The sequence below is a fragment of the Haematobacter missouriensis genome (assembly GCF_000740775.1).
GTDB lineage: Bacteria > Pseudomonadota > Alphaproteobacteria > Rhodobacterales > Rhodobacteraceae > Haematobacter > Haematobacter missouriensis.
In genome coordinates, this window is record NZ_JFGS01000003.1 from 56,103 (window position 1) to 167,456 (window position 111,354).

At 65.7% G+C, this 111,354-nt stretch carries 115 protein-coding genes, 1 tRNA gene and 1 pseudogene (1 of these 117 cut by a window edge); 89 read left to right on the forward strand and 28 right to left on the reverse strand.

The annotated features are described in order from the left end of the window. Positions 1-120 precede the first annotated feature (120 nt). A complete protein-coding gene (locus CG51_RS04325) occupies positions 121-696 on the reverse strand; it encodes a LabA-like NYN domain-containing protein (protein ID WP_035742331.1) in 576 nt (191 codons plus the stop codon). Positions 697-851: 155 nt separating this feature from the next. On the opposite strand from CG51_RS04325, the gene folK reads away from it, so the two are divergent. The 17 genes and pseudogenes from folK to CG51_RS21105 form a co-directional block, all read left to right on the forward strand. Then, entirely contained in the window at positions 852-1,439 is a 588-nt protein-coding gene (gene folK / locus CG51_RS04330) for a 2-amino-4-hydroxy-6-hydroxymethyldihydropteridine diphosphokinase (protein ID WP_035742333.1), read from the forward strand. Positions 1,440-1,631: 192 nt separating this feature from the next. Further along, positions 1,632-1,985: a DNA-directed RNA polymerase subunit omega gene (rpoZ, locus tag CG51_RS04335; protein WP_035742334.1), complete on the forward strand. Its 354-nt coding sequence runs from the start codon at positions 1,632-1,634 to the stop codon at positions 1,983-1,985. A 52-nt stretch (positions 1,986-2,037) separates the two neighbouring features. After that, positions 2,038-4,155, forward strand: coding sequence for a RelA/SpoT family protein (locus CG51_RS04340; RefSeq protein ID WP_035742335.1), 2,118 nt, complete (start codon positions 2,038-2,040; stop codon positions 4,153-4,155). Positions 4,156-4,174: 19 nt separating this feature from the next. Next, entirely contained in the window at positions 4,175-4,825 is a 651-nt protein-coding gene (locus tag CG51_RS04345) for a DUF2062 domain-containing protein (protein ID WP_035742338.1), read from the forward strand. A 64-nt stretch (positions 4,826-4,889) separates the two neighbouring features. Further along, complete coding sequence (locus tag CG51_RS04350) at positions 4,890-5,672, forward strand: pyridoxine 5'-phosphate synthase (RefSeq protein WP_035742340.1); 783 nt, start codon at positions 4,890-4,892, stop codon at positions 5,670-5,672. Continuing rightward, entirely contained in the window at positions 5,669-6,091 is a 423-nt protein-coding gene (gene acpS, locus CG51_RS04355; RefSeq protein WP_035742343.1) for a holo-ACP synthase, read from the forward strand. The genes CG51_RS04350 and acpS overlap by 4 nt, the downstream gene beginning before the upstream one ends. Before the next feature lie 54 nt (positions 6,092-6,145). Next, positions 6,146-6,934: a signal peptidase I gene (lepB, locus tag CG51_RS04360; protein ID WP_035742349.1), complete on the forward strand. Its 789-nt coding sequence runs from the start codon at positions 6,146-6,148 to the stop codon at positions 6,932-6,934. After that, positions 6,931-7,620 carry a ribonuclease III gene (gene rnc / locus CG51_RS04365; protein WP_035742352.1) on the forward strand — a complete coding sequence of 230 codons (690 nt, stop codon included), beginning with the start codon at positions 6,931-6,933 and terminating at the stop codon, positions 7,618-7,620. The genes lepB and rnc overlap by 4 nt, the downstream gene beginning before the upstream one ends. A 182-nt stretch (positions 7,621-7,802) precedes the next feature. Beyond that, the gene (era, locus tag CG51_RS04370; protein WP_035742355.1) at positions 7,803-8,717 is read left to right on the forward strand and encodes a GTPase Era; all 915 of its coding nucleotides are present in this window, start codon (positions 7,803-7,805) and stop codon (positions 8,715-8,717) included. Continuing rightward, positions 8,710-9,045, forward strand: a complete 336-nt coding sequence (locus CG51_RS04375; RefSeq protein WP_035742358.1) for a DUF1491 family protein — start codon at positions 8,710-8,712, stop codon at positions 9,043-9,045. Before era ends, CG51_RS04375 begins: the two co-directional genes overlap by 8 nt. Before the next feature lie 16 nt (positions 9,046-9,061). After that, positions 9,062-9,700, forward strand: a complete 639-nt coding sequence (locus CG51_RS04380; RefSeq protein ID WP_084695033.1) for an AAA family ATPase — start codon at positions 9,062-9,064, stop codon at positions 9,698-9,700. Then, entirely contained in the window at positions 9,697-10,416 is a 720-nt protein-coding gene (gene recO / locus CG51_RS04385; protein WP_179285825.1) for a DNA repair protein RecO, read from the forward strand. The genes CG51_RS04380 and recO overlap by 4 nt, the downstream gene beginning before the upstream one ends. 258 nt (positions 10,417-10,674) lie before the next feature. Further along, positions 10,675-11,271 (forward strand): ribosome maturation factor RimP, encoded by a 597-nt coding sequence (rimP, locus tag CG51_RS04390; RefSeq protein ID WP_035742362.1) that lies wholly within the window; start codon positions 10,675-10,677, stop codon positions 11,269-11,271. Between the two features lies 1 nt (position 11,272). Beyond that, on the forward strand, positions 11,273-12,889 hold the full coding sequence (gene nusA / locus CG51_RS04395; RefSeq protein ID WP_035742364.1) for a transcription termination factor NusA: 1,617 nt from the start codon (positions 11,273-11,275) through the stop codon (positions 12,887-12,889). Positions 12,890-12,907: 18 nt separating this feature from the next. Continuing rightward, on the forward strand, positions 12,908-13,540 hold the full coding sequence (locus tag CG51_RS04400; RefSeq protein ID WP_035742365.1) for an RNA-binding protein: 633 nt from the start codon (positions 12,908-12,910) through the stop codon (positions 13,538-13,540). Then, positions 13,537-16,056 carry a translation initiation factor IF-2 gene (gene infB / locus CG51_RS04405; RefSeq protein ID WP_035742366.1) on the forward strand — a complete coding sequence of 840 codons (2,520 nt, stop codon included), beginning with the start codon at positions 13,537-13,539 and terminating at the stop codon, positions 16,054-16,056. The genes CG51_RS04400 and infB overlap by 4 nt, the downstream gene beginning before the upstream one ends. Positions 16,057-16,264: 208 nt before the next feature. Next, positions 16,265-16,417: pseudogene (locus CG51_RS21105) on the forward strand (transposase); the annotation flags it as partial. A gap of 349 nt (positions 16,418-16,766) precedes the next feature. Here the strand turns inward: CG51_RS21105 and uraH are convergent. Next, positions 16,767-17,114: a hydroxyisourate hydrolase gene (gene uraH / locus CG51_RS04410; RefSeq protein ID WP_035742367.1), complete on the reverse strand. Its 348-nt coding sequence runs from the start codon at positions 17,112-17,114 to the stop codon at positions 16,767-16,769. A 147-nt stretch (positions 17,115-17,261) separates the two neighbouring features. On the opposite strand from uraH, the gene puuE reads away from it, so the two are divergent. The 9 genes from puuE to mnhG all read left to right on the forward strand — a co-directional run bounded on the left by puuE (position 17,262) and on the right by mnhG (position 26,637). After that, on the forward strand, positions 17,262-18,680 hold the full coding sequence (gene puuE / locus CG51_RS04415; RefSeq protein WP_035742892.1) for an allantoinase PuuE: 1,419 nt from the start codon (positions 17,262-17,264) through the stop codon (positions 18,678-18,680). Continuing rightward, positions 18,677-19,498: a bifunctional allantoicase/(S)-ureidoglycine aminohydrolase gene (locus CG51_RS04420; RefSeq protein WP_035742368.1), complete on the forward strand. Its 822-nt coding sequence runs from the start codon at positions 18,677-18,679 to the stop codon at positions 19,496-19,498. The genes puuE and CG51_RS04420 overlap by 4 nt, the downstream gene beginning before the upstream one ends. 65 nt (positions 19,499-19,563) lie before the next feature. Continuing rightward, positions 19,564-20,346 (forward strand): YoaK family protein, encoded by a 783-nt coding sequence (locus tag CG51_RS04425; protein ID WP_211254193.1) that lies wholly within the window; start codon positions 19,564-19,566, stop codon positions 20,344-20,346. Positions 20,347-20,546: 200 nt separating this feature from the next. Further along, positions 20,547-23,462: a monovalent cation/H+ antiporter subunit A gene (locus CG51_RS04430; RefSeq protein WP_035742374.1), complete on the forward strand. Its 2,916-nt coding sequence runs from the start codon at positions 20,547-20,549 to the stop codon at positions 23,460-23,462. Next, the gene (locus CG51_RS04435) at positions 23,462-23,803 is read left to right on the forward strand and encodes a Na+/H+ antiporter subunit C (protein ID WP_035707316.1); all 342 of its coding nucleotides are present in this window, start codon (positions 23,462-23,464) and stop codon (positions 23,801-23,803) included. The genes CG51_RS04430 and CG51_RS04435 overlap by 1 nt, the downstream gene beginning before the upstream one ends. After that, entirely contained in the window at positions 23,803-25,491 is a 1,689-nt protein-coding gene (locus CG51_RS04440; protein WP_051930043.1) for a monovalent cation/H+ antiporter subunit D, read from the forward strand. Before CG51_RS04435 ends, CG51_RS04440 begins: the two co-directional genes overlap by 1 nt. Continuing rightward, positions 25,488-25,970 (forward strand): Na+/H+ antiporter subunit E, encoded by a 483-nt coding sequence (locus CG51_RS04445; RefSeq protein WP_233141238.1) that lies wholly within the window; start codon positions 25,488-25,490, stop codon positions 25,968-25,970. Before CG51_RS04440 ends, CG51_RS04445 begins: the two co-directional genes overlap by 4 nt. After that, on the forward strand, positions 25,967-26,248 hold the full coding sequence (locus CG51_RS04450; RefSeq protein WP_035742376.1) for a K+/H+ antiporter subunit F: 282 nt from the start codon (positions 25,967-25,969) through the stop codon (positions 26,246-26,248). The genes CG51_RS04445 and CG51_RS04450 overlap by 4 nt, the downstream gene beginning before the upstream one ends. Further along, positions 26,245-26,637 (forward strand): monovalent cation/H(+) antiporter subunit G, encoded by a 393-nt coding sequence (gene mnhG / locus CG51_RS04455; RefSeq protein WP_035742378.1) that lies wholly within the window; start codon positions 26,245-26,247, stop codon positions 26,635-26,637. The genes CG51_RS04450 and mnhG overlap by 4 nt, the downstream gene beginning before the upstream one ends. On the opposite strand, the gene kynU is transcribed toward mnhG, so the two are convergent. Then, complete coding sequence (gene kynU / locus CG51_RS04460) at positions 26,638-27,855, reverse strand: kynureninase (protein WP_035742381.1); 1,218 nt, start codon at positions 27,853-27,855, stop codon at positions 26,638-26,640. A gap of 121 nt (positions 27,856-27,976) precedes the next feature. On the opposite strand from kynU, the gene CG51_RS04465 reads away from it, so the two are divergent. Beyond that, positions 27,977-28,804: an alpha/beta hydrolase gene (locus tag CG51_RS04465; RefSeq protein WP_035742384.1), complete on the forward strand. Its 828-nt coding sequence runs from the start codon at positions 27,977-27,979 to the stop codon at positions 28,802-28,804. 2 nt (positions 28,805-28,806) lie between these two features. Here CG51_RS04465 and CG51_RS04470 read toward each other — a convergent pair whose 3' ends face one another. From CG51_RS04470 to CG51_RS04480, 3 genes are all read right to left on the reverse strand, one after another. Further along, positions 28,807-29,910 carry an alkene reductase gene (locus tag CG51_RS04470; RefSeq protein ID WP_035742387.1) on the reverse strand — a complete coding sequence of 368 codons (1,104 nt, stop codon included), beginning with the start codon at positions 29,908-29,910 and terminating at the stop codon, positions 28,807-28,809. A gap of 66 nt (positions 29,911-29,976) precedes the next feature. Beyond that, positions 29,977-32,046: a DNA helicase RecQ gene (recQ, locus tag CG51_RS04475; RefSeq protein WP_035742389.1), complete on the reverse strand. Its 2,070-nt coding sequence runs from the start codon at positions 32,044-32,046 to the stop codon at positions 29,977-29,979. 1 nt (position 32,047) lies between these two features. Next, positions 32,048-32,335: a YggT family protein gene (locus CG51_RS04480; RefSeq protein ID WP_035742900.1), complete on the reverse strand. Its 288-nt coding sequence runs from the start codon at positions 32,333-32,335 to the stop codon at positions 32,048-32,050. A 116-nt stretch (positions 32,336-32,451) separates the two neighbouring features. Between CG51_RS04480 and CG51_RS04485 the strand changes: the two genes are divergently transcribed. The 8 genes from CG51_RS04485 to CG51_RS04520 all read left to right on the forward strand — a co-directional run bounded on the left by CG51_RS04485 (position 32,452) and on the right by CG51_RS04520 (position 40,302). Continuing rightward, positions 32,452-32,979 carry an acyl-CoA thioesterase gene (locus tag CG51_RS04485; RefSeq protein ID WP_035742391.1) on the forward strand — a complete coding sequence of 176 codons (528 nt, stop codon included), beginning with the start codon at positions 32,452-32,454 and terminating at the stop codon, positions 32,977-32,979. 753 nt (positions 32,980-33,732) lie between these two features. Next, complete coding sequence (locus CG51_RS04490) at positions 33,733-35,085, forward strand: MFS transporter (protein WP_233141239.1); 1,353 nt, start codon at positions 33,733-33,735, stop codon at positions 35,083-35,085. Beyond that, entirely contained in the window at positions 35,082-35,978 is an 897-nt protein-coding gene (gene mepA, locus CG51_RS04495; protein WP_425319657.1) for a penicillin-insensitive murein endopeptidase, read from the forward strand. The genes CG51_RS04490 and mepA overlap by 4 nt, the downstream gene beginning before the upstream one ends. After that, the gene (locus CG51_RS04500; protein WP_035742393.1) at positions 35,951-36,862 is read left to right on the forward strand and encodes an esterase-like activity of phytase family protein; all 912 of its coding nucleotides are present in this window, start codon (positions 35,951-35,953) and stop codon (positions 36,860-36,862) included. Before mepA ends, CG51_RS04500 begins: the two co-directional genes overlap by 28 nt. Positions 36,863-36,924: 62 nt before the next feature. Continuing rightward, complete coding sequence (locus CG51_RS04505; protein WP_035742397.1) at positions 36,925-37,548, forward strand: queuosine precursor transporter; 624 nt, start codon at positions 36,925-36,927, stop codon at positions 37,546-37,548. A gap of 237 nt (positions 37,549-37,785) precedes the next feature. Beyond that, on the forward strand, positions 37,786-38,208 hold the full coding sequence (arfB, locus tag CG51_RS04510) for an alternative ribosome rescue aminoacyl-tRNA hydrolase ArfB (protein ID WP_035742399.1): 423 nt from the start codon (positions 37,786-37,788) through the stop codon (positions 38,206-38,208). Between the two features lie 144 nt (positions 38,209-38,352). Then, positions 38,353-38,811 (forward strand): NUDIX hydrolase, encoded by a 459-nt coding sequence (locus CG51_RS04515; protein ID WP_051930044.1) that lies wholly within the window; start codon positions 38,353-38,355, stop codon positions 38,809-38,811. 21 nt (positions 38,812-38,832) lie between these two features. Next, positions 38,833-40,302, forward strand: a complete 1,470-nt coding sequence (locus tag CG51_RS04520; protein WP_035742401.1) for an inorganic phosphate transporter — start codon at positions 38,833-38,835, stop codon at positions 40,300-40,302. A gap of 3 nt (positions 40,303-40,305) precedes the next feature. Here the strand turns inward: CG51_RS04520 and pncB are convergent, their stop codons facing one another. From pncB to ubiE, 4 genes are read right to left on the reverse strand one after another with little or no spacing between them, the layout of a single operon-like run. Continuing rightward, the gene (gene pncB, locus CG51_RS04525) at positions 40,306-41,598 is read right to left on the reverse strand and encodes a nicotinate phosphoribosyltransferase (RefSeq protein ID WP_035742403.1); all 1,293 of its coding nucleotides are present in this window, start codon (positions 41,596-41,598) and stop codon (positions 40,306-40,308) included. Position 41,599: 1 nt separating this feature from the next. Further along, positions 41,600-42,208 (reverse strand): bifunctional nicotinamidase/pyrazinamidase, encoded by a 609-nt coding sequence (pncA, locus tag CG51_RS04530; protein ID WP_035742405.1) that lies wholly within the window; start codon positions 42,206-42,208, stop codon positions 41,600-41,602. Positions 42,209-42,241: 33 nt separating this feature from the next. Continuing rightward, a complete protein-coding gene (gene ubiB, locus CG51_RS04535; RefSeq protein WP_035742408.1) occupies positions 42,242-43,771 on the reverse strand; it encodes a 2-polyprenylphenol 6-hydroxylase in 1,530 nt (509 codons plus the stop codon). Continuing rightward, entirely contained in the window at positions 43,772-44,521 is a 750-nt protein-coding gene (ubiE, locus tag CG51_RS04540; RefSeq protein WP_035742410.1) for a bifunctional demethylmenaquinone methyltransferase/2-methoxy-6-polyprenyl-1,4-benzoquinol methylase UbiE, read from the reverse strand. A gap of 72 nt (positions 44,522-44,593) precedes the next feature. Here ubiE and mutM point away from each other — a divergent pair, with 72 nt between their 5' ends. From mutM to CG51_RS04585, 9 genes are all read left to right on the forward strand, one after another. Beyond that, complete coding sequence (mutM, locus tag CG51_RS04545; protein WP_035742412.1) at positions 44,594-45,445, forward strand: bifunctional DNA-formamidopyrimidine glycosylase/DNA-(apurinic or apyrimidinic site) lyase; 852 nt, start codon at positions 44,594-44,596, stop codon at positions 45,443-45,445. A 64-nt stretch (positions 45,446-45,509) separates the two neighbouring features. Next, entirely contained in the window at positions 45,510-46,286 is a 777-nt protein-coding gene (locus CG51_RS04550) for an enoyl-CoA hydratase (RefSeq protein ID WP_035742413.1), read from the forward strand. Positions 46,287-46,427: 141 nt separating this feature from the next. Next, positions 46,428-46,706 carry a 30S ribosomal protein S20 gene (gene rpsT, locus CG51_RS04555; protein ID WP_035742414.1) on the forward strand — a complete coding sequence of 93 codons (279 nt, stop codon included), beginning with the start codon at positions 46,428-46,430 and terminating at the stop codon, positions 46,704-46,706. A gap of 511 nt (positions 46,707-47,217) precedes the next feature. Next, entirely contained in the window at positions 47,218-48,678 is a 1,461-nt protein-coding gene (gene dnaA / locus CG51_RS04560; protein ID WP_035742909.1) for a chromosomal replication initiator protein DnaA, read from the forward strand. A gap of 114 nt (positions 48,679-48,792) precedes the next feature. Next, positions 48,793-49,911 (forward strand): DNA polymerase III subunit beta, encoded by a 1,119-nt coding sequence (dnaN, locus tag CG51_RS04565; protein WP_035742416.1) that lies wholly within the window; start codon positions 48,793-48,795, stop codon positions 49,909-49,911. 17 nt (positions 49,912-49,928) lie between these two features. After that, the gene (gene recF, locus CG51_RS04570; RefSeq protein ID WP_035742418.1) at positions 49,929-51,032 is read left to right on the forward strand and encodes a DNA replication/repair protein RecF; all 1,104 of its coding nucleotides are present in this window, start codon (positions 49,929-49,931) and stop codon (positions 51,030-51,032) included. Next, positions 51,029-51,472 carry a VOC family protein gene (locus CG51_RS04575; RefSeq protein WP_035742421.1) on the forward strand — a complete coding sequence of 148 codons (444 nt, stop codon included), beginning with the start codon at positions 51,029-51,031 and terminating at the stop codon, positions 51,470-51,472. Before recF ends, CG51_RS04575 begins: the two co-directional genes overlap by 4 nt. A gap of 280 nt (positions 51,473-51,752) precedes the next feature. Beyond that, positions 51,753-52,379, forward strand: coding sequence for an FMN-binding negative transcriptional regulator (locus tag CG51_RS04580; protein WP_035742424.1), 627 nt, complete (start codon positions 51,753-51,755; stop codon positions 52,377-52,379). A gap of 344 nt (positions 52,380-52,723) precedes the next feature. After that, positions 52,724-53,038 (forward strand): DMT family transporter, encoded by a 315-nt coding sequence (locus tag CG51_RS04585; protein WP_035742432.1) that lies wholly within the window; start codon positions 52,724-52,726, stop codon positions 53,036-53,038. Positions 53,039-53,048: 10 nt separating this feature from the next. Here the strand turns inward: CG51_RS04585 and rsmD are convergent, their stop codons facing one another. The 3 genes from rsmD to CG51_RS04600 form a co-directional block, all read right to left on the reverse strand. Beyond that, positions 53,049-53,618 carry a 16S rRNA (guanine(966)-N(2))-methyltransferase RsmD gene (rsmD, locus tag CG51_RS04590; RefSeq protein ID WP_035742435.1) on the reverse strand — a complete coding sequence of 190 codons (570 nt, stop codon included), beginning with the start codon at positions 53,616-53,618 and terminating at the stop codon, positions 53,049-53,051. Continuing rightward, positions 53,618-54,823 (reverse strand): NAD(P)/FAD-dependent oxidoreductase, encoded by a 1,206-nt coding sequence (locus tag CG51_RS04595; protein WP_035742437.1) that lies wholly within the window; start codon positions 54,821-54,823, stop codon positions 53,618-53,620. Before CG51_RS04595 ends, rsmD begins: the two co-directional genes overlap by 1 nt. 701 nt (positions 54,824-55,524) lie before the next feature. Continuing rightward, complete coding sequence (locus CG51_RS04600; RefSeq protein WP_035742439.1) at positions 55,525-56,709, reverse strand: GNAT family N-acetyltransferase; 1,185 nt, start codon at positions 56,707-56,709, stop codon at positions 55,525-55,527. Between the two features lie 354 nt (positions 56,710-57,063). Here CG51_RS04600 and CG51_RS19925 point away from each other — a divergent pair, with 354 nt between their 5' ends. After that, positions 57,064-57,705 (forward strand): hypothetical protein, encoded by a 642-nt coding sequence (locus CG51_RS19925; protein WP_156961331.1) that lies wholly within the window; start codon positions 57,064-57,066, stop codon positions 57,703-57,705. On the opposite strand, the gene CG51_RS04605 is transcribed toward CG51_RS19925, so the two are convergent. The 3 genes from CG51_RS04605 to CG51_RS04615 form a co-directional block, all read right to left on the reverse strand. Beyond that, positions 57,628-58,416, reverse strand: a complete 789-nt coding sequence (locus CG51_RS04605; RefSeq protein WP_035742910.1) for a glycerophosphodiester phosphodiesterase family protein — start codon at positions 58,414-58,416, stop codon at positions 57,628-57,630. The two genes, CG51_RS19925 and CG51_RS04605, sit on opposite strands and share 78 nt — an antisense overlap. Next, positions 58,416-58,880 carry a RidA family protein gene (locus tag CG51_RS04610; protein ID WP_035742441.1) on the reverse strand — a complete coding sequence of 155 codons (465 nt, stop codon included), beginning with the start codon at positions 58,878-58,880 and terminating at the stop codon, positions 58,416-58,418. Before CG51_RS04610 ends, CG51_RS04605 begins: the two co-directional genes overlap by 1 nt. Positions 58,881-59,012: 132 nt before the next feature. Beyond that, complete coding sequence (locus tag CG51_RS04615) at positions 59,013-59,468, reverse strand: NUDIX domain-containing protein (RefSeq protein WP_035742443.1); 456 nt, start codon at positions 59,466-59,468, stop codon at positions 59,013-59,015. 80 nt (positions 59,469-59,548) lie between these two features. Between CG51_RS04615 and hslO the strand changes: the two genes are divergently transcribed. From hslO to CG51_RS04690, 15 genes are all read left to right on the forward strand, one after another. After that, positions 59,549-60,571, forward strand: a complete 1,023-nt coding sequence (hslO, locus tag CG51_RS04620; protein ID WP_035742445.1) for an Hsp33 family molecular chaperone HslO — start codon at positions 59,549-59,551, stop codon at positions 60,569-60,571. After that, positions 60,561-61,205, forward strand: coding sequence for a CoA pyrophosphatase (locus CG51_RS04625; protein ID WP_084695036.1), 645 nt, complete (start codon positions 60,561-60,563; stop codon positions 61,203-61,205). The genes hslO and CG51_RS04625 overlap by 11 nt, the downstream gene beginning before the upstream one ends. Next, on the forward strand, positions 61,195-62,325 hold the full coding sequence (locus tag CG51_RS04630) for a CCA tRNA nucleotidyltransferase (RefSeq protein ID WP_035742447.1): 1,131 nt from the start codon (positions 61,195-61,197) through the stop codon (positions 62,323-62,325). Before CG51_RS04625 ends, CG51_RS04630 begins: the two co-directional genes overlap by 11 nt. 67 nt (positions 62,326-62,392) lie before the next feature. Next, a complete protein-coding gene (locus tag CG51_RS04635; protein ID WP_035742448.1) occupies positions 62,393-63,007 on the forward strand; it encodes a hypothetical protein in 615 nt (204 codons plus the stop codon). Then, a complete protein-coding gene (gene ybgC, locus CG51_RS04640; protein ID WP_035742450.1) occupies positions 63,004-63,417 on the forward strand; it encodes a tol-pal system-associated acyl-CoA thioesterase in 414 nt (137 codons plus the stop codon). Before CG51_RS04635 ends, ybgC begins: the two co-directional genes overlap by 4 nt. 114 nt (positions 63,418-63,531) lie before the next feature. Next, positions 63,532-64,236 carry a protein TolQ gene (gene tolQ, locus CG51_RS04645; protein ID WP_035742452.1) on the forward strand — a complete coding sequence of 235 codons (705 nt, stop codon included), beginning with the start codon at positions 63,532-63,534 and terminating at the stop codon, positions 64,234-64,236. A gap of 3 nt (positions 64,237-64,239) precedes the next feature. Further along, positions 64,240-64,725, forward strand: coding sequence for a protein TolR (gene tolR, locus CG51_RS04650; protein WP_035742454.1), 486 nt, complete (start codon positions 64,240-64,242; stop codon positions 64,723-64,725). Between the two features lie 7 nt (positions 64,726-64,732). Continuing rightward, positions 64,733-66,052 carry a hypothetical protein gene (locus CG51_RS04655; protein ID WP_051930045.1) on the forward strand — a complete coding sequence of 440 codons (1,320 nt, stop codon included), beginning with the start codon at positions 64,733-64,735 and terminating at the stop codon, positions 66,050-66,052. Further along, on the forward strand, positions 66,049-67,386 hold the full coding sequence (gene tolB, locus CG51_RS04660; RefSeq protein WP_035742457.1) for a Tol-Pal system beta propeller repeat protein TolB: 1,338 nt from the start codon (positions 66,049-66,051) through the stop codon (positions 67,384-67,386). The genes CG51_RS04655 and tolB overlap by 4 nt, the downstream gene beginning before the upstream one ends. 117 nt (positions 67,387-67,503) lie before the next feature. Then, complete coding sequence (gene pal / locus CG51_RS04665) at positions 67,504-68,067, forward strand: peptidoglycan-associated lipoprotein Pal (protein WP_035742460.1); 564 nt, start codon at positions 67,504-67,506, stop codon at positions 68,065-68,067. A gap of 10 nt (positions 68,068-68,077) precedes the next feature. Further along, positions 68,078-68,911, forward strand: coding sequence for a tol-pal system protein YbgF (gene ybgF / locus CG51_RS04670; RefSeq protein WP_051930046.1), 834 nt, complete (start codon positions 68,078-68,080; stop codon positions 68,909-68,911). Continuing rightward, positions 68,902-70,167: a tRNA lysidine(34) synthetase TilS gene (gene tilS, locus CG51_RS04675; protein WP_051930047.1), complete on the forward strand. Its 1,266-nt coding sequence runs from the start codon at positions 68,902-68,904 to the stop codon at positions 70,165-70,167. Before ybgF ends, tilS begins: the two co-directional genes overlap by 10 nt. An 87-nt stretch (positions 70,168-70,254) precedes the next feature. Beyond that, positions 70,255-72,162, forward strand: a complete 1,908-nt coding sequence (ftsH, locus tag CG51_RS04680; protein WP_035742463.1) for an ATP-dependent zinc metalloprotease FtsH — start codon at positions 70,255-70,257, stop codon at positions 72,160-72,162. A gap of 96 nt (positions 72,163-72,258) precedes the next feature. Then, the gene (locus tag CG51_RS04685; protein WP_035742920.1) at positions 72,259-73,260 is read left to right on the forward strand and encodes a magnesium transporter CorA family protein; all 1,002 of its coding nucleotides are present in this window, start codon (positions 72,259-72,261) and stop codon (positions 73,258-73,260) included. Further along, the gene (locus tag CG51_RS04690) at positions 73,257-74,039 is read left to right on the forward strand and encodes a methyltransferase domain-containing protein (protein ID WP_332888838.1); all 783 of its coding nucleotides are present in this window, start codon (positions 73,257-73,259) and stop codon (positions 74,037-74,039) included. The genes CG51_RS04685 and CG51_RS04690 overlap by 4 nt, the downstream gene beginning before the upstream one ends. A 128-nt stretch (positions 74,040-74,167) precedes the next feature. Here CG51_RS04690 and CG51_RS04695 read toward each other — a convergent pair. The 4 genes from CG51_RS04695 to CG51_RS04710 all read right to left on the reverse strand — a co-directional run bounded on the left by CG51_RS04695 (position 74,168) and on the right by CG51_RS04710 (position 78,249). Continuing rightward, positions 74,168-74,242 (reverse strand) — tRNA-Gly (locus CG51_RS04695). Between the two features lie 125 nt (positions 74,243-74,367). Beyond that, positions 74,368-74,721 carry a DUF1428 domain-containing protein gene (locus CG51_RS04700; RefSeq protein WP_035742469.1) on the reverse strand — a complete coding sequence of 118 codons (354 nt, stop codon included), beginning with the start codon at positions 74,719-74,721 and terminating at the stop codon, positions 74,368-74,370. Positions 74,722-74,798: 77 nt separating this feature from the next. Continuing rightward, on the reverse strand, positions 74,799-76,553 hold the full coding sequence (locus tag CG51_RS04705; RefSeq protein ID WP_035742479.1) for a monovalent cation:proton antiporter-2 (CPA2) family protein: 1,755 nt from the start codon (positions 76,551-76,553) through the stop codon (positions 74,799-74,801). A 124-nt stretch (positions 76,554-76,677) separates the two neighbouring features. Continuing rightward, complete coding sequence (locus CG51_RS04710; RefSeq protein ID WP_035742481.1) at positions 76,678-78,249, reverse strand: fatty acyl-CoA synthetase; 1,572 nt, start codon at positions 78,247-78,249, stop codon at positions 76,678-76,680. 281 nt (positions 78,250-78,530) lie between these two features. Here CG51_RS04710 and CG51_RS04715 point away from each other — a divergent pair, with 281 nt between their 5' ends. From CG51_RS04715 to hutC, 11 genes are all read left to right on the forward strand, one after another. Further along, positions 78,531-79,472: an ABC transporter substrate-binding protein gene (locus CG51_RS04715; RefSeq protein ID WP_051930049.1), complete on the forward strand. Its 942-nt coding sequence runs from the start codon at positions 78,531-78,533 to the stop codon at positions 79,470-79,472. Positions 79,473-79,573: 101 nt separating this feature from the next. Further along, complete coding sequence (locus tag CG51_RS04720; protein WP_035742484.1) at positions 79,574-80,347, forward strand: ABC transporter permease; 774 nt, start codon at positions 79,574-79,576, stop codon at positions 80,345-80,347. Next, positions 80,344-81,126, forward strand: a complete 783-nt coding sequence (locus tag CG51_RS04725) for an ABC transporter ATP-binding protein (protein ID WP_035742487.1) — start codon at positions 80,344-80,346, stop codon at positions 81,124-81,126. The genes CG51_RS04720 and CG51_RS04725 overlap by 4 nt, the downstream gene beginning before the upstream one ends. A gap of 222 nt (positions 81,127-81,348) precedes the next feature. Beyond that, positions 81,349-82,581 (forward strand): imidazolonepropionase, encoded by a 1,233-nt coding sequence (gene hutI / locus CG51_RS04730; RefSeq protein ID WP_035742489.1) that lies wholly within the window; start codon positions 81,349-81,351, stop codon positions 82,579-82,581. Next, entirely contained in the window at positions 82,578-84,122 is a 1,545-nt protein-coding gene (hutH, locus tag CG51_RS04735) for a histidine ammonia-lyase (protein WP_035742491.1), read from the forward strand. The genes hutI and hutH overlap by 4 nt, the downstream gene beginning before the upstream one ends. 2 nt (positions 84,123-84,124) lie before the next feature. Continuing rightward, entirely contained in the window at positions 84,125-84,925 is an 801-nt protein-coding gene (gene hutG / locus CG51_RS04740; protein WP_179285826.1) for an N-formylglutamate deformylase, read from the forward strand. A 4-nt stretch (positions 84,926-84,929) separates the two neighbouring features. Continuing rightward, the gene (hutU, locus tag CG51_RS04745; protein ID WP_035742496.1) at positions 84,930-86,606 is read left to right on the forward strand and encodes a urocanate hydratase; all 1,677 of its coding nucleotides are present in this window, start codon (positions 84,930-84,932) and stop codon (positions 86,604-86,606) included. Position 86,607: 1 nt separating this feature from the next. After that, entirely contained in the window at positions 86,608-87,261 is a 654-nt protein-coding gene (locus CG51_RS04750) for a flavin reductase family protein (protein ID WP_035742499.1), read from the forward strand. Then, positions 87,258-87,893 (forward strand): HutD/Ves family protein, encoded by a 636-nt coding sequence (locus CG51_RS19040; protein WP_051930050.1) that lies wholly within the window; start codon positions 87,258-87,260, stop codon positions 87,891-87,893. The genes CG51_RS04750 and CG51_RS19040 overlap by 4 nt, the downstream gene beginning before the upstream one ends. Then, positions 87,890-89,251 (forward strand): formimidoylglutamate deiminase, encoded by a 1,362-nt coding sequence (locus tag CG51_RS04760; protein WP_035742502.1) that lies wholly within the window; start codon positions 87,890-87,892, stop codon positions 89,249-89,251. Before CG51_RS19040 ends, CG51_RS04760 begins: the two co-directional genes overlap by 4 nt. A gap of 38 nt (positions 89,252-89,289) precedes the next feature. Next, positions 89,290-89,967 carry a histidine utilization transcriptional repressor HutC gene (gene hutC / locus CG51_RS04765; protein WP_088233486.1) on the forward strand — a complete coding sequence of 226 codons (678 nt, stop codon included), beginning with the start codon at positions 89,290-89,292 and terminating at the stop codon, positions 89,965-89,967. A 158-nt stretch (positions 89,968-90,125) separates the two neighbouring features. Here the strand turns inward: hutC and CG51_RS04770 are convergent, their stop codons facing one another. After that, on the reverse strand, positions 90,126-90,560 hold the full coding sequence (locus CG51_RS04770; RefSeq protein ID WP_035742507.1) for a MarR family winged helix-turn-helix transcriptional regulator: 435 nt from the start codon (positions 90,558-90,560) through the stop codon (positions 90,126-90,128). 64 nt (positions 90,561-90,624) lie between these two features. Between CG51_RS04770 and CG51_RS04775 the strand changes: the two genes are divergently transcribed. From CG51_RS04775 to rpsD, 4 genes are all read left to right on the forward strand, one after another. Next, positions 90,625-90,984 carry a DUF1428 domain-containing protein gene (locus CG51_RS04775; RefSeq protein WP_035742511.1) on the forward strand — a complete coding sequence of 120 codons (360 nt, stop codon included), beginning with the start codon at positions 90,625-90,627 and terminating at the stop codon, positions 90,982-90,984. Positions 90,985-90,986: 2 nt separating this feature from the next. Next, positions 90,987-91,751, forward strand: a complete 765-nt coding sequence (locus CG51_RS04780; RefSeq protein ID WP_035742513.1) for a VOC family protein — start codon at positions 90,987-90,989, stop codon at positions 91,749-91,751. Then, the gene (locus CG51_RS04785) at positions 91,751-92,215 is read left to right on the forward strand and encodes a VOC family protein (RefSeq protein ID WP_035742516.1); all 465 of its coding nucleotides are present in this window, start codon (positions 91,751-91,753) and stop codon (positions 92,213-92,215) included. Before CG51_RS04780 ends, CG51_RS04785 begins: the two co-directional genes overlap by 1 nt. 246 nt (positions 92,216-92,461) lie before the next feature. Further along, positions 92,462-93,082 carry a 30S ribosomal protein S4 gene (gene rpsD, locus CG51_RS04790; RefSeq protein ID WP_035707465.1) on the forward strand — a complete coding sequence of 207 codons (621 nt, stop codon included), beginning with the start codon at positions 92,462-92,464 and terminating at the stop codon, positions 93,080-93,082. Between the two features lie 342 nt (positions 93,083-93,424). Here rpsD and CG51_RS04795 read toward each other — a convergent pair whose 3' ends face one another. Further along, a complete protein-coding gene (locus CG51_RS04795) occupies positions 93,425-93,994 on the reverse strand; it encodes a thymidine kinase (RefSeq protein WP_035742518.1) in 570 nt (189 codons plus the stop codon). Positions 93,995-94,412: 418 nt separating this feature from the next. Further along, positions 94,413-95,705 (reverse strand): DEAD/DEAH box helicase, encoded by a 1,293-nt coding sequence (locus CG51_RS04800; RefSeq protein WP_035742520.1) that lies wholly within the window; start codon positions 95,703-95,705, stop codon positions 94,413-94,415. Positions 95,706-96,048: 343 nt separating this feature from the next. Here CG51_RS04800 and CG51_RS04805 point away from each other — a divergent pair, with 343 nt between their 5' ends. From CG51_RS04805 to CG51_RS04815, 3 genes are all read left to right on the forward strand, one after another. Further along, a complete protein-coding gene (locus CG51_RS04805; RefSeq protein WP_035742522.1) occupies positions 96,049-96,663 on the forward strand; it encodes a hypothetical protein in 615 nt (204 codons plus the stop codon). Positions 96,664-96,848: 185 nt separating this feature from the next. Next, positions 96,849-98,012 (forward strand): alpha-hydroxy acid oxidase, encoded by a 1,164-nt coding sequence (locus CG51_RS04810; RefSeq protein ID WP_035742524.1) that lies wholly within the window; start codon positions 96,849-96,851, stop codon positions 98,010-98,012. A 110-nt stretch (positions 98,013-98,122) separates the two neighbouring features. Beyond that, positions 98,123-98,737, forward strand: coding sequence for a 50S ribosomal protein L25/general stress protein Ctc (locus tag CG51_RS04815; protein ID WP_035742527.1), 615 nt, complete (start codon positions 98,123-98,125; stop codon positions 98,735-98,737). 334 nt (positions 98,738-99,071) lie between these two features. Here the strand turns inward: CG51_RS04815 and hmuQ are convergent, their stop codons facing one another. Further along, the gene (gene hmuQ, locus CG51_RS04820) at positions 99,072-99,380 is read right to left on the reverse strand and encodes a heme-degrading protein HmuQ (protein WP_035742530.1); all 309 of its coding nucleotides are present in this window, start codon (positions 99,378-99,380) and stop codon (positions 99,072-99,074) included. A gap of 99 nt (positions 99,381-99,479) precedes the next feature. Here hmuQ and pth point away from each other — a divergent pair, with 99 nt between their 5' ends. The 10 genes from pth to CG51_RS04870 all read left to right on the forward strand — a co-directional run bounded on the left by pth (position 99,480) and on the right by CG51_RS04870 (position 107,288). After that, on the forward strand, positions 99,480-100,160 hold the full coding sequence (pth, locus tag CG51_RS04825) for an aminoacyl-tRNA hydrolase (RefSeq protein WP_035742533.1): 681 nt from the start codon (positions 99,480-99,482) through the stop codon (positions 100,158-100,160). Then, positions 100,160-100,540, forward strand: a complete 381-nt coding sequence (locus tag CG51_RS04830) for a DUF2237 family protein (RefSeq protein ID WP_035742536.1) — start codon at positions 100,160-100,162, stop codon at positions 100,538-100,540. Before pth ends, CG51_RS04830 begins: the two co-directional genes overlap by 1 nt. Further along, positions 100,537-101,145: a (d)CMP kinase gene (locus CG51_RS04835; RefSeq protein ID WP_035742539.1), complete on the forward strand. Its 609-nt coding sequence runs from the start codon at positions 100,537-100,539 to the stop codon at positions 101,143-101,145. Before CG51_RS04830 ends, CG51_RS04835 begins: the two co-directional genes overlap by 4 nt. A 111-nt stretch (positions 101,146-101,256) precedes the next feature. Beyond that, entirely contained in the window at positions 101,257-102,936 is a 1,680-nt protein-coding gene (rpsA, locus tag CG51_RS04840; RefSeq protein WP_035742541.1) for a 30S ribosomal protein S1, read from the forward strand. 265 nt (positions 102,937-103,201) lie between these two features. Further along, positions 103,202-103,498, forward strand: coding sequence for an integration host factor subunit beta (ihfB, locus tag CG51_RS04845; protein ID WP_035707499.1), 297 nt, complete (start codon positions 103,202-103,204; stop codon positions 103,496-103,498). Next, positions 103,498-103,866 carry a LapA family protein gene (locus CG51_RS04850; RefSeq protein ID WP_035742543.1) on the forward strand — a complete coding sequence of 123 codons (369 nt, stop codon included), beginning with the start codon at positions 103,498-103,500 and terminating at the stop codon, positions 103,864-103,866. The genes ihfB and CG51_RS04850 overlap by 1 nt, the downstream gene beginning before the upstream one ends. 11 nt (positions 103,867-103,877) lie before the next feature. Next, entirely contained in the window at positions 103,878-104,540 is a 663-nt protein-coding gene (locus CG51_RS04855; RefSeq protein WP_035742544.1) for a phosphoribosylanthranilate isomerase, read from the forward strand. Between the two features lie 2 nt (positions 104,541-104,542). Further along, positions 104,543-104,986, forward strand: coding sequence for a GNAT family N-acetyltransferase (locus CG51_RS04860; RefSeq protein WP_035742546.1), 444 nt, complete (start codon positions 104,543-104,545; stop codon positions 104,984-104,986). 13 nt (positions 104,987-104,999) lie between these two features. Continuing rightward, positions 105,000-106,229 carry a tryptophan synthase subunit beta gene (gene trpB, locus CG51_RS04865; protein ID WP_035742548.1) on the forward strand — a complete coding sequence of 410 codons (1,230 nt, stop codon included), beginning with the start codon at positions 105,000-105,002 and terminating at the stop codon, positions 106,227-106,229. A gap of 93 nt (positions 106,230-106,322) precedes the next feature. Continuing rightward, entirely contained in the window at positions 106,323-107,288 is a 966-nt protein-coding gene (locus tag CG51_RS04870) for an alpha/beta hydrolase (protein WP_035742926.1), read from the forward strand. 118 nt (positions 107,289-107,406) lie between these two features. Here CG51_RS04870 and hemE read toward each other — a convergent pair whose 3' ends face one another. Beyond that, positions 107,407-108,432, reverse strand: a complete 1,026-nt coding sequence (gene hemE / locus CG51_RS04875) for a uroporphyrinogen decarboxylase (RefSeq protein ID WP_035742559.1) — start codon at positions 108,430-108,432, stop codon at positions 107,407-107,409. 118 nt (positions 108,433-108,550) lie between these two features. Between hemE and CG51_RS04880 the strand changes: the two genes are divergently transcribed. Then, entirely contained in the window at positions 108,551-108,766 is a 216-nt protein-coding gene (locus tag CG51_RS04880; protein WP_035742560.1) for a hypothetical protein, read from the forward strand. Positions 108,767-108,768: 2 nt separating this feature from the next. Here the strand turns inward: CG51_RS04880 and CG51_RS04885 are convergent, their stop codons facing one another. From CG51_RS04885 to CG51_RS04895, 3 genes are all read right to left on the reverse strand, one after another. Continuing rightward, complete coding sequence (locus tag CG51_RS04885) at positions 108,769-110,175, reverse strand: FAD-binding oxidoreductase (RefSeq protein ID WP_035742561.1); 1,407 nt, start codon at positions 110,173-110,175, stop codon at positions 108,769-108,771. Between the two features lie 129 nt (positions 110,176-110,304). Further along, positions 110,305-110,916 (reverse strand): arylesterase, encoded by a 612-nt coding sequence (locus CG51_RS04890; RefSeq protein ID WP_158212528.1) that lies wholly within the window; start codon positions 110,914-110,916, stop codon positions 110,305-110,307. A 62-nt stretch (positions 110,917-110,978) separates the two neighbouring features. Then, a protein-coding gene (locus CG51_RS04895; RefSeq protein WP_051930053.1) for an AcvB/VirJ family lysyl-phosphatidylglycerol hydrolase crosses the window boundary here: on the reverse strand, positions 110,979-111,354 show its end. 953 nt of this gene lie beyond the right edge of the window; only the last 376 of its 1,329 coding nucleotides appear in the window; its start codon lies off the right edge, out of view — the gene reads right to left on this strand; it ends in the stop codon at positions 110,979-110,981.

A 111,354-nucleotide genomic window follows, 5' to 3' on the forward strand; every position in this document is an offset into this window, starting at 1 on the left:
CCGTCTGTAAAGGCGAAGGCCATATCTAACCTGTTAGACGCACCGGATCCAGTCGGGGGATCCAGTCAGGCGCGCAAGATCCCCGCAGACGGCGTGATGTGCCCGCGGGGATCGCAGATATCAGACCGGGGTTGTCGCTTCGTTGTCTTCCCGCACGTCGCGAGGTTCGCGCGGGGGACGTCCGATCACGTCACGCAGTTCGTCCAGTTCGATGAAGTTGTCGGCCTGGCGACGCAGTTCGTCGGCGATCATGGGGGGCTGAGACCGGATGGTGGAAACAACGGATACACGAACGCCTTGCCGCTGAAGGCTTTCAACCAGCGGCTTGAAGTCACCATCACCGGAGAAGAGCACAATATGATCGACACGGGGTGCCAGCTCCATGGCATCGACGGTAAGTTCGATATCCATGTTGCCCTTGACCTTGCGACGGCCCTGACTGTCGGTGTATTCCTTCGCGGGCTTGGTCACCATTGCGAAGCCGTTGTAATGCAGCCAGTCGACCAGCGGGCGGATAGGTGAGTATTCGTCATTTTCCAGCAGGGCGGTATAATAGAATGCCCGCAGGAGCTTGCCGCGACGCATAAATTCCTGCCGCAGCAATTTGTAGTCGATGTCAAAGCCCAAGGCCTTGGCAGCGGCATAAAGGTTGGAGCCGTCTATAAAGAGCGCCAGCCTTTCGTCCTTGTAAAACATTTAATCCCCTTTCGAATGCAGGCCGAGCTGTGAATCACTTTTCCGGGAGTGAGGCGGAAGAAAAACAGAACGACCTGCCAAGTGTGGAAATCTGGAATAATCGTCCCACAATCGCAAGCCCCAGTTGTCCGCGCGCCCTAAAAGTTGATAGATCGATGACCCAAGCCTTTGTTGCTCTTGGAAGTAACCTGACGTCACGGAATGCCGCTCCGCCGGCGATACTTTCGACTGCCGTGAAACTGCTGAATGCGAAGGGGGTCGTTCCGACCTCTCTCAGCCTCCTGTACAAAACGCCCGCCTATCCGGCGGGTTCCGGGCCGGATTTTGTCAATGCCGTTATCGCTGCCGAAGTCGGCGATTTGTTGCCGGCTGAGGTATTGTCCCGACTCCATATGGTGGAGAGCGCGCTCGGACGGGAACGGTCTGTCCGCTGGGGTGCGCGGACGGCTGATCTTGATCTCATTGCAATGGGAAATGCGGTATTGCCAGAGGAGACCACATGGCGGCGCTGGCGCGATCTTTCCCCTGCGCGCCAGCGGCAGGAGGCGCCGGACACCCTCGTCCTGCCACATCCCCGCTTGCAGGATCGGGCCTTCGTCCTTGTGCCAATGGCGGATGTCGCCGGCGACTGGCGCCATCCCGTCACCCGTCTTTCGGTCGCCGAGATGCTGGAAAGTCTGCCCGAAGCCGAACGGTGGGGCGTCGTGCCGCTCGCCGCGCCGCCGGAGGAGTGGCGGCTTTGATCCGAGTGCTCTTTCCTTGGCGGGCGTAGGAGAGTAACAGGACGTGCGTCTCGCGCTGTCGTGAAGGTTTTCGCGACAGCCCCCCGCCAGACCTTGAGGTCCGTGCGGCGGGTTGGTGCGTTTCACGGGTTGTCAAGCCGGGTCGCAGGGCATAGATAGGCGCTTCCACAGGTTTACCCGATTGGAGCAGCCATGGCCCGCGTGACGGTAGAAGATTGCGTCGACAAGGTTCCGAACCGCTTCGAGCTCGTTTTGCTCGCAGCGCACCGGGCGCGTGAAATCGCGTCGGGTGGCGCGCTGACCGTCGATCGGGACAATGACAAGAATCCCGTCGTCGCGCTGCGCGAAGTGGCGGAGGAGACTCAGTCCGCAGATGATCTGCGTGAGCGGCTGATCGCCTCGAACCAGACCCAGATCGAGGTCGATGAGCCCGAGGACGACGAGATGGCGCTCCTCATGGGTGCGGAACTCGACCGTCCGGCGCAGGATGACATGAGCGAGGAGCGGATGCTCCGCGCCCTCATGGAAGCTCAAGGGGAACACTGAGACGGTCGCCCTCCCTGACGCCCTCTCCGATACAAGAACGACGCGCCAGGCGATGATCGACGTCGAAGACCTCATCGCGCTGGTGCGCAACTACAATCCCCGGTGCAATGCCGATCTCATCCGACTCGCCTATGGTTTCGGGCGGGAGATGCATCGGGGCCAGTATCGCCAGTCGGGCGAAGAATACTTCACACATCCCGTCGCCGTCGCCGCCATTCTGACAGAACAGCGGCTTGATGATGCGACGATCGTGACCGCTTTGCTGCACGATACGCTGGAGGATACGCGCGCCACCTTCGAGGAACTCGAACAGCTTTTCGGCCGCGATATTGCCGAGCTGGTCGAGGGCGTGACGAAACTCACCAATCTGCAGCTTTCCTCCGTGGAATCGAAGCAGGCGGAGAACTTCCGCAAGCTGCTCATGGCCATGTCGAAGGATCTGCGCGTGATCCTCGTGAAGCTGGCCGACCGCCTCCACAACATGCGGACGATCAAGTCCATGCGCTCCGAGAAGCAGGTGCAGAAGGCGCGCGAGACGATGGACATCTTCGCCCCGCTCGCCGGTCGCATGGGGATGCAGTGGATGCGGGAGGAGCTGGAGGATCTGGCCTTCCGCGTGCTGAACCCGGAGGCCCGCAATTCCATCATCCGCCGGTTCCTGACGCTCCAGCGTGAGACGGGGGATGTGGTGCATCGCATCACCGCCGACATCCGCATCGAACTGGAGAAGGCCGGGGTTGAGGCCGACGTCTACGGTCGCGCCAAGAAGCCCTATTCCATCTGGCGCAAGATGACGGAGAAGCAGCTTTCCTTCTCCCGCCTGTCGGATATCTACGGCTTCCGCATCATCACGCGGACGGAGCCGGACTGCTACCGCACCCTCGGCGTGATCCATACCCGCTGGCGCGCGGTTCCGGAGCGCTTCAAAGATTACATCAGCCAGCCGAAACTGAACGGCTATCGCTCCATCCACACCACCGTCGCTGCGCGCGACGGCAAGCGCGTGGAGGTGCAGATCCGCACCCGCCAGATGCATGAGGTGGCGGAGGCCGGGGTCGCCGCCCACTGGTCCTATCGCGACGGGGTCCGTTCGCAGAACCCGTTCGCCGTCGATCCGACGAAATGGCTCGCCACCCTTACCGAACGCTACGATTCGGAGGATTACGACGAGTTCCTCGAGCATGTGAAGCTTGAGATGTATTCGGATCAGGTGTTCTGCTTCACCCCGAAGGGAGAGGTCATCCAGCTTCCCCGCGGCGCGACGCCCCTGGACTTTGCCTATGCCATCCACACGCGCATCGGCAACTCCACCGTTTCGGCCAAGGTGGACGGCATTCGCGTGCCGCTCTGGACAAGGCTGAAGAACGGTCAGTCGGTGGAGATCATCACGGCCGAAGGTCAGCGCCCGCAGACGACCTGGATCGACATCGTCAAGACCGGCCGCGCCAAGGCCGCGATCCGCCGCTCGCTCCGCGAGGAGGACCGCGGGCGGTTCATACGGCTGGGGCAGGAGCCGATCCGGGTGGCCTTCGAGCAGCTTGGCCGGAAGCCGACGGACAAGGCGCTGCGCACCGTCGCGCGGATGCTCGGCCTGCCGGATGCGGATGAGTTGCTGGCGCGGGTGGGTTCCGCCGAGATCGCCGCTCGCCACGTGGTGGAGACGCTCTATCCCGAACTGGTCGCGGAGCGGGCGGACGAAGTGGACGTGCAGCGGCCGGTGCTGGGCCTGGCGCCCGATCAGCCCTTCCGCCGCGCCATGTGCTGTCAGCCGGTTCCGGGGGAGCGGATCGTCGGCATCACCTATCGCGGCAAGGGAGTCGTTGCCCATGGCATCGACTGTCCCGTGCTGGCGGAGTTCGAGACCCAGCCGGAGCGATGGGTCGATCTGCACTGGACACCCGGACGGCATCCGCCGATCCACACCGTTTCCTTCCGCCTGACCATCCTGAACGGGGTGGGCGTTCTGGGCCGCATCTGCACCGTCTTCGGCGAGCAGAAGGCGAATATCGTCGATCTCCACTTCCTCGACCGCAAGCCCGACTATCACACCATCGCTGTGGAAGCAGACCTGCGCGACGCCGAGCATCTCCACAAGCTGATGACGGCGCTCGAGGCGGAAAGCGAGTTGACCCAACTCGACCGGGTCCGCGATCCGAATCGCAAGCCCTGAAGCGCGGCGGGAGGCTCCAGTGTTCAGGCGCCGCACTCCCCGGTCACGCTGGCGCTCCATGCGGGAGTTTCTCTATCCCTCCGGCGGCTGGCTCAGGGCGTCGAGCTATGTCTGGCACCGCCTGCGCCGGCTGCCGGACGATCCGGCGCGGGTGGCACGGGGAATAGTGGCGGGGGTGTTCATTTCCTTCACGCCGTTCTTCGGGCTGCATTTCCTTGGCGCGGCCCTGATTGCCTGGGCGATCCGCGGCAATATTCCGGCGGCGCTCATCGCGACCTTTGTCGGCAACCCGCTGACCTTCCCGTTCATCGCGACCGCCTCGCTTGAGGTGGGGTATCTGTTCACGCCGCATGACGCGCATGTGCCGATCTACCGTCTGCCGGTGGAGTTCTCCCACGCGTCCGGCGAATTGTGGCACAACATCCGCGCGCTGTTCGGGCAGGGAGAGATGCACTGGGGCTTTCTCTCGCGGTTCTGGCGGGACATCTTTCTGCCCTATCTGGTGGGCGGGATGTTCACCGGTATTGCCGCCGGGCTCGCGGCCTATGTGCTGTTGCTGCCACTGCTGCAGACCTATCACCGCGCGCGACTTCGCAGGATCGAGGAGCGGTTGCAGCGGGCGCGGGCAAAATACGGAGAGAAGGCTGACGAGGACGCCTCAAACCGCTAGGGTCGCCCGCAAATCATCTTTCCGCCACGAACCCCCGCGTAGGCCCCCACGAAGGAAGCAGCAGATGCCCGCCACCAGACCGCTCGGAAAGCTCCGCCTCGGGGTCAATATCGACCACGTCGCGACGGTCAGGAATGCGCGTGGCGGCGACTGGCCCGATCCGGTCCGCGCGGCGAAGCTGGCGGAGGAGGCGGGGGCGGACGGCATCACCGCCCATCTGCGCGAGGATCGGCGCCATATCCGAGATGCCGACATGGAGCGTCTGGCCCACGAACTGGGTGTGCCGCTGAACTTTGAAATGGCCGCGACGGAAGAGATGCGGGCCATCGCGCTCCGCCTTCATCCCCATGCCTGCTGCCTCGTGCCGGAGCGGCGGGAGGAGCGGACGACGGAGGGGGGGCTGGACGTGGCGGGCGACGCGGCGCGGCTGACGGACTACGTGGGCGGGCTGGCGGAGGCCGGCATCCGCGTGTCGTTGTTCATAGGCCATGAGGCGCGACAGATCGAAGCGGCTGCTGCCGTGGGCGCGGCCGTGGTGGAGCTGCACACCGGGGCCTATTGCGACTTCCATGCGGAGGGCCGTCTGGCGGAGCGGGACGCGGAACTGGCGTCGCTCCGCGAAGGAGCCGCCCGCGCGCATGGTCTGGGGCTGGAAGTCCATGCAGGGCACGGGCTTTCGTTCGGGACGGTGGCGCCGGTCGCCGCCTTCCCGGAGGTGATGGAGCTCAATATCGGCCATTTTCTCATCGGGGAGGCGATTTTCACCGGCCTCGGCCCCGCCATCGAGGGGATGCGCCAGCGGATGGACGCAGCCCGCATCGCGGCCTTCGGCGGAGCGGTGATGTGATCCTCGGCATCGGCACGGATCTGGCCAATATCGAGCGGATCGCGGCCACGCTGGAGCGTTTCGGCGACCGCTTCCGCAACCGCGTCTTTACCGAGGTGGAGCAGCGGAAGGCCGACCGGCGGGCGGACAGCGCGGGCACCTATGCCAAGCGCTGGGCCGCGAAGGAGGCCTGTTCCAAGGCGCTCGGCACCGGCCTGCGCATGGGCATTGCGTGGAAGGATATGTCGGTTTCCAATCTGGAAACCGGACAGCCGGTGATGAGGCTCACGGGTTGGGCGGCGGAGCGTCTCAACCGCATGACGCCCGCCGGGCATGAGGCTATCATCCATGTGACGCTGACCGACGATCATCCCTGGGCGCAGGCCTTCGTGGTGATCGAGGCCCGGCCGCTTGCCGCCGACTCCGGCAAGGCAACTTGACTTCCCCCACTCCCCGCCCGCATGAACGGGCTCGAAAACGGCAGGACGGACAGAATGGCGAGCAAGGCAACGGCGAAAAGCGGCGGCATCGTCGAGACGATCAAGACCATCTTCTGGGCGCTGCTGATCGCAGGCGTGTTCCGCACACTGTTCTTTCAGCCCTTCTGGATACCGTCCGAATCGATGAAGGACACGCTTCTGGTCGGCGACTTCCTGTTCGTGAACAAGATGGCCTATGGCTATTCCCAGTATTCCTGCCCCTTCGGCCTCTGCCCGATCTCGGGCCGGCTTTTCGCCACCATGCCCGAACGGGGCGATGTGGTGGTGTTCCGCCATCCGGTCGACGGGTCTGACTTCATCAAGCGGCTGATCGGGCTGCCCGGCGACACCGTGCAGGTCAGGAACGGCGTTCTGTTCATCAACGGTCAGGAGGTGCCGCAGGTGCCCGCGGGCGATTTCTCCGAAACCTACGAGCCGCAGGGCCCTATGGGCAGCTATCCGCGCTGCGCCAATGCGCCTGTGGGCGAAGGCGGCACCTGCATCAAGCACCGCCTGCGCGAAACTCTGCCCGAGGGGCGGACGCATGACATTCTCGACATCGACATGAGCTATGCGGACAATACGCCGCTGTTCACGGTGCCGGAGGGTCATTTCTTCTTCATGGGCGACAACCGTGACAACAGCCAGGACAGCCGCTTCTCGCAGGCGGTGGGCGGCGTCGGCATGGTGCCCTTCGAGAACCTGATCGGCCGGGCCGACCGGGTGATGTTCTCCTCCGCAGGTCGTTCCATGCTGTATTTCTGGACCTGGCGGTCCGACAGGTTCTTCAAGGCGATCGAGTGAAAGTCTCGCAGGAACTTCAGGCCTTCTCCGTCAGGCTGGGGCATGACTTCAATGATCCGGCGCTTCTGGTGCGCGCGCTGACCCACGCCTCCATCGGCTCGGTCACGCGCCCCGACAACCAGCGACTGGAGTTTCTGGGGGACCGGGTGCTAGGCCTCATCATCGCGGATGCGTTGCTGTCCGCCGATTCGGGGGCGAGCGAAGGGCAGGTGGCGCCGCGCTTCAATGCACTGGTTCGCAAGGAAACCTGCGCCGATGTGGCCCGCCAGATCGGGCTGGGCGACGTGCTGAAGCTCGGCCGGTCCGAGATGATGTCGGGCGGGCGGCGTAAGGAGGCGCTGCTTGGCGATGCGATGGAGGCGGTGATCGCCGCACTCTATCTCGATGCCGGGCTGGAGGCGACGCGTTCCATCGTGCTTTCGCTTTGGGGGGACCGGATCGACCGCGTCGATGCCGATGCCCGCGACGCCAAGACCCAGCTTCAGGAATGGGCGCAGGCGCGGGGTCTGTCGCCACCCCGCTACGTGGAGAAGGGCCGCTCCGGCCCCGACCATGCGCCCGTCTTCACCATCGAGGTGCAGCTCGACAACGGCGAGAGGGAAACCGCCAGGGCCGGGGCCAAGCGGCAGGCCGAGCAGGCCGCGGCGCGTATGCTTCTCGACCGTCTGGAGGCTGGCGCGGGCTGACCGCCCCTGTTGATCCGCTCCCTTGATCTGCCCCGGCGGAAGTCCGGCATATCAGGCAAATTCCTCCTTCCGGCACGGTAAATCCACCACCACGCTTGAAACATCTGGGCGCGCTGCCGACCTTGGGATAGGAGCTGTCCCTTCCATTCCGGCCCGATTCCGGGCTTTTCAGGAGAAATCGCATGACCGAGACGACCCGCGCTGGTTTCGTCGCTCTGATCGGCGAGCCGAATGCCGGCAAGTCGACGCTCATGAACCGTATGGTGGGGGCCAAGGTCTCCATCGTCACCCACAAGGTCCAGACGACGCGTGCCCGCATTCGTGGAATCGTGATGGAGGGGCAGTCCCAACTCGTCTTCGTCGATACGCCGGGGCTGTTCCGTCCGCGGCGGCGGCTGGACAGGGCGATGGTCGCCGCCGCTTGGGGCGGGGCTGCCGATGCCGATGTTGTTGTCCTGCTGATCGAGGCGCACCGCGGCCTGACCGACGGCACGCGCGCCATCATCGACGCGCTGAAGGAGCGGGTGCAGAACCGGCCCGTGGCCCTCGCGATCAACAAGATCGACCGTGTGAAGGCGGAGGTGCTGCTCGCGCTGTCCGCCGAGATGAACGAAGCCTATCCGTTCGCGCGTACCTTCATGATCTCTGCCGAGAAGGGTTACGGCGTGAACGACTTGCGTGAATGGCTGGCAGGTGAGGTGCCGGAGGGGCCGTGGCTCTACCCGGAGGACCAGATCGCCGACCTGCCGATGCGCATGATCGCGGCCGAGATCACGCGGGAAAAGCTCACCCTCCGCCTGCATGAGGAGCTCCCCTACAATCTCACCGTGGAAACGGAGAAGTGGGAGGAGCGGCCGGATGGCTCTGTCCGTATCGACCAGGTCATCTATGTCGCCCGCGATGGCCACAAGGGCATTGTCCTGGGCCACAAGGGTGAGACGGTGAAAGCCATAGGGCAGGCCGCGCGGGTCGACATCACGGAGTTCCTCGGGCGTCCGGCACATCTTTTCCTTCAGGTCCGCGTACGCGAGAACTGGCTGGAGGAACGCGAACGCTACAGCGAAATGGGTCTCGAATTCCGCGACGGCGATGCCTGAAGCGCGGCTTACCGCCGATTTCTGGGTTTCCGCCTACCTGCGCAGGCTGGGGCTGAACGACATCCCGGCCTATGTGACGGCGAAGGGCGATCCGACTGCCGGTGCGGTGCTGGTAAAGGTGGCGCTGCTTGACGGAACTGCCCGGGCCTCTCACCGGATCTGGGATCCCATGGCGGATACACGCCGCTGGGAGGTGCTGGCCCAAGGACCGGAGCCGGAGGTGGATGCCGCCATTGCCCGCCAGCGCCGCTACGACCCCGACCTTTGGGTCATCGAGATAGAGGATCGTCAGGGCCGGACGCTTCTGGACGAAGTGGGGCTGGGCTGACGGCAAGGGAGGGCCCATGCCGCGACGCATTGTCATCACAGGAGGCCCGGGTTCGGGCAAGACCTCTCTCGTCATGGCGCTCGCGGCCGAGGGGTTGACCATCATGCCGGAAGCCGGACGCGCGCTCATCCGGGCAGGCCGGGCGATCGACGGACCGGCGCTTCCCTGGCGTGATCCGGCCCTATTCGCAGAGACCATGCTGGCGTGGGAAATACGCTCTCATGCGGCGGCGGACGACCTTTCCGGTCCGGTGATCTTCGATCGCGGCGTGCCGGATGTCGCAGGCTATCTGCGAACCATCGGCCGTTCGGTTCCTTCCCATGTTCAGCGCGCGATGGAACGGTTCCGTTACGATGATCCGGTGTTTCTTGCCCCCTACTGGCCGGAGATCTTCGGCCCCGACAGCGAAAGGCGGCAGGACGCCGCCGAGGCCCGCGCGACTGCCGAGGCCATGAGACACACCTATACCGAGGCTGGTTACCGGCTGGTCGAACTTCCCCGCGCTTCCATCGCGGAGCGCGCCGCCTTCGTGCACCGCGTGCTGGGCGGGACTTGCGCGCCGGATCCGGGAAAGCCGGACCCGGAGAAGCCAGATGGGGCAACGCTGGACCTGGGGAAGCAATACCCGGACCGGCCACACCAGGGACAAGCGTGATGGATTGGCAGGACGAGGGCATCCTTCTCGCGATTCGCCCCCATGGCGAAAGTGCCGCCATTATTCAGGTGCTGACCGCCGGACACGGGCTGCATGCCGGGGTCGTGCATGGCGGCGGCTCTCGCCGGATGGCCCCCGTGCTTCAACCCGGCGCGCAGCTTGCGCTGAACTGGCGGGCGCGGCTCGACCAGCATCTTGGCAGTTTTGCGGTGGAACCTCTGCGGGAGCGGGCCGGCGCGCTATTCGGGGACCGTGCGGCACTTGCGGCGCTTGCCTCCGTTTCCGCGCTGCTTGTCTATGCCCTGCCCGAGCGGGAGCCGCACGCGGCGCTCTACGCGGCGACTGAGACACTGTTCGACCGTCTCTCTGCACCCGGCTGGGAAGCGGACTATCTTCGCTGGGAGGTGACGCTGCTGGCGGAGATGGGCTTCGGCCTCGATCTCGGGCGCTGTGCGGTGACGGGGGAGGCGGAAGGGCTAGCCTACGTCAGCCCGCGGACGGGGCGGGCGGTGACACGCGCGGCGGCGGGGGCGTGGGCGGATCGCCTTCTCCCGCGGCCCGAGGCGTTGGTGGCTGGTCCGGCGGATGCGGCGGGTTTGGCGGCGGGGCTTCTGACCACCGGTCACTTCATGGAGCGCTGGCTGGCGGAGGAGCTGGTGGGCCGCCCGCTGCCGGAGGCGCGGCGACGGCTTGTGGCGCTTCTGTCGGTGCCGTGACGCGAAGGGTCTCCCTCTTGAACGACACCGTCGCGGAACGCGGTGCCGGGTCCAGGCTGCAACGCCGTCTCTGCCGTTCCGAACGGGCGGGAGCGCTCTGCCCCTTGCCATGGCACCCTGGCCCTTGCTTTCCCCCGGCGAAAAGCCTATATCGCCTGCAAGCAGCGGCGTCCGGCCTCCACCCCCGGACCCACCGGAGATATTCGACGGGCCGCGCGCCCGTTTTTTCTTTTCCGCCTGCCGCCTGGGAGCATCCCCGTGACCGACCTTATCGCAAAGACAGCCATCGACCGGCGCTTGGCCGAGATCGTGGCGCCGACCATTGAGGGTCTGGGCTTCGAGCTTGTGCGAATCCGTCTCATGGGCGGCAAGACGCGCACCCTTCAGATCATGGCCGACCGTCCGGAGGGCGGCATCGAGGTGGAGGACTGCGCCAGAATCTCGACCGCTGTGTCCGCCGTGCTGGACGTGGAGGATCCGCTGGAGGACGCCTACACACTGGAGGTTTCTTCCCCCGGTATCGACCGGCCGCTGACGCGGCTGAAGGATTTCGACATGTGGGAAGGCTATGAGGCCCGCGTGGAGACGACCGAACTGATCGACGGGCGGCGGCGCTTCAAGGGTCTGCTGCGTGGCACCGAAGGCGATGAGATCCTGATCGAACTGGAGGAGCCGGGTGAAGACGTGACCATCGGGCTGCAGTTCGACTGGCTCTCGGATGCCAAGCTGATCCTGACCGACGAACTGATCGCGGAGATGCTCCGCCAGCGCAAGGACGCGGGCGTGATCGACGAAAGCCGCTACGACGACATCGAAGACGAACCCGACACCGATACCGACAACGAGGAGGCCTGATATGGCAATCACCTCTGCCAACCAGCTCGAACTGCTGCAGACCGCCGAAGCGGTGGCGCGCGAGAAGATGATCGACCCCGGCCTCGTCATCGAGGCGATGGAGGAAAGCCTCGCCCGTGCCGCGAAGTCGCGCTACGGCGCCGAGATGGACATTCGCGTGAAGATCGACCGCAAGACCGGTCGCGCGACCTTTACCCGCGTTCGCACCGTCATGCCGGACGAGGAAGTCGAGAATTATCAGGCGCAACTGACCGTCAAGCAGGCGAAGCAGTATCTGGCCGACCCGCAGCTCGGCGACGAGATCGTGGACGAGGTGCCCCCGGTGGACCTTGGTCGGATCGCCGCGCAATCGGCCAAGCAGGTCATCCTGCAGAAAGTCCGCGAGGCCGAGCGTGATCGCCAGTACGAGGAATTCAAGGATCGCAAGGGCACGATCATCAACGGTCAGGTCAAGCGCGAGGAATATGGCAACGTCATCGTGGATATCGGCCGGGGCGAAGGCATCCTGCGCCGGAACGAGAAGATCGGCCGTGAGTCCTACCGCATCGGCGACCGTATCCGCTGCTACGTGAAGGACGTGCGCCGGGAGGCCCGCGGCCCGCAGATCTTCCTGTCCCGCACCGATCCGCAGTTCATGGCCGAACTGTTCAAGATGGAAGTGCCGGAGATCTATGATGGCATCATCGAGATCAAGGCCGTTGCCCGCGACCCCGGTTCCCGCGCGAAGATCGCCGTGATTTCCTATGACAACTCCATCGACCCGGTGGGGGCGTGCGTGGGTATGCGCGGCTCCCGTGTGCAGGCGGTGGTGAACGAGCTTCAGGGTGAGAAGATCGATATCATTCCGTGGAATCAGGATCAGGCGACGTTCCTCGTGAACGCGCTGCAACCGGCGGAAGTGTCGAAGGTCGTGATCGACGAGGACGGTGGCCGGATCGAGGTCGTGGTGCCGGACGAGCAGCTTTCGCTCGCCATCGGGCGGCGGGGGCAGAACGTGCGTCTGGCCAGCCAGCTCACCGCGCTCGATATCGACATCATGACCGAGGCGGAAGAGAGCCAGCGTCGTCAGGCGGAATTCGCCCAGCGGACGGGTCTCTTCATGGAGGCGCTGGACGTGGACGAGACGCTGGCGCAGCTTCTGGTCGCCGAGGGCTTCACCAACCTTGAAGAAGTGGCCTATGTCGATCTGGAGGAGCTTCTGTCCATCGACGGCTTCGACGAATCGACTGCGGAGGAGCTTCAGGCCCGCGCCCGTGATCAGCTCGAGGAGGCCAACCGTAAGGCGCTGGAGAATGCGCGCACGCTTGGTGCCGAGGACAGCCTGATTGAATTCGAAGGCCTCACTCCCCAGATGGTGGAGACGCTGGCGAAGGATGGCGTGAAGACGCTTGAGGATTTCGCGACCTGCGCCGACTGGGAACTGGCCGGTGGCTGGACGACTGTCAACGGCGAGCGTGTGAAGGATCAGGGCCTGCTCGAGAAGTTCGACATGAGCCTCGAAGAGGCACAACGACTGGTCATGACCGCGCGTGTCCTTCTGGGCTGGGTTGATCCCTCGGAGCTTGAAAAGGCCGCCGACGAGGTCGAGGAAGAAGCCGAAGAGGAGGCGGACGTCTGATCGACGTCCGGGTTGCGGTTGACGCGTGGAGGTCGTGATAAGGTGCGCGAAGAGCCCGAGCGGCGCTGCATCGTCACCGGAGAGGTTCAGCCCCGACAGGGGCTGATCCGTTTCGTCGTGGGGCCGGAAGACCGGATATTCCCCGACGTTACGGGCAAGCTGCCCGGTCGCGGCATATGGGTCGCGGCCGACAGGGCGGCGGTGGACAAGGCGGCCCGCAAGGGCCTCTTTTCCCGCGCCGCCCGCCGTGCCGTCACCGTTCCTCCGAACCTCGCAGACGAGGTCGAGGTGATGGTGGCGCGGCGTGTCGTGGATCTTGTATCGCTGGCCCGCAAGGCGGGAGAGGCGGTAGCGGGGTTCGAGAAGGTGAAAGACTGGCTCGACAAAGACCGGGCCGCAGTCCTGATGCAGGCCTCCGACGGGTCTGAACGGGGCAAGACGAAGCTCCACCCACCGGGTGGAGCAAATACGTTCATTGGGTGCCTGACGGCATCGGAATTGGGTTTGGCTTTCGGGCGGGAACATGCGATACACGGCGCGCTTGCGGCTGGCGGACTCGCAACCCGTGTTGTAGAGGAAGCCGCAAAGCTCGCCGGATTGCGCGGGCAGATCGGCGGCCGGGCCGTCGGGAAGGATACGAAAGACGCATGAGCGAAACAGACGGTAAAAAGCCCCTCGGGCTGGGTGGTGGCGGTTCGCGTCCGGGTCAGGTGAAGCAGAGCTTCAGCCACGGCCGGACGAAGAATGTCGTCGTCGAAACCAAACGCAAACGCGTGGTGGTTCCCAAGCCGGGTGCAGGTTCGGCCAAGGCCGGTGGCTCGCCGCATCTGGGCGACCCGTCCAAGCGTCCCGCCGGGATCACCGACGCGGAGATGGAGCGCCGGCTCCGTGCCGTGCAGGCCGCCAAGGCCCGCGAGGCAGATGAGGCGGAGCAGCGCCAGCGCGAAGAGCGGGAGCGCGAGGAAGAGCGCCAGCGGCGCCGCGACGAGATCGAGGCCAAGGAGCGCGAGGAGCGCGCGCGGGAAGAAGCCCTGCGTCTGAAGGCCGAGGAAGAAGCACGCGCCAAGGCCGAGGCCGAGGAAAAGGCCCGTCGCGAGAAAGAGCGCGAGGCCCGCAAGCCTGCTGCCTCCGCCGCGGCCCAGCAGCCCAAACCGGCCGAGGAGCCGCCGACTCAGCGTGGCACGTCAAGAGCCGCCCCGGGTCCCCGCAAGACCGACCGCGACCGTGAGCGCGAAAGCGACCGGACGTCCCGTAACAAGGGCGGCGACGGTCGTCGTGCGGGCAAGCTCACCCTGACGGAAGCTCTCTCCGATGCGGGCGGCCGGCAGCGGTCTCTTGCCGCAATGAAGCGCAAGCAGGAAAAGGCGCGTCAGAAGACGATGGGCCGCAACACGGGCGAGAAGCAGGCGCGTGACGTGCAGCTTCCCGAGACGATCGTGGTGCAGGAGCTTGCCAATCGCATGGCCGAACGGGCCGCGGACGTGGTTAAGGCGCTGATGAAGATGGGCATGATGGTCAATATGAACCAGACGCTCGACGCCGACACGGCGGAACTCATCATCGAGGAATTCGGCCACAACGCGGTGCGTGTCTCCGACGCCGACGTGGAGCAGGTGATCTACACGGTCGAGGACAAGGCCGAGGATCTGGAAGCTCGTCCGCCGATCGTGACCATCATGGGTCACGTTGACCACGGCAAGACCTCGCTGCTCGATGCCCTCCGCAAGACCTCCGTCGTCTCGGGCGAGGCGGGCGGGATCACCCAGCACATCGGCGCCTATCAGGTGCGGACGGAATCGGGTGCGCTCCTGACCTTCCTCGACACGCCCGGCCACGCGGCCTTCACCTCCATGCGGGCCCGTGGCGCGCAGGTGACGGACATCGTGGTGCTGGTCGTGGCTGCCGATGACGCGGTGATGCCGCAGACGGTGGAGGCGCTCAACCACGCCAAAGCCGCTGGCGTGCCGATGATCGTGGCGATCAACAAGATCGACAAACCCTCCGCCAACCCGAACAAGGTCCGCACGGACCTCCTCCAGCACGAGGTTGTCGTGGAGGAGATGGGCGGCGACGTACTCGACGTCGAAGTGTCCGCCGTGACCGGCAAGGGGCTTGATACCCTGCTGGAGAACATCGCGCTTCAGGCAGAGATTCTCGACCTCAGGGCAAACCCGAATCGGTCTGCCATGGGGGCGGTGATCGAGGCCAAGCTCGACGTGGGCCGGGGTCCGGTCGCGACGGTTCTGGTGCAGAACGGCACTCTGAAACGCGGCGATATCTTCGTTGTGGGTGAGCAGTGGGGCAAGGTCCGCGCGCTCATCAACGACAAAGGCGAGCGCGTCGACGAGGCCGGTCCGTCGGTTCCGGTCGAGGTGCTGGGTCTGAACGGCACGCCAGAGGCCGGTGACGTGCTGAACGTCGTGGAAACCGAGGCGCAGGCCCGCGAGATCGCGGATTACCGTGAGCAGGCCGCGAAGGACAAACGCGCGGCGGCAGGTGCGGCGACGACCCTTGAACAGCTTATGGCGAAGGCCAAGGCCGACAAGAACGTCGCGGAGCTGCCGGTGGTGGTGAAGTCCGACGTGCAGGGTTCCGCCGAGGCGATCACCCAGGCGCTGGAGAAGGTCGGCAACGACGAAGTCCGCGTTCGGGTGCTGCATTCGGGCGTCGGCGCCATCACCGAAAGCGATATCGGTCTGGCGGAAGCGTCCGGCGCGCCTGTCATCGGCTTCAACGTGCGGGCGAATGCGCCAGCACGGGCGGCGGCGAACCAGAAGGGCGTAGAAATCCGCTACTATTCGGTGATCTACGATCTGGTTGATGACGTGAAGGCCGCGGCCTCCGGTCTCCTCAAGGCCGAAGTGCGCGAACACTTCATCGGCTATGCCGAGATCCGGGAGGTCTTCAAGGTCTCCAACGTCGGCAAGGTCGCGGGCTGTCTCGTTACCGAAGGTGTGGCGCGGCGTTCCGCCGGTGTGCGGCTTCTGCGTGACAACGTGGTCATCCACGAAGGTACGCTCAAGACGCTCAAACGCTTCAAGGACGAGGTCAAGGAAGTCATTTCCGGTCAGGAATGCGGCATGGCCTTCGAGAATTACGAAGATATCCGCCCCGGCGATATCATCGAGATCTTCGAGCGCGAGGAGGTCGAGCGTACGCTCGCCTGATCGACACTCCAGAATGCGAAAACGCCCGGAGCAAGCTCCGGGCGTTTTCATTTTTGCGCCCGACGTTCGAAGTCATGCTCCTGCGGGGTATATCCGGCGTCTGCGCCCCTTGAGATATGCGGTTTCGGAGTTGGAACTGAGCGGCGATTTTTCTTCCGAAGTCTCAGAAGGGTGGCGGAATGGCGGATGTCGGGGATGGATTTGAGCGGTGCGAATTTTGGAGGCTCGCCGGAGCAACCGGCGCTGGCCCGACGCTGGGGAGGTGCGGATTGTCGTGGAGAGCTTTCAACCTCGGCCGACCGTGGCAACTGCAGCACGGCGTCATGACATGGAGCCCCATTCTCTTTCGGAATGGCGGAGCCGTACGCGGCGCGGCCCTGCCAGCGGATTTTGTGGCGCAGGCCGCGTTCCCCCGCTTCTTTTCTTCGGAGCCGTTTTTCGTGCCGCTGGCGGTTGGCGACCCTTCTGGTCAATCGCCAGACACCGCCGCGCCCGGGGTTCTGACAGTGGAGACGTTCGGTTACGGCCTGACGTTCAGGATTTGCGAAAAACGCGGGATCCGTTCTCTGAGCCCTCATTGTCGCTGGCGCAGGCCGCGACAAAGCCCATCCTGAGCCTGAATGTTGCTTTCGACGCTCCCCGACCGCCAAAAGACTTCGCGGCCCTCGGAGCAGCGGATGGAGCAGCGGAAGCCGGACCAAGATCCTGTGTCAGCTCCCTCGATAGGTGGAATAGCTGTAGGGAGAGACCAGCAGCGGCACGTGGTAATGGCTGTCTTCCGCCATGTGGAAGCGGATCGGCACGATATCGAGAAAGCGCGGCTCCGTTCCCTGGGCGCGCAGATAGGGGCCGACATGGAATTCCAGCTCGTACGTCCCGGTGGCGAAGGTCTCGGCGGGCAGGATCGCTCCGTCGGTGCGCCCGTCCGCATTGGTGACCAGCCGGCGCAATTCCTGCCGCCCGCCATCCGCCAGCCGGTAGAGAACCACGGTCATCCCCGCCGCAGGCACGCCTTGCGCGGTATCCAGAACATGGGTGGTCAGATATCCCGCCGCCATCTCTTGCCTCCTCATCTGCATTCGGCATTTCATGCCTGCGATCGCCATGGAAAGCGACCGTCTTTCGCCCGAACAGGTGCTTTCGCGATTTTCTGATAATCCGATGCCGCGCCGCGGAGTAGAAACGACCGAGAAGAGGGAATGAAAATGAACCGTTATCCGCGCAACATGCTGGGCTACGGGGCCAACCCGCCCGACCCGAAGTGGCCGGGCGGCGCGAAGGTCGCCGTGCAGATCGTCCTAAACTATGAGGAGGGGGGCGAGAACTCCGTCCTGCATGGCGACGCGGCCTCCGAGGCGTTCCTGTCCGATATCGCGGGCGCGGCGATGTGGCCGGGCCAGCGGCACTGGAACATGGAATCGATTTATGAATACGGGGCGCGGGCCGGGTTCTGGCGGCTGCACCGGCTGTTCACCGCCATGGACATTCCCGTGACGATCTATGGTGTCGCAACGGCGCTTGCCCGCAGCCCGGTACAGGTGCGCGCCATGCAGGAGGCGGGCTGGGAGATCGCCTCCCATGGGCTGAAATGGGTCGAGCACAAGGACATGCCGGAGGACGAGGAGCGCCGTCAGATCGCCGAGGCGATCCGGCTGCATACCGAGGTGACGGGAGAGGCTCCCCGCGGCTGGTACACGGGCCGGTCCTCTGCCAATACCGTGCGGTTGACGGCGGAAACGCGGCGCTTCGACTATGTCTCCGATACCTATGACGACGATTTGCCCTATTGGCTTGATGTGGAGGGGCACGAACAGCTCGTCATTCCCTATACGCTGGAGGCGAACGACATGCGCTTCGCAACCGCGCCCGGTTACATCACCGGCGAGCAGTTCTACACCTATCTGAAGGACACGTTCGACACGCTCTATGAGGAGGGGCTCGAGGGTGCGCCCAAGATGTTCTCCGTCGGGCTGCACTGCCGTCTGATCGGGCGTCCCGGCAAACTCGCCGGGCTGAAGAAGTTTCTGCAATATGCGCGGCAGAAGGAGGGCGTCTGGTTCGCCCGCCGCGTGGATATCGCGGAACACTGGCACCGCACCCATCCCGCGCCGACCCGCCGCGACCGCCCGACGCTTTTGCCGCAGGACGCTTTCGCGGCCCGGTTCGGCAGCGTCTATGAGCATTCTCCCTGGATCGCCGAACGCGCCTGGGAGCTTGAACTGGGGCCGGAGCATGATTGTGCGATCGGGATGCATTCCGCGCTGACCCGCATCTTCCGCAGCGCGACGGAGGCGGAGCGTCTGGGCGTGTTGCGCGCTCACCCCGATCTGGCGGGCAAGCTGGCAGCCGCCAGGCGGCTGACGGCCGAATCGACGGCGGAGCAAGCCTCCGCCGGGCTCGACGCGCTGACCGACGAGGAGCGGGAGCGCTTCACCCGGCTCAACACCGCCTATGTGGAGAAGCACGGCTTCCCCTTCATCATCGCGGTGCGCGACCACACGAAAGACCAGATCCTCGCCGCCTTCGAGGCACGGATCGAGAATCACACCCCGACCGAGATCGAGACCGCCTGCCGACAAGTGGAGCGGATCGCTGAACTCCGATTGAAGGACATGCTGCCGTGAGTGGATATTACGCCGGGATGGGCGGGCTACCCCCGCAGGACAGGCTGATGACGGGGCGGGCCATCTTCACCGATGCCTATTGTTTCATCCCCAAGGGCGTGATGAGCGATATCGTGACCAGCCTCTTTCCCGGCTGGGACAAGACGCGCGGCTGGATGATCGCGCGGCCCATGAGCGGGTTTTCGGAGACCTTCTCGCAATACATCATGGACGTGGGGCCGGGCGGCGGCTCGGACGCGCCAGAGCCCGATGCCGGTGTGGAAGGGGTGCTCTTCATCGTGGAAGGGGAGATCGCACTCACCTACGATGGGATGACCCATGCGATGTCGGCGGGGGGGTATGCCTATCTGCCGCCCGGGCTGAAGTGGACGTTGCGCAATCCCGGTCACGGACCCGCGCGCTTCCACTGGGTGCGCAAGCTCTACGAACAGGCCCCGGGTGTGGACAGTCCCGAAGCCTTCGTGACCAACGAGCGTGAAATCGAGGTCAACTGGATGCCCGACACGGGCGAGCGCTGGGGGACCACGCGGTTCGTTTCGCCGTCCGATATCCGCCACGACATGCATGTGAACATCGTGACTCTGCGCCCCGGCGCGCGGATCCCGTTCGAGGAGACGCATGTCATGGAGCACGGCCTCTACGTGCTGGAGGGTCAGGCGGTTTACAAGCTCAACACGGACTGGGTGGAGGTGGAACCGGGGGACTTCATGTGGCTCCGCGCGTTTTGCCCGCAGGCCTGTTATGCGGCGGGCGACCGGCCATTCCGCTATCTGCTCTACAAGGATGTGAACCGCCACGCGCGCCTTCGCCGGTTCTGAAGGGGTCTGTTCACTGCGGCCCCCGCTGCCTATCGTTGGCTCGAGAGAGATAACGGGGGCGGATGATGGGCACACGGCCGTCGCGGAATCGACACCTTCGCCACCCGATGGAGGCGGCTCGCGCTCTGGTAAGCCACCGGCGTTCGCGCGGGGCGGATCTGGCGCTCGCCACCTTTCTGGCCGGCATCGCGGGATGCGCCAATGCGGGCGGGTTCTTTGCCGTCGGGCAATACACCTCGCATATGACGGGTTACCTGTCGCAGGTCGCCGATGGTCTGGTGCTGATGAATCTCAGGATGCTCGGCGTAAGCCTCGGCGCCATACTCTGCTTCATACTGGGCGCGGGGACGAGTGCCGTGCTCATCAACTGGGCGCGGGAGCGGCATCGCCAGCGGCGGCGGCAATACGCCCTGCCGCTGACGGTGGAGGGTGTCCTCCTTCTGCTTTTCGCTACCTTCGGCAGTGGTGCCGCGCGGGAAGCGGGGGAACCGGGCCTTCTGGCGGCGATGCTGATGCTCTGCTTCGTCATGGGTCTGCAGAACGCGACGATCACCAAGATCTCCGGCGCCCGCATCCGCACCACCCATGCAACGGGAATGATCACCGATGTGGGGATCGAGGCGGGCCGCGCCGCCTATCGCCTGATCGCGCCCGGGAGCGGCGTCCGGGTGAACGGGGCGAACTTGCGGATGCTGCTGCGGATTCTTGGCGCGTTTCTGGCGGGAGGAATCGCGGGCGCGGTGGGCTTCGGCAGGTTCGGATTCGTTTTTGCAATGCCGCTCGGGCTGCTGCTGCTGGCCATTTCGCTGCCGATGTTTTTTGCGGGCCGCCGGATCGCCCGCGTCTGACTGTCGCAACAGGCTGGAAATCTGTAATTTAGCCGTAAATCTGGGCGTGACGTGTTTGCGGCCCGCGCCAAGTTTCCGTATGGATGTCTCAACATCCAGCCAACATGACGCCAACGTGGACATTTTGCCGCGAAGGTGAAGCAGACCCTCTATACGGTCGGTCCCGGCTGGGATGACGTGGTTGAAAAGGAGAGACTAAAATAGAACAGAACCTCCTGCTCCTTCTCGTCTGCTTACCGTTTATCGGCAGTCTCGCGGTGCTCACGCTCAGCCCGCGGGCAAGGGATGCCGTGACATGGGTGTCTGCTGCGGTGAATGCGCTGGGGGTGGTGATCCTCTACGTGCTCAGACCCTATGTGCTGGATGGGGTGATTCTCAGAAACCGCATCCGCTGGCTGCCGGAGCTCGGGCTGGATTTCACGCTCCGGCTGGACGGGTTCGCCTGGTTCATGCTGCTCCTGGTGTTCGGGATCGGGCTGCTGGTCGTCATCTATGCCCGCTACTACCTGACGACCAAGGATCCGGTGCCGCGGTTCTTCAGCTATCTGCTTGCCTTCACGGGGGCGATGACGGGGATGCTCGTGTCGGGCAACCTCATCATGCTGGTCGTGTTCTGGGAGCTTACCAGCGTCTTCTCCTTCCTGCTCATCGGGTTCTGGTATCACAATGCGACAGCGCGGGACGGGGCGCGGATGGCCCTCATCGTCACGGGGGGTGGCGGTTTGTGCCTGCTGGTCGGGGCGCTGATCCTTGGCCATATCGTCGGCTCCTACGATCTGGACTGGGTTCTTGCCTCCGGTGATCTGGTGCGGGCGCATCCGCTCTACCGGGTTGTGCTGATCCTTATCCTGATCGGCGCCTTTACCAAATCGGCGCAGTTCCCGTTCCATTTCTGGCTGCCGAATGCGATGGCGGCGTCTACGCCGGTGTCGTCCTACCTGCATTCCGCCACGATGGTGAAGGCGGGCGTCTTCCTGCTCATCCGGTTCTCCCCCGTTCTGGGCGGCACGCCGGAGTGGTTCTGGATCGTCGGCGGGGTTGGCATGATCACGCTGCTGATCGGTGCGGTCACGGCGCTCTTCCGGCATGACCTGAAGGGCCTTCTGGCCTATTCCACCATCAGCCATCTTGGACTGATCACCGCGCTGGCGGGGATCGGAAGCCCGCTCGCCATCGTCGCGGCGATCTTTCACATCGGCAACCACGCGGTGTTCAAGGCCTCGCTCTTCATGGCCGCAGGCATCATTGACCATGAAACGGGCACGCGCGACATGCGCCGCCTGTCGGGGCTCTACAAGCTCATGCCGATTACCGGGACACTGGCGATCGTCGCTGCCGCGGCTATGGCGGGCGTCCCCTTGCTGAACGGCTTCCTGTCCAAGGAGATGTTCTTCGCCGAAGCTGCCGAATGGCATAACGGCTCGCTGCTGGACGATGCGATGCCCTATATCGCCACGATCGCCGGTGCCTTCGCCGTCGCCTATTCGCTGCGGTTCATCCATGCCGTGTTCTTCGGCCCCGCGCCGATTGACCTTCCGAAAGTGCCGCACGAGCCTCCTGCGCTCATGCGGCGGCCGGTGGAACTTCTGGTGCTGATCTGTGTCGTGGTGGGCATCTTCCCGGCCGCGACCATCGGCCCCTATCTCTATTCCGCCGCCGTATCGGTGCTGGGACGCGATCTGCCCTATTACAGCCTCTCGCTGTGGCACGGGTTCAACCTGCCTCTGGTGATGAGCATCCTGGCCATCGTCGTCGGTGTTGCCATCTATGCGGTGCTGGCTCGCAGGCTGCCCGAGGGGCCGGAGGGCGCGCCCTTCTTCCATCGCCTGTCGGGAGAGGACATGTTCGACCGGACGGTGCTCGCGCTCACCTGGAAATGGCCGCGCATGATCATCCGCTATATCGGAACGGAACGGCTCCAGCCGCAGCTTCGCTGGCTGGTGGGGATCGCGCTGGGATTGGTCGGGCTGACGCTCTGGCACAGATTCCCGTTCGCCCCGCAGCTGCCGGCAGAGCCGCCGAGCCTGGCCTTCGCGATGATCTGGGTCGTGGGCGGCGCCTGCGCCATCGCCGCCGCCCATCAGGCGAAGTATCACCGTTTCGCAGCACTTGTTCTGCTCGGCGGCGCGGGGGTGGTGACCTGCATGACCTTCGCCTGGTTGGCCGCGCCCGATCTGGCCGTGACGCAGCTCGTGGTGGAGATCGTGACGACGGTGCTCCTGCTCCTCGGTCTCCGCTGGCTGCCCAAGCGCCAGCAGGAGATCCGTGTCGATGTCAATGTGACGGACCGCGCGCGCCGCTGGCGGGACTTCGGACTGGCAGTGATCTGCGGTGCCGGTATCGCGGCCATCGCCTATACGATCATGACCGCTGGAACGGATCGCCCCATCGCCGACTGGTTCCTTGAGCATGCCTATTCCGAAGGCGGTGGCACCAATGTGGTCAACGTCATTCTCGTGGACTTCCGGGCCTTCGATACCTTCGGGGAAATCACCGTGCTGGGTGTCGTGGGGCTGACGGTCTTTGCCCTTCTCCGCCGCTTCCGTCCTTCGCAGGAAAGCGTCGAACTGCCGGAGCAACAGCGTTTCCAGTCCCGCATCGACCGGGACAGTGAGGAGCGGGAGGAGGAGCAGACGATCCGCGACTATCTCTATGTGCCTTCCGTCATCATGCACTGGATGTTCCCGCCGATCATCGTGCTGTCGATCTACCTGTTCCTGCGCGGGCACGACCTGCCGGGTGGCGGGTTTGCAGGCGGCGTCGTCATGGCGATCGGCTTCCTGCTCCAGTATCTCGCCGCCAATGCACGCTGGGTGGAGGATCAGCTTACCGTGCTTCCGGTCCGCTGGATCGCGACCGGGATGCTGATCGCGGTGGCGACGGGGGTGGGGGCCTGGCTCTTCGGCTATCCGTTCCTGACGGCGCATGCCCGCTACGTGCACGTGCCCTGGATCGGCGATGTGCCGGCGGCCACGGCACTGCTCTTCGACCTCGGCGTGTTCTCTGTCGTCGTCGGCGCGACGCTGCTGATACTCATCGCCATCGCCCACCAGTCCATCCGCTCAAGCCGCAAGCAGCGTGAGCCGGAAGACAAAGACCCGAAAGAGGCCGTCTGATGGAAATCGTTCTCTCCCTTGCCATCGGGGTGCTCTGTGCATCGGGGATCTGGCTGATCCTGCGGCCCCGGACCTATCAGGTGATCATTGGGCTGTGCCTGCTGTCCTATGGGGTGAACCTGTTCATCTTCTCCATGGGCGGGCTGCGGCCCGGCGCCCCGGCCATCCTGCAGAAAAGCGGCACCGTTGACCCGTCGCTCTATACCGATCCGGTTCCGCAGGCGCTGGTGCTGACGGCCATCGTCATCAGCTTCGCCACGACTGCCCTGTTTCTTGTGGTTCTCATGGCGTCCCGCGGTTTCACGGGCACAGACCATGTGGACGGGCAGGAGCGCGACTGATGAATGGCACGCTTCCCGACCATCTGATCGTCGCCCCCATCCTGATCCCATTCGTCGCGGGCGCGCTGATGCTCTTCTACGACGACCGCGCCCGCGCGGCTCGGCTCGTCATCAGCCTCATCTCCACCGTCTCGCTGCTGGTCGTCGCGGGCATGCTTCTGGCGCAGAGCGAGGGGTCCAACACCACGGGCGGCAATGACGTCGGCGTCTATCTGCTCGGCAACTGGCCGCCGCCCTTCACGATCGTTCTGGTGCTGGACCGGCTTTCGGCGCTGATGCTGCTGCTGACCGCCTGCCTTGCGCTTCCCGGCCTGCTGTTCGCCTCCGCCGGCTGGGATAGGCAGGGCCAGCATTTCCACAGCCTGTTCCAGTTCCTGCTGATGGGCCTGAACGGCGCGTTCCTCACGGGCGATCTGTTCAACCTGTTCGTGTTCTTCGAGGTGCTCCTGGCGGCTTCCTACGGCTTGCTTCTGCACGGGTCGGGGCGCGCGCGGGTGCGGTCTGGGCTGCATTACATCGCGGTCAACCTTGTCGCGTCGCTGTTCTTCCTGGTGGGGGTGAGCCTGATCTACGGCGTGACCGGCACGCTCAACATGGCCGATCTGGCGCTGAAACTGTCCGTCCTTCCGGTCGAGGATCGACCGCTCGTGCTTGCGGCGGCTGCTATTCTGGGGGTGGTCTTCGCGGTGAAGGCGGGCATGTGGCCGCTCTCCTTCTGGCTGCCGGGGGCCTATATGTCGGCGGCGGCACCGGTGGGCGCCATGTTCGCGGTGATGACGAAGGTCGGCCTTTACGTCATTCTGCGGCTGTCCACGCTGCTTTTCGGAGCGGATGCGACGGCGGCTGCGGGCTTCGGCGCCTATGTCGTTCTGCTCGGCGGGCTTGCGACGATGTTCTACGGGATGATCGGCCTCATGGCGGCGCAGGGCCTGCCGCGGGTTGCGAGCTTCAGCGTGCTGATCTCGGCGGGTACGATCCTGTCGGCTGTCGGGCTTGGTGTGTTCTCCGGGCCGCAGATGTATGCCTCAGCGCTTTACTACATGATGGCTTCCACACTTGCGGCGAGCGCGCTTTTCCTCATTTCCGAACTCATGGAACGGGAGCAGGGCGCCATCGCCACGATTCTGGCCGTCACGGCAGATGCCTATGGTTTCGGAGATCAGGATCCGGAGGATGAGCCAGACCAGTCGGAAGGCGGGCTGTTCCTGACCGCCACTCATACCATCCTAGCCCTTTCGTTTGCGGTGATCACTCTGATCCTTGCGGGAATGCCGCCGCTCGCCGGCTTTCTGGGCAAGGTTGGGCTGATCACCGGAGCGCTGGCCGGGCCCGCGTCGCAGCCGGTGCCCCCTCTTGTCTGGGCCTATATCGCGCTCCTGATCCTGTCGGGCTTCGCAACGCTCGTGGTGCTGGTCCGGATCGGCATCCACACCTTCTGGGCGCCGATGGAAGAGATCGCTCCCCGCATCCGCGTGGCGGAACTGGTGCCCATCGTGATGCTGATCGGCTTTGCCCTGCTGCTGACGGTGGAGGCGCGGCCTGTCATGCGTTATCTTGGTCAGACCGGCGCGATGCTGGAAAATCCTGCGATCTACATTCATGCGGTGACGGCGGAAAAGCCTTCCACGGGCATTCCGCTCTCTGAAACCGGCAATGGCCGCGCTTCGGCCGGGGGAGTGACGCAATGATCCGCCGCTACATTCCCTATCCGCTGCTCGCGCTGATGCTGACGCTCATGTGGCTGATCCTCACGCGGTTCTCGCTGGGCAACCTGGTCCTCGGGTTGGTCGTGGCGCTGGTGGCCAGCCAGGTGATGGTGCGCCTGCAACCCTCGAAGCCCCGTATCCGGCGCTGGAGCGTGATCCCGAAGATGTTCGGCATCCTCGGCTGGGACATCATCAAGTCGAACTGGAGCGTTGCCTGGGCCATCATCTCCAACAAGAAGCGCAACCCGCATTTGGTGGAAATCCCGCTGGAGATGCGGGATCCGACGGCGCTGGCCCTTCTCGCCATCACCATCACTGCCACGCCAGGGACGGCCTGGGTCGAATACCGGACGCAGGATGGGCGACTTCTTCTTCATGTCTTCGACGAGGAGGAGGAGGGTTACTGGAGGCGCGTGGTAAAGAACCGCTATGAGGCTATGCTGATGGAGGTGTTCGAATGAGCCATACGATAATGACAGTGGCCGTTCTCTACGCGCAGGTGGCCTTGGTGCTTGCCATGTGTTTCGCCACATGGCGCATTCTTGGTGGCCCGCGCGCGCAGGACAGGGTTCTTGGTCTCGACACGCTCTATGTGAACGGGATGCTGTTCCTGCTGACGGTCGGCATCCGCTCCGGCAACGTCTTCTTCTTCGAGGCGGCGCTCGTCATCGGGATGCTCGGCTTCGTGGCGACAGTGGCGCTCGCCAAGTTTCTGATGCGTGGCGAGGTGATCGAATGAATCCGGCGATCGATCTTCCGCTCTGGGCAGCCATTCCGGCCGCGGCCTTTCTGGTGATAGGCGCGACGCTGGCGCTGATCGGTTCCTTCGGGCTGGCGCGTATCCCCACGTTCTTCGAGCGCCTCCACGCGCCGACGCTGGGAACGAGCTGGGGTGTTGCCGGTATCGCGATCTGCTCCATGATCGTCTCGACCGTCGTGACGGGTCGGCCGATCATCCACGAATTACTGATCGCCATCTTCATCATGATCACCACGCCTGTCACGCTGATGCTGCTTGGTCGGGCCGTTCTCTATCGTCATCAGGCGGAAAAGGCGGAAGCGGAGATGAAGCGTGCGGCGCTGGAGCGGGCGGAGCGGGCGCTTGACCCCAAAACTGCAGAGGACTGACTACGTCACCTGCGCCCTGATGCGGTACTCCGGCTGGTTCCACGCCTCCGTCAACACCACTTCCGCCAGCAGGTCCGCAGCTCTCTCCGTCTCCGCCAGCGTCAGATAAAGCGGCGTGAAGCCAAAGCGCATGATGTCCGGCGCGCGGAAGTCGCCGATCACACCTTGCGCGATCAAGGCCTGAACGATGGCATAGGCATCAGGGTGGCGGAAGGAGACCTGGCTTCCCCGGCGCTCGGGATCCCTCGGCGAGGCAAGGGGCAGGCCGGGCAGGCGCGCTCCAACCGCCGCGATGAAAGCTTCCGAGAGCCGGATCGACTCCTGTCGCAGTGCGTCCATCGACACGCCTTCCCAGATGTCCAGCGCCGCTTCCAGTGCGGTCAGCGCCAGAACGGGAGGCGTGCCGACCCGCATCCGCTCTATGCCGGAAGCGGGTGCCCAGTGCGGGTCGAACGCAAAGGGCGCGGCATGCCCCATCCACCCGGCCAATGCCGGGCGTGCCGTCTCGGCATGGCGGGGGGCCACATAGATGAAGGCGGGAGCGCCGGGGCCGCCATTGAGATACTTGTAGGTGCAGCCCACGGCAAAATCCGCCCCGGCCTCTGCCAGATGGACAGGAAGGGCACCCGCCGAATGCGCCAGATCCCAGATGGTGAGCGCGCCTGCCGCATGGGCGTTTGCCGTCAGCGCCGCCATGTCATGAAGCCGCCCGGTGCGGTAATCCACCTCCGTCAGCAGGGTCACGGCGATGCTGTCGTCTATCGCTGCCTCCACCTCCTCCGGCGCGACGATGCGAAGCTCCAGCCCCCGATCGGCGCTGCCATCCACCCCCCGCTCCAGCGCCGCGACAAGCTCCTGCGCCACATAGAGGTCCGAGGGGAAGTTGCCGCTGTCGGAGAGGATGACGCGCCGCTCCGGGCGCATCTGCGCGGCGGCGGAGAGGGCCTGAAATACCTTTATGGAAAGAGTGTCGCCCATCACGACGCTGCCCGGCTCCGCTCCGATCAGCGGGGCGATCCGATCACCCACGCGGCGGGGCTGGACATACCAGCCCGCCTCGTTCCAGCCGCGGATCAGCAAGCGTCCCCACTCCTGCGTCATCATCCGCGAGACCCTCTCCGCTGCGCTGCGGGGCAGCGGGCCGAGGGAGTTGCCGTCAAGGTAGATCACGCCCTCCGGCAGGTCGAAGGCGGCGCGGCTCTGGCTGAAATCGGTCATCTTTCTCCTCCGGTCTGCTCCGAAGGATAAGGGGATCGGCCTTGCCCTTGCAACGGGAGGCTCTGGACCCTCCGCGCCGCAGGGGGCAGGGTGTCGCGGCAATCGCCGGGAGGAAGCAGCCATGATCCATCACCGCATCGCCGATTTCACGGATGCCTATTCCAATACCAAATACATCGCGGGCGGCGACCGGTATCCGGCGCTCTGGGCCGAGCGGGCGGCCTCCTGGCGTGAAAAAGCGGGCGAACGGTTCACTCTCCGAAAGGAGGCCTATGGCCCGCATCAGCGTAACCGCTACGATCTGTTCCTGCCGGATGGAGCGCCACGCGGCCTGGCCGTCTTCGTACATGGCGGCTACTGGATGAGCCTCGACCCCTCCTTCTGGTCGCATCTGGCGGAGGGAGCCGTGGCGCGGGGCTATGCGGTGGCGATGCCCGGATACGTTCTCTGCCCCGAGGTCAGCGTCTCCGCCATCTCCCGTCAGGTGGCGGAAGCGATCTCCCATGCGGCGGCGCTGGTGGAGGGGCCGATCCATCTGTCAGGCCATTCCGCAGGGGGACATGTCGTTACGCGGTTGATGGCCGAAGGATCGCCTCTGCCGGAAGCGGTTGCCGGGCGGGTCTCTTCTGTCCTGTCCATCTCGGGGCTGCACGACCTGCGACCGCTGCTTGCGACACAGATGAATGCGACGCTGCGCCTTGATGCGGCCGTGGCGGCGGCGGAAAGTCCCGCGCTGCTCGCGCCGCGGGGCCGGTTCACCCTGGCCACCTGGGCCGGAGGTGCGGAACGCTCCGAGTTTCTGCGCCAGTCAGCGTTATTGTCGAACATATGGACGGGATTCGGCATCGCCACGGCCAACCACGTGGCCCCGGACAGGCATCATTTCAATGTGCTCGACGCGCTGGAGAAGCCGGAGAGCGCGCTTACACGCGCCCTCCTTGCCGCCTGACGTCACGCGACCCCGGTGGCTTCGAGGAACGGATAGTCGGTGTAGCCCTCGCGACCGCCGCCGTAGAAGGTCTTCTGATCGCCCACGTTCAGGGGGGCGTCACTCTTCAACCGTGCCACGAGGTCGGGGTTCGCGATGAAGAGCCTGCCAAAGCTCACCATATCTGCGCGTCCGCTGTCCACGGCGTCGATCGCCGTCTGCCGGTCATAGCCGTTGTTGGCCATATAGACGCCGCTGAACCGCTTGCGCAGCGCGGTGACCTGATCAGCCGGTGCGTCGTCCCGCGCGCCGCCGGTCATGCCTTCGACCACATGCAGGAAGGCGACGCCGTGACGGTTCAGCGCGTCCACCGCCAGCCCGTAGGTGCCCGGCACATCGCTGTCGAGCGGGGCGTTGTTCGCCTTGGCCCAGGGGCTGAGCCGGACGCCGACGCGACCCGCTCCGATTTCCGCCACGACGGCCGCGACCACTTCGTCCAGCAGGCGCACGCGATTCTCCGCGCTGCCGCCGTAGGCGTCGGTGCGGGTATTGACCGCATCCCTGAGGAACTGGTCGAGCAGATAACCGTTCGCGGCATGGATCTCGACCATATCGAAGCCGGCGGTGCGGGCGTTCCGGGCGGCCTTCACGTAGTCGGCCACGATTCCGGGGATTTCATCGGTTCGCAGGGGGCGAGGCGTACTCGTCGGCACGAAGCCCTGCCCATCAAAGGTTCGCGAGCCGGACGGGATGTCGGACGGTCCGACCGGATCCTGGCCGTCGGGTTGTAGCGCCGGAATGGAGACGCGCCCGACATGCCAGAGCTGCGCCGCAATGTGGCCGCCCTTCGCATGGACGGCTTCGGTCACGCGCTTCCAGCCCTCCACCTGTGCGGCGCTGTAGATACCGGGTGTAAAGGCATATCCCTTGCCCTGCGGCGAAATCTGCGTGCCTTCGCTGATGATAAGGCCGGCGGTGGCGCGCTGGGCATAGTACTCCGCATTCATCTCGCGCGGGATATCGCCTTCCGGCAGTGCGCGGTTACGGGTAAGGGGCGCCATCGCGATGCGGTTCGGGAGGGTGATATCCCCGACCTTGATCGAGGTGAACAGCTTCGGTTCGGACATTGGGAGATCTCCTTCTGCGGTTGGAGTAACGCAGAAGAGAGAGCATGGGGTTCCACACTGGAGAGTTCAACCCGCCGCGCTCTCCTCCAGTATTTCCAGAAAGGCCGCTCCGAACCGGTCAAGCTTCTGCGGGCCGAGATGGCCCACCGCATCCAGATCCCGGAGCGTACGGGGCCGCGCCTCCGCTATCCGGCGGAGTGCGCTCGCGGTGAGGCTGAGCGGTTTCTCTGTCCCGTCCTCCCCCCGGCCAAGTGTACGCTGCGCCTCCGCCAGCCGGTCGAAGACATCCGCCGCCCCGGTTCCGGCCAGCCTGCGCCGCTGGGGATGCACCGGTGGCGCCGCCCGTTCATCGTTCAGCACGGCCAGAAAGGCGGGCCCGTAGCTTTCGAGCTTCTTCGCCCCGACCCCGCTCACGCCCGCCATCTGATCCAGCGTGCGGGGACGGCGTTCGACCATCTCGATCAGCGTCTTGTCCGGGAAAACGACATAGGCAGGTACGCCCTGCGCCTCCGCCAGTGCCCGCCGCTTGGCCTTGAGTGCGGAGAGGAGCGGCGCATCCTCTTCCGAGACCAGCGCCTTGGCCACGGTCTGCGGCCTTGCGCGGCGCAGAAGGTCGCGGCGGAGCATCACCGGCGCCTCTCCCCGCAGCACGGGGCGGGCGATCTCCGTCAGGCGCAGCGCGCCATGGCGGGACGGATCCGGGCGCACCAGATCCCGGCCCATCATCTGGCGCAAGACCGCGCCCCAGCCCGCCGTGTCGAACTCCCGCCCGACGCCGAAGGTCGGGAGGGCATCATGCCCGCGTTCCCTGACCTTGGGGGTGGCGCGGCCCGTCAGGACGTCGGTCAGATGGCCGACGCCGAACCACTCGCCGGTGCGCAGGATGGCGGAGAGGGCCTTGCGGACCGGCTCCGTGCCGTCGAACACCTCGGGCGGTGTTTCGCACAGGTCGCAGTTCCCGCAGGGTTCCGCGTCCTCACCGAAATAACCGAGCAGCACCTGCCGACGGCAGCCGAGCGCCTCCGCCAGCCCGAGAAGCGCGTTCAGCCGGGCATGATCGGCAGCCTTGCGGTCATCCGGGGCAACACCCTCGTCGATCTGGGTGCGGCGGAAACGGATGTCGTCCTGTCCGAAAAGGGTCAGCGTCTCTGCCGGGGCGCCGTCGCGGCCCGCGCGCCCGATCTCCTGGTAATATCCTTCGACGGATTTGGGCAGGTCCGCATGGGCGACCCAGCGGATGTCGGGCTTGTCGATCCCCATGCCGAAGGCGACCGTCGCCACGACGATCAGCCCGTCCTCCTGCTGAAAGCGCGTCTCCACCTGCCGCCGGTCATCTGCCTCCATCCCGCCATGGTAGTGGCAGGCGGGATGACCCGCCTCGCGCAGCGCGGCCGCCAGGGTTTCCGTCTTGGCGCGCGTGCCGCAATAGACGATGCCCGACAGGCCCCGTCGTGCTTCGGCAAAGGCGAGGATCTGGCGGCGGGGCTGGTCCTTGGGCTGGAAGGCGAGATGGATGTTCGGCCGGTCGAAGCCGCGCAGGAAGGTTTCGGGACGCTCGCCATCGAACAGACGGGTGACGATCTCCTCCCGCGTCTCCTCATCCGCCGTGGCGGTGAAGGCGGCAAGCGGCACGCCGAGCCTGCGCCGCAACTCCCCGATGCGCAGGTAATCGGGGCGAAAGTCATGGCCCCACTGGCTCACGCAATGCGCCTCGTCCACCGCGATGAGCCGGGTGCCGATCCGCTGGAGCAGCGCGAAGGTATTGCCGGAGGCCAGCCGTTCCGGTGCCATGTAGAGCAGCTTCAGCCGCCCCTCGTCCAGCGCGGCAAAGACCTCCTCCGTTTCCTCCTCCGTGTTGCCGGAGGTGAGCGCGCCCGCCTCCACCCCCGCGGCCCGGAGCGCGCGGACCTGATCCCGCATCAGCGCGATAAGCGGGGAGATGACGACCGTCACCCCCTCCCGGCAGAGCGCGGGAAGCTGAAAGCAGAGCGATTTGCCCCCGCCCGTCGGCATGATGGCGAGGGTGTTGCGCCCGGCCAGCACGGCCGCCACGATCTCCGCCTGCCCGGGCCGGAAGCTCGGGAATCCGAAGACGGAGGCGAGAACCGCCTCCGGTGAGGGCGCGTGTCCGGTCATCTCAGTAGAAGGCGGAGGCGTTGTTCAGCAGGATGATCCTGAGCGCATAGATCGCCACCAGCACCACCAGCGGCGCGAGATCGAGCCCACCCATCGCAGGCAGGATGGAGCGCACCCGCGAATAGACGGGCTCCAGCAACCGGTTCAACCCGTCCCAGATGGAGGCGACCAGCGGCTGGCGCAGGTTCAGCACCTGAAAATTGATGAGCCAGCTCATGATCACGTGGACGATGACGATGAACCAGACGATGTCGAGGATCAGGAGCAGGATCTGGAGAAGCGAAACCATCTGGAAACCGGATTGTGGCGTGGAGAGACCAGAGGTAAAGCGCCAGCCCCCCGCACGCAACCGCTTCCGCGACGTTTCGCTTGACCGCGACGACCTGCCCCGGGCAAGCCAGCGCCATGTATCCGCTCCGCCGCTTCACCTGCGAACTGCTCCGCGCCCGCCGCCAGCCCCGGCTTGCTCCCTATGACACGCATGTCTGTGACCTGCGGCTCATGCCGTGGGACATGGATCCGTGGCGGGAGCTGAACAACGGGCGGACCCTGACGCTTTACGACATCGGGCGCATATCGCTGGCGCAACGGACGGGAATGCTCGACGTGCTCCGCCGCAATCGGTGGGGGATTACCGTGGCGGGAAGTACGACGCGCTACCGTCGCCGCGTGACGGTATTCCAGAAGGTGGAGATGCGGAGCAGGTTCCTCGGCTGGGACGAGCGGTTCTTCTACATCGAGCAGAGCATGTGGCGCGAAGGCGACTGCACCAGCGGCGTGCTGATCCGCGGCGCGCTGCTGGGGGGCGGCAAGCTGCTTCCGCCCGCGTCGTTCATAGCCGCGACAAGCTGGCCCGCACCGCCTCCGCTGCCCGACTGGATAGTGGCCTGGGGCAGGGCGGATGCCACGCGCCCCTGGCCGCCGCAAACCTGACCTCTCCCGCCAGCGCAGCCTCCGGAGAGGTGAGCGAGCGGTTTCCCCGGAAGCGGCCAGTCCCGTGGTGGCTGCCCTGATCGCAGGAAGGGGAGCCTGACAGGCCAGCCAACGTCTGTAGTCCCACCGCCTTTCCGACTCCATGGGACGGTGTCGTCCGCGCCCCGGCGTTCAAGACTGAGGCGGCTGCCCGTGCAGGCGATTTGATCGCTCGGCTGGAGGCCGCGGCAGCGCGCCATCGTCGTCACGATTGCGGTGGTCATGTGCCCGACCTTCTGTCCGATCCTCTGTCCGGCCGTTTGCCCCTATCTGGCACAGGTAGTGCCCGGCCGCTTGTCCGCCCGGCTGACTTGGCAGCCTGGAAAAGCATTCCGCGGTTGCCTGAGGCGGAAATCTCCCCACATCGTTGAAGACCGCCGCTAACCGCGAGTTGGCCTCGGATCGGGACGATTTCCCTACTTTCAATGCAAGCCCGGCAAGGGTCCGACTTTTCGGCAGCCCGCCAGAGGATGACCGGGTGCGTTTTGCCCTCGGACGTGGCGAAATGGCCATGACCGCCCGATGCCCATGACCGCCCGGTGGCCATGGTGGACGCTCCGGGTCTGATGTCCGGTCTCCGCGCCGAAAGCACCGCGCCTCCGCATCTTCTCGGACTGCCCTGCAAGGTCTCCGGTCTTGCGGTCCTGCGGGGGGCGGGTCTAATGCCGGGGGCTCGTTCCTTTCGAGCGGACCATCGGGCGACGGGAGCGGAATTTGCCGAAAATCACGGAAGACGCGGCGGCCAAGCGGCGCATCTGGGGCTGGTTCTTCTTCGATTGGGCAAGCCAGCCCTACGCGACGCTGCTGCTGACCTTCATCTTCGCACCCTATATCGCGTCGCTGCTGGGTGACGGAACGCAGGCGCAGGCGGTCTGGGGATTCGGCGTGGGGCTGGCCGGGGTCGTGGTTGCACTGCTGGCGCCCGTGCTCGGTGCGGTCGCTGACAGGGGCGGGCGGCGCATCGGCTGGGTCGCGGCCTTCTCGGTCCTTTATGTGCTGGGAGCGACGGGCCTGTGGTTCGCGGCGCCGGGGGCCCCGCATCTGACCTTCGTGCTGATCTCCTTCGGCCTCGGTCTGATCGGGATGGAGCTTGCCACGATCTTTACCAACGCCATGCTGCCCGACCTCGGCACGCGGGAGCAGATCGGGCGGCTCTCCGGCTCGGGCTGGGCCTTCGGCTACGTCGGCGGGGTTTTCGCGCTGATCCTGATGCTCGCCTTCTTCGCAGAGGGAGAGGGGGGCCGGACGCTCATCGGTCTTCCGCCCGCTCTTGGACTGGATCCTGCGTTGCGGGAGGGGACGCGCTTCGTCGGCCCCTTCACGGCGCTTTGGTATGTGATCTTCATGATCCCGTTCTTCCTCTGGGTGCGGGAGCCGCGGCGCCCGCCGGGGCCGCATTTTCGCCGGACGGTGACGGAGGCGATGGTCGATCTGCGCCGCACGCTTCGACGCCTGCCGGAGCGCCGGGGCATGCTGGCCTTCCTGCTGTCCTCCATGTTCTACCGCGACGCGCTGAACGGCTTTTACGTCTTCGGTGGGGTCTATGCAGTGGGCGTGTTGGGCTGGCCGGTGCAGTTCGTGGGGGTCTTCGGCATTCTCGCCGCCATCTTCGGCGCTGTCTTTGCATGGGCCGGGGGGCTGGCGGACAGCCGTTACGGGCCAAAGCCTGTGATTGTGGTCGCTCTTCTCCTGCTGATCGCGGTCGGGGTGGCGGTGATGAGCATTTCGCGGAACAGCGTGCTTGGTCTGGGCGTGGGGCCGGGATCATCCGTGCCGGACATGGCGTTCTTCCTGGTCGGCTGCATCATCGGCGCCGCGGGCGGCGCGCTGCAATCGGCCAGCCGCACCATGATGGTCCGGCAGGCAGAACCAGGGCGGATGACCGAAGCCTTCGGGCTTTACGCGCTCACCGGCAAGGCAACGGCGTTCATTGCGCCGCTTGCCATAGGAATCGTCACGGCGATGAGCGGAAGCCAGCAGATCGGCATCCTTCCCGTTATCGTGCTTTTCCTGATGGGATTTCTGCTGCTACTCTGGGTCGATCCCGAAGGTGAGCGGACGGTTTGAAGTCAACGATCAGATCTCTGGTGTTTTGCGCGCTGACGGCCCTTGCGGCTTCGCCTGCCGTTGCGGAACAGAAAGCCTACCAGTTTTTCGGCGCTGCGGCGCGCCCATCCGCACAGGCGCCGACCCCTATCGGCAGCTATGCCAAGGGATGTGCGGCGGGGCTGGTGCCGCTGCCGGAAACAGGGCCGACATGGCAGGCGATGCGGCTATCCCGGAACCGGTACTGGGGCCAGCCGGAAATGATCCGCTTCTTGCAGGACTTGTCTGCTGCGGCGACGCAGGTGGGCTGGGCCGGCCTCTATATCGGTGATATCAGCCAGCCTCGCGGCGGGCCGATGACCTCTGGCCATGCCTCGCATCAGATCGGTCTGGATGCCGACATCTGGATGTTGCCCCCCTCCCGCCTGACGCTGAGCCAGACGGAGCGCGAGAAGATCAGCTCCATTTCCGTCCGAACGGCGGATCAGAAGCGGGTGAACGGGAATTTCACGCCCGCCCATGCGGCGCTGCTGCGCGCGGCGGCGTCAGACCCACGGGTGGACCGGGTCTTTGTCGCGGCGGCGGTGAAGATCGAGATGTGCCGCACCGCGAAACGCTCGGACGCGGCATGGCTCCAGAAGATCCGGCCCATTGCCGGGCACAACACGCATTTCCACGTTCGGCTGAAATGCCCGCGTGGGTCGCGCACCTGCGTGACACAGACGCCAACGGTTGACGAGCTGTCCAAGGGGGGGAGCGGCTGCGACGATACGTTGGCATGGTGGGTGACGGACTACCTGAACCCGCCAAAGCCCAAACCGGGCGAAAAGCCCGCCCCGCGTCCGCGCGGTCCCCGTGATTTCACAATGGCAGACCTCCCCGCCCAATGCTCAAACGTTCTGGCATCGCGCTGATCGCAGCGCTTCTCATCGCCCCTTCCGTGCTGGCTGAATCGGTCACCAGCCGGTTGGATTTTGTCGGCAGCTTCCGCTGGCGGGTGGAGGATCCGGCCTTCGGCGGCTTCTCCGCCATCGAGGTTAAGGATGACGGACTGGGCTTTTACGCGCTCTCCGACCGGTCCTCGCTCGTCGAGGGGCGATTCGTGCGGGACGAGAGGGGGCGGATCACCGCCATCGCCTCCGGCCCTGTGGAACCGCTTACCTTGAAGGGGGGCAAGCCCGCCGAGCTGGATGCGGAGGGGCTGGCGCTTAGCCCGGATGGTGCTCTGTGGATATCGGAGGAAACCCACCACCGGGTCTATGGCTCCCATACGCCGGGGAAGGAGCTTGTGCCGTTGCCGCCGGTTCCGGGGAGCGAGAAGCTCATCCGCAACCAGAGCTTCGAGGGGCTTGCGATGGATGAAAAGGGCGCGCTCTACACCTTCCCGGAAAATCCGCAGAGTGACAGCGAACTCCCCGTCTATCGCTTCAAGGACGGCAAGTGGACTATTCCCTACACGCTCCGCCACGACCCGGAATGGCTGGCCGTGGGGGCCGATTTCGGCCCGGACGGGCGGCTCTACCTGCTGGAACGCGGCTTCGGGCGGCTTTCCGGTTTCCGCTCCCGCATTCGGTCCTTCGCCATCACCGACATCTCCGGCGGGGATGAGCAGGTGCTGTTGCAGACGCCGTTCCGCCAACACGGCAATCTGGAAGGGTTGTCGGTCTGGGAGGACGGAGAGGGCTACCTCGTCTTCACCATGATCTCCGACGACAACTTCCTGCCGCTGCTGCTGCATACGGACATCGTTGAATACCGCTCGCGCGAACCGCTTGATCGCCACGCGTCAAGGGAGTAAGGGCAGGCGTCCGCAAGGTTGCGGGCCAAGTCTCCGCCACCTTGCCAAAACGGAAACCCGACATGCGCTCCTCGCTGCTTCCTGGCGTCATTGCCATGGCCATCGTCGTCGTGGCCTCCAACATCCTCGTTCAGTTCCTGTTTGGCCAGTGGCTGACCTGGGGCGCCTTCACCTATCCGCTGGCGTTTTTCGTCAACGAAGTGGTCAACCGGCTTCAGGGGCTGACAGCTGCCCGGAAGGTCGTGTTCTGGGGGCTGGTGACGGGCATTCTCTGTTCCTTCATCGGCACGCAGATCCATGGGGAGTTCGGCCCGCTCGTCACGCTCCGCGTGGCCATCGGTTCGGCGGTGGCCTTTCTGTGCGGACAACTTCTGGATGCAAAGATTTTTGACCGGATGCGGCATCAGGCATGGTGGCGGCCGCCGTTCGTCTCTTCCCTGCTCGCGTCTTCGCTGGACACCCTGCTGTTCTTCTCCATCGCCTTTTCGGGTTGGTTCGTCGCGATCGAACCTTCCAACGACGTGAGCTGGGCCAACGAAATCCTGCCGCTTCTGGGGGTTGGCCCGATGGTTCCGTTGTGGATTTCGCTCGGTTTCGCCGATTGGCTTGTAAAAATTGCCCTTTCGTTAGTCGTATTGATGCCTTTTCGGGCAATCGTTCGCCGCTACGCCGCGGGGGCCGCATGATTTCTGTGGACAAATTTTCCGGCTGTGCCACGTTGATCTTCAACGGCAACAGCGAAAGGAGGTGGTCCAGTGTCTAGAGTGATATTGGAGAGAGGTGTCGGGACAGTCAGGGGGGCCGTGATCTGAAGGCAACCCTTCAGGTTGTAATCCCTGATTGGGTTCGGTCCTAACTGGCCCATCTCCGTAGATCTCGCTGGGGCCGCCCTTCTCGGGTGGCCCCTGTCAGTTTATCGAAAAATGCTTCGCATCACCGATCATATCGCCATCGCCGACTGGGAGATGACAGAGAGCTTTTCCCGCGCCTCTGGTCCGGGCGGGCAGAATGTCAACAAGGTCTCCACCGCCGTGGATCTTCGCTTCGAGGCGGAGCGGAGTCCGCATCTTTCGCCGGAGGTGAAAGCGAGGCTCCGCAGGCTTGCGGGGCGGCGCTGGACCGCGGATGGTGCGGTTCTGATCCGGGCTGAGGAGACGCGGAGCCAAGCGCGCAACCGGGAAATCGCGCGGGAGCGTCTGGCGGAACTGATTCGTGCCGCTCTGGTGCCCCGCAAGCGTCGGATCGCCACGCGGCCGACACTCAGCAGTCAGCGGCGTCGTCTGGAAAGCAAGGCGCACCGCAGCACCGTCAAGTCGCTCCGCAGCAGCCCGGATGCCGAAGATTGAGCATCTGGCATCCATGCGCACAACAGCCCATATTATAGGCGAATGCCTGTTGTTACCTTTGTTTCGCCTTACTTGAGAAAGTGGAGCTTTCCCTAACCGCGCCGAGCTTTCAGTATCGGGATCGAGCAGAAAAAGAAGAAACCCATGCGTCCCTTCGGTTTAATCGATGTGTTGAAGGGGGCCATCGGCCCCGGTCTTTCCCGTCCCGCCGAATTGCAGGTGGGGGCGCTTTGTTGGCGTGAGCAGGCGGGAAGGCGCGAATATCTTCTGGTCAACACCCTCAATACCCGGCGCTGGATTGTGCCGAAAGGCTGGCCGATGAAAGGCCGTTCACTGGCTGAGGCCGCTTCCATCGAGGCATGGGAGGAAGCCGGTGTCAGGGGCGTTTTGAGCGATCAGCCTATCGGCAGCTATTTCTATGATAAGCTGACCGGTACTGGCTTGCCCGTGCGCTGCGAGGTGCGGGTCTTTCCGATAGAAGTAACGGGGCTGGCCGACAGCTACCCCGAAAAGCGCAGGCGTGACCGTCGCTGGGCCACTCGGGAGGAGGCAGTGTCCCTGTTGGGGGAACCCGATCTCAAAAGGCTGATTACGACAGTCTGACGGGCGTCTCGGGGAGGATGCATGATCGGACCTTACGGCCCGCCGGAGCCGCCGAATCGCTGGCGTACCCTTGACCGTGACCTGAAGCGACTCGGTCGTCTGGAGGTGGCATCCGCCTATGTCTCCCGGCCCTTGATCGCCGGCGCGATCGCGGTGGTTTTCGTGCTCTTGGCCGGCGGAGCCGCCGTCGCTGTGGGAGGGCGGTCGGACATTGCCGTTCTGGCCGTCGCGGCGGTGCTGGCCGGTTACATGGCGCTCAACATCGGGGCGAATGATATCGGCAATACCATGGGGCCGGCGGTCGGTGCGCGGGCAATCGGTCTTGGCGCCGCGCTGTTCGCCGCAGCCGTGGCAGAGGGGGCGGGCGCGCTGATCTCTGGTCGTGAGGTGGTGGCGACGATCTCCGGCAAGCTCATTCCATTGGAGGGGCTTTCCGATCCTCGACAGATCGTCCCGGTGATGATCGCGGCCTTGGCGGCGGCTTCTCTCTGGATCAACCTCGCGGGATGGCTTCGCGCTCCGGTCTCCACCACCCATGCCATCGTTGGTGCCGTTGCGGGCGCCGGGGTCTGCGCGGTGGGACCGGAAGCCGTCAACTGGCCGCAGATTGGCGGGATAGCCGTAGGCTGGGTGCTGTCACCGCTGCTGGGCGGGGGGCTGGCTGCCGGGTTTCTCGCGCTGGTGAATGCGCTCATCGCCGACCGGGAGGACAAGATCGTCGCAGCGCAACGCTGGCTGCCGGTGCTGATCGGCGTGATGGTCGCCGTGTTCGGTGTTTACGTCTTCGTTCGTGCGCTGCCTGCGCTCTCCGTGCCCGCGGCGTTTTTGCCGGGGATCTCCCTTATCCTGGGGGGGCTCGCCTGGCTCATCGCCCGGCCCGTGGTCAGGAGAGCGGCCATCGGGCTAGAGAACCGGCGCCGGTCGCTGCGGAGGTTGTTTGGCCCCTCGCTCGTCATGGCATCGCTCCTGCTGTGTTTTGCACATGGTTCCAACGATGTGTCGAACGCCATCGGCCCGCTGGTGGCTATCGTGGAGGCGCTGGGGCAAGAGCAGACGCAGGCGGGTGGCCCGGTCTGGACGATCCTGCTCGGCGCCACTGGGCTATCCGTGGGGCTCGTGGTCTTCGGCGCCCGCCTCATCCGCATCGTGGGAAGCGAGATCACCCGCCTCAATCCCGTCAGGTCGTGGTGCGTGGCGCTCTCCACGGCGATGACAGTGCTCATGGCCTCAGCCGCGGGGCTTCCGGTCAGTTCAACCCATATCGCCGTGGGCGGTGTCTTCGGCGTCGGATTCTACCGGGAATGGCAGTCGCGCCGGGCCGGGCCGCCGCGCGATTCGGCTGCAGCGCCGCCCGAGGTCGCCCGGAGGCGGCGACTGGTCCGCCGGTCTCACGTGCTGACGATCCTCGCCGCCTGGATCGTTACCGTCCCGCTCTGCGCCGCCTTTGCGGGGCTTATCTATGCTCTTGCGCGGCTGTCGGGCCTTGTCTGACGGTCACACGATCACTTCCAGCGGGGTCTGCGCGCCAACGCCGAACACCCGCTTGTAGCGCGAGATCTCGTCCTCCGGCCCCATGGCCTTGTTCGGGTTGTCCGACAATTTGACCGTTGGATAGCCATTGGCGGAGACCGCTTTGCAGACAAGGCTGAAGGGCGCAAGCGCATCGCCGGGTACCAGACCGCGGAAATCATTGGTAAGCAACGTGCCCCAGCCGAAGCTCACCTTCACCCGGCCCGCAAACTGAGCGTGAAGCTCCAGAATCTTGTCCACATCCAGGCCATCGGAAAAGATCACCAGCTTTTCGCGCGGATCTTCGCCCCTCGTCTTCCACCAGGCAATGGCGGTTTCAGCGCCCTCCGCTGGATCGCCCGAGTCGATGCGGATGCCGGTCCAGCTCGCCAGCCAGTCCGGCGCATGGTCGAGAAAGCCTTTCGTGCCGAATGTATCGGGCAGGATGATGCGCAGATTGCCGTCATGCTCCTCATGCCAGTCCGCCAGCACCTTGTAGGGCGCTTGCGCCAATTCGGCATCATCGCGGGCAAGCGCGGCATAGACCATGGGAAGCTCATGGGCATTCGTCCCGATCGCCTCCACCTCGCGCCGCATCGCGATCAGGCAGTTTGAGGTGCCGGTGAAGGTCTGACCCAGCCCTTCCCTCATCGCCTGCACGCACCAGTCCTGCCAGAGGAAGGAATGCCGCCGCCGCGTGCCGAAATCCGCGATGCGAAGACTTGGCACACCGCGAAGCCGCTCGATCTTTTCCCATATCTTCGTCATCGCGCGTGCGTAGAGCACCTGAAGCTCGAACCGGCCCATCGTCTCCAGCACGGCGCGGGAGCGCAGTTCCATCAGCACGGCGAGCGCCGGGATTTCCCACAGCATGACCTCTGGCCAGGCGCCTTCGAAGGTCAGTTCATACTGACCGTCCCGCTTTTCAAGCTCATAGGGCGGCAGTCGAAGGTGCTCGAACCATTCCATGAAATCGGGCCGGAACATCTGGCGCTTGCCGTAGAAGGTGTTGCCCCGCAGCCAGGTTGACTCGCCCCGGCTGAGCGACAGCGAGCGTATATGGTCGAGCTGTTCCCGCAGTTCGCCTTCATCGATAAGGTCCGCCAGGCGCACATCCTTGGAGCGGTTGATCAGACTGAAGGTGACACGCGCATCCGGATTGTTGCGGAACACCGACTGGCACATCAGCAGCTTGTAGAAGTCCGTGTCGATCAGGGACCGCACGATCGGGTCGATCTTCCACTTATGATTATAGACCCGCGTCGCGATGTCGGCCATGTCACTCCTCCAGTATCACGCCCTTGTCGCGCATCTCGTCGATGGCGCGGGCCAGCGACCCGTCGAGGTCAATCCCCCGGCAAGCCCCGTTCAGAACCGTCACCTCGAACCCCAGCGAGGCACCGTCGATCGCCGAATAGGCCACGCAGAAGTCTGTCGCCAGCCCCACCAGCGCGATGGACGAGACGCCTCGGCTTCTGAGATAGCCCTCCAGCCCCGTGGGCGTGATACGGTCGTTCTCGAAGAAGGCGGAGTAGCTATCGATTTCCCGCCGGAAGCCCTTGCGCAGGATCAGGTCGGCCCGATCCGTCTCCAGGTCCGGGTGGAAGCGCGCCCCATCGCTGCCCTGCACGCAATGGTCGGGCCACAGAACCTGCGGACCATAGACGAGGTCCACCGTCTCATAGGGTGTCTTGCCTGCGTGAGAGCTCGCAAAGGACGTATGATCGGCCGGGTGCCAGTCCTGCGTCAGCACCGTGGTGCCGTATTCACGCAGCAGGCGGTTGACCCGCGGGATGATCGCATCGCCATCGGTCACGGCCAGCGCCCCCCCGGGGCAGAAATCGTTCTGGACGTCGATGACGATCAGGGCCTTGCTGTCGGTTGTCATGGTCCGTTCCTCCTCGGTCCCGGTGCGTTGCGCCTAGAGCATGGCGCCAAGTGCGACGCCCGCAAGGGCAATGACCGCACCGGAAAGCGCGATCAGCACCGGATGCACACGCTGGGGCTTCGGCTGCGGTGGAGGCGGCTCGGACTGGCGGATCAGCGCGTCCTCTACCAGCCCGGGAAGCCGGGGGCCGAAACGGGCCATCACCCGTGCCGTCCGGGCAAGGTCATGCGCAACGGCCCGCGGTCCGAGGTTCTGGCGGATATAATCCTCCACCACCGGCTTCGCCGCCTGCCACATGTTGATGTTGGGTTCGAGCGAGCGCGCCACCCCTTCTGTCACCACCATGGTGCGTTGCAGAAGGATGAGTTCTGTCCGTGTCTGCATCCCGAACCGCTCCGTCACGTCGAACAGGTAGGCGAGCAGCCGCCCCATGGAGATGCGCGAGGCGTCCATGCCGAAGATCGGCTCCCCCACCGCGCGAAGCGCACGGGCGAAATCGTCCACCGAACGGTCATGGGGCACATAGCCTGCCTCGAAATGCACTTCCGCCACGCGACGGTAGTCGCGCCGGATGAAGCCGTACAGGATCTCCGCATAGACGCGCCGGGTATATTCGTCGATCCGCCCCATGATGCCGAAGTCATAGGCGATGAGGGTGCCGTCCAACGCGACCTTCAGGTTCCCCTGATGCATGTCGCCATGGAACAGTCCGTCGCGGAGGGCGTGACGCAGGAAAAGCTGGATGACCCGCTCGCCCAGTTCCCTGCGGTCGATGCCTGCCGCGTCGATGGCGGCGATGTCGCCCAGCGGAATGCCGTCCGCCCAGCCCAGCGTCATCACCCGGCGCGCGGACAGGCCCCAGAACACCTTGGGAACCCTGAAGCCCGCATCGCCCGCGGTATTCGACGCGAATTCGTCGGCAGAGGCGGCCTCCGAGCGCAGATCCAGTTCGCCGGTCACCACGCCGTCGAAATGCCTCACCACGTCAGAGGGCCGGAGGCGGCGGGAGGCGGGGGACAGCGTCTCGATCACGCTGGCCGCGAAATAGAAAGCGTCGATGTCGCGGCGGAAGGCGCGTTCGATACCGGGGCGGGTGACCTTGACCGCCACCTCCTCCCCCGTATCTGCGCGCCGGGCATGGTGAACCTGCGCGATGGAGGCCGCCGCGACAGGGTCGGAAAATTCGGAGAACAGCTCATCCACCGGCGCGCCCAACTCCTCCTCCACCGTCATCTTGGCGATACCGGTGGAGAAGGGGGGCAGGCTGTCCTGCAGGACACGAAGCTGCTCCGCCACTTCCGGGCCGACCACATCGGGCCGGGTGGAGAGAATCTGGCCGAATTTCACATAGGCCGGTCCCAGCGCGTTCAACGCGCGCGCTGCGGGTGGCAGCGAGGGATCGCCCTTCGCGCCCAGCCACGCCAGCGGCCAGCCCACCACCCGCGCCACCAGCCGGAGCCGCGGCGGCGCATCCATCGCGTCCAGCACCATGCCCATGGCGCCCGCGCGTTGCAGCGTGGCGCCCGTCTGGATCAGGCGCCAGATATTGTGCGGCCCCCGCACCTAGAGCTTCCACCCCGAATGGAGAGCGGCGATTCCCATGGACAGATTGCGGTACTTGACGTTCTCGAACCCCGCGTCGCGGATCATCCCGGCAAAGGTTTCCTGATTGGGAAACTTGCGGATCGACTCGACCAGATATTGGTAACTGTCGCGGTCGTTCGCCACGATCTGCCCCATCACCGGGATCACGTTGAACGAGTATCGGTCATAGAGCCATTGCAGCCCCTCGTTCGGGATCTGGCTGAACTCCAGCACCATCAGCCGCCCGCCGGGTTTCAGCACGCGGTAGGCTTCGGAAAGCGCGTCCTGAATGCGCGTCACGTTACGGATGCCGAAGGAGATGGTGTAGACGTCGAAGGATGCGTCCTTCAGCGGCAGTGCCATAGCATCGCCCGTCACCCAGTCCAGCCGCTCGGAGAGGGAGGCGGCCTCCGCCCGTTTGCGCCCCTCCACCAGCATGGATTCGGTCATGTCGAGCACCACTGCCTCCGTCCCGCGCGCGCGGGACAGGAAGCGGAAGGAGATGTCGCCCGTCCCCCCCGCCACGTCCAGCAGTCGCTGACCGGGCCGGGGTGCGAGCCAGTCCATCATCGCGTTCTTCCACAGCCGGTGGACGCCGCCAGACATAAGATCGTTCATCACGTCGTAGCGGGAGGCGACGCGGGTGAACACGCCATGGACCAGACCGGCCTTCTCCTCCTCCGCCACGGTGCGGAAGCCGAAATGGGTTGTGCTGTCGTTCTGGGCCATGCTTCCCTCCGGGTGCATTGTCGCTGGCTGCCCGCCCGATATAACGCCCCCGACTTGGAGAGGAAGCCGAAAGTGCCCGAACTGCCGGAAGTAGAGACGGTTCGCCGCGGATTGCTGCCGGTGATGGAGGGGCGGCGCATCCTCCGGGCGGAGGTCAACCGCCCCGATCTTCGCTGGCCGCTGCCCGAGCGGATGGCGGAGCGGCTGACCGGGCGGCGCGTGGAGACGCTGCGGCGGCGGTCGAAATACATCCTCGCCGATCTGGAGGGGGGGGAGACGCTGCTGATCCATCTGGGCATGTCGGGCCGGATGCTGATCGCGAAGGGCGAGGTCGGAGTGTTTCACCATGCGCTTCCCGCGGCTGAGAAGCACGATCACGTCGTCCTGACCATGGAAGACGGCGCACGCGTCACCTTCAACGATTCGCGGCGGTTCGGCATGATGGACCTGTGGCCGACCGCCGACCTTGCCGCGCACCCGCTGCTCGCGGGTCTGGGACCGGAGCCGTTCGGCAACGATTTCAGCGAAACCTATCTGGCAGAGCGCCTGCGGGGCCGGGCGATGCCGGTGAAGGCCGCGCTGCTTGACCAGCGCATCGTGGCGGGCCTGGGCAACATATACGTCTGCGAGGCGCTCCACGATGCCCGGATTTCGCCCGAGCGGCGGGTGCGCGACATGACGGAGGCGGAGATCGTCTCGCTCGTCCCTGCAATCCGCGACGTGCTGGCCCGCGCGATCGAGGCGGGGGGGTCGAGTCTGCGTGACTATCGTCAGGCGGACGGGGAGCTTGGCTATTTCCAGCACTCTTTCCGTGTCTATGGGCGGGAAGGGCTGCCCTGCCTCCGCCCCGGCTGCGCCGGCACGGTACGGCGGGTCGTGCAATCGGGGCGCTCGTCGTTCTTCTGCCCGGTCTGTCAGCGCTGAGAACCCTTGATCCGTCGGGGCAGGCTGGTAGGTATCTCGCCAGCATCAGGATTGGGAGTGGCGCATGGCCTATGAAACGCTGATCGTCGAGATCGAGGACGGGGTGGAGCTGATCCGGCTCAACCGGCCGGAGGCGCTGAACGCGCTGAACTCGAAACTGCTTGGCGAACTGGCGGAGGCCGTGACGGCGGCCGACAAGGACGAGCGCATCCGTTGTATCGTCATCACCGGCTCGGAAAAGGCCTTCGCCGCCGGGGCCGACATCAAGGAGATGTCGGAAAAGACCTTCGTGCAGATGTATACGGAGAACTTCTTCACCCCGGAAACGGAGCGGTTCTGTAACTGCCGCAAGCCGATCATCGCGGCTGTGTCCGGCTATGCGCTGGGGGGGGGCTGCGAACTGGCCATGATGTGCGATTTCATCATCGCGGCGGAGACGGCGAAGTTCGGTCAGCCCGAGATCAACCTCGGCGTCATCGCGGGGATCGGCGGGACACAGCGCCTGACGCGTTTCGTGGGCAAGTCGAAGTCCATGGACATGCACCTGACGGGCCGCTTCATGGATGCGGCGGAGGCGGAGCGCGCGGGCCTCGTCTCCCGCGTCGTGCCGGCCAAGAGCCTGGTGGACGAGGCGATGGCCACGGCCCGCAAGATCGCGGAGAAGTCGCTCATCACCACGATGGCGGTCAAGGAGACTGTCAACCGTGCGTATGAGACGACGCTGGCCGAAGGTGTGCTGTTCGAACGGCGGGTGTTCCACGCGCTGTTTTCCACCGAGGATCAGAAGGAAGGCATGGCCGCATTCCTTGAAAAGCGACAGCCGCAGTTCCGCGACCGCTGATTCACCCTTCCCTTTGGGGGCCGACTCGCTTATAGGCGGCCTCCACATGCGCGTGGGCCCGCTTAGGCATGATTCCGTTCCGCTTCGGCGGAGATTGGGTCTTTGCGCGATCAAACGACAGATCGATAGGATAGAGACCCAATGGCCAATACGCCCCAGTCCAAGAAACGCGCCCGTCAGAACGAAGCCCGCTATGCGGTGAACAAGGCCCGCCGCTCGCGGATCCGCACCTACCTGCGCAAGGTCGAGGAAGCCATCGCTTCCGGCGATCAGACCGCCGCCGCGGAAGCCCTTCGTCTTGCCCAGCCGGAGCTGGCGCGTGGGGTGAGCAAAGGGGTGGTGCACAAGAACACCGCTGCCCGCAAGATGTCGCGTCTTGCCTCGCGGGTCAAAGGCCTCGCAGTGGCCGAGAACGCCTGATTATATATGAATTTCAATGAGTTGAGGGGTGTGCTGCGGCGCGCCCCTCTTCTTTTTGCGCAGCGGGTGTGGCGTTTTTGCGGCGCTGTTACGAGACTGTCGGGATTCGCTGCGACAAAGACCGAGTCAAGGTCGAAGTTCTGTTGCAGCCGGTGAGCACCGCTTGCTAGCTTGGCTGTGCGATTCACATCGTCCTGGGGGGACCTGAGGAAACCCAGTTCGTGTACCGTCGGGCTCCTGCTGCCGCTTGGGGTTTTGATGGAACGGGCGCGACACCGGTTTCCGTTCGGTGGCAGAAAAAAACGCCTGACCGTGCCTTTCGGCGCGGCGGTATTCTGTTGCCGGCCTGTCCGATACTGGCACCTGCTGGTGCAGCCCGTCGGGGCCGGACCGTCCTTCCAACTTGGGGGGCGGCCCGGAAGGTGTTTTTCGCGGGACTGTATGTTGGGCGTACCGCGACTCGCGGTCGGGACGAGTGACCGAGGACGGGATGAAACGCGCCGGAGAGATGATGACGAACGATACCTGGGGACGTGTCCGCGATAACCTCCGCCAGTCGGTGGGGCACAACAACTTCGTGACATGGATCGCACCTTTGGAATTCGAGGGGGTGGAAGACGGCGTTGCGCTGTTCCACGTGCCCACGTCCTTTCTGGGGGACTGGGTATCGCGCAATTATGCCGACCAGATCCGCCAGCAGATCACCCTTGCCGGGGGGGCCGTGTCACGGGTCGAGTTTCGCGTGGCCCCGCGCCGTCCCGCGCCGCCCGCCCAGCCGATGCAGGGTGAGGCGTCGCCCGCGGGGCAGAGGGCGGTTCCCCAGCCGCGCCCGCCAGAGCCTCAGCCGGCCTACTCCTCAGCACCTGTCGCTCAACCCGCCCCCCCGGCGCAGCATGTCTCCCCGGCACAGCGGGCGAGCGAGGATGGCGAACTTCCCGGCGCGCCGCTGGACGTCCGCTTCACCTTCGACAGCTTCGTCGTCGGCAAACCTAACGAGCTTGCCCATGCCGCCGCGCGGCGTGTGGCCGAAGGTGGGCCTGCCTCGTTCAACCCGCTGTTCCTTTACGGTGGTGTGGGGCTGGGCAAGACTCACCTCATGCACGCCATTGCCTGGGAGTTGCAGACCAAACGGCCGGAGTTGAAGGTGCTCTACCTCTCGGCCGAGCAGTTCATGTACCGCTTCATCCAGGCGCTGCGTGAGAAGCAGGTCATGGACTTCAAGGAGATGTTCCGCTCCGTCGACGTGCTGATGGTCGATGACGTGCAGTTCATCGCGGGCAAGGATTCCACGCAGGAGGAATTCTTCCACACGTTCAACGCGCTGATCGACCAGAACAAGCAGATCGTGATTTCCGCCGACCGTGCGCCGGGAGAGATCAAGGATCTGGAGGAGCGGATCAAGTCGCGCCTGCAATGCGGGCTGGTCGTCGATGTTCACCCGACGGATTACGAATTGCGGCTTGGCATCCTCCAGCAGAAGACGGAGATCTATCAGGGCCGCTACGGCAACGTGCAGCTTGCGCCGGGTGTGCTGGAGTTTCTTGCCCACCGGATCACGACGAACGTCCGCGTTCTGGAAGGCGCGCTGACCCGACTCTTCGCTTTCGCGAGCCTCGTCGGCAAGGAGATCACGCTCGACCTGACGCAGGACTGCCTCGCCGACATCCTTCGCGCCAACGACCGCAAGATCACGGTGGAGGAAATCCAGCGCAAGGTGGCGGAATATTACAACATCCGTCTGGCTGACATGATCGCGGCCAAGCGCGTCCGCACCATCGCGCGCCCGCGGCAGGTGGCGATGTTCCTGTCCAAGCAGCTCACCTCCCGCTCGCTGCCGGAAATCGGCCGTCGCTTCGGTGGACGGGATCACACGACGATCATGCATGGTATCCGCAAGATCGAAGAACTGGTGATGATCGACCGCCAGCTTTCCGAGGATGTGGACCTGCTCCGCCGCCTGCTCCAGAACTGACCGCGTTTTTCGCGCCTGCGGGGTCTTCCCCCCCCTTGTCTGCCGCCTCCCATGGGCTAAGGTCGGCGCCCCGGCGCCGGTGACTTCAGCGCCGGCAGCAGACGGAGCAGGATAATGAAGATCAGCATCGAACGCGGCGCGCTGCTCAAGGCGGTCGGACAGGCGCAATCGGTCGTGGAGCGGCGCAACACGATCCCGATTCTCGCCAATGTGCTGATCGAGGCGGAAGGGGACCGGGTGAGCTTCCGCGCGACCGACCTCGACATAGAGGTGCTGGATTGCGCGCCTGCCGAAGTCTCCCGCGCGGGTACGACGACCGTTTCCGCGGTCACGCTGCATGAGATCGTGCGCAAGCTGCCCGATGGCGCGCTGGTCACGCTGACCGACGATCCGACCGCGGGGCGGCTGACGGTGCAGGCCGGGAAATCGACCTTCACGCTGGCCACGCTGCCGAAGGAGGATTTTCCGATGATGGCGTCGTCGGAATATGTCTCCTCCTTCAAGGCTACCGCGGCGGTCCTTCGCCGGTTGTTCGACAAGTCGAAATTCGCGATCTCCACTGAGGAGACGCGCTATTATCTGAACGGTGTCTATATGCACACGGCAACCTCGGAGGAGGGTCCGGTGCTGCGCTGCGTGGCGACGGACGGGCATCGCCTTGCGCGGATCGACGCGCCCCTGCCTGTCGGGGCGGAGAACATGCCCGGCGTGATCGTTCCCCGCAAGACGGTGGGCGAGCTTCGCAAGCTGCTGGACGAGGATGAGATGGAGATCGCCGTCTCCGTCTCCGAAACCAAGGTGCGCTTTGCCACGCCGACGATCACGCTGACCTCCAAGGTCATCGATGGCACCTTCCCGGATTACACCCGCGTCATCCCGCTCGGCAACACGCGGAAGCTGGAAGTGGACGCGGCCGAATTCGCCAAGGCGGTGGACAGGGTCGCGACGATTTCCTCCGAACGGTCCCGCGCCGTGAAGCTCAGCATCGACGAAGATCGGCTTGTCCTCTCCGTCAATGCACCGGATGCGGGCGCTGCAGAGGAAGAACTGGCCGTAGCCTATGGCGATGAGCGGCTGGAGATCGGCTTCAACGCCAAGTACCTGCTGGAGATCGCAAGCCAGGTGGACCGGGAGAATGCAGTATTCCTGTTCAACTCCTCCGGCGATCCCACGCTGATGCGCGAGGGCGGCGACATGTCGGCGGTCTATGTCGTCATGCCGATGCGGGTCTAGGGCCGCGCCAGCGTTCCATGGCATGGGTCACCGGCCTTCTGCTGTCGCATTTCCGTTCGCATGCGCTGACCCGGCTGGCCTTCGATGGCCGGCCGGTTGCCATCTGGGGAGCCAACGGCTCGGGCAAGACCAACCTGCTGGAAGCGCTGTCGCTGCTGTCTCCGGGCCGGGGGTTGCGCCGTGCGGGGCCAGAGGAACTGGCGCGGCAGCCGGAGCGGCTGGGCTGGAAGGTCGTCGCGGGCGTACAGGGCGATCTGCCGCATGAGGTGGAGACCTGGGCAGAGGCCGGTGGCACGCGCCAGGTGAGGATCGACGGCAAGGCGGCGCCGCAGGTGGCGCTGGCAAGGCTCATGAAGGTGCTCTGGCTGACACCTGCGATGGATCGGCTGTGGTCGGAGGGGGCCGAGGGGCGCAGGCGGTTCTTCGACCGGGTCGCCATGAGCTTCGAGCCCGACCATGCGGAGGCATCGCTGGCCTATGACAAGGCGATGCGGGAGCGGAACCGCCTGCTTCGCGACGGGATTCAGGACCCTTACTGGTACGACGCGCTGGAAGCGCAGATGGCGGAGACCGGGGCCCGGATCACCGCCAACCGGATCGCCGCGCTCACCCGGATCGCTGCTGCGCAGGCGGGGGCCGAAACGCGCTTTCCCGCTGCGGATCTCATGCTTACCCAGCCGGAGGGTGCGCCGGAAGCCGATGCCGTGGCGCTCGCCCGGCAGTTCGCGGAGGGCCGACGGCGCGACATGGCGGCGGGGCGGACGCTGACCGGGCCGCATCGCGCCGATATAGAGGCCATCTGGCGGGAAAAGGGCATGGCGGCCGCGCTCTGCTCCACCGGGGAGCAGAAGGCGCTCCTGCTGTCGCTGATCCTCGCCAATGCCCGGGCGCTCGCGGAGGATACCGGGCACCCGCCGCTGCTGCTGCTGGACGAGGCTGCCGCGCATCTGGATCCGGAACGCCGCGCCGCGCTCGCGGAGGAGATCGTGGCGCTCGGGGCGCAGGCCTTCCTTACCGGCACGGATCCCGTGTTGTTTGAAAGTCTTGCCGGACGGGCCAGCTTCTATGCGGTGGCAGAGGCGGGGGGCCGCTCCTCCGTCCAGCACAGGAGCATGTCATGATCCCCGAACGGATTACCCTCGTTACGCTCGGCGTCGCCGATCTGGCACGGAGCAAGGGCTTTTACGGCCGGCTGGGCTGGAAGCCGGTGGAAGAGCAGGAGGGCATCGCCTTCTATCAGCTTCACGGGCAGGCGCTGGCGCTGTTCGGGCTGGCGGACCTGGCCGCGGATCAGGGCCGCCCGCAGTCGCCGCTCGGCACCGGGGCGATCACGCTCGCCCAGAACTTCGCCACGGTGGAGGAGGTGGAGGCGGCCTTTGCCGATGCGGTGGAAGCGGGGGCCACGCCGCTCAAACGCCCCGTTGCCACCGATTGGGGCGGGCATTCGGGATATTTCTCCGATCCAGACGGGCATGTCTGGGAACTGGCCCATAATCCGTTCTGGCCGCTGAACGACGATGGCAGCCTGACGCTGCCCGCCTCCCCCGACAGTCTGGACTGAGATCCGGCAGTCGCGCGGGGGTTAACAGGCTGCTCGGAAAAAGCTTTCAGGTCTGCGTCGGAGCGGAGATCGTCTGCAATCTGGTGAAACCCTGCCGGAAATCCACACGTTTCCGGGTCATTCTGGGCTGATTTCCCGATTCTCAGAATATAGGCACGGCAATTCTGAACTTTTTCAGCAACCTGTTACCGCCCTTGCGGCGGAGGGCGGGGATGACCCGCTTCGGCCAGGTGACGCGCGGCGCCATCCGCGCTATCCCGGTGTCGAAGGAGAGAACGCCATGTACACGCCGCCCGCCTTTCGTGACGATGACCGCGGCGCCCTTTGCGCCCTGATGCGGGCCGCGCCCTTTGCCAATCTGGTCACCGCTACGGTGGCAGGGGTTGAATGCACACCGCTTCCCCTTTGGCTCGACCCGGAGGAAGGGCCTCTCGGCACGCTCTACGGCCACGTCGCGCGGGCCAATCCCCATTGGAGGGTTGCAGCGGTGGGCGAGACACTCGCCATCTTCTCCGGCCCCGACGCCTATGTCAGCCCCGGGTGGTATGCGACCAAGCAGGAAACGGGCAAGGTCGTGCCGACATGGAACTACCTCACTGTTCATGCGCGCGGGCCGGCGGAGTTCTTCGAGGATGCCGAAAGGTTGCTGGATGTCGTGACCCGGTTGACCAACTCGCATGAGGCCGACCGCGCCGCGCCCTGGGCGGTTTCCGACGCGCCGGAGACGTTCATCCGAGCCCAGCTTCGCGGGATCGTCGGTCTCCGCCTGCCCATCGCCACCCTGGAGGGCAAGCGCAAGATGAGCCAGAACCGTAGCGCGGCCGACAGGGAGGGCGTGGCGGTTGGACTGAGCCAGAGCGATAGTCCCGGCGATAGGGCGGCAGGGAGGCTTGTCCCTCTCCCCTGACCGGTCGGTCGGGTCGGCGCATCGGCTATCCGCTCCCTGAACAGCTCCCGCCATGCCCCAGCCATGCGATGGGGGAGGCGAATCATGTGGACAGAAGCGCGGGCCCAGAATCACGGGGACAGAAGACGGGAAGGAGAGCATCGACGGCGCCTGCCTCGGTGATCGTAGCTCCGGGGGCAGTCGGCACGACCTTCTCCGGCGTCAGATCCCTAAGGGGAGGCCGATCTTCGGCGTCCTGCACTTGACCCCGCCGGGGGAATGTCTAGATCTCCGTCTGTCGGGACGGCCCGGCATTCCATGCACACCGGACGGGGACGACCCTGTCATGACCACGGAGAATGGCCATGGCTTGGCTCTATCTATTTCTTGCAGGTGCCTCGGAAATCGTCTGGGCAGGGCTTTTGAAACATACGCACGGTTTCACCCGGCTGGGGCCGACAGTGCTCCTGCTCGTCGCCATGGCGACGAGCGTTGCCTTTCTGGCTCTTGCGGCCCGGACGCTGCCGATCGGCCTGTCCTACGCCATCTGGTGTGGCATCGGGATCATCGGCACCACCCTGACCGGCTATCTCATCTATGGCGAGGCGCTGAGCGCCGGGCAGCTCGCTTGCATCGGCATGATCGGCGCAGGGGTGATCGGGCTGAAGCTCGTTTCCTGACCGCGCGCCGTCAGCCTTCGGGAAGCGCGCGCAGGATGGTGACGATCGTATCGCCATAGCGCCGCTGGTCGAGTTGCTCGAATCCTTGCGGCGGTGCAGGAGCAGTGCTTTCCTCCCAGATGATCAGGGCGTCCTGTGCGATCCAGCCCCCGTCCCGACAGGAGGAAAGCGCCTGCTCCCCGAGCAGCATCCCATAGGGCGGGTCGAGGAACACAAGCCCGTATGGTTCCCCCCTGTTCGGTCCCATCCGCGTCGCGTCGCGCCGGTAGAGGTCGATCGCCCCTTGCGCCCGCAGCTTTTCCACGTTGCTGCGGATCAGCGCGCGCCCCTTCACGCCATCCTCGACGAACGTGACCTTCGCCGCCCCGCGCGACAGGGCTTCCAGCCCCAGTGCGCCGGTTCCGGCAAACAGGTCCAGCACCCGCACGCCTGCCACCGGATCGCCATAGCCGCCGTTCTGGAGGAGGTTGAAGATCGCCTCCCGCACCCGGTCGGTCGTGGGGCGCAGGTGGGCCGCCGCATCGCCTTCGCCCACATCGGCAAGCTGGGTGCCGCGAAATCTGCCGCCGATGATCCGCATCAGCGCAGCAACGCCTTCAGATCGGCAGAGGGATCGGCGATCACCGCCGGGTCGGGGTTCCGGCCGGCTTCCAGCAGACGCTTGCCCACCATGTAACCCCGCGCGTCGTTCATCGCATCGACCGCGATGAACTGCCCGCGCCGCCAGTACCAGTGGGATTGCGCCGTCTCCCCAGCGCCCCGTACGAGCACCTGATCGTGGCCGGAGGACAGCCCCGCGATCTGGAGCTTCACGTCGTACTGGTCCGACCAGAACCACGGCACCGGCACGTAGGGTTTCGCCGCGCCAAGCATGTTCTCCGCCACGCGCTCTGCCTGATCTATGGCGTTCTGGACACTTTCCAGCCTGATCCGGACGCCTGCGAGCGGGAAGGAGGCGCAATCCCCCGCCGCCCAGATCGCCGGATCGGAGGTACGGCCGAAATCGTCCACCGCGATGCCGTTGTCTAGCGTCAGCCCCGCCGACAACGCCAGTTCCGTCGCCGCATCCAACCCGATGCCCGCCACGAGGAAATCCGCCTCCACCCGGCTGCCGTCGGTGAGGATGGCTCCAGTCACGCGCTGGGTTCCCAGAAGCTCGGCGATGCCCACGCCCTCGCGGATGTTGACGCCGTGGCGCTGGTGGAGGGTGCGGAAGTAATCCGCCGTCGCTTCCGATGCGACACGGCGCAGGATGCGTCCGTTAGCCGAGAGCAGCGTCACCTCCAGCCCCCGGAGCGCAGCCACCGCCGCCGCTTCCAGCCCGATATAGCCGCCCCCCAAAACCAGCGCCCTGCGCCCCGCGGTGAATTCCGGCGCCATCCGGTCCACATCCGCGAGCGTCCGCACAAGGTGGATGCCGTCGCGATGGCCCGCCACGGAAGAAGGAAGCGCTCGGGCCCGCCCGCCGGTGGCCAGTACGAGCTGATCGTAGGGGATCTCTTCGCCGCCCGCAGTGACGATCCGCCGTGCCGCGTCTATGGCGGTAACTCGGGTTTCAAGCCGCAGGGCGATGTCGTTGTCCACGTAGAACTGCGCCGGTCGAAGGTAGAGCCGTTCCTCCTCCATCTCGCCCAGCAGGTATTTCTTTGACAGGGGCGGGCGCTGGTAGGGCGGCACGGGTTCCTCGCCGATCAGGGTGATCGTTCCGGCAAAGCCAAGGCTCCGCAGCTTCGCCACCAGCGATGCCCCGGCCTGCCCGGCACCAACCACCACGATCCTCGTCATGCAACCCTCCGCCATGATTGGTGCGACCATAGTGAGAGCCTGCGCCCTGCGCAACGCGGGGGCGTGATGAAGAGGCCGTCGCCACGGCCCGGGCAGACGGCGGCGAAGTCCCTGCGCAACGCGGGCGCGTGATGACGAGGGGGAGCGTGATCTGGCAGTGGAACGCACGGCCATGAGCCGAAAGGCTGCCGCCGCGCGTTCATGTACCACAACGGGAGGGTTGACGACGTTGCTCAGGACCGTGCCATCCTCCGAACGCGCGCGCATGTGAGCTATGGCAGCTGCGCGGGGACGGGTCGATGGAACCGCTTCGACGCCGCTGCGCGCGCATGTGCGGCAACGGGCGAGGCTGGCACATGCATCAGGTCGGGGTCGTCCTCGCGTCGATCTGGGGCAAGAGCTGAGACCGGGCGCTTCGTCCGTTCATGGCTTCGGAGCGCGATCTGCCGCGCGATTATGTGCCGGACGGGTGTGGATGGGGCGAGCCGCTATTCGACAGACGATCCAGACCCTCGCTGCCGGGGAATAGGGGCCATGCGCCTTGCGAGAGTGGAGGGGCGTGCGCACACGTCGCCATTGCCGCTCGGCCCGCTCCTCCGCCTGCGGAGAGGGCCGGTCGGCCTGCCTCGCAACAGGGGAGGCGGAGGAGACAGCGGTGGCAGTATGGCCCGCCTCAGGCCGCGTCCGTCATGGGGGGAGGGTTACTGCTGCTCTGCCTCCGGGTGGTGGCGGAAGGGGCCGTAGCTCGTCAGCACATCCATTTCCTCCGACACGGCCTCTCGCTCCGCAGTCAGGAACTGCTCCACGGCGCGGCGGAAGCCCTCGTCCCGGATCCAGTGCAGGGAATGTGTCTGGGTCGGCAGATAGCCGCGGGCGAGCTTGTGCTCCCCCTGTGCCCCGGCCTCCACCCGTGCCAGTCGATTGTCGATGGCGAAGTCCATCGCCTGATAATAGCATGCCTCGAAATGCAGGAAGGGATGGTCCTCCAACGCGCCCCAGTAGCGGCCATAGAGCGTGTCGCGCCCGATGAAGTTCAGCGCCCCCGCGATCCAGCTTCCGCGCCGCCGGGCCATGACCAGCAGGATATCCTGCCGCATCGTTTCATGGAGCCGGTCGAAGAAGGCGCGGGTCAGGTAGGGGCTGCCCCACTTGCGCGCGCCGGTGTCCTGATAGAAGCGCCAGAAGGCGTCCCAGTGCTCGCGCTCGATGGCATCGCCGGTGAGGGCGACGATCTCTCCACCGAAACCCTGCGCCGCCGCGCGTTCCTTACGGATCGTCTTGCGCTTGCGGGAGGCAAGTTCGGCAAGGAAGGCGTCGAAATCCGCATAACCTGGGTTCTCCCAGTGGAATTGCTGGGTGACGCGATGAAGAAGCCCCATCGCCGCGCCCGCCTCCGCTTCCTTCGCCGTGCAGAAGGTGATGTGCAGGGAGGAAAGCTGGTTCGCCTCGGCGAGTTGTGTGGCTCCGGCCAGAAGTCCCGCACGGCCCAACTCCTCAAAGCCCGGACGGGTCAGGAACCGCCGCCCGGTCGCCGGGGTAAAGGGCACGGCGATCTGGAGCTTCGGGTAATAGCGCCCCCCCGCCCGCTCCCATGCCTCCGCCCAGGCGAAATCGAAGATGTACTCGCCCCGGCTGTGGGATTTCACGTAGAGCGGGGCAACCGCGACGGTTTCTCCCGCATGACGGACGACGGCGTGGCGGGGCATCCAGCCGCTGTTGCCACCGACGGATCGGGATTCCTCCAGCGCCGCGAGGAAGCGGTAGGTGGTGAACGGGTCGGTCGGTCGACCGCCGCTCGCGGTTTCCGGCGCGGCGCAGGCATCCCATGTGACTGCACCGATTTCTTCGATGCGCGAATGAAAAGTGACTTCTATCGGGGTTTCCATCGTCGCTCCACGCGGTCCCCAGGGGGAGGGATGCTCCGACTCTGGCGCAATGCTCCGGTCCGTCAAGCGTCACGGCCATGGCGGTGCGGGGCGCCGTTCCGGCTGGCCGCGCCGCGCTGGGTTCCGCCGACGCGGCTTGCCCTGCCGTACATACTCGCTGCAGGGGGCGACGCAGCGATGACGGAACGTCTGGGTTCAGTAACCACTGCCCGGCACTGCTGCGCGCATGAACCAAAGGAGAAAACCCGGCCGGAAACGGACGCTGTCACCGCTGTGTGAATGCCCCGAGCGAATGCCCGGCGGCCAGAAACGGCGCCCGGATGCCCCGAGCATCGGTCGGGCAAATGATTGACCATGGGTAGAGATCATGCAGCGTTTCACCGCACCGCACCGCACCGCACCGCACCGCACCGCACCGCACCGCACCGCACCGCACCGCACCGCACCGCACCGCACCGCACCGCACCGCACCGCACCGCACCGCACCGCACCGCACCGCACCGCACCGCACCGCACCGCACCGCACCGCACCGCACCGCACCGCACCGCACCGCACCGCACCGCACCGCACCGCACCGCACCGCACCGCACCGCACCGCACCGCACCGCACCGCACCGCACCGCACCGCACCGCACCGCACCGCACCGCACCGCACCGCACCGCACCGCACCGCACCGCACCGCACCGCACCGCACCGCACCGCACCGCACCGCACCGCACCGCACCGCACCGCACCGCACCGCACCGCACCGCACCGCACCGCACCGCACCGCACCGCACCGCACCGCACCGCACCGCACCGCACCGCACCGCACCGCACCGCAGGCCGCTTGTCGACAGTCGAGGTCGGCGCCATGTATCGGACCGATCGCGGCCTGCCCACCGAGCGGGCCGCAATGGCCTTTGACTGCGACACATCAGGAGGGGATGACGGGCAGATAATCCTCGAAGGTGATGTTGTCGGCGATGCGGCGCGCCTCCGCCTCCTCCTCTGAGCTGCGGACGGTCCACGTCAGGACCGACGCGCCGGCCGCCTTCAGTTCCGCCACCCGCGCGCGCCCCAGATCGGACCGCTGGTGGGAGATGAAGGAGGCTCCCGCCGCATCGTAATCCGGGATGGCGCGCAGGCGAGCGCAGGTTTCTGGAGAGAGCTTGTCCCATTCATCCGGGTCGTAAGAACAGGTGATGAGGCCACGGGGCAGATCGGGGCGCAGCTCCCCGAAGGCAATGACGGAAGCCGGGTTGAACGACATGATCGCCACCGGACCGCCATACCCTTCCAGCGCGGCCGCCGCCGCCTGCTCCAGTTCGCCCACGTCCTCACTGGAGGCGCGGGACTGGTCCTTGATCTCCACCAGAAGCGGCACGCGGCCTGCCACAACCTCCAGCAGTTTGGCAAATGTCGGGATCTCGTCCGTGCCGCCCTTGAGCAGCATGGTTCCCAGTTCCGCCGCCGTCCGCTCCCTCAGCCAGCCGGTATGCTGGGTCAGGCGGGTGAGCTTTTCGTCATGGAACACCATCGCCTGACCGTCGGCGGAAAGCTGAAGGTCCAGCTCGATCCCGTAACCCGCGACCATCGCCGCCCGCGCGGCGGAGAGCGAGTTCTCCGCCCGGCCCTCTGCCATGTCGTGCAGACCCCGATGCGCGATGGGAATGCGCAGGAAGTCGGCGGGAAGGGCGACGCGGGGCAGCGGGTTTGCCGTCATCATCGCACCTCGAAGATCGCCTCGATCTCTACCGCGACGCCAAGCGGGAGCGAGGCTGCCGACACGGCGGAGCGGGCATGGCGACCCTGATCGCCGAGCGCTTCGACAAGAAAATCGGAGGCGCCGTTGATGACCTTGGGCTGATCGGTGAACTCGGGCGTGGAGTTGACGAAGCCGGTCAGCTTCACCACGCGAACGAGCCGGTCCAGATCGCCGCCGCAGGCCGCCTTCAGCTGCGCCAGCAGGCTGATCGCGCAGGCCTTCGCCGCCGCGGCTCCCGCCGCCACATCAAGGCCAGCGCCGAGCTTGCCGGTGATGAGACCATCCGGTCCCTGGCTGATCTGGCCGGAGACATAGACCTGATTGCCGGTCAGCACATAGGGCACATAGTTTGCCGCGGGCACAGGCGCCTCCGGCAGCGTGACACCCAGTTCGGCGAGTTTCGTCTCGATCTTTCCGGCCATGAGAGGCTCCTTCCTTCGGGGCGCGCAGCCATTGTCGCGTGCCGCATTGCGGGCGGGAGGCTATCCGGTTGCGTCGGAGCGCGGAACCCCCTTTGGCATGTCGGATGGCCAGGGCACATTGTCGAACGGGTATCAGGGGGGCGGAATCAGGCCCGCTGCGAGCTGCTCCAGAAACAGCCGCTCGCCCGCGTTCGCGGCCATCTCCGGGGCATCGGCCACAGGCAGCCAGAGCGCGGTGTGCCCCGGCTCCGTCGGCTCGCCGCGGCGCAGGACAGGCCGGGCGATGTAGATGGCGCAGAGCTTCTCCGCCCAGCGGTCGTATTCCGGCATGTAGGTGAAGCGTCGATAGGCCCCGACACGGCGGGGGGCGGCGATGGTCCAGCCGGTTTCCTCCATCACCTCACGGTGAAGGGCGCGGACAGGCGATTCGCCCGGATCCACGCCACCGCCCGGAAGTTGCAGTTCCGGCGTCGGTTCCGCCTGAAAGGTCATCAGCAGACTGTCGCCCAGAACCAGCATTGCATAGGCCCCGGGCCTGAGCGTGTAACGCCGATCTGCCCTTACCGGTTCACCGATCCGTCGTATCATGGGTCATCCTTGCCCTTGGTCCCCCGCACGGGTTCCCTATATAGGGCGGTATGCCAAGGCGCGACGCGCAAGGAAACCCCATGACTCTTGGATCTCAGATCGCCTGGGACGATACCGTCCTTCCGTTTCAACTTGACCGCTCGGACATCCGCGGCCGGGTCGCCCGGCTCGACGGGGTGCTCGACGATGTTCTGAAGCAGCACGACTATCCCGCCTCCATAGAGGCGCTGGTGGCCGAGGCGGTGATGCTGACCGCAATGATCGGCCAGACGATAAAGCTGCGCTGGAAGCTCTCCCTCCAGATCCGTGGTGACGGTCCGGCGCGGCTCATCGCGACCGACTACTACGCGCCGACGGAGGACGGCATGCCCGCCCGCATCCGCGCCTATGCGAGTTACGATGCAGAGCGGCTGCAGGAGAATGTCGATCCCTTCAGCCAGATCGGCAAGGGCTACTTTGCCATCCTGATCGACCAAGGGCCGGGCACCACCCCCTATCAGGGGATTACGCCCATCGCCGGCGGGTCGCTCGCTGCCTGTGCGGAGACGTATTTCGCCCAGTCGGAGCAGTTGCCGACGCGGTTTTCCGTGACCTTCGGGCGCAGCCGGCTTCCGGGCGCTCCCGAACGCTGGCGCGCCGGCGGCGTCATGCTCCAGCACATGCCGAAAAGCTCTCCCTTCGCCAAGGACGGCGGATCGGGAGAGGGCGGCCTGCTGCGCCCCGTGGACATACTCGACGGGGATGAGGAGGAGAACTGGAGCCGCGCCAACTATCTGCTCGACACGGTCGAGGACATGGAGCTGGTGGGGCCGAGCGTGCATCCGACCGACCTTCTGGTGCGCCTCTTCCACGAGGAAGGCCCGCGCGTCTATGACGCCCAGCCGGTGAAGTTCGGCTGCACCTGCTCCGAGGATCGTGTCCGCCAGAGCCTGTCGATCTATTCGGCCAAGGACATCCGCCACATGACCACGCCCGAAGGAATCGTGACTGCCGACTGCCAGTTCTGCGGCGCGCATTACGAGTTCGATCCCCGGACACTGGGCTTCGAGGCGGAAATCACGCCAGAGGACGTCGCTGGCAGCGACGGCAAGAATGACCGCTGAGGCGACCGCGTCTTTTCCCGCCGCATCCGACCCGCTGGGCCGGGTGCGGTTCGCCCTCTCCGTCGATCTGCCGGAGGTGTCCAGCGATTTCGACCTCAACCCGCAGGTCGTGCTGCCCGAAGGGCGGCGTCTGCGTGAGGCAGCAGTGTTGATCCCGCTGCTCCACCGTCCGGCAGGACTGGAGGTCATTCTGACCAAGCGGTCCTCCCACCTTGCGCATCATCCCGGCCAGATCGCCTTTCCGGGCGGCAAGATCGACCCCGGCGATGCCGATGCCCCCTCTGCCGCGCTTCGCGAGGCGGAGGAGGAGATCGGGCTTCCACCCGCCAGCGTGGCGATTCTCGGTCATCTGCCGGTGCATGAGACGGTCACCGGATACCGGGTCCATCCGGTCGTGGGCGAGATCCGCGCGCCCTTCGTTGCCCGCCCGGAACCCGGCGAGGTGGAGGAGGTGTTCACCGTGCCGCTGTCCCGCCTTGCAGATCCGCGTCTCTACCGGATCGAGAAGCGCCGCTGGCGCAACGAATTCCGCAGCTACTACGTGATCCCCTACGGGCCCTACTACATCTGGGGGGCCACGGCGCGGATGCTCATGGCGCTTGCGCGACGGATGGAGGCCGGAAATGACCGCTGACCGGATTTCTGGCGCATGGCTCGCCCGTCCGGAGACGCAGGCGGTCTTCGCCGCGCTGGAGGATCGGGGGCATCGCATTCTGGCTGTGGGCGGCTGTGTGCGCAATGCGCTCATGGGCCTGCCGGTCACCGATGTGGACATGGCCACCGACGCGGCCCCCGAGGCAACCTCTGCCGCTGCGGAGGCCGCGGGGCTGCGCGCCGTGCCGACAGGGATCGACCACGGCACGATCACCGTTGTTTCCGGCGGGATCGGCCACGAGGTGACGACCTTCCGCCGCGATGAGGAGACAGACGGGCGCCATGCCCGCGTGGCCTTCTCCACCGATCTGGCCGAGGATGCGGCGCGGCGGGATTTCACCATGAACGCTCTTTATGCCACGCGGGAAGGGGAGGTCATCGACCCGCTGGGCGGTCTTCCTGACCTGCAGGCGGGCCGCGTGCGGTTCGTGGGTGATCCGGAGGCGCGGATCCGCGAGGACTATCTGCGTATCCTTCGCTTCTTCCGCTTCTTCGCACGCTATGGCGCCGACGGGCCGGACCCGGAGGGACTGGCTGCGTGTGCCGCTCTGGCCGGGGGGCTTTCGACCCTGTCGCGGGAGCGGGTGACGATGGAGCTTCGCCGCCTGCTTGCCGCGCCCGACCCCGCACCCGCCGTGGCCAGCATGGCGGCGGCCGGTGTTCTGGCTCAGGTGCTGCCAGGCGCCGATCCCCGTGCACTCGCCCCGCTCGTCCATCTGGAGGGGGCGCTGCCGCCCGACTGGCTCCGGCGTCTGGCGGTGCTGGGCGGTGAGACGGAGGGGTTGCGCCTGACGAGAGAGGAGGCCCGCCGACTGCGCCTGCTGCGCGAGGCGGAGGGCCTGCCGGGTGCGATCGGCTATCATCATGGCGCGGCCGCGGCGCGGGATATCGGCCTCGTCCGGTCGGCGAGCGTCGGGACGCCGCTCCCGGAGGGATGGCTGGAGGAGGCCGCGCGGGGAGAGGTCGCCGATTTCCCCGTCCGTGCCGTGGACCTCGCCCCGCTGACCGGCCCCGCGCTCGGCCAGCGGCTCGCAGAGCTGCGGGATCGCTGGATCGCCAGCGGCTTCACCCTCGACCGGCGCGATTTGCTGGCGGACTGACGCTTTCGGACCGCTTGCGAAGCCGCACGCTTCCGCCTATGCCCGCCGCCAGCAAGGGAGACGCCCGATGACCCCGGACGCGGTTGCGCGCCTGTTCACACATCAAGACGGCAGTTACCGCTTTGCCCGGTGGAACAGGCCGATCGTGCCAGTCGTCTTCGGGGTGGACGATGCGACGCTCGCCGCCTTCAAGGGGGCGGTGGAGGCCGTGGTACTGCTTGCCCGGCACCGCATGGCGGAAACTGATCTGGATATGGGCGCGAACCTGTTCGTGTTCTTCTGTCGCGAGTGGAGCGAGTTGCTGGCGGTGCCCGATCTGGATGGCCTGCTGCCCGACCTCGGGCGGCTTGTGGAGCGGTTGTCGGCGGAGGACGCGCATCACTACCGGGCTTTCCGTTTCGAGGCAGACGGCGCGATCCGAGCTGCCGTTTCTGTCCTGCGTATAGAGGGCGCGCTGGCGGATATTCCCGCAGAGACGCTGGCGCTGAACGAGATGGCGCGTCTGATGCTGCTCTGGGCGGAAGGCGCCTTTCCGAAGGGGCCGCTGGTTCTGGCTGCAGGCCATGCAGTGCTCCGCCCCGAGATCGCGGGCGTGATCCGCGCGGCCTATGATCCGGTGATGCCGGTTGCCGCCAGCGACCCTTCTCATGCGCTCCGGCTCGCCGCGCGGGTGGCGGTATGAGGCATCTCTTCGCCCTCCGCGTCTATTATGAGGACACCGATTTCGGTGGCATCGTCTATCACGCCAATTACCTGAAGTTCATAGAGCGTGCGCGGAGCGAATGGGTCCGCTCGCTGGGCATCGACCAGCGCCGGATGAAGGCGGAGACGGGCACGGTCTTTGCCGTCCGCTGGATGGAGAACGATTTCCTGAAGCCCGCCGTATTTGATGACGAACTGGTGGTGGAGACGCGGCTCGACCGGCTGGAAGGGGCGAGCCTGCATCTTCACCAGACCGTCCTGAGAGGCACGGAGGCGCTTTTCACCGCCCGCGTTCGGCTTGTCTGCCTCGGCGCGGCGGGGCGTCCGGTGCGGCTCCCGGCCGGGTTGCGCGCGGCCTTGAGCCATATGGCCGTCGATAAGCCGGGCTGACATGCCAAATCACGCGCCTGTGTTGGCAATTTGCCTGCATTCGCGGTAGAATCGGTGTAATCGACAACCGCGCGGAACGACGCGGCCAAAAAAACCCAGACGAGCAGGACAGTGATGGAAACCCAAACCCTCGCCATGGCGCAGGAGATCGACTTCTCCGTGCTTGCGCTCTTTGCCCGCGCCACGATCGTGGTGCAGCTGGTGATGCTGGCGCTGCTTTTCGCCTCCTTCTGGTCTTGGGCGATCATCGTGCGCAAGTTCCTGATGTATCGCGCCGCGCGGGCGGAGGCGGCGGAGTTCGACCGGGCTTTCTGGTCAGGTGAGCCGCTCGACGAGCTTTACGACCGGATCGGGCCCAATCCGCAGGGGGCATCTGAGCGCATCTTCGCCGCCGGAATGCTGGAGTGGCGCCGTTCCCACCGGCAGGACGGGGTGCTGATCCCCGGCGCACAGGCGCGGATCGACCGGTCCATGGATGTCGCCATCGCGAAGGAAGCGGAATCGCTCACCTCGGGACTGTCCTTCCTTGCCACGGTCGGCGCGACTGCGACCTTCGTCGGGCTGTTCGGCACCGTCTGGGGGATCAAGCACGCCTTCGAGCAGATCGCGATCGCGCAGAACACCAACCTCGCCGTCGTGGCGCCGGGGATCGCGGAGGCGCTGCTGGCCACCGCAATCGGCCTCGTCGCCGCTGTTCCGGCGGTGATCTTCTACAACAAGCTCAGCGCGGACAGTGACCGGATACTCGGCGGATATGAGGCTTTCGCCGATGAATTCGCCACGATCCTGTCCCGCCAGCTCGACGCGCAGGCGGCCTGAGCGATGGGGGCAGGGGTCATGCCGGGTGGCGGTGGCGGCAAGCGCCGGGGCAGACGCCGCGGCCGGGGCCGCTCGGGTGCCATGTCCGAAATCAACGTCACGCCTTTTGTGGACGTGATGCTCGTGCTGCTCATTATCTTCATGGTGGCCGCGCCGATGCTGACGGTGGGGGTGCCCGTGCAGCTTCCGCAGACCGCCGCCGCCGCTCTCCCACAGGAGCAGGAGGAGCCGTTGACCGTCACGCTCACCGCTGATGGGGGGCTTGCGATCCAGAACACCATGACGCCGGAAGAGGAGCTGCTACCGAAGCTGCAGGCCATCGCGGCGGAGCGGCGGGACAACAAGGTCTTTCTGCGGGCCGATGGCTCCATCCCGTATGAGCGGGTCGTGCAAGTGATGGGCGCGCTGAACGCGGGCGGATTTTCCAACATCGGGCTGGTGACCGATTCGGGTGGCCCGGCCTTCGGCGGCCGACGGGCGGCGAACTAGGTCCGGCATGTTCGAGCGGTTGGATACCGGCACCAAGGTTTCGGCGATCGGCCATATCGGCCTGATCGGCTGGGTGATGCTGGGCGGATTCTTTTCAACGCCGGAAAGCCCGATGACGCCGCAGGTCGCGGATGTGTCGATCATTTCCAGCGAGGAATACGACGCCATGGTCGCCGCCGCGCCGGCGCCTTCCGTGGCGAGCGAGGCGCCCGCCACCTCCGCCCCCCCCGTGACCCGGCCCGAGACAAGGCCCGAGACAAGGCCTGAACCCGCTGCCGAGGCCCCGCCGCCCGCGCCCGCGCCGTCTCCCGCCGCCGTGCGACCCGCCGAACCGCCGCCGGAAACTGCGCCGGAGGGCGTGGTGGTGCTCGGCTCCCCGATCTCGAACCGGCCCCCGGCGCAGGAAACGCCGCCCGCGCCGAAAGTGTCCGAGCGGCCCAAGCAGCGCCCGATGAGCCGCGTGGCCCCCACGCCGACCGAAGCGCCGCCCCCCGAAGCCAAGACCGCCGAGACGCGGCAGGAGGCCGTGCGCGCCGATGCGCCCGCGCCGCCCAAGGAGGCCAAGGAAGCGCAGGAGGCCACCGCGCCCGAGGAGGCGACAACCCGCGTCGTGACGGAGGCGACAGAGGTGGCGAACGAAGCTGCGGCTCCGAAACCCGCCGCGCCCGCCTCCGCCGCCCCGCCCCGGAACCGGCCGGAGAAGCAGAAGCCCGAGATGAAACCGGTGGAAACCGCCGCGGTCGAGCCGGAGAAGAAGCCGCAGCCGCCGAAACCCGTCTCCAAGCCGGATGCGCCCAAGGAAACCAGGAAGGAACCGCCGAAGCCCGCGGAGCCCGCCCGGGAACCCCCGAAAAAGGAGGCGACGAAAGAGCCCAGAAAAGCGGAGGCGCCGAAGCACGACGCTTCGGACGCGATAGCGGATGCCGTGGCTGCCGCCGTTGCGGGCGGCACCTCCAGCGCATCTGGGAGCGGCACCGGGGGACGGGGCTCTGCGCCTTCCGGCCCGCCCATGACCTCCGGGGAGAAGGATGCGCTCCGCGTTGCGGTGCAATCCTGCTGGAACGTCGGCTCGCTTTCCTCCGAGTCGCAGAACGTCACGGTCACACTCGGCGTAAAAATGGCACAGACCGGCATCCCGGAGAGCGGCTCCGTGCGCATGATCGGTTATGAGGGCGGTTCGGAGACCGCCGCGCGGCAGGCCTATGAGGCCGCGCGGCGGGCCATCCTCCGCTGCGGAGCCAAAGGCTTTCCGTTGCCGACCGAGAAATACGAACAGTGGCGGGACATCGAAATGGTGTTCAACCCGGAGAGCATGAGGATAAAATGAAAGTGCTGCGGACAGCCCTTGGCGCGACGGCGATCGCGCTCGCCTGCCTCGCCGCGACCGCAACGGTTGCCCCGGCGCAGAACGGGCCGCTGAGGATCGAGATCACCGACGGGGTGATCGAACCTCTGCCCTTCGCCATTCCCCCGTTCATCGCGGCGAACGGCGGCGCGCAGCAGCTTGCCGCCGACATTTCCCGGGTCGTGGCGGCGGATCTGGTGGGAACGGGGCTGTTCCGGGAAATACCTCCCTCCGCCTACATCTCGCGCGTGACCTCTTTCGACAGCCCGGTACAGTATCAGGACTGGAGGGCGATCAACGCGCAGGCGCTCATCACCGGGGCCGTGTCGGTCGAGGGCGGGCGCGTCACGGTGAAATTCCGCCTGTTCGACGTATTTTCCGGCCAGCCGCTGGGCGAGGGGCTGCAGTTCACCGGAAGCCAGCAGGGCTGGCGGAGGATGGCGCACAAGGTCGCCGATCAGGTCTATTCCCGCATCACCGGCGAGGGGCCGTATTTCGACAGCCGGGTGGTGTTCGTCTCCGAAAGCGGGCCGAAGGACGCGCGGGTCAAGCGGCTTGCCGTCGCGGATTACGACGGGGCCAGCATGGGCTTCCTGTCCGACGGGCGGGCCATCGTGCTCGCGCCCCGCTTCTCTCCCTCGGGCGACAGGGTGCTCTACACCTCCTACGAATCCGGCTTCCCGCGCATCTACATCATGGACGTGGCCAGCGGCAGCCGCCGCGCGCTCGACGATCAGCCGGGCACGATGACCTTCGCGCCGCGCTTCTCGCCCGATGGTCAGAGGGTGATCTTCTCGCTTTCGCAGGGGGGGAATACGGATATCTACGCGCTCGACATCGCGTCCGGGCGGCGGACACAGCTCACATCCACCCCCGCCATCGAAACCGCGCCCAGCTTCTCGCCCGATGGGCGGCAGATCGTGTTCGAGAGCGACCGCTCCGGCTCGCAGCAGCTTTACATCATGGGCGCGAACGGCGGCGAGGCACGGCGGATTTCCTTTGGCGAGGGGCGCTACGGTACGCCGGTCTGGTCGCCGCGCGGCGACCTCATCGCCTTTACCAAGCAGAACGCGGGCCGCTTCCATATCGGCGTGATGCGCACCGACGGGTCGGAGGAGCGGCTGCTCACCGCCTCCTATCTGGACGAGGGGCCGACATGGTCGCCGAACGGGCGTGTCATCATGTTCACCCGTGAAGGCGCGGGGGCCGGTGGCCAGTCGCAGCTGTTCTCCGTGGACATTTCGGGCCGGAACCTGAAGCGGGTGCCGGTGAACGGCTCCGCCTCCGACCCCGCCTGGTCGCCGCTGATGAAATGACGGCCCGTCGGCCCGCCGCGGGCGGGCAGGCGCGAACGTGAACGGACACCGGGCCGCGCGGCGTTTCCACAACGGCTGCGGCATGTTAAACAGCCTCAAGCGAGGACGGGGACAGAAATGAAATTCGCAACGACAGCACTTCTTCTGGTGGCGGGCCTTGCGCTCGCCGCATGTAACAACCCGGACAAATATGCGACCGGCGCTGGCGGCTACGGTGCAGGCGGTGCCGGGGGTGTCGGCGGCGCTGGCGGTGCAGGCGGCTATGGGGCCGATGGCATCGGGACATCGGGCATCGGGGATGCGTCCAATCCGCGTTCCATCGCCTATTTCAACCAGACGGTCGGGGATCGGGTGCTGTTCCTTGTCGATCAGTCCACGGTTTCGCCGCAGGCCCGCACGATCCTCGACGGGCAGGCACGCTGGCTTGCCACCAACCCCGAATACCGCATCACCATCGAAGGCCATGCCGACGAACAGGGCACGCGGGAATACAACCTCGCGCTTGGCGCGCGGCGGGCGAATGCGGTGCAGGAATACCTGATCTCCCAAGGGATCGCGCCCAGCCGGATGCGGACGGTGAGCTATGGCAAGGAACGCCCCGTCGCTACCTGTCCCGATGAAAGCTGCTTTGCACAGAACCGTCGTGCTGTGACCGTCCTCGCCTCCGGCGCGGGAAGCTGAGGCGACAGTGATGCTCAGTCTGCGTCTTATCGTCCTGTGCACGGGTCTGGCGCTTCCGATCGCCGCGGGAGCGCAGAACCGGCAGGAGACGTTGGCCGATATCCGCAAGGAGGTGAACAGCCTGTCGTCGGAGGTCCAGTCCCTCCGCTCGGAGATGATCGCCTCCGCCGGGCAGGGCGGGCTGCGGATCAGCGGCACGACCCTCCAGCGGCTCGATCTCATCGAGGCGGAGCTTCAGCGCCTGACCAATCGTACAGAGGAGCTTGGCCACCGGATCGGCAAGATGGCTGACGATGCGGCGAACCGCATCGGCGACCTTGAGTTCCGGCTGACGGAGCTTGAGGGGGGCGACCCCACGGCAGCCGGGGCCGTGGCCCCGCTGGGCGGCGGGGGGGCGGCCCCCTCGCAGAATGCGCCCAAGACATCCACTCCCGCGCGCGCTTCCGCAGCGGCGCAGAAGGCCGTGGGCGAGCAGGCGGATTTCGATCGGGCCCGGGCGGTGCTCGATCAACGTGACTTTCGCACCGCCGCGGGTCTCTTCACCGCCTTTACCGAATCCTACCCGGCGGGCGCACTGACGGGCGAGGCACATTACTACCGCGGCGAGGCGCTCGCCGCGGATGGCGATACGCTCGGCGCCGCCAAGGCCTATCTGGAGAGCTATTCCGGCTGGCCGCGTGGTGAGCGGGCGTCGGAATCGCTGCTGAAGCTCGGTACCAGCCTTGGCGATCTGGGACAGACCAATGATGCCTGCACCACGCTGTCGCAGGTTTCCATGCTCTATCCCGATACGCCTGCCGTGGCTCAGGCGTCCACCGCGATGCAGAAGCTCCAATGCAACTGATGCCAGAGGAGGCCTTTGCCAGTGCGATGGCGAGGCTTCTTCCGGCGCGATACCCCTCCTCGATGCCCTCGCTGGGTCTTGCCGTATCGGGTGGGGGGGATTCCATGGCGCTGACCTGGATCGCGCATCGCTGGGCGCGGGACCGGGGCGTGACACTGCGCCTGGCCACGGTCGACCACGGATTGCGCCCGGAGGCGGCAAAGGAGGCGGCGGAAGTTGCCGCTTTCGCGTCACGGCTTGGCCTTTCGCATGACACCCTCCACTGGCAGGGCTGGGACGGCCGCGGAAATCTGCAGGATGCCGCTCGCCGCGCCCGCCGACGGCTGCTTTCAGCATGGGCGGCGGAGCAGGAGCTGGGGGCGGTCCTCATCGCCCATACCGCTGACGATCAGGCGGAGACATTTCTGCTGCGCCTCGCCCGGGGTTCCGGGGTCGATGGGCTTTCGGCGATGCGGGAGGCGCGGCAGGAGGGCGGGTTGCTCTGGCTCCGCCCATTGCTCGGCGTCCGTCGCGAGGTGCTGCGGGACCTGCTGCGGACCCAGGGCCTAGGCTGGGCCGAGGATCCCAGCAATGCCGATCCACGCTATGATCGTGTGCGCATGCGTCAGGCGCTGCCAGCGCTCGGCGCGCTTGGACTGACGGTGGAGCGTCTCTCCGACACGGCCGCGCGGCTTGCCGAGGCGCGGGATGCGCTCGCGGTCCAGGCGGCGCTTGCCGCGCGGCTGCTTCTTCGGGTGGAGGCGGGGGATGTGCTCGTCGATCTCGCGGGGCTGGCGGCCGAACCGGTGGAGATTCGCGCCCGCCTGCTTTCCGCCGCGCTCTGCTGGGTGTCGTCGGCGGAATACCGCCCTCGCCGGGCGGCGCTGGACCGGCTCTTGGCGGATCTCGCAAGGGGAGCGGGCGGCACCCTGCACGGATGCCTTGTAGCGGAGCGGCACGGTGTCGCACGAATCGGGCGCGAGCCGAGAGCAGTCCTGGGGCTGCGCCGCGCCGCGCCGGGCGTCTGGGATCATCGCTGGCGGGTTTTTGGCCCCGATTGTGATGAGTTGGAAATCGGCGCGCTGGGCTCTGCCGGCCTCTTACAACGGCCACGCTGGCGGGAAAGTGGCCTGCCGCGCCGCACGCTTCTTGCCCAACCCGCCCTCTGGCAAGGCCAGCGACTCATCGCGGTGCCGGTGCTGGAACCGGGTGGCGCATGGCGTGCGGAGCTGGTGGGAGGAGAGGACGCGTTCCATTCCTCCCTCATCCCGCATTGAACCTCCCCCCGGATTCTCTATCTTAGGGGGTAGCAGCGCGTGAGCCCGGACTTTTCCCGGGTTGACGCGTATCAAGGGGAGTATCTCGTGGGTAACGCGCGCAACATTGCGTTCTGGGTCGTCCTGTTCCTTCTGATCCTGGCGCTTTTCAACCTGTTCAGCGGCGGTCAGTCCACCATGGCCTCCCGCACGGTGGCCTATTCGGATTTCATCGAGCAGATCGACAACGGCGGCATCAGCAACGTCACCATCGACGGTGAGCGGATCCTTTTCCGTGATAAGGACGGTCAGCAATATGTCACCATTCAGCCGCAGGGCGCGAATGTCGCCGACAAGCTGATCGCCAGGAATGTCAGCGTGAAGGTGGAGCCGCAGGAGCAGTCGGGCTTCCTGTCGCTTCTGTCGCTGTGGCTGCCGTTCCTTGTGCTGATCGGTATCTGGATCTTCTTCATGAACCGGATGCAGGGGGGCGGTCGCGGGGGTGCGATGGGTTTCGGCAAATCGCGCGCGAAGCTGCTGACTGAAAAGCATGGCCGCGTGACCTTTGACGACGTTGCCGGCATCGACGAAGCCAAGGAAGAACTGGAGGAGATTGTGGAATTCCTGCGGAACCCGCAGAAGTTCTCACGTCTCGGCGGCAAGATCCCCAAAGGCGCCCTGCTTGTCGGCCCCCCCGGCACCGGCAAGACGCTGCTTGCGCGCGCCATCGCCGGGGAGGCGGGCGTGCCCTTCTTCACCATCTCCGGCTCCGACTTCGTCGAGATGTTCGTGGGTGTGGGTGCGTCCCGCGTGCGCGACATGTTCGAGCAGGCCAAGAAGAACGCCCCCTGCATCGTCTTCATCGATGAGATCGACGCGGTCGGCCGTTCCCGCGGTGTGGGTTACGGCGGCGGAAACGATGAGCGCGAGCAGACGCTGAACCAGCTTCTGGTCGAGATGGACGGGTTCGAGGCGAACGAGGGCATCATCATCGTTGCGGCCACCAACCGGCCCGACGTGCTGGACCCGGCGCTGCTGCGCCCCGGCCGGTTCGACCGCCAGATCCAGGTACCGAACCCCGACATCAAGGGGCGGGAGAAGATTCTCTCCGTCCATGCCCGCAAGGTGCCGCTTGGTCCCGACGTGGATCTGCGCATCATTGCACGGGGAACGCCTGGCTTCTCGGGTGCCGATCTGGCCAACCTGGTGAACGAGGCAGCGCTGATGGCAGCCCGTGTGGGCCGACGCTTCGTGACGATGGAAGATTTCGAGAATGCCAAGGACAAGGTGATGATGGGCGCGGAACGCCGCTCCATGGTCATGACCGAGGACGAGAAGAAGCTGACCGCCTATCACGAAGCCGGCCATGCCATCGTCGGACTGAACGTCCCGCAGCATGACCCGATCCACAAGGCGACGATCATCCCGCGCGGCCGCGCGCTGGGGCTGGTGCTGTCGCTGCCGGAGCGGGATACGCTCTCCGTCACCATGACGAAGTACAAGTCCAAGATCGCCATGGCGATGGGTGGCAAGGTGGCAGAGGAGCTGATCTTCGGGCGGGAAAATGTCACCTCTGGCGCGACCTCCGACATTCAGCAGGCCTCCCGAATCGCGCGGGCGATGGTCACGCAGTTCGGCATGTCGGACGAGCTCGGCAATATCGACTATGCCAACGAGCAGCAAAGCTATCTCGGCAACTATTCGGGCGGCACGACCCATTCTCCCGAGACACAGGAGAAGATCGACGCAGAAGTCCGCCGCATCGTTGACGAGGGCTTTGACCGTGCCCGCACGATTTTGACCGAGAAGAACGAGGATCTGCATCGGCTTGCGCAGGGCCTTCTGGAATATGAGACCCTCACGGGGGACGAAATCCGCAAGGTCATCGCGGGCGAGCCCCTCAGCCGCGGTAATGATGACGACGCACCGCCGAGCGGACTGCCGCCCAGCGTGACGGCGATTCCGAAGACGCCCCGACCGAAACCGTCGGGTCTTGAACCGGAACCCTCCGCCTGACCTTGAAGCGGCGCGCGGATTGAGCCAGATCATAGACGCCCCGGAGCCATGGCCGCTCCGGGGCGTTTTCTTGTCTCCAGCTCCCAGGAGGAGGCCATGATCAAACTTTTCGGTCAGACGGCTGGCCAGCTCAAACCGCTCGACATAGATCCTGCCGTGCCGCTTCCTGTGGAGGCTGCGGTCTGGATAGACCTGTATCAACCGACCCGCGAGGAGGAGCAGGCGCTTGAAGCAGCGCTCGGCATCTCCATCCCGACGCGGGCCGACATGAATGAGATCGAGGCCTCCTCCCGCTTCTATCATGAAGACGGGGCGCTGTTCATGACGGCGAACGTGCTTTCCCGGCCCGCACAGGGGACCGGTGATCCCGCGCAGCAGGACGTGTTCCTGTCGATGCCGGTGACCTTCATTCTGGTTGGCTTGCACCTGGTGACGGTCCGTTACCACGAACCCCGCTCTTTTCAGATGTACACCAACTGGGCGGAGCGCGGCGATGCGCCCTGCGCCAATGGGAACAGCGTGTTGCTCGGTCTGTTCGAAGCCATCGTCGACCGTCTTGCCGATATCGCGGAGGAGGCGGGCACGGGGCTCGACCTCATTGGGGCGAGGCTGTTCGATTCGCTTCCCGACGATGGTGCCCCGGACGAGACGCTCGACATGCTGGTGGAGCGTATCGGGCGGGCCGAGGATCTGAACGGCAAGATCATGGCCTCCATCGTCACGCTGAACCGCGTGGTAACGGCGATGAGCGCGCTGCCGAAGATAGATGCGAAGAAGGACGCGAAACTCCGGCTGAAGACGCTGGGGCGAGACCTCCAATCCGTGTCGGATCACGTGGAGCGGCAGGCCCGACGCATCACGTTTCTGCTGGATTCCACCCTTGGCAAGATCAACATCGAACAGACGGGTATCATCAAGATTTTCTCCGTCATGTCGCTGGTTTTCATGCCGCCGACGCTGATCGCATCGATCTATGGGATGAACTTCGATTTCATGCCGGAGTTGCATTGGGAGGGCGCGTATTACGTGGTGATCTTGCTGATGATCGTCTCCTCCGTCGCACCATATCTGTATTTCAGGAAAAGGGGTTGGCTGTGAACGACTGGAATCCCGAGCTTTACCACCGGTTTGCCGATTTGCGGCTGCGGCCTGCGCTGGACCTGATGGCGCAGGTGCCGCGCCTGCCCGAAGGCGACGTGATCGACCTTGGCTGCGGCAGCGGAGCGGCGGGGCCCGCGCTCGCTGCCCGCTTTCCGGGACGGCGGATCGTCGGCGTGGACAGTTCGCCGGCCATGCTGGCCAAGGCCGCGGAGGCGGGCATCTATGCCGACCTGATCGAGGCGGATGCAGCCACCTGGCGACCGGATACGCCGCCCGCCCTCATCTTTTCCAACGCGCTGCTGCAGTGGCTGCCGGACCACGACACGTTGATGCCGCATCTCGTCGCGCTGTTGGAGCCTTATGGCGTTCTGGCAGTGCAGATGCCGCGGCAGGAGGCCGCCCCCTCGCATCGGCTGATCCGGGAGGTCGCCGCCGCGCTTTACCCCGATCGGTTCTGTGACCCGGACGCATTCCGCACGACGCTCCGCCCCGCGACCGGTTATGTCCGGCTCCTGGAGCCCGAGGGGGAGATCAACGCCTGGGAGACGGAATACGTCCAGCGGCTGCAACATTCGGCGGAGGGGCACCCGGTGCGGCTGTTCACCAGTTCCACCGCGATGCGGCCGGTGCTGGACAGGCTGACGGCGGCCGAGCAGGCGGATTTCATCGCGGCCTATGAATCAGCAATCTCTCCGTCCTACCCGCAGGAGCCGGATGGAACGGTGTTGTTTCCGTTTCTGCGATTGTTCTTCGTCCTTCGGCGCGGGATCCTGTGATCCCGCCCGTATCCCGGGGCGATGCTGGCTTCCGAAACCTCTCCCGCCGAAGGAGTACAGCAGAAGCGGCAGGACATGCCAAAGCTCCCCCGGGAGGGGAGTTTTCTGATCGACTTGACAGATAAATTTGGAGCGGGCGATGGGATTCGAACCCACGACCCCAACCTTGGCAAGGTTGTGCTCTACCCCTGAGCTACGCCCGCTTCCTTCTGGGTGAGGGTCATTTATCCAACCGTGCTGGGACCCGCAAGACTAAAAACGAAGATTTCTGCGAATTCCCTTTTAGCCGCCGAGCGGGGCAGGGATTGAGGCGGGGAGCGGCGCGTGGTCAGGGCCGGCGGACGACCACTTCGAAGCCGCCATAAATCATTCTGTCCATGCTGAAGGGCGGGTCTTCCACGTCGGAGGACAGACGGGGATCTAACATGACCTTTTCATTGACGGCGTCGCGATGCGCCCTGTCGCGAAAGGTGATCCATGAGAAAAACACCACCTCGTCATCGGCCAGCAGCACCGCCCGCGGAAAGGATGTGAAAGGTCCCGAGGCGATATCATCGCCCTTTGCCTCCACCACGCTCAGCGCGCCATGTTCCGTCCAGAGCGAACCGGCCAGATCGGCGAGCTTGCGGTAATCCTCCATCCGGTTCTTTTTGACCGGGACGACGAAACCGTCCACATACATCCGGCATCTCCAACTTCCCTTGGAGAAAGACTAGCGCGCGCCAATGAAGGCGCAACGCGGGTGAGAAGCCGAGCGCGTCAATTCTGTTTCATGTTGCCGATCAGCAGATCACGCCCGGCGAAGATTCCCCCGCTGATCTCCTGCTCCAACCGTTCCCTGTCGCGCTGCCGGATACTGGCGACGAGATCGCGGATCGTGTCCTCATCGTTGTCCATGCGGCGGAGCGCTTCCTCCGCCATCACGAAGGCGGATTCCATGGTTTCGCGGATCTGCCAGTCCACCCCGGCGTGGACGAGGTCCAGCACGTGTTCACGGTCCCAGGCTCGGGCGAGCACGGGGACATGCGGAAATTCCGACTTCATCAACTCGACCGCCTTCACTGCTGCCGTCTTGTCGTCTATCGCGATAAGGACGAGCTTTGCATCGCCCGCGCCCGCCGCATGCAGGATGTCGAGTCGGGAGCCGTCACCGTAATGTACCTTGAAGCCGTATTCCGCCGCGCTGCGGATCGCATCGGGATCGATGTCGATGATGGTGATCGAACAAAGCTGACCCAGAAGCGGCTGGCTGGCGATCTGGCCGAAGCGGCCGAATCCGACCAGTAGAACGCTTGCGCTTTGATTGCTGACCGCCTCCACGCCGTCCATCGAGGGGGTTTCGGGCGGGGTCAGACGATCGTGAATGATGACGAGGATCGGCGTCAGGGCCATTGAGACGATAATCATCGCGGTGAGGATGGCGTTTTCCTCTCCGGTGAAGATCCCCGCGCTCGTTGCGGCGGCATAGAGGACGAAGGCAAACTCCCCGCCCTGCGCCATGAGCACCGCACGCTCGAACGCTTCTCGGTTGCTGGCGCGGAACAGCTTGGCCACGGCATAGATGCCCGCCATCTTCAGGATCATGTATCCCGTGACGCAGATGGCAATCAGGCCGACATTCGCTGCGATCACCTTGAGATCCAGCGCCATGCCGACACCGAGGAAGAACAGGCCGAGCAGAATGCCACGGAACGGCTCCACATCGGCTTCCAGCTGATGCCTAAACGACGATTCGGAGAGCAGCACCCCGGCCAGAAATGCACCCATCGCCATCGACAGGCCCGCCCATTCCATCGCGAGCCCCGCGCCAAGCACCACCAGCAGCGCCGCCGCCGTCATCACCTCCCGCGCCTTGGAGCGCGCGAGCAGCGAAAAAAGCGGATCGAGCAGCCACAATCCTGCCACGACTAACCCGCCGATGGCCGCCAGACCTATCAGGACGGAGGTGAGGCGGTGCGCCAGCGTCACCTCTTCTCCACCGCCGGGGGCGATGAAGGCGACAATGGCGAGAAGCGGGACGATCGCGAGATCTTCCAGCAGCAGCACAGCTACGATCCTGCGCCCGGAGGGGAGACCAAGTTGCCTCCGCTCCTCCAACATCTGCATCACGATGGCAGTAGATGTGAGCACAAAGCCCGTGCCCGCCACGAAGCTCTCCGCCAGCGAATACCCCAGCGACAGGCCGACGCATGTCAGGAGCGCGATGCAGACCAGAACCTGCGTCGCGCCAATTCCGAAGATATCCCCCCGCATCGACCAGAGGCGGGAGGGCTGCATCTCCAGCCCGATGACGAACAGGAAGATGACGACGCCCAGCTCCGCCACGTGAATGATGGCCTGCGGATCGTGGAACAGCCCCAGCCCATAGGGGCCGACAACAAGTCCGGCAGCGAGGTAGCCCAGCACAGAGCCAAGGCCCAGACGTTTGAACAGTGGTACGGCAATGACCGCCCCGGCAAGCAGAGCCACGAGCTGAAGCATGTCAAAGCCGTGACTGGCGGTTTCACCTTCCATGCAATCCTCCGCGCGCTCTTTAGGAAGGAGTAGCGCGGGAATGCAAAAAGGCTATCGCCATATGGTCTGATTGAGGGCGAGGGCCTCGGGCGGCCCTTCCCGCCGCCTGACGGCCCTCAATCCATCAATCCGCCGTCTCTGCATTCAACCGGGCGTATTCATTGCGGAGTTCCCGCTTGAGCAGCTTGCCCGCGCTGTTCCGGGGGATGTCGGTGCGCACGACGACGCGCTTCGGCAGCTTGAACGGCGCCAGACGGGAACGACAGAAGTCGATCAGCTCCTCCTCTGTCGCCGTCATGCCGGGGCGGAAGACGACGATGGCCGTCACCGCTTCGATCCACCGCTCGTGCGGCAGGCCGACCACCGCGACTTCCGAGATGGCGTGGTGCTTGAAGATCGCCTCCTCCACCTCGCGGCTCGCCACCATGGTGCCGCCGGTCTTGATGACGTCCTTCACTCGGTCAACGACATAAAGAAACCCTTCGTCGTCGAAATAGCCGATGTCGCCACTATGGAACCAGCCGCCCGCAAAGGCTTCCTCCGTCGCTTCCGGCTTGTCCCAATAGCCAATCAGAAGCTGGGGTGAGCGATGCACGATTTCGCCGTGGGTGCCGGGGGGCACGTCGTTCATGGCCTCGTCCACCACGCGGGTTTCGACCGTCATCGCGGGCCTGCCGGCAGAGGCGGGGCGGGTATCGTGGTCCTCCGGTCGCAGGACGGTGGCAAGCGGAGCGATCTCGCTCTGGCCATAGCAGTTGTAGGCTCCCGATCCCGGCAGCCGCGCACGCAGTTCCTGCAAGACCGGTACCGGCATGATCGACGCGCCGTAATACAGCTTGGCGAGGCTGGAGAGGTTCCGTTTGTCGAAATCCGGGTGGCGGAGCAGGCTGATCCAGACGGTGGGTGGTGCGAAGAAGGAGGTGATGGCTTCCTCCTCGCACAACCGCAGGACCGTCTCCGCGGCGGGTGTCTCGATCAGCAGGGTGGAGGCGCCGAGCAGCAGTTGCGGCATGGTGAACACGTGCATCTGCGCCGAATGGTAGAGCGGCAGTGCTGCCAGTGCCCGATCCTCCCGCTTGAGGTCGAGTTCCAGCGCGCAGGCCATGTATTCCGACAGAAGCGCCCGATGCGTCATCATCGCACCCTTTGGAGCGGCCGTGGTTCCCGATGTGTAGAGGAGCTGAACGAGGTCGTTCTCATCCACCGGGAGCAGGTCGAGCCTTGGATCCGACGGGCCGGAGGCGGCTGTCAGTACGTCGAACCCATGGCCACCGTACAGCGTTCCCACGAGCTGGATGCCGGCCGTTTTCGCGATCTCCGTGGCCAGCGGCGCCAGCGCCGGATCATGGAACAGTGCCGTGGCGCCGGATTGGCGGAGCAGGTACTCCAACTCCGGCCCGGTCAGCGAATAGTTGATGGGAACATGCACCAGCCCCGCCCGCGCGCAGGCGAGCCAAAGGATGAGGTAGGCATCGGAATTGCGCCCGAACGCCGCGACCCGTTCCCCGTGCGACAGTCCCGCAGCGATCAGCGCGCTCGCGGTCGCGTCCACCGCGCGCAGCAGCTCGTCATAGTTCCAGCGTCGCGTGCCGAAACTCAAGGCGAGCCGTTCTTTATTCCGGCGGGCCGAGCGGCGGAACGCGTCGTAGATCGTGTTGCGCCGGGCGAGCGCTCCGACACGGGTATCTTCGGTCATATCTTCCTCCTCTGGCGCGCGTCCCCTTGGGGTCTCCGTCGCGCACCCTCCTCCGCTGCCATCCTGTCGAGTCTTGGGGATACCCGCAAGTAGCGGCGCAGTCGCATGATCACTTGGCTCGTATTGCTTCCTCCTCGTGAGCCGGGCGCGAGCCGACTGAGCACGATTGCTCAATTGTTGGGCGATGCCCCATTTTTCCGCGATCATCTGGTGAATTTGTATAGACAAAAGCAGCTTTCATGCGTCCTCTACGCAAAAGACTACTGAACAGGGTGAAAAAGATGATTGTCAGAACGCTTCTCGGCGCTTTGGCGCTGGGTCTGATCTCCAGCGCGGCAGGGGCCGCCACTCCCGTTACGATCGGGCTTTCCGGCTGGACAGGCTTCGCGCCTCTCACGCTTGCCAAGGAAGCCGGGATCTTCGAGAAGAACGGGCTCGACGTGTCGCTGAAGAAGATCCCGCAGGCCAGCCGGGGCCTCGCCATGGCGTCGGGTGACATTCATTGCGCGGCGACCACGGTGGAAACCTGGCTGGTGTGGAGCGCGAACGGCGTCCCTGCCAAGCAGATCTTCCAGCTCGACAAATCGCATGGCGCCGACGGGATGGTGGTGCGCAGCAATGTAGAGAAGATTGCCGACCTGAAGGGCAAGACGATCGCCGCCTCTGCCCCCGGCACCTCGCCTTATTTCTTCCTTGCCTGGATCCTCAATGAAAACGGGCTGAAGATGTCGGACGTGCGCGTGGTGAATCTGGAGCCGGGACCGGCGGCGCAGGCCTTCATCGCCGGGCAGAACGACGCGGCGATGACCTATGAGCCCTACCTCTCCTCCGTGCGGGAGGCAAAGGATGCGGGCAAGATCATCGCCACGACGATCGACTACCCCGCCGTGATGGATACCTTCGGCTGCACCCCCGATTTCCTGTCGAAGAACCCGGAGGCCGCAAAGGCGCTGGCGAAAAGCTATCAGGAGGCGCTCGACCTCATCAAGGCGGAGCCGGAGAAGTCCTTCGGTATCATGGGTGCCGACGTGAACCAGACGGCAGAGCAGTTCAAGGGCTCGGCCCAGTATCTCGAATGGCAGGATTTGGCGGCGGCCAAGACCTTCTTCTCGGGCGAATACCTCGATTTCGCGGGTAAGGCCGGGAAACTGATGGTGGAGATGGGCCTGCTGAAGTCCGAACCGGACGTGGCCGCACTGATCGACACACAGTTCATCCAGTAGCACGACGATCGGGCGGAGGTTCTGCTTCCGCCCGCCTGCAATGACAGCCGACAGCCGATGGCCTGTTCGGACCAACAACCGGGAAGGCCGCTGGAACGCTCATGAAACCGCTCGAACCGATAAGCCCGCGCCTGCGCATGGTGCTGGGGATCATCTTCTTCATCCTGTTCTTCGCCCTCTGGGCGGGGGTCACCCTCACGGGTTACGTCTCGCCCACCTTCCTTGCCAGCCCGGTGCAGATGCTGCGCGATGGATGGTGGTTGCTGACGGAACGTGGCTTCCTGACGGATATCGGCATGACGGCCTGGCGGGTCTTCGGCGGCTTCGCTATGGCAACGGTGGTGGCGGTGCCGCTGGGCATCGCCATGGGCGCCTACAAGCCGATAGAGGCGCTGTTCGAACCCTTCGTGTCCTTCGCGCGCTACCTGCCGGCCTCGGCCTTTGTGCCGTTGCTCATCCTCTGGGCGGGGATCGGCGAAATGCAGAAGCTGCTCGTGATCTTCATCGGTTCGGTGTTCCAGCTCATCCTGATGATCGCGGTGATCGTGGCGGGCACGCGCAAGGATCTGGTGGAGGCCGCCTATACGCTCGGTGCGCGCCAGAACGGCATCCTGCGGCGGGTGATTCTGCCCTCCGCCGCGCCCGAGATCGCAGAGACGCTGCGGCTCGTGCTCGGCTGGGCCTGGACCTATGTGATCGTGGCGGAGCTGATCGGCGCATCGTCGGGCATCGGCTACATGATCATCAACGCGCAGAGCCTGATGGCGACGGGGCAGATGATCTTCGGCATCATCGTCATCGGGGTGATCGGCCTGATCACCGACCTTGCCTTCCGCCGCCTGAACCTGCGCCTTTTTGCCTGGAGATACGCATGAGCCTTCTGGAGATCCGCGGCGTCACGCGCACCTTTCCCGGCGTCAGGGGCGGCCAGCCGGTGCTGGCCCTGCAACCCACGGACCTCACGCTGGAGGAGAATGATTTCGTCACCATCCTCGGCCCCTCCGGCTGCGGCAAGTCCACGCTGCTTCGCATGGTGGCGGGCCTGGACACGCCCACCGCCGGGACGATCACGCTGGACGGCAGGCCGGTGAAGGGACCGGGCGCAGAGCGGGGGATGGTGTTCCAGTCCTACACGCTGTTCCCCTGGCTGACGGTCCGCCAGAACATTGCCTTTGGCCTGCGGGAGAAGGGCATGTCGGCGGCCGAGCAGAAGGATATCGTGGAGAACTACATCGACCGGGTGGGCCTGCGCGGGTTCGAGGAGCACTGGCCACGGCACCTGTCGGGCGGCATGCAGCAGCGCTGCGCCATCGCGCGGGCGCTCGCCAATCAGCCGCGCGTCCTGCTGCTGGATGAGCCCTTCGGCGCATTGGACAACCAGACCCGGAGCCTGATGCAGGAGCTGCTGCTGGGGATATGGGAGCGGGAACAGAAGACGGTGATCTTCGTGACCCACGACATTGAGGAAGCGGTCTTCATGGCCTCCCGCGTCGTGACGATGAGCGCGCGTCCGGGGCGCATCAAGTCGATCACGCCGGTGCCGTTCGGCCATCCGCGGGACTACACGCTCAAATCCTCGCCCGAATTTTCGCAGATCCGACTGAAGCTGACGGAGGAGATCCGGGGCGAGGCGATCACGGCGGCCGCCCATTGACGGTGGGCCGGGCGAAACCCCGGCCAGCCGCCGCCAGCACCGGAGCCAACACCCTAAGGCCAGAAAGACAGGTGGCGGTTCGCCGCCGGCGCAGGCGAAAAATACGGCGGAAATGGCACGACGGTGTGTCGCGCGACGGGACTGCTCGAAACATGTGGAAGCGGGCGGAGAATTAGGTGCTAATATGTATGCACATATTTGGCGAATCGGACGGAGAGCGACATGGAACTCTTTTCTGACGGCGCGGGTGGCAACGGATCCGGCCTGTGGCGCAACGCCCGCCTCCTGACAATGGTCGAAGGCGCCGCACCGGTGGAGCAGGGTGCGGTGGCGGTGCGGGATGGACGGATCATCTACGTTGGGCCGGAGGCCGGGTTGCCGGAAGGGCTGGACGATCTTTCCGTCTCGGATTGCGGCGGTTCCTGGATCCTGCCCTCCTTCGTGGATTGCCACACGCATCTGGTCTTTGCCGGCAACCGCGCGCGTGAGTTCGAGATGCGCCTGGCCGGCGCGAGCTATGAGGATATCGCCCGGGCGGGGGGCGGCATCCTCTCCTCCGTCGCTGCGGTGAATGCGGCGGAGGAGGATCGCCTGCTGGCTGAAAGCCTTCCCCGGCTGGATGCCATGCTGGCGGAGGGTACCTCCACCGTCGAGATCAAGTCTGGCTACGGGCTGAACATCGGGGCCGAACTGCGGATGCTGCGCGTCGCCCGTCGTCTGGGCAGGATGCGGAGTGTGCGGGTCAGGACGACATGGCTCGCCGCACATGCCGTACCGCCGGATTACCGTGGCCGGAACGCCGACTATATCCGGGAGGTCGCCATCCCCGGGCTGGAACAGGGGCATGAGGAGGGGCTGATCGACGCGGTGGACGGCTTCTGCGAGCGGATCGCCTTCACCACGGAGGAGCTTCGCCCGCTCTTCGAGAGGGCGCAGGCGCTCGGCCTGCCGGTGAAGCTCCATGCGGAGCAGCTGTCGGATTCCGGCGGCAGTGCGTTCGCAGCGGGATATGGCGCGCTGTCCTGCGACCATCTGGAATATCTCGATGCCACCGGCATTGCGGCGATGAAGGCGGCGGGGACGGTTGCTGTGCTGCTGCCGGGTGCCACTTATGCGATCCGGGAGCCGCAGATGCCCCCCGTCGCCGATCTGCGCAAGGCGGGCGTGCCAATCGCGCTTGCCACCGACTGCAATCCCGGAAGCTCCCCGCTTACCTCCCTGCTGCTGACGATGAACCTTGGCGCCACGCTGTTCCGCCTGACGGTGGAGGAATGCCTGGCCGGAGTCACGCGGGAGGGCGCGCGCGCGCTTGGCCTTCTGGCGGAGACGGGCACGCTGGAGGCGGGCAAGAGCGCCGACTTCACCCTGTGGCAGATCGGATCGCCTGCGGAACTGGTCTACTGGCTGGGCTTCAATCCCGCGCATCAGCGGGTCTATCGCGGATTTGCCGAATGACGATCACGCTGACACCGGGGCAGGTGACGCTTGCCCAGCTTGAACGCATCTATCGCGACGGCGCTGCCGCGCGGCTGGACCCGGCGACCGCGCCGGGGATCGCGCGGGCCGCGGCGCGCATCGCCGCCATCGCTGCGGGGAACGAGGCCATCTATGGCGTGAACACCGGCTTCGGCAAGCTCGCCTCCATCCGCATCGGGGCCGCCGATACCGCAACGCTCCAGCGCAACCTGATCCTGTCGCATTGCTGTGGCGTGGGGGAGCCGCTGCCCGAACCGGTGGTGCGGCTGATCATGGCGCTGAAGCTGGTGTCGCTGGGGCGGGGTGCCTCTGGTGTGCGACCGGTGGTGACGACGCTTCTGGAAGAGATGTTGGCGCGGGGTGTCCTCCCGGTCATTCCGGGGCAGGGGTCGGTGGGTGCGTCGGGCGACCTGGCACCGCTCGCCCATATGGCCGCCGTGATGATGGGCGAGGGGGAGGCCGTCTTTGGCGGCACTCGTCTTCCGGGTCGCGATGCGCTGATGCAGGCGGGCCTGTCCCCCGTGGTTCTGGCGGCCAAGGAGGGGCTGGCGCTCATCAATGGCACGCAGGTTTCCACCGCTCTGGCGCTGGCCGGCCTGTTCGGCGCGCATAGGGCGGCGCAGGCGGCGCTGGTGACGGGTGCGCTCTCAACCGACGCGGCGATGGGCTCGTCCGCGCCCTTCCACCCGGAGATCCACCGCCTGCGCGGCCATCGCGGCCAGATCGACGCGGGTGCGGCGCTCGCCGCGCTGCTGGACGGATCGGCGATCCGCGAAAGCCATCTTGAGGGCGACACCCGCGTGCAGGATCCCTACTGCATCCGCTGCCAGCCGCAGGTGGATGGCGCGGCGCTCGACCTGATCCGGCAGGTCGGCCGTACGTTGGAGGTGGAGGCGAATGCGGTGACGGACAACCCGCTGGTGCTGACGGATGACAGCGTGGTCTCCGGCGGCAATTTCCACGCCGAGCCGGTGGCCTTCGCGGCTGACATCCTCGCGCTGGCCGTGTCGGAGATCGGGGCGATCGCCCAGCGTCGGATCGCGCTGCTGGTGGATCCGGCGCTGTCTTTCGGGCTGCCCGCGTTTCTCGCGGCGGAGCCCGGGTTGAACTCCGGGCTGATGATCGCAGAGGTGACATCTGCCGCTTTGATGAGCGAAAACAAGCAGATGACCCATCCGGCCTCGGTCGATTCAACGCCCACCTCCGCCAATCAGGAGGATCACGTCTCCATGGCCTGCCACGGCGCGCGGCGGCTGCTGCGGATGGTGGAGAACCTGAACGCCATCTTGGGGATAGAGGCCCTGACCGCCACGCAGGGGATCGAATTCCGAGCGCCGCTGACGACCAGCGCTGGCCTTGGCAGGGTGATGGAGGTGGTGCGAGGCGCCGTGCCGACACTGAAACAGGACCGCTACATGGCCCCCGATCTGGCAGCAGCGGCGGCGTTGGTGGCCAGCGGCGCACTGACCGCCCCGGTCATCGACATGCTGCCCAGACTGGAGGCCGGTTTGGAGGGATGACAATGCAGGTATTCGAAGTTTCCGAAGGGGAAGGGCCGGTCATTCTCGGCTTGCCTCATACCGGCACATGGGTCCCGGACGACGTGGCGGAGACGCTGAACGACCGGGGCCGGGGGCTGGACGATACGGACTGGCACATCGAGCGGCTCTACGAAGGCCTGCTGCCCGGCGTTACCACGGTCCGGGCGTTGTTCCATCGATATGTGATCGACGCGAACCGCGATCCGTCCGGGGAAAGCCTGTATCCTGGGCAGAACACCACCGGCCTTGTGCCGCTCACCGATTTTGATGGGAACCCGATCTGGGCGAAGGTGCCCGATGCGGCGGAGGTGGAGCGGCGGCGGCTGGCCTTCCATGCGCCCTATCACGCGGCGCTGGCCGCGCAGGTGGAGCGGGTGCGGGCAAGGCATGGTGTGGCAATCCTCTACGACTGCCATTCGATCCGCAGCCGTATCCCCTTCCTGTTCGAGGGCACGCTCCCCGATTTCAACGTGGGCACGAACAACGGCACGACCTGCGCACCACAGGTGGCGGAGGCCGTGACTGGCGTCACCACCGCGGCGGAGGGCTATACGAATGTCCTTAACGGGCGCTTCAAGGGCGGCTGGACGACGCGCCACTACGGGCGGCCTGATGAGGGTATCCACGCGATACAGATGGAACTCGCCCAATCCACCCACCTTTCCACCGAAGCCCAGCCCTTCGCCTACGACGAGACGAAGGCCGCGCGGCTCCGCCCGCAACTTTCCCTGATCCTCCATCGCCTCGCCGCGCTTGCGGCTTCGCTTCCCCGCAAGGAGTAACGCCATGAACGCCGATCCCCGCCACAACCAGCGCGACATTTTCCCGCCGACCGGCACGGAGCTGAACGCGAAAAGCTGGCTCACCGAAGCACCGCTGCGGATGTTGATGAACAACCTCCACCCCGACGTGGCGGAGCGCCCGCACGACCTCGTGGTCTATGGCGGCATCGGGCGGGCGGCGCGGACATGGGCCGATTTCGACCGGATCGTTGCGACGCTGAAGACGCTCAATGACGATGAGACCTTGCTGGTGCAATCCGGCAAGCCGGTGGGCGTGTTCCGCACCCACAAGGATGCGCCGCGGGTGCTGATCGCCAATTCCAACATCGTTCCCCATTGGGCGAACTGGGAGCATTTCAACGAACTCGATCGCAAAGGCCTGATGATGTACGGCCAGATGACGGCCGGGTCGTGGATCTACATCGGCGCGCAGGGTATCGTGCAGGGCACCTACGAGACCTTCGTGGAACTGGGCCGGCAACATTACAACGGCGATCTCAAGGGAAAATGGGTGCTGACCGGGGGGCTTGGCGGCATGGGTGGCGCGCAGCCGCTGGCCGCCGTGATGGCGGGTGCCTGCTGTCTGGCGGTGGAATGCGACGAAAGCCGCATCGATTTCCGCCTGCGTACCCGCTACGTCGATGAGAAGGCCCATACGCTGGACGAGGCGCTGGAAAAGATCGACCGCTGGACGAAGGCGGGGGAGGCGAAATCCGTGGGTCTGGTGGGCAATGCCGCCGAGATCTTCCCAGAGCTTCTGAAACGCGGCATCCGCCCGGACATCGTGACGGATCAGACCTCCGCGCATGATCCGGTGCACGGCTATCTGCCCGAAGGCTGGGGCGTCGCCGAATGGCGCGCGAGGCAGGAGAGCGACCCGGAAGCGGTGAACCGCGCCGCCCGCGCCTCCATGCGTCGGCATGTGGAGGCGATGGTGGGCTTCCATGACGCGGGTGTGCCGACAGTGGATTACGGCAACAACATCCGCCAGATGGCGCTGGAAGAGGGGTTCGAGCGCGCCTTCGCCTTCCCTGGCTTCGTGCCCGCCTGCATCCGACCGCTGTTCTGCCACGGCATCGGGCCGTTCCGATGGGCGGCGCTCTCCGGCGACCCGGAGGATATCGCGAAGACCGATGCCAAGGTGAAGGAACTGATCCCGGATAACCCGCATCTGCACAACTGGCTGGACATGGCGGCGGAGCGGATTGCGTTTCAGGGTCTGCCCGCGCGGATCTGCTGGGTAGGGCTGGGCGACCGGCACCGGCTCGGCCTTGCCTTCAATGAGATGGTGGCCAAGGGTGAGCTGAAGGCCCCAGTGGTGATCGGGCGGGATCACCTCGACTCCGGCTCCGTCGCCAGCCCCAACCGGGAGACGGAGGCGATGCGTGACGGGTCGGACACCGTGTCCGACTGGCCGCTGCTCAATGCCCTGCTGAACACCGCCTCCGGCGCGACATGGGTGTCGCTGCATCACGGCGGCGGCGTGGGCATGGGGTTCAGCCAGCATGCGGGCATGGTCATCTGCTGCGACGGGACGGAGGATGCCGCCCGCAGGATCGAGCGGGTGCTGTGGAATGACCCGGCCACGGGTGTGATGCGCCATGCCGATGCCGGCTACGACATCGCCATCGACTGCGCCACGGAACACGGGCTGCGCCTGCCCGGCATTCTGGGGAACTGAGATGGATTATGCCCCCGGACGCGAGGCCTGCCCGCTGCCGTTCTCGCCTTTCAAGGCCTGCACGGTGCCGCGCCCCATCGGCTGGATCTCCACCGTCTCCCGATCGGGGGTTGCGAACCTCGCACCCTACAGCCAGTGGCAGAACCTGACCTTCGACCCGCCGATGGTGATGTTCGCGGCCAACCAGTATTCGGATGGCCGCCGCAAGCATTCGGTGGTGAACGCCGAGGAGACGGGCTGGTTCGTGTGGAACATGGCGACATGGGATCTGCGGGAGGCGGTGAATATCTCCGCCGCCGAATGGCCCGACGGGGATGACGAGTTCCTCCGCGCCGGTGTCACGGCAGAACCCTGCGTGGAGGCTCCCGGCCCCCGGGTCGCGGAAAGTCCCGCGCATTTCGAATGCCGCTACCTTTCCACCCACCGCCTGCGCGGCAATTCCAACCATGGCTGGGTTGAGGTGGTCTATGGCGAGGTGGTCCGCATCCACGTGAAGGACAGCGTCCTGACCCCGGAGGGGAAGCTCGACTATCCCCGCATCCGCCCGCTGGCCCGCATGGGCTATTACGATTACGCCGCCCTCAGCGAGACGTTCGAGATGCGGGTGCCGGGGGCTTCGGGCGCAGCCTCCGCCGGGCTCGAGGGCAAGGCATGAGGCATCTTTCCGCCAGGAATTACCTGACCCAGCCGTGGAAGAATGGCGGCGGCCTTACCCGGGAGATCGCGCGTGCGCCGGAGACCGGGGAGTTCGACTGGCGGCTCTCCATGGCGACGGTGGCGGAGGATGGGGCGTTCTCGACCTTTCCCGGCGTGGACAGGACGCTGACGGTTCTGACCGGCGCGGGGATCGTCCTTACCGTGGCCGGGCGGGAGGCGCGGCTGACGCCCGGTGCGCCCTTCGCCTTCCCGGGCGACGTGCCCGCCGCTTCCCGCCTGCTGGCGGGTGAGGTGACGGACCTCAACGTCATGACCCGCCGGGGCAGGGTGTCCCACGAGGTGACACGACAGACCGGGCCCGCCATGGTCCTCAACCCCGCGTTGGTTCCCGGCCTGCGGGCGGGCACCGGCCGGCCCGCTTCCACTGCACGGGGCGCTGACGACCTGCCGGAGGCCGATCCGGCCGCTTTGCCGGGGGCGCGCCAGATGCTTCTTTTTGCCCTGACCGCGTTCACCCTGAACGGGATCGATGTCGCCCGGTTCGACACTCTGATACCCGACCGGGACGAGACGCTGCATTTGCCGGAGGGTGCCGAAATTCTGCTCATCCGCCTGGAGACATTGCCATGACCATTCTATGGGCCGAAACCGCCCTGACGCCGGAGGGCTGGCGCGACGGCGTGCGGATCGAGATCGAGAAGGGCCGCATTCTTTCCGTCACCTGCGGGACGGAGGCGGAGGGTGAGCGCTATCCGATCCTGCTGCCAGCGCCGGTCAACCTGCACTCGCATGCGTTTCAACGGGCGATGGCTGGGCTGACCGAACGGCGTGGTCCCGATCCGAAGGACAGTTTCTGGACGTGGCGGGGACTGATGTATCGCTTCCTCGACCATCTGACGCCGGAAGATGTGGAGGCGATCGCTGCGCTCGTGCAGGTGGAGATGCTGGAGGCCGGCTATGCCGCCGTGGCGGAATTCCACTACCTCCACAACGCGCCCAACGGCGCTCCCTATGCCAATCCTGCAGAGATGTCGGGCCGGATCGTGGCGGCAGCGGCCGATACCGGCATCGGGCTTACCCTGCTGCCGGTGTTCTACCAGTATGGCGGCTGCGACCGGCGCCCGCTGGGCCCGGGGCAGATGCGGTTCTTCAACACTCCCGACAGTTTCGCGGTGCTGCATGCCGCCGCGGCACAGGCGGTGGCAACGCTGCCCGGCGACGCACGGATCGGCATCGCGCCGCACTCGCTCCGTGCCGTGGACCCGGAAGGACTGGCGGCTGTTCTTCCGCTTGCGCCCGATGGGCCCGTACATATCCATGTGGCCGAACAGGTGGCGGAGGTGGAGGAGGTGCTGGCCCATCGCGGCGCCCGCCCGGTGCGCTGGCTGCTCGACAATGCCGCCGTTGATGAGCGCTGGTGCCTGATCCATGCCACGCAGATGGAACCGGCGGAGACGGAGGCGATGGCGCGCTCCGGGGCGGTGGCGGGTCTCTGCCCGATCACGGAGTCGAATCTCGGTGACGGGATCTTTGACGGGCGGCGGTTTCTTGATGCGGGCGGGGCGTTCGGTGTCGGCTCGGACTCCAACGTGCGCATCGCGCTGGCGGAGGAGCTTCGTACGCTGGAATATTCGCAGCGGCTGCGCGACCGCGCCCGCGCAGTGCTTGCGGAACAGAAGCATTCCACGGGCCGGGTGCTTTTCGAGGGCGCGGTCAAGGGCGGTGCCAAGGCGGCGGGCCGCGCCGCGGGCGGTATAGCGCCGGGGCTCTGGGCGGATCTCGTGGCGCTGGACGGCGGGGCCGTCGATCTGGACGGCCGGCGAGGGGATGTGATCCTCGACAGCTACATCTTCGCGGGCGACGACCGGATGGTGAGCGATGTCTGGTCCGCCGGGCGGCATGTGGTGACGGAGGGGCGGCATGTTTCGAGGCCCCGGATCGCCGCCCGCTACCGGGAGACGCTGGCCCGGCTGAGGGCGCGGCTCTGACCGGCGCCCAGATACGCACCGGCGCTTCGTGGCAGGCGATCCGTGACGAGGTGCTTCGCCGCATACGCGCCCGGGAATGGCCGCCCGGCACCTCCATCCCGAACGAGGCCGATCTTGCCGTGGAGTTCAGTTGCGCGCGGGCAACCGTGAACCGCGCGCTTCGCGACCTTGCCGCAGCGGGCGTACTGGAGCGCCGCCGCCGCGCGGGCACACGCGTCGCCGCCGCTCCCGCGGGTCGGGCGCAGCTCGAGATACCCGTCCTTCACCGCGATGTGGAGGAAAGCGGCGCGGCCTACGGATATCGTCTGATCTCTCGCGCGACGGAGCCCCCGCCGGTGCCACTCGCCTTGCGGCTGGGGCTAGAACCGGCGCGCGCGCTCCTGCATCTCCGCTCCCTGCATCTCGCAAATGATGCGCCGCATGTGTTCGAGGACCGCTGGATCAATCCCGCCGCCGTGCCCGAGATCCTGTCCGTCGATCTGGAGAAGGTCAGCGCCAATGAATGGCTGGTGGAGAACACCCCCTTCAGCGCGGGCGACATGCGCATCTCCGCGGAGGCGGCGGATGCGGAGGTGGCCAGACATCTGGGCGCGGCGACGGGCGCGGCACTGCTGGTCGTCGAACGCTCCACCCGGCGGGAAGCGGCGATCATCACCCATGTTCGGCAGTTTTTCGCACCGGGCCACCGCATCGACCTTGCCCTCTCCACGGGTTAGCAGGCCGCTGAAAAGGCTTTCGGCTGCGCGCTGGAGCGGAGACCATCTGCACTCAGGTGAAGGTCAGCCTGAAATCCACATATTTCGGGCCATTTCTGGGCTGATTTCCCAATTTCCAGAGCATGGAAACGACACTCCCGAACGTTTTCAGCAGCCTGTTAGAGCGCGGCAAGAAGGCTGCGCAGACGGCCGTCTTCCTCGGCCAGCGCCGATGTCAGCTCCGCATGGGTGCGGTGCCAGACGGGAAGCGCTGCGAGCAGTCGCGCATGGCCCGCTTCGGTAAGTGAAAGGCGCCGCTGCCGTTTGTCCTTCGCATCGGGGATGCTGGTCGCCAGACCATCCCGTTCCAGTGGCTTCAGCGCCGCGGTAAGCGTCGTGCGGTCCATGGCGAGGATCTCCGCCACGCGTCCCAGCGTCGGCGGTTCGGGCTGGTTCAGCGCCATCAGCAGTGAGAACTGCCCGTTGGACAGCCCGAAGGGTCGGAGCGCCTCGTCAAACCGCCGTGCAAGTCGGCGGGCCGCGCGCTGCACATGCAGGCAAAGGCAACTGTCGTGGACGGCGAGCGTGGTCTGGAACGGAACTTTCTTTGACATAGAGTATTTATGTTGATATCAACTTAATAAGTCAAGGGAAGCGATTCTTCAGGGAGGAGATGTCATGTCCTATGTCGAAGGTTTCATTCTGGCCGTTCCCGCCGACCGGCGGGAGGATTATCGCAGGCACGCAGAGGAAGGCGCGGCCCTGCTGCGCCAGTTCGGCGCGATCCGCATCGTAGAGGCATGGGGCGACGACGTGAAGGAGGGCAAGTGGACCGACTTCCGCCGCGCGGTCAAGGCGGAGGAGGGGGAGGATGTGATGTTCAGCTGGATGGAATTCCCGTCCCGCGCCGTCAGGGATTCCGCCTTTGAAAAGATGATGTCCGATCCTCGCATGGAGAAGATGGGAAAGAACATGCCCTTCGACGGCAAGCGCATGGTGTTCGGCGGGTTCGAAGTCATTCTCGATATCGTGGCCTGACCATGGCGAACCGTCATGGCGACCCGGTGTGGTATGAACTGCTGACGCGCGCGCCGGAGCGGGCAGCGGCCTTTTACGGGGCGCTGCTGGGTTGGACCATCCGGGACTCGGATGCGGGCCGCCCCGGCTACCGCCTGCTGCTGGCCGGGGAGGACATGGTCGGCGGTCTGCTCCCGGCGACGGTGGAGATGCCGGTCGGCTGGCTGTCCTACACTGCCGTCGGGGATGTGGACGCCGCCGCCACATCGACGGCGGCGGCGGGCGGCAAGGTGCTGGCCGGACCGATGGACAATCCTGCGGCGGGGCGTCTGGCGGTCCTCACCGATCCGCAGGGGGCAATGTTCGCCCTCATGTCCCTTCACGACGGCTGGGAAAGCCATGCTTTCCAGGACAGTCCGGGCCATTGCCGCTGGAACGAACTCACCACCTCCGATCAGACGGCGGCCCTTGGTTTCTACGGGGCGCTGTTCGGCTGGACGGCGGGAGGCGGCATGCCGATCTCCCCCGAGCAGGGCGATTACCGCTTCATCCAGCAGGGAGAGACGGTGCTTGGCGCGGTGATGAACGGTGACGCTTCCGCGCCGCCGCCCGCATGGCTGTTCTACTTCGGCGTGGATGATGTGGCGGCGGCCGTGGCGCGGCTGACGGCCGCCGGGGGCAAGGTGCGGGTCGGCCCGGTGGAGGTGCCGGGCGGCGACTGGATCGTCGTGGCCAGCGACCCGGAGGGCGCGGCGTTCGGACTGGTCGGCCCGAAGGGGGGCGTGTGATGGAGGTGGTGCAGACCCTCTGGTTCGCGAACGGCATGGATGCCGCGCTGACGTTCTACACGTCGCTCATTCCCGGCTCGGGCATCGACACCCAATGGACCATGGCCGCCGCCGGTCCGGCGGGCAGCGTGCGCGTGGCGACCTTTCATCTAGGCGATCAGCGGTATCAGGCGATGGAGGCGGGGGATGGCGAGCCGTTCACCCCTGCCTTTTCCATCGCGCTGCTCTGCGACGATCAGGCGGAGGTGGACAGGCTGTGGTCCGCCATCGCCGATGGGAGCGGAACGCCGGTCGAATGCGGCTGGATCCGCGACCGCTGGGGGCTTTCCTGGCAGATCGTGCCCCGCCGCCTGATCGAGCTGATGTCCCAACCGGACAAGGAAGCCGCAAGGCGCACGGCGGAAGCGATGATGCGGATGGTGAAATTCGATATCGCTTCGCTGGAGGCGGCGTCGGCGGGGTGAGGCACACTCCCTCTCCCGGCCGGGGTTTTGTACGACCGGGTTTTCGCAGCACATCGCCCGCGGGGCCGGATGAATCGACTCCGCTGCATTGACAGACCGGGCGCCGCGATATATGCCGCCGCGTCCGGCCCCCTCAGGGGTGCGGAATTATTGGTGTTGGTGGACCCCGCAAGGGGAACCCTGTCGCCCGCAAGGGAAAGGACAACGCCCTTCACGGCCTTCCGGCCCTATCGAAGGAGATCAGCGGTGACCAAACGCACCTCTGCCAAGTACAAGATCGACCGCCGCATGGGCGAAAACATCTGGGGCCGTCCGAAGTCCCCGGTGAACAAGCGTGAATACGGCCCCGGCCAGCACGGCCAGCGTCGCAAGAACAAGCTCTCCGACTTCGGCACGCAGCTGCGCGCCAAGCAGAAGCTGAAGGGCTACTACGGCGACCTGACCGAGAAGCAGTTCCGTCGCATCTATGCGGAAGCCGAGCGCGTCCGTGGCGATACCGGCGAAAACCTGGTGGGCCTGCTGGAGCGTCGTCTCGACGCCGTCGTCTATCGCGCGAAGTTCGTTCCGACCGTGTTTGCCGCCCGCCAGTTCGTCAACCACGGCCATGTGACCGTGAACGGCCAGCGGGTGAACATCGCCTCCTACCGTGTGAAGGAAGGCGACGTGATCGCGGTTCGCGACAAGTCCAAGCAACTCGCCATCGTTCTGGAAGCTGTTCAGCTGACTGAGCGTGATGTGCCGGACTACCTCGAAGTCGACCACTCCAAACTGACCGCGACCTTCGTGCGCACGCCCCAGCTGGGCGATGTGCCGTACCCGGTCCGCATGGAGCCGAACCTCGTCGTCGAATTCTACGCCAAGAACTGATCGAATTGTACTTGAGGCGGCCAAGTCATTGATTTGGCCGCCTTCTTATACTTAAATTCCACCTGTTTTTTGTTTCCCGAACCCAAGCTTTTCTTCGGCATCTGCCAAGAGCCCTGAAGAAGCTACGCGTCAATACGCTTCTTTGTCTTTGTGAGCGCTTGTCCGAAGGACAGAGTTCTTCCTTATCCCACAGCTTGTCACGGGCTGCGCCTCGCCGGCGTGGCCCTTTGTTTTCTGGGCGGTTCGCTTCTCAAGGGTCGTTGTGGGCGCGGGTCAGGGCGGCGGGGGTGTGGCGGCTCCCAGGGCCACGCGTCGGAGAAGGCTCCCTGGAACGCGCGGACGTCAATCGCCCATCGCTGCCCGCCAGTGGCGGCGGCAGAGGGAGACGTAGCTCTCGTTGCCGCCGATCTGCACCTGCGAACCTTCGCGCAGCGCTACCCCATCCGGGCCGAGCCGCACTACCATGGTCGCCTTTCGCCCGCAGTGACAGACGGTGCGGACCTCCCGGATCTCATCCGCCAGCGCTAGAAGCGCCGCGGAGCCGGGGAAAAGATCGCCTCGGAAATCGGTGCGGAGGCCGTAGCACATCACGGGTATGTCCAGATCGTCCACCGCGCGGGCCAGTTGCCAGGCCTGCGGTGGTGTCAGGAACTGTGCCTCATCGACAAAGACGCAGGCGAGGGGCGCCCGCTCCGCGATCCTATGGAAAAGATCGTCCTCGGGCTGGAAACATTCGGCGGCGGAGGAGATGCCGATGCGGGACGCGATCCGCCCCGGGCCGGCCCTGTCATCCACGGCGGAGGTGAGGAGCAACACCTCCATCCCCCGTTCGCGGTAGTTGTGCGCGGCCTGTAGAAGCGCGGTGGACTTGCCCGCGTTCATGGTCGAGTAATGCAGAAAAAGCTTGGCCATCAGGTTTTCAGTGCGGATTTACGGGGTGGGGGATCGCCTGGTGGCGGGCGGCAGGGCCATCCCGACATTCCGAGCCAGCATGCGGATGCGGTGCACGTACCCTCCTGATGATGCGCGGCCCAACGGGGCAGAACCCTCCCGTGTAGGAAAAGTGGCCCCGCTGCTCCTTGGTAGCGAAGCCATTGCAGGCTGGTAAAAAAGCAATTCGGGAGTGCCGTGAGGCTGAGATTTGGTCCCGGCATTATTGGGAGATCGCTTGAGAAACCTTAGGTTCTGACGCTCGCGCAGACAAATTCGTGTCTCCCGATGTAAGCCCAATGCCGACGCTTTCAGCGCCATGATGCAGGGCGGCACGGAAACGGGTGCGCTAAGCGGCGCGGCGCGGAGACCTTGATCCCCCAACGCCGCGCCCCGGGGATCATGCCCCTGCGGTCGCCCGCTGTTCCCGCTTCGGACGGCGCGAAGGACGCCGTGCCGGGCGGCCGTTGCCGTTGCTGTTGCCGTTCCCGTGGTTGCGCCCGGGTCCCCCGCGACGGTCACCGCCCTGCGGCCTGCCCTGTGCGCGCTTCTGCGGCTCCCCCACGGGCGGTTCGCCGCCTGCAACGGGAATGGCGATCTTCATCACCTTTTCGATCGCACGCAGTTCGGAGATTTCTGCGGGTGCGCAGAAAGCCACGGCCCGCCCGTTAGCCCCGGCCCGCGCCGTGCGGCCGATGCGGTGGACATAGTTCTCCGGCACGTTCGGCATGTCGTAATTGTAGACATGACGCACACCCGGAATGTCGATGCCGCGCGCCGCGACGTCCGTCGCGACCAGCACCTTCAGCTCGCCGTCGCGGAAAGCTTTCAGCGTGCGTTCCCGGTGGTTCTGGCTCTTGTTGCCGTGGATGGACCCGGCCGCATAGCCGGAGGCGTCGAGATGCTTCATCAGCTTCTCCGCGCCATGCTTGGTGCGGGAAAAGACCAGCGCCATTTCACCCGGATGGGTGTCGAGCTGCGATTTCAGCAGCGTCGCCTTGTCGCCCTGATTCACGAAATAGACCGACTGGTCGATCTTGTCCGCGGCCTTGCCGGGGGGCGAAACTTCCACCCGAACCGGATCGCGCAGGTAGGTCTGGGCCAGCTCTTCCATCTGCTTCGGCATGGTGGCCGAGAACAGAAGCGTCTGCCGACGCACCGGCAAGTGGCGGGCGATCTTACGCAGCGCGTGGATAAAGCCGAGGTCCAGCATCTGATCTGCTTCGTCCAGCACGAGATAGCCCGTCTGCTCCAGCGTCAGGGCCTCCCGCTCCAGAAGGTCGATCAGCCGGCCGGGCGTCGCGACGAGGATATCCGTGCCGCGGCGCAGACGAGTGGCCTGCGCGTGGAGCGAGGAGCCACCCATGATGCGCTGCACCCTGATTGGCGAGGTGCCGGCGTAGAGTTCAAGGTTCTCCGCGATCTGGTTCACAAGCTCCCGCGTGGGGGCGAGGATCAGGGCGCGTACGGTCATGGGCGCGGGCGGTTTGCCCATGTTCAGCAGCCGGTGCAGGATCGGCAGGCCGAAGGCCGCCGTCTTGCCGGTGCCGGTCTGGGCGAGGCCCATCACGTCGCGGCCCTGCATGGCATGCGGAATGGCTCCCGACTGGATCGGGGTGGGTTGGGTAAGCCCCTGCTTGGCAAGGGTGGTGAGCAGCCTCTTGTCGAGGCCGAGAGTATCGAACTGTGTCATCTGTGCCTTTCGGGGCAACGGGCGCGGACGCGCATCATCGGTCAGGCCCCCGCGGGGAGCGCGGGTGCCGGCTGGCAAGAGTGGCGTCCGAGGCCTCACCCTCCGGCGGATACCGGCGGGCCGTCTGGACGCGGCGCCCCTGCGTGATATGGGAACCGGAGAATTCTTATCCGTCCGGGCGGCACACTGGCCGGGCCTGCTCACGCGGCAGCGGAACGGATCGGCGAAAGATGGTCCAAAGCGGTCCGAAAGTCAAGCCACCCGCTGTGCGAATGGCGCGAAAGCAGGGCCTGCCGCAGCGTATGGGCTGTGGTATGTAGCGGAAAAACCGGCGTTTTCCTCCATGATCCGATTCGCTGCCGTTCTTCTCCTGCTGCTGCCTTCGCTCCCCGCCCATGCTGCCTTGCGTACCTGCGAGACGCGGGTGAACGGGGAGTCCGTGGCGCTCACCTTCGATGATGAGGAGGATGTCTGGTCCTCCTATCGGGAGGGCTGGTTCGCCAAGGGGGCGACCTGTCCCGGGCTCATCGTGCTCCGCCAGCTCACGCCCGATCTCGACGATACGGCGCGGGGCGTGTTCTGCGCCGTCTGGGATGCGGAGGCGGAGCAGTACACGGGCTTCGCCACCGGCGCGCGGGATGGGTATGGCCGCTGCCGGAAGCCGGGCCTGATCTGCCGGGGGGTGAAGGCGACAGCGGGAGAGGTCATCGCGGTGTCCGGTCTGGGCATCCGGGTGGACGAACCTGCCGCGCCGGAGCAATCGCCTCCCGGCCTGCTCGGTGCGCTTGCGCAGCAGGCGGGCGCGGTGGTTTTGTCGGGCACGGCGGCCCATGTCGCCAGCGCTCTTCAGGGGGCTGGCGCGGCGCTGGCGGCGACCGTCGGTGGGCCGGTGGCGCTGGCAGGCGCGGCCGTCACCGTCGTGGCGGTGGGAGGCGCGCTCTACATGTGCAGCGGCTGATCGCGGAGCATGGGGCTTCCGTCTTCACCGGCAGCCGGAAAGGTGGAGCTGCGGAGTGGGAAAAGCGGGCCGGAAAAGCGGCTGCCGGCCCCGCATGGAGGTCCCGTTTCGGGTTCAAAGCGCCCACAGACGTTGAAACCCGGGCCTCCGGGTCCTAGGAACAGGAAGCCATCCCGGAGACTGACATGACCGTGATTACCACTATCGACGACCTGAAGCGGCTCTATAAGCGGCGCACGCCCAAGATGTTCTACGATTATGCGGAATCGGGAAGCTGGACCGAGCAGACCTTCCGCGAGAACTCCTCCGATTTCGCCGATATCCGCCTGCGGCAGAAGGTTGCCGTCAACATGGAGGGGCGGACGACCGCCTCCGAGATGCTGGGCCAGCCCGTTGCCATGCCGGTGGCGCTGGCGCCCGTCGGGATGACGGGGATGCAGCGCGCGGACGGGGAGATCAAGGCCGCGCGGGCGGCGGAGACGTTCGGCGTGCCCTTCACCCTCTCCACCATGTCGATCTGCTCCATAGAGGATGTCGCCGCCCATACGGTGAAGCCCTTCTGGTTCCAGCTCTACGTCATGGGGGACACGGAGTTTCTGGAAGGGCTGATCGAACGTGCGAAGAAGGCGAATTGTTCTGCCCTTGTCATCACGCTGGATCTTCAGATCCTCGGTCAGCGGCACAAGGACCTGAAGAACGGCCTGTCCGCCCCGCCGAAGATGACGCCCACCAATATCCTGAACCTCGCCACGAAGGTGCAGTGGGGAATGGAGATGCTTCAGACCAAGCGGCGCACCTTTGGCAATATCGTGGGACATGCGAAGAACGTGAGTGATATCTCCTCCCTGTCCTCCTGGACGGCGGAGCAGTTCGATCCGAAGCTCGACTGGGAGAAGATTCAGCGGATCCGCGATCTCTGGGGCGGCAAGATCATCCTGAAGGGCGTTCTGGACGAGGAGGATGCAAAGCGGGCCGCCGATTTCGGGGCCGACGGGATCATCGTGTCCAACCATGGCGGGCGGCAGCTCGATGGCGCGCTGTCCTCCATCCGGCGGCTGCCGCCGATCCTGCGCGCGGTGGGCGACCGGACGGAGGTCTATATGGATGGGGGCGTGCGTTCGGGGCAGGACGTGCTGAAGGCGGTGGCGCTCGGTGCGAAGGGCGTGTTCGTCGGGCGGGCCTTCGTCTATGGACTCGGCGCGATGGGCGAGCAGGGGGTCAAGACCGCGCTCGACGTCATTCAACGGGAACTCGACATCTCCATGGCGCTTTGCGGCGAGCGGGATGTTAAGAACCTCGGGCGCCACAATCTCTACGTGCCCGCGAATTTCGAGGGGGAATGGGCCTGACAGGGGCGATTGTGCTTGTCTGAAAGGCCCGTGCCGTGTAGAGGCGCCACCTTGGACCGTCCATGCACCCTTGGAGGATGGGCGGCCGCATTTAACCAATGGAGTATCCTATGGCTGGTGAGATCCCGAATCTTCAGGCCGAGGTGCGGACGGGGACAGGCAAGGGGGCCGCTCGTCAAGCTCGTCGTGAGGGCAACGTACCCGGTATCGTTTATGGCGACGGCAAAGAGCCGCTCGCGCTGAACATCAACTACAACTACCTGCTGAAGCACCTGAAGGCCGGGCGCTTCCTGTCCACGCTGTTCAACCTGAAGGTCGAAGGCCAGGAAGACGTGCGCGTCATCTGCCGCGGCGTTCAGCGCGACGTGGTGAAGGACCTGCCGACGCATGTCGACTTCATGCGCCTGCACCGCAACAGCCGCATCAACCTGTTCATCCACGTGAACTTCGAGAATCACGAAACGTCCCCGGGCCTCAAGCGCGGCGGCACGCTGGTCATCGTGCGTCCCGAAGTGGAACTGGAAGTCACCGCCGGTGACATTCCTGACCACATCAGGGTGGACCTGTCGGGCAGCAACATCGGCGACGTGATTCACATCAACGACATCCCGCTTCCCGCCGGCGTCAAGCCGACGATCGACCGGAATTTCGTGGTGGCGAACATCTCCGCGCCGTCGGGCCTGCGTTCGGAAGAGAATGAGGAGGCTGCCGCGGAAGAGGCGTGAGCCTCTGACGTGCAGCCGGTCTGCAAAGGCCGACCCTTTGGGGAGGGGCATCGGGCAACCGGTGCCCCTTTTCCTTTGGTGCCGCAGAGCTTCCGTTGGCGCCACAGGGCGGGCCCGCTGTTCCGGCCGGTCAAGGCGGGTCGTATGTGTATTCGCTGGACATCAGGCCACTGGAATAGGCCGGTCTCCGGGTGAGGGCGACCTGCAGGCGGCGCACTCCGCATGCGCGACATGCGCGGGGGGAAGGCGCGGGCTCAGGCGGGCGCTGCCCGCCATTCCCCCGCGCCTCGTGGAGCCTTGCTCCACGGGTCCGGCGTTGCCGCTGGCGCGCGGCTCAACCGGCCAGCACGGCGGTGAAGGTCTCAAGCTCCGGCCGGCCAAGATAGATATCTGCATGTCCGCCCGCGCCTGCATGAGCCTGGCGGAACTGCTCCGACCGGGTCCAGTCCTGGAAGGCCTCTTCCGATTCCCAGGTGGTGTGGGAGGCATAGAGCGTGTGATCCTCCTTCGACGGTCCCCGCATCAGGTGGAAGGCGATGAAGCCCGGCACTTCCTTCAGGCGGCTGTCGCGGCTTTTCCAGATTTCCTCAAACACCGTTTCGGAGCCGGGCTTGATGCGGAAGCGATTCATCGTCAGGTACATATGTCGTCAGATCCTCGTGCTGTGGGCCGCGGGGCTGGCGGGCGCGTTGCGCTGGCGGGGCGGCGCAGCTAAGGTGAAGGTCAGCCGGAGGATACGCCAGTGAAACTTTTCGTGGGTCTCGGAAATCCCGGATCGCGTTACGCCGGAAACCGTCACAATATCGGCTTCATGGCGGTGGACCGGATTGCCGCCAGCCATGGTTTCGCGCCGTGGCGGCAGAAATTTCAGGGCCAGGTCACCGAAGGGCGTCTGGGCGACGAGAAGGTCGTGCTGCTGAAGCCGGAGACTTTCATGAACCTCTCCGGCCAGTCGGTGGGGGAAGCCATGCGCTTCTACAAGCTGACGCCGCAGGAGGTCGTGGTGTTCCACGACGAGCTCGACCTGCCGCCCGGCAAGGTGCGGATGAAGGCAGGCGGCGGGCATGCCGGGCACAACGGTCTGCGCTCCATGCACCAGCATATCGGCGAGGCCTATGCGCGCGTGCGGCTGGGGATCGGTCATCCCGGCGACAAGGAGAAGGTGGCGGGCTACGTGCTCTCCGATTTCGCCAAGGCCGATGCGCCCTGGTTGGAGGAGGTGCTGACCGGGGTGGAACGCGGCGCGCCGGACCTGGCGGAGGGCAATTCCTCGCGCTTCATGGCGGCGCTTTCGCCCGAACCGGCGGCCAAACGGGCACCTGCACCCCAGACCGCGAAGCCTGAAGCCCCACGGCCAGCACCGCAGGAGCCGCCTGCCAGTCCCTTCGAGCGGCTGCGCCGCCTGCTGCCGGGATCGCGCTGATGAGTGAGAGCGGGCGGCTGCCGTCGATCAACGTACTGGGCGAGCCGCTGGAGACCTGTTCCACCCGTCCGATGACCGGCTTCTGGCGGAACGGCTGCTGCGACACCGGAGCGGCGGATGGCGGGCGCCACTCCGTCTGTGCCGTGATGACGGCGGAGTTTCTCGCGCTCTCCAAATATCTCGGCAATGACCTTTCCACGCCGCGGCCGGAATACGGCTTTCCCGGTCTGCGGCCGGGGGACAAGTGGTGTCTCTGCGCAAACCGGTTCCTTCAGGCGTGGGAAGAAGGCGCCGCACCACGCATCCGTCTTGCCGCCTGCCATGCGGCGACGCTGGAGGTGGTGCCCCTCGAAATCCTCATGGAATGCGCCACGGAATGACGTCTTTTTCCTTTACCGTCGCGATCGACGGGCCAGCGGCTGCCGGCAAGGGCACCATCTCCCGTGCGGTCGCGGAACATTTTGGCCTCGCTCATCTGGATACGGGGCTACTTTACCGGGCTGTCGGGCGTCGGATGCTGGCGGGAGAGGATGCGGTTGCCGCCGCAGAGGCGCTGGGCGCGGATGATCTGGAAGGCGATCTACGCCAGCCGCAGATCGCGGATGCGGCCAGCCGCGTCGCCGCGATCCCGGAGGTGCGTGCGGCGCTGGTGGCCTTTCAGCGCCGCTTCGCGCGGCGGGACGGGGGGGCCGTCCTCGACGGGCGCGACATCGGGACGGTGATCTGCCCGGAGGCTGAGGTGAAGCTCTATGTCACTGCCTCGCCGGAGGTTCGGGCCGGGCGGCGGCAGGCTGAGGAAGGGCGCGACTATGCGGATGTTCTGGCTGACGTGCTGGCACGCGACCGGCGCGACAGCGAGCGGACGACCGCTCCACTCAAGCCCGCGGAAGATGCCGTCTTGCTCGATACGTCGGATCTCGCTATAGACGCGGCCGTCAGCCGGGCGATTGCGGCAATCGAGTCGAAGTGGAAAGGGCGGAAGTGATCTTTCGCCCCATTCTTGCATAAGACGCCACGTCGTACCACCTGACACCACACAAAGACCGGCGGAGCCAACCGCCAGGCCCGTATAACATGCAAAGGAAACTGTTTATTTATGTGCGCTAAAGCGACCATGGAGGAGTTCGAGGCCCTCCTTAACGACAGCCTCGCCATCGACACGCCCCAAGAGGGCTCCGTCGTCCGCGGCAAGGTCATCGCCATCGAGGCGGGCCAAGCCATCATCGACGTGGGCTACAAGATGGAAGGCCGCGTCGATCTGAAAGAATTCGCAGCCCCTGGCGAGGCTCCGGAAATCGCCGTGGGCGATGAGGTCGAGGTTTATCTCGATCGCGTCGAGAATGCCCGTGGCGAAGCGGTCATCAGCCGCGAGAAAGCCCGTCGTGAGGAAGCCTGGGATCGTCTGGAGAAAGCCTACGCCGCTGAACAGCGCGTCGATGGCGTCATCTTCGGCCGCGTCAAGGGCGGCTTCACCGTCGATCTCGGCGGTGCGGTGGCCTTCCTTCCGGGAAGCCAGGTCGATGTCCGCCCCGTGCGCGATGCCGGCCCGCTCATGGGTATGAAGCAGCCGTTCCAGATCCTCAAGATGGACCGCCGCCGGGGCAATATCGTCGTGTCCCGCCGTGCCATCCTTGAAGAGTCCCGCGCCGAGCAGCGCGCCGAAGTCATCGGCAAGCTCACCGAAGGCGATGTGGTGGACGGCGTTGTCAAGAACATCACCGAATACGGCGCCTTCGTCGATCTGGGTGGTGTGGACGGCCTGCTGCATGTCACCGACATGGCGTGGCGCCGCGTGAACCATCCGTCCGAGATCCTGTCGATCGGCGAGACCGTGAAGGTCCAGGTCATCAAGATCAACAAGGAAACCCACCGTATCTCCCTGGGCATGAAACAGCTCCAGGACGATCCGTGGGATGCGGTTGAGCGGAAATACGCCATCGGCACCGTCCACAAGGGTCGCGTGACCAACATCACCGACTACGGCGCATTCGTCGAGCTGGAGCCGGGTGTCGAGGGTCTGGTCCACGTGTCCGAGATGTCCTGGACCAAGAAGAACGTCCACCCCGGCAAGATCGTCTCCACCTCGCAGGAAGTGGACGTCATGGTGCTGGAGATCGACAGCGCGAAACGCCGCGTGTCGCTCGGCCTCAAGCAAACCATGCGCAATCCGTGGGAAGTCTTCGCGGAAACGCATCCTGTCGGCACGCAGATCGAGGGCGAGGTCAAGAACATCACCGAATTCGGTCTGTTCGTGGGTCTCGACAACGACATCGACGGCATGGTCCACCTCTCCGATCTCTCCTGGGATCAGCGGGGCGAGGATGCCATCCAGAACTACCGCAAGGGCGACGTCGTCCGCGCGGCGGTGACGGAAGTCGATATCGACAAGGAGCGCATCTCGCTCTCCATCAAGGCGCTTGGCGACGACACCTTCTCCGAGGCGATCGACGGCGTGAAGCGCGGCTCGATCGTGACGGTCAACGTCACCGCGATCGAGGATGGTGGTATCGAGGTCGAATACAACGGTATGAAGGCCTTCATCCGCCGTTCCGACCTGTCGCGTGACCGTGCCGAGCAGCGCCCTGAGCGCTTCCAGGTCGGCGATCATGTCGATGCGCGCGTGACCAACGTCGACTCCAAGACCCGTCGTCTGGGCCTGTCGATCAAGGCGCGCGAAATCGCCGAGGAAAAGGAAGCCGTGGAGCAGTACGGTTCCTCCGACTCGGGCGCGTCTCTGGGCGATATTCTGGGCGCCGCGCTCAAGGATCGCAGCTGAGCCTTTTCAGATTGCAATTGATTTGGGCGTCCACCCCTCGGGGTGGGCGCTTTTCTTTGCAAAGATTGCGGGCCGGGTTCGTGCTTGAGTTGTTTTACTCGCTCATTCCGTGTCAGGGTTTCCGCGGGATCGCTCAATAGGCGGTTATTGGCCCGGATGTTTCCGGTTTCTCCCGTCTTTCCAATGGTTTCCTGTTTCTCGCGCTTGCGAAAGACCGTATAGTCACGGTGGAATGGTCGCGATATTTAGTGAAACGGGGGGACGGATGATCCGGTCGGAACTCATCCAGAAGATTTCCGAAGAGAACCCGCACCTGTTTCAGCGGGATGTGGAACGTATCGTCAATACAATCTTTGAAGAGATCATAGAGGCGATGGCGCGGGGCGACCGGGTTGAACTCCGGGGCTTCGGAGCCTTCTCCGTCAAGCAGCGGGACGCGCGCGTAGGCCGCAATCCCCGCACCGGAGAATCGGTTGAAGTCGAGGAGAAGGCAGTGCCATTCTTCAAGGCCGGCAAGCTTCTGCGTGACCGGCTGAACGGGAAGGAAGGTACTGAGGACTGATGCGCTATCTCCGTTACGGATTGATCGCGGTGCTGGGCATCGTGCTTATTGTCGTTGCCGTCGCAAACCGCGATCCGGTGGTATTCCGCTTCCTGCCGGTATCCGCCGCGCAGACGTTCGGCGGAAGCTGGGCGGTGCAGTTGCCGATGTTCGTCATCCTGCTGGGGGGTATCGCGATCGGGATTCTCGTCGGCTTCGTCTGGGAATGGTTCCGGGAGCATGGCCACCGCAAGCGTGCCCGCGTGAAATCGAAGGAAGCCGCGAAGCTGGAGCAGGAAGTCGTTCAGCTCCGGCGCGAGACCGGACGTCCCAACGGCAAGAAGGACGAGATCGTGGCCCTGCTTGAGACCGGAAACGGCAAGCGGTAGAACCGCGGCTGATGACACGTCTTCGTATCCCTCCCAAATCTGTCCGCGTGAAGGTCTGCGGCCTGCGCGAGCCAGCCCACGTTGCGGCAGCCGCAGAGGCGGGCGCCGCCTACGCGGGCTTCGTCTTCTTTCCGCGTTCCCCCCGCGCCCTCGGTATCGCCGAGGCGCGGATGCTGGCGGCGGAGGCTCCTGCCGGCTTGGCCAAGGTCGGACTTGTCGTCGATGCGGATGATGTGCTGCTGGACGCCATCCTGGCCGATGTGCCGCTCGACATGCTGCAACTGCATGGCCGGGAAACACCGGCGCGGGTGGCCGAGATTCGCCAGCGCTACGGATTGCCGGTGATGAAGGCTGTCGGCATCGCCGGGCCGGAGGATATCGCGCGGCTCGCCGATTACTGGCCGGTCGCCGACCAGATCCTCGTCGATGCCAAGGCCCCGAAGGATGCGGCGCTGCCCGGTGGCAACGGGGTGGCCTTCGACTGGGGTCTTTTGTGGAACCTGCGCTGGCCGGTGCCCTGGATGCTGGCAGGGGGGCTGACGCCCGCGAATGTGGCCGATGCGCTGCGCGTCACGGGGGCGGTGCAGGTCGATGTCTCCTCCGGCACCGAAAGCGCGCCGGGCGTGAAGGACCCCGACCTGATCCGTGCCTTCATCCGGGCGACGAAGCTGTGAGCGTGACCTTCCGCCCCGCGCGGCTGGAGGATGTGCCCGCCATCGTGGCGCTGCTGGCGGACGATCCGCTCGGCGCCGCGCGGGAATCCGCGACGCTTGCGCCCTATGAAGCTGCCTTTGCCCGGGTCGCTGCTTCGGAGGACATGCATCTGATCGTCGGCGAACAGCAGGGGCGTGTGGTTGCGACCTACCAGTTGGCGATCATGCCGGGTCTGTCCAATGCGGGCCGGACGCGTGCCACACTGGAGGCGGTGCGCGTGGTGGCGGACCTGCGCTCGCAGGGGGTGGGCGCACGGCTCGTGGCGGATGCAGAGGCCCGGGCGCGCGCTGCCGGAGCGGGGATTTTGCAGCTGACCACACATAAAAGTCGCAGCCGGGCGCATGCCTTCTACGACAGGCTTGGCTTTACCCCATCCCACATAGGTTATAAACGCGATCTGACCTGACGGGAGGCGCGCGATGCAAGGCGGCAGCAACAGCTACAGGACTGGGCCGGACGAGAACGGACGGTTCGGCAATTACGGCGGGCGGTTCGTCTCGGAAACGCTGATGCCGCTGATCCTGTCGCTTGAGGCGGAATACGAGCGGGCCAAGCACGACCCGGAGTTCTGGGCAGAGATGAACGATCTCTGGACCCATTACGTCGGCCGCCCCTCGCCGCTCTACTACGCCGAACGCCTTTCGGAGACGCTGGGGGGTGCAAAGATCTACCTCAAGCGCGAAGAGCTGAACCATACCGGCGCGCACAAGATCAACAACGTGCTGGGCCAGATCCTGCTTGCCCGGCGCATGGGCAAGACCCGGATCATCGCGGAAACCGGCGCGGGTCAGCACGGTGTCGCCACTGCCACGGTCTGTGCAAAATTCGGGCTGAAGTGCATCGTCTATATGGGCGCGCATGACGTACAGCGTCAGGCGCCGAACGTTTTCCGCATGCGGCTTCTGGGGGCTGAGGTCGTTGCCGTCACCTCCGGGCGCGGCACACTCAAGGATGCGATGAATGATGCGATGCGCGACTGGGTGACCAATGTGCGCGACACGTTCTATTGCATCGGCACGGTCGCGGGGCCGCATCCCTATCCGGCCATGGTGCGTGATTTCCAGAACATCATCGGCAATGAGACCCGCGCCCAGATGGAGGCGCAGGAAGGGCGGCTGCCCGACACGATCATCGCGGCCATCGGCGGCGGGTCGAACGCCATGGGCATCTTCCACCCGTTCCTCGACGATCCTTCCGTGCGGATCATCGGCGTCGAGGCCGGCGGCAAGGGTGTGGATGAGCGGATGGAGCATTGCGCCTCGCTTACCGGCGGGCGCCCGGGTGTGCTGCATGGCAACCGGACCTATCTGCTGCAGGATGCCGACGGGCAGATCCTTGAAGGTTTCTCCATTTCCGCTGGTCTCGACTATCCCGGCATCGGGCCGGAACATGCCTGGCTGCACGATACGGGCAGGGTCGAATATGTCTCCATCACCGATGCGGAGGCGCTCTCCGCCTTTCAGGATCTGTGCATGTACGAGGGTATCATTCCAGCGCTGGAATCGAGCCACGCGCTCGCCCATGCCATCAAGATCGCGCCCGATCTGCCGAAGGATCACCTGATCGTGGTCAACCTGTCCGGGCGAGGTGACAAGGACATCTTCACCGTCGCCCGCGCGCTTGGGGTTGAGGTGCAGGTCACGCCCTGAACGGGCGCCGTTCCGCCGCATGGGCGGGAGCGGACTGGCGTTTTCGCGCAGGATCATTAGCCTTCCGGTGAGCCCCTGCCGACCGGAGACAAGATGACCCTGCGCCTCCTTGCCGCCCTGCTGCTGATCCTTGCCACCCCGCTCCGGGCCGATCTGCGCCCCGAGACCTTCACCAGCGCCGCGCTGCACCGCGATATCCCCGCCGATGTCTATGTGCCTGCCGGTGATCCGCCGCCGAACGGCTGGCCCGTGCTCTACCTGCTGCACGGCCATGGCGGGAACCAGAACAGCTGGCGCGATCTGGGCAATATCGAGCCGACGCTGGACCGGTTGATCGGAGAGGGGCGGATCGATCCGCTGCTCGTCGTCATGCCGGACGCCGGAAACAGTTGGTATGTGGACAGTGCCTCGCTCGGTGGACCGGGGGATTACGAGACTGCCATCACGCGTGACCTGCGGCTTGCCGTGGAGGCACGCTATCCCGTCCGCAAGGACAGGGAGGGCCGGGGTATCGCAGGGCTGTCCATGGGCGGGTTCTGGGCGCTCCGCCTCGCTTACAGCCACAACGACCTCTATGTTGTCACCGCGAGCCTGTCGGGCGCGATCTGGCAGAACGTGACCGCGCCCAATCTCGACGACACGCCGGAGGAATTGCAGGTCGTGCAGGAGTCGGCCTTCCTCAAGAATCCGACTTCCGCCCTCGCGCTGCCGTCGGTGGGAGATCATTTCGACGGGGCTTTCGGCCGTCCCTTCGACGCGGAGCGGTTCAACCGGCTGAATGTGTTCACGCTGATCGAGGGCGCCGTCGCGTCGGGAAAGCCGCTGCCTGTCACCTATATCACCTGCGGGGACGATGACGGCTACCGTCTGTGGCGCGGGGCGGTAGACCTGCATGAGACACTGCAGGCGGCGAAGCGGACCTCCGAGCTGCGTATCACCGATGGGGCGCATACATGGTCGCTCTGGCAGCAGACCATCGTCGATGCGCTGCTGTTCATCGACCGCCAATGGTTGCCCACCGCCTATCCCGAACCCGCCGTAAGCCCGCCTAAACCCTGACCGATGCCCGAGGCTACGGATGCCCGAGCTGCCGATGCCTGGGGCTGTCAGCGGATGAAACCAAAGGCATTGGCCCGCGCCGACGCGCTGAGACGCTCCTCGCCGGAGGCCGGGGATATCAGCCCCGGATCGCCTCCAGCATCCGGCTGACGTTATCGGGATCGGCGTCGGGCGTGATCCCATGACCGAGGTTGAAGATATGCGGCCCCTGAGAGAGGGCACGGACGATCCGCCGCGTCTCCGCCACCAGCTCCGGCCCTCCGGTGACAAGGTGGTGAGGGGCGAGGTTGCCCTGCACGCAGCCATCCACCTGCACGGCCCGCGCGGCCCATTCGGCATCGACCGAATTGTCCAGCGCGACGCAGTCGGCCCCAGTCGCCCGTGCGAAGCCCGCATAGCGCTCACCTGCCTCCCGCGGGAAGGCGATGATCGGTACGTCGGGATGGCGCTCCTTCAGCGCGGCGATGATGCGGCGGGCGGGGGCGACGGCAAATTGCTCGAAATCCGCGCCCTTCAGCGATCCGGCCCAGCTGTCGAACAGCTTGACGACCTCCGCTCCGGCCTCGATCTGGGCGGAAAGGTAAAGGATCGTCGCCTCTGAAATCCGATCGATCAGCGCGCCGAAGGCCGCCCGATCACGCGCGATCATCGCATGGGCCGGACCCTGATCCGGAGTGCCGCGCCCGGCGACCATGTAGGTGGCCACCGTCCAGGGCGCCCCGGCGAAGCCGATGAGCGTCACCTCCGGCGGCAGCGCGCGCGCCACGAGCCGCACCGTCTCGTAGATGGGGGAGACCGTCTCATGCACCGCTCCGGCCGGGCGGAGCGCCGCAACCCCCGCTGCATCGGTCACGGTGGAAAGACGCGGACCCTCACCTTGCACGAAGCGCAGGTCGAGCCCCAGCGCCTGCGGCACCAGCAGGATATCGGCAAACAGGATCGCCGCGTCGAAGCCGTAGCGCCGGATCGGCTGGAGCGTCACCTCCGCCGCGAGGTCTGGGGTGTAGCACAGGCTCAGGAAATCCCCGGCTTTCGCCCGCGTGGCGCGGTATTCGGGCAGGTAGCGGCCCGCCTGCCGCATCATCCAGACGGGCGGAACATCCTGCCGTTCCCCGGCAAGGGCACGAAGTATCTTCTTGGTCATGGCGGCTCTCCTCCGTCGACCGTGAACGCGACGCGGGGGCAGAAGTCAAGTCAGCCGGTTGCCGCGCCCGAGAGGGAGGCGTAAGCCCTCCGCATCCCGCCGGACATATGTGCATGACATGATCTTCTTCATTCCCTTCCTTCTGCTTGCCGTGATCGTGGGTCTGTGGTGGTCGCGCCGGGGCAGCACGCTCACCCGCGATTGCCGCTGGCGGGAGGATCGCGCCCATGCCACCGCGACCGAGCGCGTCTTTCGCTGCGCGGCCTGCGGGGCGGAGACACGGGTTCCCGCGGGCCGGGAGCCGCGCGACTGCCTCCGCGCGCAGACGCCCTGACGTCAGGGCAGCACCTTTCCGGGATTGAGCAGGCCCTGCGGGTCCAGCGCGGCCTTGATCCGGGCCATGACATCGAGTGCTACGGGATCCTTGTGGTCCGCCATCGTGGGCCGCTTGGACAGGCCGATCCCGTGTTCGGCGGAGAAACTGCCGCCCAGCCGCACTGCCTCCTCTGCCACCGCGTTGCGCAGCGCGGCGAGCAGTGGCGCGTCATCGCGCGTGGGAAAGGCAGTGTAGTGGAAGTTTCCGTCGCCCAGATGGGCGATGGCCAGCTCATCCGCGCCCGGATCGAGCGCATGGAGCCGCGCGGTCATAGCGGTGAGGAAGTCCTGCATCCGGTCGAGCGGCAGGGAGATGTCGGTATCGACATGCGGCTTCTGGGCAAAAGTGATCTCCGCTGCGGCCTCCCGTGCCGCCCACATCTCCGCCCGCTGTGCCTCCGTCCGGGCCAGCGTGGCATCCAGAACCTCACCCCGGGCCATCGCCATGGCAAGCGTATCCTCCAGCCGGGTCACCACCGGAAGCGAGCCGTCGGCGAGCGGCTCCGCCTCATGCGGGGCGGTCACGCCGATTTCGATGAGCAGGGTGGAGGGATAGCGCGTGGCGAAAGGTTCCTTCAGATCGGGGCGATGCCGGGCGAGCCGCTCCATATAGGCGGCGGGCAGGTATTCGAACGCCTCGACCGCGCCGCCCGTCTCCCCCTGCAACCGGTTGAGCAGGTCGAGCGCCACGGCAAGACCCGGCACCGCGACCATCGCCGTCGCATGGGCGCGGGCGGCGGGCACCAGCTTCAGCACGGCCGCCGTGATGACGCCGAGCGTGCCCTCCGCCCCGATGAACAGGTCGCGCAGGTCGTAGCCGGTGTTGTCCTTGCGCAGTTCCGACATGAGGTCGAGCACGCGCCCGTCCGCCAGCACCACCTCCACTCCCAGAACGAGCGCGCGGGTATTGCCGAACCGCACCACGTTGGAGCCGCCCGCATTGGTGGAGAGAAAGCCACCCACCTGCGCCGAGCCGCGCGCGCCGAAGGTCAGCGGGAAGGCCAGATCATGCTCCGCCGCCGCGTCATGGATGGCCGAGAGGACGACGCCAGCCTCGACGATGGCGATGCGGGAAGCGGGGCGGATTTCACGGATGCGGTTCATCCGTTCGAGCGAAAGCATGATCCCGCCTTCCGCGAAGGTGCCGCCGTTCAGCCCGGTGCCGCCGCCGGTCGGCACGACCGGCACGCCGGCCCCCGCGCAGAGGCGCAGGACGGCAGCCACCTCTTCCCTGCTGGCCGGGCGCACGACGGCGAGCGGCGTCCAGACGTATTTGCCCGTCCAGTCATGGCTGTAGCGTGCCGTTTCCTCGCCGGTCAGCACGTTGGCCGGGCCGATGATGTCCCGAAGAGCGTCGATCAATGCCATGCGATGTCCCCCGCTATCTCGCGCGGCACCTGACGCCCGTGTCCCTCCGCTGTCAACCGGGCGGCATGCTGTCGCTCCCGGCTTCGGGGATGTTCCGAAAATGAGCGGGCAAAGCGGATGCGGCGGATTTCAGCGCGGCAGGATCGCTTCCACGGCGGGGCCGAGCGCCTCCACCACCAGCGCCACGCCCTCCGCGTTCGGGTGGATCCCGTCCAGCAGATAGCGAGGTGCTTCGAACGGGGTGGAGAGGTGGCGGAGGATGCCAAGGTAGAAATTGGGATAGAGCGGCACGTCCTGCGCGGCGGCGACTTCTGACCACAGGCGATTGTAGCGCAGGGCCGGAGCATGGATGCCGGGGATCTCAACGCCGACCAGCAGCGCCGGGATGGCGCGCACCCGGATTTCTCCCATGATCGCCGTCAGGTTGGCGGCGGCAGTGTCAAAGGGCACGCCGCGGAAGGCATCGTTGCCGCCGAGGCTCACGATCATCGCATCCGGTTTCGGGCTGAGCACCCTGTCGAGCCGCGCCCGCCCGCCGCGCGTGGTGTCGCCCGCGACACCGGCGTTCTCCACCCGCACGTCCCAGCCGCGCGCGCGGAGCCACGCCTCAAGCTGCACCGGCAGGCTTTGCCGCGCGGGGAGGCCGAAGCTCTGCATCAGGCTGTCGCCAAAGGCCACGACGCGCAGGGTGCGGGCCTCTGCAGAAGGAGCCGCGAGGGCGCCGAGGCATAGAAACAGCAAACCAAGGACCGCGGCCCTCGCGGTGTAAACCCTGCACGCTGACGGGTTCCGGCGGCGGGTCATCAAGGCAGCAGCTTTGCCATCAGCTTGGCTGCCAGCGCATCATAATCGCCGTCGAAATGGTGCCCGCCCGTCGTCTGTATCTTGCCGAAGCCGGCAAGGCGCGGATCGTTGCAGGCGGTATCTTCCTCCTCGTCGCCGGAAACGCAGATCGTCTTGTCCGCCGGCAGTGCGGCGATGGCGGTCGGCACGTCGTAGCCGGCGCTGTCGAGCCCGAGCCAGCCGCCCACCGTCACCTGGAACGAGGTCGACGGGCCGGGTGCCAGCAACCCGATGAGATGCGTCCGGTCGCGGAGTGCCTGCGGCAGCAGGGGCCAGGCGAAGGGCAGCGTATCGGCGCCGAAGGAATAGCCGATCAGCCCGACCGGCAGCTTGCCC

Coding starts and splice junctions, on each gene's coding strand:
- uraH (WP_035742367.1), bottom strand. CDS start 17,114: ATGGCGGCGGGATATCTGACCACCCATGTTCTGGATACCGCGCAAGGC.
- CG51_RS04375 (WP_035742358.1), top strand. CDS start 8,710: ATGCCTGAAGCGCGGCTTACCGCCGATTTCTGGGTTTCCGCCTACCTG.
- CG51_RS04600 (WP_035742439.1), bottom strand. CDS start 56,709: ATGGAAACCCCGATAGAAGTCACTTTTCATTCGCGCATCGAAGAAATC.
- CG51_RS04465 (WP_035742384.1), top strand. CDS start 27,977: ATGATCCATCACCGCATCGCCGATTTCACGGATGCCTATTCCAATACC.
- CG51_RS04340 (WP_035742335.1), top strand. CDS start 2,038: ATGATCGACGTCGAAGACCTCATCGCGCTGGTGCGCAACTACAATCCC.
- CG51_RS04885 (WP_035742561.1), bottom strand. CDS start 110,175: ATGGCATTGATCGACGCTCTTCGGGACATCATCGGCCCGGCCAACGTG.
- CG51_RS04710 (WP_035742481.1), bottom strand. CDS start 78,249: ATGACCGAAGATACCCGTGTCGGAGCGCTCGCCCGGCGCAACACGATC.
- CG51_RS04440 (WP_051930043.1), top strand. CDS start 23,803: ATGAATGGCACGCTTCCCGACCATCTGATCGTCGCCCCCATCCTGATC.
- CG51_RS04610 (WP_035742441.1), bottom strand. CDS start 58,880: ATGGCCGGAAAGATCGAGACGAAACTCGCCGAACTGGGTGTCACGCTG.
- CG51_RS04575 (WP_035742421.1), top strand. CDS start 51,029: ATGATCCCCGAACGGATTACCCTCGTTACGCTCGGCGTCGCCGATCTG.
- dnaN (WP_035742416.1), top strand. CDS start 48,793: ATGAAGATCAGCATCGAACGCGGCGCGCTGCTCAAGGCGGTCGGACAG.
- mnhG (WP_035742378.1), top strand. CDS start 26,245: ATGAATCCGGCGATCGATCTTCCGCTCTGGGCAGCCATTCCGGCCGCG.
- CG51_RS04775 (WP_035742511.1), top strand. CDS start 90,625: ATGTCCTATGTCGAAGGTTTCATTCTGGCCGTTCCCGCCGACCGGCGG.
- tolB (WP_035742457.1), top strand. CDS start 66,049: ATGAAAGTGCTGCGGACAGCCCTTGGCGCGACGGCGATCGCGCTCGCC.
- CG51_RS04760 (WP_035742502.1), top strand. CDS start 87,890: ATGACCATTCTATGGGCCGAAACCGCCCTGACGCCGGAGGGCTGGCGC.
- hmuQ (WP_035742530.1), bottom strand. CDS start 99,380: ATGTACCTGACGATGAATCGCTTCCGCATCAAGCCCGGCTCCGAAACG.
- pncA (WP_035742405.1), bottom strand. CDS start 42,208: ATGACAACCGACAGCAAGGCCCTGATCGTCATCGACGTCCAGAACGAT.
- CG51_RS04580 (WP_035742424.1), top strand. CDS start 51,753: ATGTACACGCCGCCCGCCTTTCGTGACGATGACCGCGGCGCCCTTTGC.
- CG51_RS04815 (WP_035742527.1), top strand. CDS start 98,123: ATGGCTGGTGAGATCCCGAATCTTCAGGCCGAGGTGCGGACGGGGACA.
- CG51_RS04785 (WP_035742516.1), top strand. CDS start 91,751: ATGGAGGTGGTGCAGACCCTCTGGTTCGCGAACGGCATGGATGCCGCG.
- rpsA (WP_035742541.1), top strand. CDS start 101,257: ATGTGCGCTAAAGCGACCATGGAGGAGTTCGAGGCCCTCCTTAACGAC.
- CG51_RS04450 (WP_035742376.1), top strand. CDS start 25,967: ATGAGCCATACGATAATGACAGTGGCCGTTCTCTACGCGCAGGTGGCC.
- CG51_RS04850 (WP_035742543.1), top strand. CDS start 103,498: ATGCGCTATCTCCGTTACGGATTGATCGCGGTGCTGGGCATCGTGCTT.
- tilS (WP_051930047.1), top strand. CDS start 68,902: ATGCAACTGATGCCAGAGGAGGCCTTTGCCAGTGCGATGGCGAGGCTT.
- puuE (WP_035742892.1), top strand. CDS start 17,262: ATGAACCGTTATCCGCGCAACATGCTGGGCTACGGGGCCAACCCGCCC.
- CG51_RS04880 (WP_035742560.1), top strand. CDS start 108,551: ATGATCTTCTTCATTCCCTTCCTTCTGCTTGCCGTGATCGTGGGTCTG.
- pal (WP_035742460.1), top strand. CDS start 67,504: ATGAAATTCGCAACGACAGCACTTCTTCTGGTGGCGGGCCTTGCGCTC.
- hemE (WP_035742559.1), bottom strand. CDS start 108,432: ATGACCAAGAAGATACTTCGTGCCCTTGCCGGGGAACGGCAGGATGTT.
- CG51_RS19925 (WP_156961331.1), top strand. CDS start 57,064: ATGGGTAGAGATCATGCAGCGTTTCACCGCACCGCACCGCACCGCACC.
- trpB (WP_035742548.1), top strand. CDS start 105,000: ATGCAAGGCGGCAGCAACAGCTACAGGACTGGGCCGGACGAGAACGGA.
- CG51_RS04830 (WP_035742536.1), top strand. CDS start 100,160: ATGAGTGAGAGCGGGCGGCTGCCGTCGATCAACGTACTGGGCGAGCCG.
- CG51_RS04630 (WP_035742447.1), top strand. CDS start 61,195: ATGACCGCTGACCGGATTTCTGGCGCATGGCTCGCCCGTCCGGAGACG.
- rsmD (WP_035742435.1), bottom strand. CDS start 53,618: ATGCGGATCATCGGCGGCAGATTTCGCGGCACCCAGCTTGCCGATGTG.
- CG51_RS04870 (WP_035742926.1), top strand. CDS start 106,323: ATGACCCTGCGCCTCCTTGCCGCCCTGCTGCTGATCCTTGCCACCCCG.
- tolQ (WP_035742452.1), top strand. CDS start 63,532: ATGGAAACCCAAACCCTCGCCATGGCGCAGGAGATCGACTTCTCCGTG.
- dnaA (WP_035742909.1), top strand. CDS start 47,218: ATGACGAACGATACCTGGGGACGTGTCCGCGATAACCTCCGCCAGTCG.
- CG51_RS04550 (WP_035742413.1), top strand. CDS start 45,510: ATGGCCTATGAAACGCTGATCGTCGAGATCGAGGACGGGGTGGAGCTG.
- nusA (WP_035742364.1), top strand. CDS start 11,273: ATGGCAATCACCTCTGCCAACCAGCTCGAACTGCTGCAGACCGCCGAA.
- hutI (WP_035742489.1), top strand. CDS start 81,349: ATGGAACTCTTTTCTGACGGCGCGGGTGGCAACGGATCCGGCCTGTGG.
- infB (WP_035742366.1), top strand. CDS start 13,537: ATGAGCGAAACAGACGGTAAAAAGCCCCTCGGGCTGGGTGGTGGCGGT.
- CG51_RS04485 (WP_035742391.1), top strand. CDS start 32,452: ATGTATCCGCTCCGCCGCTTCACCTGCGAACTGCTCCGCGCCCGCCGC.
- CG51_RS04800 (WP_035742520.1), bottom strand. CDS start 95,705: ATGACACAGTTCGATACTCTCGGCCTCGACAAGAGGCTGCTCACCACC.
- CG51_RS04725 (WP_035742487.1), top strand. CDS start 80,344: ATGAGCCTTCTGGAGATCCGCGGCGTCACGCGCACCTTTCCCGGCGTC.
- CG51_RS04705 (WP_035742479.1), bottom strand. CDS start 76,553: ATGGAAGGTGAAACCGCCAGTCACGGCTTTGACATGCTTCAGCTCGTG.
- CG51_RS04835 (WP_035742539.1), top strand. CDS start 100,537: ATGACGTCTTTTTCCTTTACCGTCGCGATCGACGGGCCAGCGGCTGCC.
- hslO (WP_035742445.1), top strand. CDS start 59,549: ATGACTCTTGGATCTCAGATCGCCTGGGACGATACCGTCCTTCCGTTT.
- rpsT (WP_035742414.1), top strand. CDS start 46,428: ATGGCCAATACGCCCCAGTCCAAGAAACGCGCCCGTCAGAACGAAGCC.
- ybgC (WP_035742450.1), top strand. CDS start 63,004: ATGAGGCATCTCTTCGCCCTCCGCGTCTATTATGAGGACACCGATTTC.
- CG51_RS04615 (WP_035742443.1), bottom strand. CDS start 59,468: ATGATACGACGGATCGGTGAACCGGTAAGGGCAGATCGGCGTTACACG.
- pncB (WP_035742403.1), bottom strand. CDS start 41,598: ATGGCCGACATCGCGACGCGGGTCTATAATCATAAGTGGAAGATCGAC.
- folK (WP_035742333.1), top strand. CDS start 852: ATGACCCAAGCCTTTGTTGCTCTTGGAAGTAACCTGACGTCACGGAAT.
- CG51_RS04435 (WP_035707316.1), top strand. CDS start 23,462: ATGGAAATCGTTCTCTCCCTTGCCATCGGGGTGCTCTGTGCATCGGGG.
- era (WP_035742355.1), top strand. CDS start 7,803: ATGACCGAGACGACCCGCGCTGGTTTCGTCGCTCTGATCGGCGAGCCG.
- CG51_RS04780 (WP_035742513.1), top strand. CDS start 90,987: ATGGCGAACCGTCATGGCGACCCGGTGTGGTATGAACTGCTGACGCGC.
- rpoZ (WP_035742334.1), top strand. CDS start 1,632: ATGGCCCGCGTGACGGTAGAAGATTGCGTCGACAAGGTTCCGAACCGC.
- CG51_RS04520 (WP_035742401.1), top strand. CDS start 38,833: ATGATCGGACCTTACGGCCCGCCGGAGCCGCCGAATCGCTGGCGTACC.
- CG51_RS04515 (WP_051930044.1), top strand. CDS start 38,353: ATGCGTCCCTTCGGTTTAATCGATGTGTTGAAGGGGGCCATCGGCCCC.
- CG51_RS04605 (WP_035742910.1), bottom strand. CDS start 58,416: ATGACGGCAAACCCGCTGCCCCGCGTCGCCCTTCCCGCCGACTTCCTG.
- CG51_RS04795 (WP_035742518.1), bottom strand. CDS start 93,994: ATGGCCAAGCTTTTTCTGCATTACTCGACCATGAACGCGGGCAAGTCC.
- CG51_RS04635 (WP_035742448.1), top strand. CDS start 62,393: ATGACCCCGGACGCGGTTGCGCGCCTGTTCACACATCAAGACGGCAGT.
- CG51_RS04595 (WP_035742437.1), bottom strand. CDS start 54,823: ATGACGAGGATCGTGGTGGTTGGTGCCGGGCAGGCCGGGGCATCGCTG.
- CG51_RS04625 (WP_084695036.1), top strand. CDS start 60,561: ATGACCGCTGAGGCGACCGCGTCTTTTCCCGCCGCATCCGACCCGCTG.
- recQ (WP_035742389.1), bottom strand. CDS start 32,046: ATGACCGGACACGCGCCCTCACCGGAGGCGGTTCTCGCCTCCGTCTTC.
- hutU (WP_035742496.1), top strand. CDS start 84,930: ATGAACGCCGATCCCCGCCACAACCAGCGCGACATTTTCCCGCCGACC.
- recF (WP_035742418.1), top strand. CDS start 49,929: ATGGCATGGGTCACCGGCCTTCTGCTGTCGCATTTCCGTTCGCATGCG.
- CG51_RS04700 (WP_035742469.1), bottom strand. CDS start 74,721: ATGTATGTGGACGGTTTCGTCGTCCCGGTCAAAAAGAACCGGATGGAG.
- CG51_RS04470 (WP_035742387.1), bottom strand. CDS start 29,910: ATGTCCGAACCGAAGCTGTTCACCTCGATCAAGGTCGGGGATATCACC.
- CG51_RS04810 (WP_035742524.1), top strand. CDS start 96,849: ATGACCGTGATTACCACTATCGACGACCTGAAGCGGCTCTATAAGCGG.
- CG51_RS04325 (WP_035742331.1), bottom strand. CDS start 696: ATGTTTTACAAGGACGAAAGGCTGGCGCTCTTTATAGACGGCTCCAAC.
- arfB (WP_035742399.1), top strand. CDS start 37,786: ATGCTTCGCATCACCGATCATATCGCCATCGCCGACTGGGAGATGACA.
- hutH (WP_035742491.1), top strand. CDS start 82,578: ATGACGATCACGCTGACACCGGGGCAGGTGACGCTTGCCCAGCTTGAA.
- CG51_RS04505 (WP_035742397.1), top strand. CDS start 36,925: ATGCGCTCCTCGCTGCTTCCTGGCGTCATTGCCATGGCCATCGTCGTC.
- CG51_RS04380 (WP_084695033.1), top strand. CDS start 9,062: ATGCCGCGACGCATTGTCATCACAGGAGGCCCGGGTTCGGGCAAGACC.
- hutG (WP_179285826.1), top strand. CDS start 84,125: ATGCAGGTATTCGAAGTTTCCGAAGGGGAAGGGCCGGTCATTCTCGGC.
- CG51_RS04750 (WP_035742499.1), top strand. CDS start 86,608: ATGGATTATGCCCCCGGACGCGAGGCCTGCCCGCTGCCGTTCTCGCCT.
- CG51_RS04445 (WP_233141238.1), top strand. CDS start 25,488: ATGATCCGCCGCTACATTCCCTATCCGCTGCTCGCGCTGATGCTGACG.
- CG51_RS04855 (WP_035742544.1), top strand. CDS start 103,878: ATGACACGTCTTCGTATCCCTCCCAAATCTGTCCGCGTGAAGGTCTGC.
- ybgF (WP_051930046.1), top strand. CDS start 68,078: ATGCTCAGTCTGCGTCTTATCGTCCTGTGCACGGGTCTGGCGCTTCCG.
- CG51_RS04350 (WP_035742340.1), top strand. CDS start 4,890: ATGCCCGCCACCAGACCGCTCGGAAAGCTCCGCCTCGGGGTCAATATC.
- CG51_RS04720 (WP_035742484.1), top strand. CDS start 79,574: ATGAAACCGCTCGAACCGATAAGCCCGCGCCTGCGCATGGTGCTGGGG.
- CG51_RS19040 (WP_051930050.1), top strand. CDS start 87,258: ATGAGGCATCTTTCCGCCAGGAATTACCTGACCCAGCCGTGGAAGAAT.
- lepB (WP_035742349.1), top strand. CDS start 6,146: ATGGCGAGCAAGGCAACGGCGAAAAGCGGCGGCATCGTCGAGACGATC.
- CG51_RS04585 (WP_035742432.1), top strand. CDS start 52,724: ATGGCTTGGCTCTATCTATTTCTTGCAGGTGCCTCGGAAATCGTCTGG.
- ubiE (WP_035742410.1), bottom strand. CDS start 44,521: ATGGCCCAGAACGACAGCACAACCCATTTCGGCTTCCGCACCGTGGCG.
- CG51_RS04770 (WP_035742507.1), bottom strand. CDS start 90,560: ATGTCAAAGAAAGTTCCGTTCCAGACCACGCTCGCCGTCCACGACAGT.
- CG51_RS04500 (WP_035742393.1), top strand. CDS start 35,951: ATGCTCAAACGTTCTGGCATCGCGCTGATCGCAGCGCTTCTCATCGCC.
- CG51_RS04480 (WP_035742900.1), bottom strand. CDS start 32,335: ATGGTTTCGCTTCTCCAGATCCTGCTCCTGATCCTCGACATCGTCTGG.
- CG51_RS04655 (WP_051930045.1), top strand. CDS start 64,733: ATGTTCGAGCGGTTGGATACCGGCACCAAGGTTTCGGCGATCGGCCAT.
- CG51_RS04425 (WP_211254193.1), top strand. CDS start 19,564: ATGGGCACACGGCCGTCGCGGAATCGACACCTTCGCCACCCGATGGAG.
- kynU (WP_035742381.1), bottom strand. CDS start 27,855: ATGACCGATTTCAGCCAGAGCCGCGCCGCCTTCGACCTGCCGGAGGGC.
- ihfB (WP_035707499.1), top strand. CDS start 103,202: ATGATCCGGTCGGAACTCATCCAGAAGATTTCCGAAGAGAACCCGCAC.
- CG51_RS04715 (WP_051930049.1), top strand. CDS start 78,531: ATGATTGTCAGAACGCTTCTCGGCGCTTTGGCGCTGGGTCTGATCTCC.
- CG51_RS04685 (WP_035742920.1), top strand. CDS start 72,259: ATGATCAAACTTTTCGGTCAGACGGCTGGCCAGCTCAAACCGCTCGAC.
- CG51_RS04805 (WP_035742522.1), top strand. CDS start 96,049: ATGATCCGATTCGCTGCCGTTCTTCTCCTGCTGCTGCCTTCGCTCCCC.
- tolR (WP_035742454.1), top strand. CDS start 64,240: ATGGGGGCAGGGGTCATGCCGGGTGGCGGTGGCGGCAAGCGCCGGGGC.